General features: G+C 35.4%; 62 protein-coding genes. 56 read left to right on the forward strand and 6 right to left on the reverse strand.

Going from position 1 to position 115,343, the window contains the following annotated elements; translation table 11 throughout:
- Window positions 1-272: 272 nt before the first annotated feature.
- Window positions 273-2,189, forward strand: a complete 1,917-nt coding sequence (locus EYD45_RS10190; RefSeq protein WP_130964446.1) for a hypothetical protein — start codon at window positions 273-275, stop codon at window positions 2,187-2,189.
- A gap of 4 nt (window positions 2,190-2,193) precedes the next feature.
- On the opposite strand, the gene EYD45_RS10195 is transcribed toward EYD45_RS10190, so the two are convergent.
- Window positions 2,194-3,084, reverse strand: a complete 891-nt coding sequence (locus EYD45_RS10195) for an AraC family transcriptional regulator (RefSeq protein ID WP_130964447.1) — start codon at window positions 3,082-3,084, stop codon at window positions 2,194-2,196.
- Window positions 3,085-3,258: 174 nt separating this feature from the next.
- Between EYD45_RS10195 and EYD45_RS10200 the strand changes: the two genes are divergently transcribed.
- From EYD45_RS10200 to rhaT, 15 genes are all read left to right on the forward strand, one after another.
- Window positions 3,259-6,525, forward strand: coding sequence for a family 78 glycoside hydrolase catalytic domain (locus tag EYD45_RS10200; RefSeq protein ID WP_130964448.1), 3,267 nt, complete (start codon window positions 3,259-3,261; stop codon window positions 6,523-6,525).
- 3 nt (window positions 6,526-6,528) lie between these two features.
- Window positions 6,529-8,865 (forward strand): glycoside hydrolase family 78 protein, encoded by a 2,337-nt coding sequence (locus EYD45_RS10205; RefSeq protein WP_130964449.1) that lies wholly within the window; start codon window positions 6,529-6,531, stop codon window positions 8,863-8,865.
- Window positions 8,866-8,881: 16 nt separating this feature from the next.
- On the forward strand, window positions 8,882-11,353 hold the full coding sequence (locus EYD45_RS10210; protein ID WP_130964450.1) for a family 78 glycoside hydrolase catalytic domain: 2,472 nt from the start codon (window positions 8,882-8,884) through the stop codon (window positions 11,351-11,353).
- Window positions 11,354-11,430: 77 nt separating this feature from the next.
- Window positions 11,431-14,640: a family 78 glycoside hydrolase catalytic domain gene (locus EYD45_RS10215; RefSeq protein ID WP_165453921.1), complete on the forward strand. Its 3,210-nt coding sequence runs from the start codon at window positions 11,431-11,433 to the stop codon at window positions 14,638-14,640.
- A 16-nt stretch (window positions 14,641-14,656) separates the two neighbouring features.
- On the forward strand, window positions 14,657-17,029 hold the full coding sequence (locus tag EYD45_RS10220) for an alpha-L-rhamnosidase-related protein (RefSeq protein WP_130964452.1): 2,373 nt from the start codon (window positions 14,657-14,659) through the stop codon (window positions 17,027-17,029).
- Between the two features lie 30 nt (window positions 17,030-17,059).
- The gene (locus EYD45_RS10225) at window positions 17,060-18,619 is read left to right on the forward strand and encodes a sulfatase (RefSeq protein WP_130964453.1); all 1,560 of its coding nucleotides are present in this window, start codon (window positions 17,060-17,062) and stop codon (window positions 18,617-18,619) included.
- Window position 18,620: 1 nt separating this feature from the next.
- Window positions 18,621-19,709 carry a PKD domain-containing protein gene (locus EYD45_RS10230; protein WP_130964454.1) on the forward strand — a complete coding sequence of 363 codons (1,089 nt, stop codon included), beginning with the start codon at window positions 18,621-18,623 and terminating at the stop codon, window positions 19,707-19,709.
- An 18-nt stretch (window positions 19,710-19,727) separates the two neighbouring features.
- The gene (locus EYD45_RS10235; protein WP_130964455.1) at window positions 19,728-20,687 is read left to right on the forward strand and encodes a hypothetical protein; all 960 of its coding nucleotides are present in this window, start codon (window positions 19,728-19,730) and stop codon (window positions 20,685-20,687) included.
- Window positions 20,688-20,798: 111 nt separating this feature from the next.
- On the forward strand, window positions 20,799-22,349 hold the full coding sequence (locus EYD45_RS10240; protein WP_130964456.1) for a T9SS type A sorting domain-containing protein: 1,551 nt from the start codon (window positions 20,799-20,801) through the stop codon (window positions 22,347-22,349).
- Window positions 22,350-22,427: 78 nt separating this feature from the next.
- Entirely contained in the window at window positions 22,428-25,619 is a 3,192-nt protein-coding gene (locus EYD45_RS10245) for a glycosyl hydrolase (RefSeq protein ID WP_233702614.1), read from the forward strand.
- A gap of 52 nt (window positions 25,620-25,671) precedes the next feature.
- On the forward strand, window positions 25,672-27,129 hold the full coding sequence (locus EYD45_RS10250) for a sulfatase family protein (protein WP_165453922.1): 1,458 nt from the start codon (window positions 25,672-25,674) through the stop codon (window positions 27,127-27,129).
- A 10-nt stretch (window positions 27,130-27,139) separates the two neighbouring features.
- A complete protein-coding gene (locus tag EYD45_RS10255; RefSeq protein ID WP_130964459.1) occupies window positions 27,140-28,369 on the forward strand; it encodes a mandelate racemase/muconate lactonizing enzyme family protein in 1,230 nt (409 codons plus the stop codon).
- Between the two features lie 16 nt (window positions 28,370-28,385).
- Window positions 28,386-29,798: an L-fucose/L-arabinose isomerase family protein gene (locus EYD45_RS10260; RefSeq protein WP_130964460.1), complete on the forward strand. Its 1,413-nt coding sequence runs from the start codon at window positions 28,386-28,388 to the stop codon at window positions 29,796-29,798.
- 65 nt (window positions 29,799-29,863) lie between these two features.
- Window positions 29,864-31,312, forward strand: coding sequence for a sulfatase (locus EYD45_RS10265; protein WP_207303309.1), 1,449 nt, complete (start codon window positions 29,864-29,866; stop codon window positions 31,310-31,312).
- Between the two features lie 25 nt (window positions 31,313-31,337).
- Window positions 31,338-32,390: an L-rhamnose/proton symporter RhaT gene (gene rhaT / locus EYD45_RS10270; protein ID WP_130964462.1), complete on the forward strand. Its 1,053-nt coding sequence runs from the start codon at window positions 31,338-31,340 to the stop codon at window positions 32,388-32,390.
- A gap of 14 nt (window positions 32,391-32,404) precedes the next feature.
- Here the strand turns inward: rhaT and EYD45_RS10275 are convergent, their stop codons facing one another.
- Window positions 32,405-33,250: a hypothetical protein gene (locus tag EYD45_RS10275; RefSeq protein ID WP_130964463.1), complete on the reverse strand. Its 846-nt coding sequence runs from the start codon at window positions 33,248-33,250 to the stop codon at window positions 32,405-32,407.
- 195 nt (window positions 33,251-33,445) lie between these two features.
- On the opposite strand from EYD45_RS10275, the gene EYD45_RS10280 reads away from it, so the two are divergent.
- From EYD45_RS10280 to EYD45_RS10300, 5 genes are all read left to right on the forward strand, one after another.
- On the forward strand, window positions 33,446-36,280 hold the full coding sequence (locus tag EYD45_RS10280) for a glycosyl hydrolase (RefSeq protein ID WP_130964464.1): 2,835 nt from the start codon (window positions 33,446-33,448) through the stop codon (window positions 36,278-36,280).
- Between the two features lie 101 nt (window positions 36,281-36,381).
- Window positions 36,382-39,237, forward strand: coding sequence for an alpha-L-rhamnosidase (locus EYD45_RS10285; RefSeq protein ID WP_130964465.1), 2,856 nt, complete (start codon window positions 36,382-36,384; stop codon window positions 39,235-39,237).
- A gap of 35 nt (window positions 39,238-39,272) precedes the next feature.
- Entirely contained in the window at window positions 39,273-41,057 is a 1,785-nt protein-coding gene (locus EYD45_RS10290; RefSeq protein ID WP_130964466.1) for a glycoside hydrolase family 43 protein, read from the forward strand.
- A gap of 38 nt (window positions 41,058-41,095) precedes the next feature.
- Complete coding sequence (locus EYD45_RS10295) at window positions 41,096-42,676, forward strand: sulfatase (RefSeq protein WP_130964467.1); 1,581 nt, start codon at window positions 41,096-41,098, stop codon at window positions 42,674-42,676.
- A 13-nt stretch (window positions 42,677-42,689) separates the two neighbouring features.
- Window positions 42,690-43,466, forward strand: a complete 777-nt coding sequence (locus EYD45_RS10300; protein ID WP_130964468.1) for a 3-keto-disaccharide hydrolase — start codon at window positions 42,690-42,692, stop codon at window positions 43,464-43,466.
- 187 nt (window positions 43,467-43,653) lie between these two features.
- Here the strand turns inward: EYD45_RS10300 and EYD45_RS10305 are convergent, their stop codons facing one another.
- Window positions 43,654-44,391 carry a ThuA domain-containing protein gene (locus EYD45_RS10305; protein WP_130964469.1) on the reverse strand — a complete coding sequence of 246 codons (738 nt, stop codon included), beginning with the start codon at window positions 44,389-44,391 and terminating at the stop codon, window positions 43,654-43,656.
- Window positions 44,392-44,687: 296 nt separating this feature from the next.
- Between EYD45_RS10305 and EYD45_RS10310 the strand changes: the two genes are divergently transcribed.
- From EYD45_RS10310 to EYD45_RS10325, 4 genes are all read left to right on the forward strand, one after another.
- Complete coding sequence (locus EYD45_RS10310; protein WP_233702616.1) at window positions 44,688-46,370, forward strand: GH39 family glycosyl hydrolase; 1,683 nt, start codon at window positions 44,688-44,690, stop codon at window positions 46,368-46,370.
- A gap of 16 nt (window positions 46,371-46,386) precedes the next feature.
- Window positions 46,387-47,805 carry a cellulase family glycosylhydrolase gene (locus tag EYD45_RS10315; protein ID WP_130964471.1) on the forward strand — a complete coding sequence of 473 codons (1,419 nt, stop codon included), beginning with the start codon at window positions 46,387-46,389 and terminating at the stop codon, window positions 47,803-47,805.
- A gap of 28 nt (window positions 47,806-47,833) precedes the next feature.
- Complete coding sequence (locus tag EYD45_RS10320; RefSeq protein ID WP_130964472.1) at window positions 47,834-50,812, forward strand: glycoside hydrolase family 2 protein; 2,979 nt, start codon at window positions 47,834-47,836, stop codon at window positions 50,810-50,812.
- A gap of 243 nt (window positions 50,813-51,055) precedes the next feature.
- The gene (locus EYD45_RS10325; protein WP_165453923.1) at window positions 51,056-54,013 is read left to right on the forward strand and encodes a carbohydrate-binding protein; all 2,958 of its coding nucleotides are present in this window, start codon (window positions 51,056-51,058) and stop codon (window positions 54,011-54,013) included.
- Window positions 54,014-54,090: 77 nt separating this feature from the next.
- On the opposite strand, the gene EYD45_RS10330 is transcribed toward EYD45_RS10325, so the two are convergent.
- Window positions 54,091-54,963 (reverse strand): hypothetical protein, encoded by an 873-nt coding sequence (locus EYD45_RS10330; RefSeq protein WP_130964474.1) that lies wholly within the window; start codon window positions 54,961-54,963, stop codon window positions 54,091-54,093.
- 223 nt (window positions 54,964-55,186) lie between these two features.
- On the opposite strand from EYD45_RS10330, the gene EYD45_RS10335 reads away from it, so the two are divergent.
- The 30 genes from EYD45_RS10335 to EYD45_RS10480 all read left to right on the forward strand — a co-directional run bounded on the left by EYD45_RS10335 (window position 55,187) and on the right by EYD45_RS10480 (window position 110,337).
- Window positions 55,187-58,228, forward strand: coding sequence for a SusC/RagA family TonB-linked outer membrane protein (locus EYD45_RS10335; RefSeq protein ID WP_130964475.1), 3,042 nt, complete (start codon window positions 55,187-55,189; stop codon window positions 58,226-58,228).
- A 12-nt stretch (window positions 58,229-58,240) separates the two neighbouring features.
- Window positions 58,241-59,824 carry a RagB/SusD family nutrient uptake outer membrane protein gene (locus EYD45_RS10340; RefSeq protein WP_130964476.1) on the forward strand — a complete coding sequence of 528 codons (1,584 nt, stop codon included), beginning with the start codon at window positions 58,241-58,243 and terminating at the stop codon, window positions 59,822-59,824.
- Between the two features lie 143 nt (window positions 59,825-59,967).
- Window positions 59,968-62,142: a beta-xylosidase gene (locus tag EYD45_RS10345; RefSeq protein ID WP_130964477.1), complete on the forward strand. Its 2,175-nt coding sequence runs from the start codon at window positions 59,968-59,970 to the stop codon at window positions 62,140-62,142.
- A 334-nt stretch (window positions 62,143-62,476) separates the two neighbouring features.
- Window positions 62,477-63,301 carry a T9SS type A sorting domain-containing protein gene (locus EYD45_RS10350; RefSeq protein WP_130964478.1) on the forward strand — a complete coding sequence of 275 codons (825 nt, stop codon included), beginning with the start codon at window positions 62,477-62,479 and terminating at the stop codon, window positions 63,299-63,301.
- A 140-nt stretch (window positions 63,302-63,441) separates the two neighbouring features.
- On the forward strand, window positions 63,442-63,756 hold the full coding sequence (rhaM, locus tag EYD45_RS10355; protein ID WP_130964479.1) for an L-rhamnose mutarotase: 315 nt from the start codon (window positions 63,442-63,444) through the stop codon (window positions 63,754-63,756).
- Between the two features lie 28 nt (window positions 63,757-63,784).
- The gene (locus EYD45_RS10360; protein ID WP_130964480.1) at window positions 63,785-65,101 is read left to right on the forward strand and encodes a Gfo/Idh/MocA family protein; all 1,317 of its coding nucleotides are present in this window, start codon (window positions 63,785-63,787) and stop codon (window positions 65,099-65,101) included.
- Between the two features lie 196 nt (window positions 65,102-65,297).
- Entirely contained in the window at window positions 65,298-67,772 is a 2,475-nt protein-coding gene (locus EYD45_RS10365; protein ID WP_130964481.1) for a BNR-4 repeat-containing protein, read from the forward strand.
- 198 nt (window positions 67,773-67,970) lie between these two features.
- The gene (locus EYD45_RS10370; protein ID WP_130964482.1) at window positions 67,971-70,163 is read left to right on the forward strand and encodes a BNR-4 repeat-containing protein; all 2,193 of its coding nucleotides are present in this window, start codon (window positions 67,971-67,973) and stop codon (window positions 70,161-70,163) included.
- A 1-nt stretch (window position 70,164) separates the two neighbouring features.
- Window positions 70,165-70,872, forward strand: a complete 708-nt coding sequence (locus EYD45_RS10375) for a fibronectin type III domain-containing protein (RefSeq protein WP_130964483.1) — start codon at window positions 70,165-70,167, stop codon at window positions 70,870-70,872.
- Window positions 70,873-71,068: 196 nt separating this feature from the next.
- Window positions 71,069-73,270: a glycoside hydrolase family 20 zincin-like fold domain-containing protein gene (locus EYD45_RS10380; protein ID WP_165453924.1), complete on the forward strand. Its 2,202-nt coding sequence runs from the start codon at window positions 71,069-71,071 to the stop codon at window positions 73,268-73,270.
- Window positions 73,267-74,754 carry a nucleoside hydrolase-like domain-containing protein gene (locus EYD45_RS10385; RefSeq protein ID WP_130964485.1) on the forward strand — a complete coding sequence of 496 codons (1,488 nt, stop codon included), beginning with the start codon at window positions 73,267-73,269 and terminating at the stop codon, window positions 74,752-74,754. Before EYD45_RS10380 ends, EYD45_RS10385 begins: the two co-directional genes overlap by 4 nt.
- A 62-nt stretch (window positions 74,755-74,816) precedes the next feature.
- Window positions 74,817-75,632: an acetolactate decarboxylase gene (locus EYD45_RS10390; protein ID WP_130964486.1), complete on the forward strand. Its 816-nt coding sequence runs from the start codon at window positions 74,817-74,819 to the stop codon at window positions 75,630-75,632.
- 297 nt (window positions 75,633-75,929) lie between these two features.
- Entirely contained in the window at window positions 75,930-78,659 is a 2,730-nt protein-coding gene (locus EYD45_RS10395) for an alpha-L-rhamnosidase (protein ID WP_130964487.1), read from the forward strand.
- A gap of 6 nt (window positions 78,660-78,665) precedes the next feature.
- Window positions 78,666-81,416: a family 78 glycoside hydrolase catalytic domain gene (locus EYD45_RS10400; RefSeq protein WP_130964488.1), complete on the forward strand. Its 2,751-nt coding sequence runs from the start codon at window positions 78,666-78,668 to the stop codon at window positions 81,414-81,416.
- Window positions 81,417-81,420: 4 nt separating this feature from the next.
- On the forward strand, window positions 81,421-82,383 hold the full coding sequence (locus EYD45_RS10405; RefSeq protein WP_130964489.1) for a family 43 glycosylhydrolase: 963 nt from the start codon (window positions 81,421-81,423) through the stop codon (window positions 82,381-82,383).
- Window positions 82,384-82,408: 25 nt separating this feature from the next.
- Window positions 82,409-83,911, forward strand: coding sequence for a sulfatase family protein (locus tag EYD45_RS10410; RefSeq protein WP_130964490.1), 1,503 nt, complete (start codon window positions 82,409-82,411; stop codon window positions 83,909-83,911).
- A 163-nt stretch (window positions 83,912-84,074) separates the two neighbouring features.
- Window positions 84,075-85,520 carry a sulfatase gene (locus tag EYD45_RS10415; RefSeq protein WP_130964491.1) on the forward strand — a complete coding sequence of 482 codons (1,446 nt, stop codon included), beginning with the start codon at window positions 84,075-84,077 and terminating at the stop codon, window positions 85,518-85,520.
- A gap of 158 nt (window positions 85,521-85,678) precedes the next feature.
- The gene (locus EYD45_RS10420; protein ID WP_130964492.1) at window positions 85,679-88,708 is read left to right on the forward strand and encodes a glycoside hydrolase family 2 TIM barrel-domain containing protein; all 3,030 of its coding nucleotides are present in this window, start codon (window positions 85,679-85,681) and stop codon (window positions 88,706-88,708) included.
- Between the two features lie 197 nt (window positions 88,709-88,905).
- Window positions 88,906-90,126, forward strand: a complete 1,221-nt coding sequence (locus EYD45_RS10425) for an alginate lyase family protein (protein ID WP_130964493.1) — start codon at window positions 88,906-88,908, stop codon at window positions 90,124-90,126.
- Between the two features lie 94 nt (window positions 90,127-90,220).
- On the forward strand, window positions 90,221-93,703 hold the full coding sequence (locus EYD45_RS10430; RefSeq protein WP_130964494.1) for a glycosyl hydrolase: 3,483 nt from the start codon (window positions 90,221-90,223) through the stop codon (window positions 93,701-93,703).
- 17 nt (window positions 93,704-93,720) lie between these two features.
- The gene (locus EYD45_RS10435) at window positions 93,721-96,882 is read left to right on the forward strand and encodes a T9SS type A sorting domain-containing protein (protein WP_130964495.1); all 3,162 of its coding nucleotides are present in this window, start codon (window positions 93,721-93,723) and stop codon (window positions 96,880-96,882) included.
- Window positions 96,883-96,953: 71 nt separating this feature from the next.
- Entirely contained in the window at window positions 96,954-98,381 is a 1,428-nt protein-coding gene (locus EYD45_RS10440; RefSeq protein ID WP_130964496.1) for a BNR-4 repeat-containing protein, read from the forward strand.
- A 29-nt stretch (window positions 98,382-98,410) separates the two neighbouring features.
- Window positions 98,411-99,757 carry a sulfatase family protein gene (locus EYD45_RS10445; protein WP_130964497.1) on the forward strand — a complete coding sequence of 449 codons (1,347 nt, stop codon included), beginning with the start codon at window positions 98,411-98,413 and terminating at the stop codon, window positions 99,755-99,757.
- Window positions 99,758-99,765: 8 nt separating this feature from the next.
- A complete protein-coding gene (locus EYD45_RS10450; RefSeq protein ID WP_130964498.1) occupies window positions 99,766-101,286 on the forward strand; it encodes a sulfatase in 1,521 nt (506 codons plus the stop codon).
- 58 nt (window positions 101,287-101,344) lie between these two features.
- Window positions 101,345-102,985, forward strand: coding sequence for a sulfatase-like hydrolase/transferase (locus tag EYD45_RS10455; protein ID WP_130964499.1), 1,641 nt, complete (start codon window positions 101,345-101,347; stop codon window positions 102,983-102,985).
- 12 nt (window positions 102,986-102,997) lie between these two features.
- A complete protein-coding gene (locus EYD45_RS10460) occupies window positions 102,998-104,485 on the forward strand; it encodes a sulfatase family protein (protein WP_130964500.1) in 1,488 nt (495 codons plus the stop codon).
- 11 nt (window positions 104,486-104,496) lie between these two features.
- The gene (locus EYD45_RS10465; RefSeq protein ID WP_165453925.1) at window positions 104,497-105,930 is read left to right on the forward strand and encodes a sulfatase; all 1,434 of its coding nucleotides are present in this window, start codon (window positions 104,497-104,499) and stop codon (window positions 105,928-105,930) included.
- A gap of 15 nt (window positions 105,931-105,945) precedes the next feature.
- On the forward strand, window positions 105,946-107,016 hold the full coding sequence (locus EYD45_RS10470) for an alkaline phosphatase family protein (protein ID WP_130964501.1): 1,071 nt from the start codon (window positions 105,946-105,948) through the stop codon (window positions 107,014-107,016).
- Window positions 107,017-107,032: 16 nt separating this feature from the next.
- Window positions 107,033-107,839 (forward strand): DUF1961 family protein, encoded by an 807-nt coding sequence (locus tag EYD45_RS10475; protein WP_130964502.1) that lies wholly within the window; start codon window positions 107,033-107,035, stop codon window positions 107,837-107,839.
- Complete coding sequence (locus EYD45_RS10480) at window positions 107,836-110,337, forward strand: heparinase II/III domain-containing protein (RefSeq protein WP_130964503.1); 2,502 nt, start codon at window positions 107,836-107,838, stop codon at window positions 110,335-110,337. Before EYD45_RS10475 ends, EYD45_RS10480 begins: the two co-directional genes overlap by 4 nt.
- Before the next feature lie 44 nt (window positions 110,338-110,381).
- Here EYD45_RS10480 and EYD45_RS10485 read toward each other — a convergent pair whose 3' ends face one another.
- Both EYD45_RS10485 and EYD45_RS10490 read right to left on the reverse strand, forming a co-directional pair.
- The gene (locus EYD45_RS10485; protein WP_130964504.1) at window positions 110,382-111,428 is read right to left on the reverse strand and encodes a GntR family transcriptional regulator; all 1,047 of its coding nucleotides are present in this window, start codon (window positions 111,426-111,428) and stop codon (window positions 110,382-110,384) included.
- A gap of 69 nt (window positions 111,429-111,497) precedes the next feature.
- On the reverse strand, window positions 111,498-112,544 hold the full coding sequence (locus EYD45_RS10490) for a GntR family transcriptional regulator (RefSeq protein ID WP_130964505.1): 1,047 nt from the start codon (window positions 112,542-112,544) through the stop codon (window positions 111,498-111,500).
- Window positions 112,545-113,163: 619 nt separating this feature from the next.
- On the opposite strand from EYD45_RS10490, the gene EYD45_RS10495 reads away from it, so the two are divergent.
- Window positions 113,164-115,269, forward strand: a complete 2,106-nt coding sequence (locus EYD45_RS10495) for a bifunctional aldolase/short-chain dehydrogenase (protein ID WP_207303310.1) — start codon at window positions 113,164-113,166, stop codon at window positions 115,267-115,269.
- Window positions 115,270-115,343: the final 74 nt, after the last annotated feature.

A 115,343-nucleotide genomic window follows, 5' to 3' on the forward strand; every position in this document is an offset into this window, starting at 1 on the left:
TGATTGCTCGCATCTTTGCGGTTATACAAAGACAAACACCTTATGTGGATACATTAAGGTTCGTAGCTTAAATTTTAACAAATTTTTTTTGGTCGAATCATAGAATACGCGGGCTAAACCTTAAAGTTTTATCTTTTTAAAGCATCTTAAGGTTTAAACAAAAAAGCCTCAAAAAATTAGCCTCTAAAAATATTATCATCAAAACTCAGGACAAAACAGGATAGTTTTTAATTCACATTTAAATAACTTTCCAATGATTTAACACAACTAAAATGCAAAGACGAAACTTTATACAATTATCCACTCTAGCAGGAGTAGGATTATCACTTCCAATAGCAGGTATTTTAAGCTCCTGCGAAAGTCATCCAGAACATTCATTAGAATTTAAAAACCTAATTTCAGGTTTGTTAAAGGATTGGAGTGATGGCATGTTAAAAGTGCAAATAAACAATCCATCAAACTTGGAGCTACACGGCGCTTTAGGCTGCCCATCTTGTTCTCATATTCACGGACGTTGTATGGACGCTGTCTATCCGTTTTTATATATGGCAGACAAAACTGGTGATGAAAAATATTTAGAAGGTGCTAAATTAGTCATGCTTTGGGCTGAAAATAATGTGTCTCAAGAGAATGGTGCTTGGACCGTAATAAGAAACCCAAAATCGTGGAAAGGTATTACTGTTTTTGGAGCCATTGCTTTGGCTGAAGCATTGCATTACCATGGTCATGTTTTAGATGACGATACTTATGTAGCTTGGAAAAAGCGTTTAGAAAAAGCAGGACAATATATTTACGATACATTTACCATAGATTTTACAAATATAAATTATCCAGGAACAGCAGTTTACGGATTAAATTTAATAGGTAATGTTTTAGGTAGAGACGATTTAAAAGCCAAGAGTAAAACATTAGCATCTCAAGTAAAAGCGTACTTTACAGCAAATGAAGGCCTGCTATTTGGAGAATGTAAAAAGAGCTCTAGTAAACTAAGCGAAAAAGGCCTACACGGTGTTGATTTAGGCTATAACGTAGAGGAGACTTTGAATAGTTTAGTAATGTATTCGCTCAAAGAAAAAGACGAAGAGTTATTACAAATCTTAACTAAATCTCTAAATAGCCATTTAGAATTTATGTTACCCGACGGTGCTTGGGATAACAGCTGGGGTAATAGAATGTACAAATGGAGTTATTGGGGCAGTAGAACTTGTGATGGTAGTCAACCTGCATTCGGAATGATGGCACACATAAATCCAGCATTTGGAACAGCAGCTGTAAAAAACACAGAATTATTACAACGTTGCACTGCAGATGGATTAATTCATGGTGGTCCAGGTTTTATTGAGGCTGGCATTCCTGCATGTGTACACCATACGTTTACCCACGCAAAACCCTTAGCAGCATTATTAGACCATTGGGATCATTTACCAGAAATTAATAAAAAAGCGGCATTGCCAAGAACTACTGCAGATGGCGTAAAACATTTTAAAGATTTAGATGTATACCTCTTTGCAAGAGGCGATTGGAGAGGAACTATAAGTGCCTACGATGCGGAGTACCATTATAAAGATGACTATCGTCAAGCTTCTGGTGGCGCTTTAGGGGTTTTATATCACAATAAAGTTGGTTTGTTATGTGCCGCAAGTATGGCAGAATACGCTTTAGTTGAAAAGAATAATCAGCAAGTACAACCTAATAAAGATATTTCATTTACACCAAGAATAGAAACGTTTAAAGAAGAAAAATGGTATACCAATTTATACGATTTACCAGCTACTGTTGAAAGTAAAGATGAAAACGGAACTATTAAATTATTAGCTAATGTAGCTTTAAAAAATGTAGAAAGAGCAATTGTAGAAGAAACGGCATCCAATTTCAAAATTGGCTACACGTGTTCGGAAAATGAAATAAACATTAAAGTAACAACTGAGCAAAATATTACAGCACCAACAGCATTTGTACTACCAATTATTTCTCCAAATAGTGAGGTTGTTACAAAAGTAAGTGATACAGAAATTACCATTAAAAAACCAGAGGGATTAGTTACTATTTCTGCAAACGCGCCAATTAAAACCAAAGAAATTAAAGGTAAAAGAACCTTCAATATGGTTCCTGGTGCAGAAGCTATTCCATTTGAAGTGTTTTTTAACGAAGGAGAAAAAGAATTGCTTCTTTCAATAACAGTAAGTTAAGGTATTATTTTTTATAACTGGTTTTGCTTAGGTTTCTAAATTTACCGGGAGCTAAACCAGTTTTTCGCTTAAATAGTCTGTTAAAGTAAACATCAGATTCAAAGCCTAATTCAAAAGCAATTTCTTTTTGAGATTTATTGGAGTTCAGCAATAACTCTTTAGATTTTTCAATCTTTAACAATAAATGGTATTGCAGAGGAGAAAGTCCTGTTTGTTTTTTAAAATTGATTCTAAACTTAGAATAGCTAACTCCTAAATGAGAAGCAATTTGCATCAAATCAATAGTTGTGTTGATGTTTTTATACATCATGCTTTTAGCTTTGGAAACCAGCGAGTTTAGACTGTCTATATTGTTTCCTCCGCTTTTAATATTATACAAATCTGCCATAAGTTGAATACAAATACCAGATGCTAAACGCTGGTAACCATAAGGTTCTTCGTCATAAAGTTTATACAGTGCATTAAAATGATTTAAAATTGATGGTTTATTACATTTTGAAATAATAGGTTCGTCTGTGTTAAAAAAACCATTAGAGAGAAATTGTTTGGCGATATGCCCAGAAAAACCAACCCAACGCTCGGTCCAACCTGTTTCTACTTTAGGTCTATAGCGATGCCAAACACCCGGAAACAATAAAAACACATCACCATCGGATACATTTACTTGTCCAGTTGCTTTGCTTTCGAAAATACCCTGTCCCTTAGTGATTAAAACCACATGAAATTCATCTAAAACACGTCCTTTGTCCCATGTAAATATATATTGATCTGGATGGTCTTTAGAAGGATATTCAGAATGTTTTTCAATAACATTTCGTCCTAAATTGTTGATGTAAAACCCCCATAATGCATCTTTATCAGAGGTTATTAGGTATTTTCTGTATTTATTTTTCATATCATTTTGTGCAACTAATATATCAATTTGTCAATTGTTAATTAAAAATAAATGAAAGAAATTTACAAAGAGAATAAATAATTTAATACTGCCTTTCAGGAGAGAGCATGATACATTTTACAATGCTTTTTACTTTATTTATTAATTCTTTTAACGAATTAGACTAAACATCAGATGAAATCACTGCGTACCACCACATTTTCGCATTCATTTTTATTGCTAGTATTAACGTTTGTATTGTTATGCTTGTCTTGTGAGCAAACGCGTTTAACAATTTCAGAATTAAAATGTGAATACCGTACAGATCCCTTGGGTATAGATAATATGTCACCTAGATTGAGTTGGAAGCTATTTGATGTAAACAAAACTCGTGGTCAAAAACAAACGGCATTTCAAATTTTAGTAGCAAGTAGTTTGAGTGAACTTGAAGAAGATACTGCTGATGTTTGGAATTCAGGAAAAGTAAACTCCAATCAGTCGGTTAATATAAAATATAATGGAGCCAATTTAGAGTCTTCAAAACAATATTTTTGGAAAGTTAAGGTTTGGGATGGTTCAAATAATAATTCTCAATGGAGCGCACCCGCACATTTTTCAATGGGATTGTTAAAAGAAGCGGATTGGAAAGGCGAGTGGATTTACAAAAAAAATCAAAACAAAAAAGACCATAATTGGTATAGAAAGATTTTTTCTTTGGATAAAACACCGCAATCAGCCTTCGTTTATGTGGCTTCTTTTGGCTACCATGAGTTGTATGTAAACGGTAAAAAAGTGGGTGATGAGGTGATGAATCCTGTAAGTTCTTTTATGAAGAAACGCTTGCCGTATCTCACATACGATATAAGCGATTATTTAGTAGAAGGCGATAATGTTATTGGTATTTGGCATGCCGCAGGTTGGGCAAGATGGGGACGTGTAAAAGCTTATTTTGACCCGCCTTTTGTATTCAAAGCCCAGGCTAATATTGATATAGGTGAAGAAAATATAGTCTTAGTTTCAGACACTTCTTGGAAAAGTAAAAAAAGCTATAGTGCTTATTATAGTTCTTGGGATATTTTAGATTTTGGTGGCGAAATTATTGATGAACGACTTCGTGAAGATGATTGGAATACTGCAGATTATGATGATAGTAATTGGGAAAATGCGGTTGTTTTTGATGAACAAGACATGCAAGATGTAGAGGTGGCTGACATAAATTTAGGTCCAAAAGGAGCTGTACGAGCACCGAGTACCGATGCTAACCCGCCTACAAGTAAGATAACCGCAACCTTAAGTGCGCAAATGGTAGAGCCACAAGTGAAGTACAAAGAAGTAAACCCGATAGGGGTGTCTAAAAATGAAGATGGCAACTATGTAATTGACATGGGCGAAAACTATACTGGGTACTTTGAAATGAATCTCTTTAATGGAAAGGAAGGCGATACAGTTACTTTTGAAGTTGCCGACCATAAAGAGGTCGTTACATCTTGGGAACAAAGAAGTAAATACATATTTGACCAATCAGGAACAGGGCACTTTACCAACCGTTTTAACCTAGCAGGAGGAAGATGGGTAACCATTAGCGGCATAAACTACAAACCAGCATTAAAAGATATTAAAGGATATGTAATTACTAATGATAGAAAGCAAATTAGTCAATTTGAAAGCTCTAGTCAATTACTAAATAAAATTTACCAAATTAATTTAAACACCTATATCGCCAATACTATTGATGGTATTCTGGTAGATTGCCCACATCGTGAACGACGCGGTTGGGGAGAAGTAACTGTCGCTGCAATGTATGGGGATGCCTTACCAAATTTTGAAAGTGGTGCGTACATGAATCAATACGCACAATTTATGCAAGATGCGCAAGCTGATGATGGTAAAATGCGAGCGGTAATCAACGGAGATGATTTTGAGTTTTTAATGTGGATGGCAAACAGCCCAATTACTATTTGGGAAACTTACAGAATGTTAGGCGATAAAAAATTATTAGAAAACCATTATCCAACCTTACAAAAATGGATGCATTGGTTATATGAACATTCTGATTATGAGACAGGAGGTGCACTTAAAATAGGGAAACGAGGCACACTTGAATTTCCTGGTTTAGGCGACTGGTGCACGCCAAGGGGTAATTTTTGGAGTTCCAGTAATTCGCCAGAATCAGAACATTTTAACAATTGTGTGTACGCTTTTATGTTAGAGTCGGCATTAGAAATAGCTAAAGTTTTAGGTGAAGAAGAAGATGCTAAAATGTATGCTAGCCGTCTCGAAGTGCAACGTAAAGCGACTCACGAAAAAATATATGATGCCAATACAGGGAAGTACGGTGAGGGCCATCAGGTCAATCAAGCTTTTGCCTTAATTTCGGGAGTCACTCCTGAAACTGAACAGCAAAAGGTGTGTGACAATATGGTAGATCAGGTCCTTTATAAATTTCCGTATTACGACACAGGAAGTTCTGGGCAAGCCTTGTACACGCGCTATTTTACAGAACACGGAGAGCGTATGGATTTAATTTATGAGCTACTTAAAGACAAGCGACACCCAAGTTATGGTTACTTTTTAGAGCAAGGTAAAACCGTATGGCCAGAACGTTGGTCTGCTATCGGGAATAGCCAAATACATACTTGTTACACGGGTATTGGAGGCTATTTTATAAAAGGATTTGCAGGGATTCGTCCAGATTCAGAGCATTTAGGGATGCAACATTTTATTGTAAAGCCTGCACCTGTTGGCGATTTAACTTTTGCAAATACGGAGTACAAATCTATGTACGGCACTATTGTTTCAAATTGGAAAAAAGAAGCAGAAAGCGCCACATTTCATATTGAAGTTCCAGTAAATACATCAGCAAAAATATACATTCCCGCGACTAAAAAGGAAGTGGTTTTTGAAGGTGAAAATATAGCAGAAAAATCTAAAGGTATACAATACGTTGGTACTGAAAAGAGTGATGCTGTTGGTAATTATGTGATTTATAAAGTAGGTGCTGGAACATATAATTTTAAAGTTTCAGAATTACCAAAAGTGGCTTATCCTGACCCATTAAATAAGCCAGAAAACTTAGCCTTAATAGGGCGAATGAATGCTTCGTCTATGACCATTCAATCTGAAAAGCTACCCGTTTTTGAGGCGTTTAGAGCTAATGACGAAAATATAGAAACGCACTGGAAAGCGAGTTCAGCATCAAATGAATGGTTAGAAGTAGAATGGTTTAAACCACAAACCTTTAATCAGATGGTTATTCAAGAAAAAGGGCGTAACATCTTAAATTATAAGATGCAATATTTTGAAAATGAAAGCTGGAAAGACTTGTCGAACGTAACAACGATGAGCTCAAATGGGGCATATAATTTTGAAACGGTTACCGCATCAAAGTGTAGAGTTTTAATTAAAGAGTCAAAAGAGAAGCCAGCAATTTCAGAAATTGAAATTTATTACAAAAAAAGCTAAGTCATGAAAAACTTCAAAAAGGGTTATAGGATAATTTCATTAATCTGTTCGCTGCTGTTTAGTGCCACAAGTTTTGCCACTGAAATAAAACACCTAAAATGTAACGGACAGGTAAACCCAGTGGGTGTGGTTGATGCGCGACCAGAGTTTAGTTGGACCTTTATTGGTGATAAAAAGAGCCCAAAACAAGGAGGATATCGTATCATGATGGCATCCTCTATCGAAAAACTTAAATACCCAGATATTTGGGATACAGGACCAACAAGTACATCAGAAACAGGTCCTTTTAAATATTGCGGTGCGCCTCTAAAACCAGGTCAGCGTGTGTATTGGAAAGTAACAGCTTGGGGCAATAATAGAGGGGTAACGCATAGCGAACCTGCATGGTTTGAAATGGGAGATATTAAAAACCCTGAAACACCATTTGAGCCTTTTGTATTTCCAAAAAATGATGGTGTTGTACAAATTACGTTAAGTGGAAATGACGAAGGAAGAACATTTGAAGGCATCGGCGGCGTAAGTGCAGGTGCTTCAACAGATTTGCTCTATGATTATAAAGACCCTATTCGCAGTCAGATATTGGATATGTTGTTCAAGCCTAAATTTGGTGCTGGATTTCAGCACTTAAAAGTAGAACTGGGTGGTGGTGAAAATTCAACCTGTGGTTCAGAACCTTCACATGCTATTACAAGAGAAGAGTTAAAAAATCCTGTATCAAGGGGGTATGAATTTTGGTTCATGAAAGAGGCGAAAAATAGGAATCCTAACGTTATTTTAGAGTATCTCCCATGGAGCTTCCCTTATTATTTAAAACTAAATATTTTCACGAAGGAATCAGCAGAGTATTTCGTTACTTTTCTGGATGTGGCCAAAAAACAATGGGAATTGGATATAGATTGGGTGGCCGCTGCTGAAAACGAGAATTATACCAATCGTGATTGGCTTGTAAATGAAGTGCGCCCTTTATTGGATGCCCGAGGTTATAGCAATGTAAAAATTCAGGGGCCTGATGATAATAGTGGTGATTGGAAAATATTTGACGAATTTGAAAACGACAAGGCCTTTAACGACGTTGTTGAAGCGGTGGGTTACCACTATGTTACTGGTAGAGAGTTTAATGAAAATATGGTGGATGGACGCGGACGTCCAACTACAGAAAAAGCTAAAAATACTGGTAAGCCTCTATGGGCCAGTGAAGATTGGAGCTGGACAGGGAAAGACTGGGGCGGTGCTGGAGCCTTAAATTTGGCACGTATTTACAATAAATTTTATATCCGAGACCGCATAACCAAAACATTAATATGGGCACCCATAGGATCTATTTACAAATCGGTAACTTGGGATAAAGCTGGAGCTATGAAAGCCAATAGCCCCTGGAGTGGATATTACGAAGTATGGCCAACCATTTGGGCTACAGCACATACCACTCAGTTTGCAGAGCCTCACAATTGGCAATACCTAAATAGTGCTTGTGGTCTTTTTGATGGTGCTACCTACAAAGGCAGTTCTGTGGCTTTAAAAGAAAAAGATGGTTCAAATTGGAGCATGATTATTTGTACAGAAACTGATGAGGAAATAGAAGTCAAAATAGAAGAAGGATTGTCGTTGGACACGGTCAATGTTTGGAAGTCGGATGAAAATGAACAGTTCGTTCAACAAGAATCCTTAACTCCAGAAGAAGGTGTTCTTAGAATTTCATTAGATGCAAAATGCATTTATTCAATAACTACAACTTCTGGGCAACAAAAGGGTGCCTATAAAATTCCTAAGGAAACTCCATTTCCATTTCCTTATGTGGAAGATTATGAAGATAGAAAAGTAGGAGATCTTCCTAAATATCATTCCGACCAAACCGGAAGTTTTGAAATCGCTTTAAAAGAAGATGGCTCGCAGTGCTTAAAGCAAATTGTACCAGAACAGGGCTATGACTGGATGCGGGTTTATAGACGCTCAAACATTAAGCCCAATACGTTAGTGGGTGACGTTAATTGGGAAAATTACACCTGTAGCGTCGATGTATTTATTAATGGAGGTAATGTAGAATTAGGTGGTCGTGTTAAAGGAAGTTATTTAAAAGGCTATCGTTTTCAGGTAGCAAAGAATGGACACTGGAAACTTATGTTTAACCAGCAAGAACTAGAAAAAGGCGTTATAGACGGTTTTAACGGTAATATATGGCATAATTTAAAGTTGAACTTGAAGAATAACGAAGTAGAGGCATTTGTTGATGGAAATACCATTGTAAAGATTACTCACCAAAAACACCAAGGTTATGTGATGCTAGCAAGTTCTTATGATGAGAATTTATTTGATAATTTGAGAATTAAAAAGTTGGAGTAAAATCCTATAGGATATTATGAAATTAAAACTTCTTTTAATTGCACTACCTTTTTTGGTATTACAAACCGAAATGGTTTTTAGTCAGTCTACTGATGAGAATATCAATTGGGATAAAGCAAAATGGATTGGATACACAAAAGACAGTCGACCAGAAAAGTGGTCTGCAAGAGGTGTAATGCGTAACCAACCTCCAATGAACATCAATACATGGGAGCCAACTGAGGCAGAATTAAAGATGACACCTCGTAAAACACATCCTTCAGTACTTTTAAGAAAAGCTTTTACTTTAGAAAAAGATATAGCTTCAGCTGAAGTCGTAATATGTGGATTAGGATTGTACGAGTTGCATTTAAACGGTAAAAAAGTGGGGGATCGCGTACTTGATCCTGCGCAAACATCTTACGAAAAACAGGCCTTTTTTGTGCGTCATAATGTAACATCACTCTTAAAAAAGAACAACAGTTTAGGTGTTATGTTGGGTAATGGATTTTATGGTCAAAATATGGCATTTTCTCCCGGACTTTCTTACGGAAAACCTCGTGCAATTATGGTGCTTGATATCGCTTTTCAAGACGGAACAACAAAGCAAGTTGTCACAGATGAAAGTTGGAAAGCACATAGCAGTCCGATACTTTTTGATAATGTATATCATGGCGAAACCTATGATGCTAGAAAAGAAATAAAAAATTGGTCTAATTATAGCTATAATGATACTTCTTGGGATGCTGTAGAATTAATGAAAGCGCCAACTACCAACTTGATTGAGCAAGAGTTGGAGCCGATGCGAAAGGTTAGAAAAGTAAATCCTACAGCGATTTTACAAGCAGAAAAAGGCTGGATAATTGACTTAGGTCAAAACATGACAGGCTGGTTGCAAATTAATGTTGAAGAAAAAGAAGGAACAGCAATTAAAATGCGTTTTTCAGAGCATTTAATGCCAGATAAACGGAATATTGATCCTGCATCTACTGGAATTCACGTTGTAGGTAACACACAAACCGATATTTACATTTGTAAAGGAGATGGCGAAGAAACTTGGGAACCTCGTTTTACCTATCATGGGTTTCGTTACGTTCAAATCGAAGGTTTGACCAAAAACCCAAGTTTAAATCAGTTTGCAGGTTGGTTGGTAAGAACTGATGTGGAGCGTATAGGAAGTTTTGAATGTTCTAATGAACAAATCAATAAATTTTATGAGGTTTCTATGTGGACCATTGAAGATAATTTGCAAGGTTTATTAAGTGATTGTCCTCATCGTGAACGTTGTGCGTGGATGGGCGATGCTTATGTGGTAGCAGAGGCAGCAAGTTATAATTTCGATTTAAAAAGGTTATGGCAGAAAACTTCTAATGATACAAAAACCGTAGTTGGAAAATCGAAAGCGCATTTTAAAGATCCTTTTCCTTACGACTCTAGAGCTCCTGCAAATATTTCAGTGGGAAAACGCATGTGTTTACAAGCAAGACCCGATTGGGGAGCGGCTACAGTAATGATTCCTTGGTTTTCTTATGTGTATTATGGTGATAAAAAAATAGTGGAAGATGCTTGGAACATGATGGAAGGCTGGATGGGCTATCTAGATGAAAAAGTACAAGAAGAAGGAATAATCAATGGAGGATTTGGAGATTGGTGTCCACCAGGAGGAAATCCAAATATGGATACAGCACCAGCTTTAACTTCTACCGCACTATACTATCAAACTTTAGTTGCCATGAAAAAAATAGCAGTAATTTTAGATAAAGAATCACTAGCGAAAACATACGATCAAAAAGCGATTCTAGTAAAAAATGCTTTTAATGCGAAGTTTTTGAATAAAGAAACCAACTCTTATGGATCTCAAACTGGAAATGTATTTGCCTTATATTCAGGGTTGGTTCCTAAAAAGAAATCCCAATTAGTTGCTGATAATTTAGCACAACTGATTATGGAAAAGAATAAAGGCTACTATACTACAGGTATTTTTGGACACAGACCGTTGTACACGGTTTTGAATGATTTTGGTCATAGTAACATTACAAAACACTTGTGGAAGATTACTGATTTTCCTAGTTTGGGTTTTGTAACTCAAACACATGGTTTAACTACTTGGCCAGAGCATATTGCCAATTGGAACAAACAAGAAAGGTATCATCGTAATTCTTTTAATCACCCAATGAATAGTGGTTTTGCCGCCAGTTTTCATGAAAGTTTAGGTGGAATTCGTCCTAATGAAAATCACCCGGGATTTCAAAAATTCTACTTAAAACCTACTTTTTTAGAAGGATTAGAATGGTGTGAGGTGTCACATAAATCGCCTCAAGGAGAAATTAAAAGTTATTGGAAAAATGATAAAGGAACAATAGCATGGTCTATTACTATTCCAGAAAATGCAACTGCATTAGTACAATTACCAATGTATACATCAAAGCAAATCAAACTAAATAAAAAACGAGTAAAAGAGAATTCTTTCGAACTAACTTCGGGCGAATATGTAATCAAGATTAAATAATTATGAAGGCAAATAAAAACAAGGTATCTTTTTTTAAGAGAAGTAATAAACTTTTAAGTAAATTATTCTTCTCTTTTATGCTCTGTATTTCTTTATTCTCTTGTAAAGAAACTACGGTAGACGTAGAAGATTTACGTTGTGAATACCGAGTAAATCCTTTGGGAATAGACAATACGGCTCCTAGATTGAGTTGGAAATTGACTCAAGAAAATCCAGTAAGAGGACAAAAACAAACGGCTTACCAAATTTTAGTAGCTAGCAGTTTAGAAAATTTAGAAAGTAATACTGGCGATACTTGGGATTCTGGAAAAGTAAATTCAGACCAATCTGTAAATACTACATACAAGGGAGCGAAACTAGCCTCAGCAAAACAGTATTTCTGGAAAGTAAAAATTTGGGATAAAGAGGGTACTGCTTCAAAATGGAGCGAGCCTGCTCAATTTTCGATGGGATTATTACAGCAATCCGATTGGAAAGGCAACTGGATTTTAAAATCAGATCAGAAAAAAACCGATCATAATTGGTACAGAAAGAATTTCGAATTAAAAGAAGATGCTGAATCAGCATTCGTATTTGTGGGGTCATTTGGGTATCACGAATTGTATGTAAATGGAGAAAAAATCACCGAAAACGTAATGAATCCTGTGTCGTCATACATGAAAAAAAGGATTCCGTATTTAACCTACGATATTTCAGATAAACTCAAAAAAGGAGATAATGTTATTGCTGTATGGCATGCAGCAGGTTGGTCGCGTTGGCGAAGAATTAGAGAGTATCGCCTTATCCCCTTTGTATTTAAAGCGCAAGCAGAAATTGTTGCGGGTGGAGAAAAAATTACGTTAAAAACAGATACAACCTGGAAAACAAAATCAAGTTACACTTCGTATTATGGCGACTGGGATATTTTGCGTTTTGGAGGCGAAATTATTGATGATAGCAAACGTGAAGACGATTGGAATACTCCAGCTTATGACGATAGCAATTGGATGAACGCTAGTGTTTATGACCATAAGGTGCTGAATGCCGAAATTCCAGAAGGGAATAATGTCGCTTTTGCCATAAACAGCAGTAAAAATAGAGAAACACGAGCCTTGTATAGTCCGATAAAGGCTGAGTTGAGCGCACAAATGGTAGAGCCCCAAGTAAAATTTAAGGAAATAAAGGCTATAGCTATTGATAAAAACAACGATGGTACTTACCGCATTGATATGGGCGAAAACTATACCGGTTTTTTTGAAATGGATCTTTACCAAGGAAAGGAAGGCGATTCTATTTTGTTTGAAATTAGTGATCAAACGGAGGTGGTTATGAATTGGAATCAAAAAAGTAAATATATCTATGGTAAATCGGGAAAAGGAAAATTCCAAAACCGGTTTAATGTTGCGGGAGGACGATGGATTACGGTATATGGTTTAAAATATGAGCCAAAGGTAGAAGATGCAAAAGGCTATGTGATTACCAATGATCGTAAGCAAATAAGTAGTTTCGAATCCTCTAGCGAACAACTCAATCAAATTTACCAAGTTAATTTAAACACCTATTTAGCAAATACCATGGACGGAATTTTGGTAGATTGTCCGCATCGAGAACGTCGTGGTTGGGGAGAAGTTACAGTAGCGGCCATGTATGGCGATGCGCTTCCTAATTTTGAAAGTGGTGCATACATGGACCAATACTTACAATATACTAGAGATGCACAATTTCCTGATGGGAAAATACGTGCAGTGATAAACGAAGAAGATCGTCCGTTTTTAATGTGGAAAGCGAACAGCCCTTTAACCGTATGGGAAACCTACCGTATGTTGGGTGATAAAAGCGTCTTGGAAGACAACTACGAATCCATGAAAAAATGGATGGACTGGATTTTTGAACATTCAAATTTCGAAACAGGAGGCGCTATAAATGCAGGGAGACAAGGGTTACGGGAGTTTCCAGGTTTAGGCGATTGGTGCACACCTCGTGGGAACTTTTGGACGAGTAGTAATTCTCCAGAAGCAGTACATTTTAACAACTGTTTATATGCCTTTATGCTAGATAATGCGATGAATATTGCTTCTACTTTGGGTAAAACAGAAGATGCTAAAATTTATAAAGAGCGATTAAAAGTACAACGAGGGGTTACTCATAAATTGTCTTACAATCCAGAAACAGGTAAGTATTTAGATGGCATCCAAGTCAATCAAGCGTTTGCGCTATTATCGGGTGTTACACCAGCTTCAGAAAAGGAAAAAGTAGAAGCCAATTTAGCCGATAATGTCTTGTATAAATTCCCATATTACGATACAGGAAGTTCTGGGCAAGCACTATATACACGTTATTTTACGGAATCTGGCGAGCGCATGGATTTAGTTTATGAATTGCTAAGAGACAAACACCATCCAAGTTACGGTTACTTTTTAGAACAAGGCAAAACCGTTTGGCCAGAACGTTGGTCTGCCATAGGCAATAGTCAAATACATACTTGCTATACAGGAATTGGTGGCTATTTTATAAAAGGTTTTGGAGGTATTCGTCCAAATCCAGAACAATTAGGCATGCAAAATATTATTATTAAACCTGCGCCCGTGGGCGATTTAACCTATGCAAACACATCATACGAATCCATGTATGGAAATGTGGTTGTAAACTGGATAAAAGAAGGTAAAGGAGCTACATTTCATATTGAAGTACCTATAAACACAACAGCAAAAGTCTATCTGCCTGCCATAAGTAAAGAAGCCATACAAGAGAGCGATGTTTTAGCAGAAAACGCAGAACATATTGAATTTCTAGGAACAGAAAAAAGTAATGCTGTCGGTAACTATGTGATTTATCATGTAACTTCTGGAGTGTATAATTTTAAAGTAAATGAATTGCCTAAAACACAGTTTCCTGAACCCTTATTCAATTTAAAAAATTTAGCAAAATTAGGCAGGATGAATGCCTCATCGATGTTCATTCAATCTGAAAAACTACCAGTCTTTGAAGCTTTTAGGTCTAACGATGAAGATGAAGAAACACGTTGGTTGGCTACTGAAACAAAGAATCAGTATCTAGAAGTAGAGTGGGTAAAACCACAGGCATTCAATCAAGTTATTGTTGATGAATTTGAAGAAAATATTACATCTTACAAACTACAATATTTGGAAAATGGAGCTTGGAAGGATATTGCAAACGGAGCAACTTGTGGAGCTAGCAAAACGCATCAATTCGATGCGGTTACATCTACAAAATGCAGGTTATTTATTGAAGATGCAAAAGAAGCACCATCAATCAAAGAAATTAAAATTTTTAACAATAGAAAGTAATTATAAATCATAAATAATGAACAAAAAAAATAGCAGAAGCGTTTGGTTTTTCTTCGTTATCATTTTAACAACCTCAATAACCTTTGCAACTACCCCGCCAGATTGGGATGGCGCACAATGGATTTGGCAACAAGAAGATGGGCCTTCTAATACGTGGATGAGTTTTAGAAAAACCATTGCTTTTGAAGAAATTCCAGAAACGCTTGAAGCTCATATTGCTGTAGATAGCAAATTTTGGATGTGGATTAATGGAGAAATGGTACTTTTTGAAGGAGGACTTTCAAGAGGGCCAAGTCAGGCAGGAGATTGGAATAGAAAAGAGAAAATCACACCAGCAAACTCTTGGTTTGAAACTGTAAATATTCAACCCTATTTAAAAAAAGGGAAGAATACAATAGCAATTTTAGTTTGGTATTGGGGACGCGAAACACACAAAGGTACCCACATTGATAGTGGTAAAGGCGGTTTGCTGTTTTCGGCACAAATTGGAAGCAAAAAGCTAGTTTCTGATGCATCTTGGAAAGCGATTCAACACCCAGCTTACGACAATACTATACTACCAGCAAGTAAAGCATTGGTGCAATATCCTGTGCATTTTAATGCACAAAAAGCGATGAAAGATTGGTCTGAAAATGCTTGGTACACTTCTACTTTTGATGATAGTAATTGGCCAAACGCAACAGAAAAAGGAAGTGCAGGTATTGCACCATGGTACAATTTAGAACCCAATATTGTTCCGCCTTTGGTAAACCACGGATTGCAGAATTATAAGAATCATGATGACTTACAATTCCCTTTTGTAAGCACTGGACAAACCATAGCTTGTAAACTACCTTTCAACAAACAAATTACGCCTTATCTCGAAGTAGAAGCAAAAGCTGGAGACACGATTTTTGTGACTACAGATAATCGACTCAATAAAATTACAGCAACATATATTACCAGAGCAGGAACTCAGAAATTTGAGAGCTTTTCTTGGATGAATGGTAATGAAATCCGCTATGCCATTCCAGAGGGCGTAAAAGTAAAAGCACTAAAGTACCGATGGATGAGTGTAGGCGAAATGGTTGGTAAATTTGAAATAGACGATCCGTTTTATAACCGCTTGTGGTGGATGGGTAACAACACATTGTTTGTGTGCGCTCGCGATAATTTTATGGATTGTCCAGATAGAGAACGTGCCTTATGGATTGGCGATGTAGCCGACCAAACAGGCTATTTGTTTTATGCTATGGATGATGCGGGGCGTCAGCTATTAAAAAAAGCCATTTTGCAAACCATGTCCTTTAGTCAAGATGGTGTTATTGGGGCATTAGGACCACTACGTGTGCGCGAGTTGGTGACGCAAAGTTTACAGTTCATCGCACAAGGTATTTGGCCCTATTATTTAAATACAGGAGATAAAGAAACGTTGCAAAACGTATATCCATTTGTTTACGATTATTTGGCATTATTTCCAATGCTAGAGAATGGTCTGCCAGAATATAGAAAGCGTAAAAGTCCAGATTCTTGGGATTGGGTAGATTGGGGTGTTAAAATGACCGAAGACAAACAACCTATACAAATGGCTTTCTATTATTTAGCATTAAAAGAAGCTAAAAAGATGGCAGAGGTTTTAGGAGAAGATGTACATGCCAAATGGTATGAAGCGCGTATGAAGACCATGAAACCTGCATTTGAGAAGGCGTATTGGAAAAATGGTTTTTATAGTTCTAATGCAGAGAAATTAAAAGATGATAGAGCTAATGCGATTGCTATAGTTTCAGGAATTGCAAATCCAGAATATTATAATCAAATTGTAGATAATGTATTGATTCCAAATCGTTATTCTAGTCCGCACTTCGAGTGGATAGCAGAAGAAGCTATGTGTATTGCAGGTAGATACAAGGCATCATTGGAACGCATGAAAGCACAGTACCAAAGTCAGGTTGATAAAAAATCGATGTCCACCTTATATGAAATGTTCCCAAGAGGAGGAAGTTACAATCATGCATGGAATGGTTCTAATAAAATATTATCGAAATACATAGCAGGAGTAGAACCAACTAAATTAGCTTGGAGTGAATATCAAATACTTCCAAATATGGTGCATTTCAAGAAGTTAAAAAAAGTAATTCCAACGGTAAAGGGAACGATTGCGATTGATTTAGAAATTGTCGATAATATCTATCAATTAGACTTAGAGTCTCCAGAAAACACGATAGCAATCATTGGAGTGCCGAAAGAAGGTAAGGAAATTGAAGAAGTTATTGTTGATGGTAAGCTGGTTTGGAAACGAGGTAAGTTAAGGAAGCTACTCAAAGGTTTAAGTTATGTTGATCAAGATGATCAATTTTTGAAATTTAAAGTGTCATCAGGTAATTGGAATTTTCGGGCTATTTATAAATAATGTTTTAAAAGCGAGTAATAAAATATTCTTATGAGAACAAGAAAACAATTTTTCATTTTATTTAGTATCGTTTTTATCATTTTTTGTTCTAGAGCACAAAATACTGATAGTAATAAAATGAACATTGTGTTTATTTTGGCTGATGACTTGGGTTGGGCAGATGTAACACTCTACGCAAAAACAACACTTTATGAAACGCCTAATCTAGAAAGGTTGGCAGCAAGAGGTATTACCTTTAACAGAGCCTATGCTGCAAGTCCACTATGTTCACCAACAAGGGCTAGTATTTTAACAGGACAAACTCCAGCAAGAACAGGAATTACCTCTCCTGCAGCACATCAACCGAAGGTAAGATTAAAAGCATCAGTGGCTCCGAAAGCAGCACCTGGTTTTAAATCGGTTGCTTGTAAACCGGTAACGAGGTTAGATACCATATTACCAACTCTAGGAAAACTTTTAAAAAGAGAAGGGTATCAAACAGCACATTTTGGAAAATGGCATTTGGGTAGAGAACCTTATACTCCAATTCAACATGGTTATGATGTAGATATACCACATTGGCCAGGACCAGGACCAGCAGGTAGTTTTGTAGCTCCGTGGAAATATCCAAAATTCAAAGCAAAATACAAGAACGAACATATTGAAGATCGAATGGCAGACGAAGCCATCAATTGGCTGCGTTCAGTAGATTTAGATAAGCCATTTTTTATGAATTATTGGCAATTTTCGGTTCACGCTCCTTTTGATGCCAAAGAAAGTTTGATAAAATATTACCAATCTAAAATTGATTTTACAGATTTACAGCATTCGCCAACTTATGCAGCTATGGTACATTCTTTAGATCAGGCAGTGGGTCGTTTATTAGATGAAATTGATAGATTAGGCATTAGCGACAATACAGCCATCGTTTTTTTTAGTGATAATGGAGGAAACATGTACAATGGAATTCGTGAAACCTCCAAATTAGGAGAAGAATTTATTACCGAACCTACAAGTAATCGTCCTTTACGTGGAGGAAAAGCAACCATTTATGAAGGAGGAACAAGAGTGCCTTGTGTAATTGTATGGCCTAAATTGACAAAGCCAGGATCAAGGTCAGATGTTATGATTCAATCCACCGATTTTTATCCAACCATATTAAACCAGTTGGAAATTAAATTACCTAAAAAACATAAAATTGATGGTGTAGATATTTCGAAAGCCTTAAAAGGCGAAAATCAAGACAGAGGGCCAATCATCACCTATTTTCCCCATAATCCAAAAATACCAAATTGGTTACCACCTTCCGTTTCGGTTCATGATGGAGACTGGAAACTAATACGTGTTTTTCATAATGGAAAAGATTTTAAGCATCAATATTTCTTATATAACTTAAAACAAGATATCGGAGAAGTACATAATCTAGCATCGAAGTATCCAGAAAAAGTAGAAAAACTAGATACTTTAATCGAAGAACATCTAAAGGATGCTAACGCTGTTCTTCCCATTATAAATCCTGCTTTTGATCCCCAAAAATACCATCCAGAAGAAATAGGAATTCAAAAAGGAGGACTGCGTGTTGCAAAAAGAATTGAACATAATAAAAAATAAAATGCGTTTACTGTTTTGTTTTGTATGGATTGTAGTTTTTGGGTTTGGTTTGTTAAAGTCTTATGCCCAATCTAGTCGTGATACGATTTATCCCATATTTCAATTTCCACAGAACAAAATGCCAAGAATAGATGGAGATTTTTCTGATTGGAATTTAGTCCCAAGCACCTATGCCATAGGTCTGGACCAAATGAAAGAATCTATCAATGGTATTGGGTTTAATCTTGATGCAAAAGATTTGGATATCACCGTTAAGGTGGGATGGGTAAAAGACTTGAATAGATTATATTTCTATCTTGAGGTATTTGATGATTTCTGGGAATTCGAGCAATTGGATATTAAGCAAGATATTTTTGAATTGGTGGTAGATGCCGATGTTTCTGGAGGTAATTTTATAAAAAAGTGGAACGCCAACAAAAGAAATATACCAATTGAAGAACTACATTTTAGAGGACATGGAGCACATGCGCAAAATTACCATGTTTTCATTCCCGCTGTAAATAAGGATTGGGCTATGGTCTGGGGAAATACGCCATGGATTAAAGACTTTCCTTATGCCAATGCAGCTTATAAGCACAATTTAGAGCAAGGTAAATCAGGTAAACTTCAACTGGAATTTTGGATAACGCCATTCGACTATGCCGCTATTGAAGGCATTAATCGTTCAGCAGTTTCTACCTTAAAAGAAAATGAAATTATTGCATTGTCTTGGAGCGTTCTTGATTATGATGATGACAATAAGGAAAGAAAGGATTTTATAAACCTAGCGCATAATATTAAAATGATTCATGATGGCGACTATATGAATGTATTCAGATTAATGCCATTAATAAAACCCTTGCAACCAAAATTACAAGCTAATTGGTCTTTTGTTGAGGTAGATAGAGACAGGCGTATTTTCGCATTTAAAGATGAATCGTTGGGTACCATTGAAAAATGGACATGGGATTTTGGAGACGGAACTACCTCTAAAGAACAGAATCCAGTTCATCAATACAAAACTTCCGACCATTGGACGGTTGTCCTCACTGTAGAAAATAAAGATAGAAAATCAATACATTCAAAAGTTTGGGATGTGGTTACTAAATAAGCTGAACTAATTTTTACTATGATCAAATTAAACGTATACATTATTCTACTGTTGATTTTGTCCCTTGCTGATCATTCATATGCACAAAAAGAATCTGCATCAGTCAATCCTACTATTCCAAACTTTATGGAGTTGAGCAATGACTCATTGCGCCTAAAATTAGATTTAACTCGAGGAGGAGCTATTGCGTATATCTCAAAATCTGATGTAGATAGAAATATTGTAAACGTTCATGATGAGGGCAGATATATTCAGCAATCATATTATGGTGGTAAAATTATTAATAGGCAAAATGAAGGGCAAAAAAAAGCATGGTCTCCTTGGTCTTGGAATCCCATTCAAGTCGGTGATTGTTATCAAAATCGTGCAGAAATTCTAGAATACAAACAAGAAGGAAATACACTTTATGTAAAATGTATTCCTATGTTGTGGGATATGAAAAATAAACCTGCAGAGGCTATCATGGAACAATGGACAACATTAAAAGGTAATGTTATTAAAGTTCGAAATAAATTAACATGCCATAGAACAGATACTATTTATGGTGAAGGAAAAGCTCACAATCAGGAACTCCCTGCTGTTTATCCAATATCTGCCCTAAATAATTTATACTCTTATTTTGGGGATAAACCGTTTACTGGCGCACCGTTAAATAAACCTAAAGTAATAAATCTACGCAGTGGTTTTTGGGGGAAGTATAAAAATAATATGGTTACCGAAAATTGGATGGCTTTTGTGAATGATGATTTATGGGGAATAGGGGTTTATGCACCTATATGCACAAACTTTTTAGCTGGAATGGCAAAAGATCCAGGTTATGAAGCACATGACAGCGCAACATCATACATGGCACCATTAAATAAAGCAACATTCAATAAAAACACAGTTTATGAATATGACTATTATTTAATTGTGGGTAATTTGAATACTATTAGAAAAAGCATTTATAGTTTAAATGAATCAATAAAAAGTAAATAATGATAGCTTTTATTGAAATTGAAGACGATGGTTTTTGTTTCAAAATAATGCTAAAGCATGAAAGTAAAGGCTTGGTATCAATAGTTATATAACACTAAAAATAATATAAATATGGAAAGTAAAGGTCTCATAAAATTTTTATTAATACTTATCAGCGTATGTTGTACTAAATCATTTTATGCTCAAAGTTTCGAAATACTTGCAGACAATTGGACAAAAAGAAGAGTAATTACAGATACCATAAAATCTGGTAATTTTATTTTAGGAGTAAATAGCAATGGCGGTGGTTATATTACCGAAGTTAGTATTCCAGGAATCGGAAACACCATGGGTGTTCAGGCACAAAAGTATGGTCGTGGTGGACAATCATCAATTCGAGATTTGGCTCGCGGGGGGCAATATAATCCAACCCAAGCAGGATTTAGTGATGAAGGTGGAACCGTATGTGAAGTGGTAAAAACTACTGAAGGTAAAATTGTTATCCCATCAAGAGGATGCGCTTTATATAATGGTGATGGGAAATTTGACTATACGCGATGGGAAAATATTGTTCCTGATCATCCACACATCATAGATAACAATAGTGATCAAGATAATATTGAGGAAGAAAATCTTTCTGTTGTAATTGATGGTAGAACTTTTACACATCAAGCTGCTGAAGTTCATAGTGATTTTGATTTTTATTGTGAATACGAAAATGTAAAAAACACAATAAATTTAGATATACCAGCCATAAGACATTATTTAGAATATCGTTTTGTTCGTTCTTCTACACTACCCAATTCAGCCATGAGACAATTTAACACATCCGCTTTGAGTGCTGTTGGCAAGTGGAGTCCTGAAAAGCTCCAAGATGATATATCTACTCAATTTCCAGTGGGCACTCACCCCGGAAGTACCACTAATTTAAATTATGTTAGCTATTCATGGAGTATAAGAACAGATGTAGCGATATGGAACCCGATTTACAGATATGCTCAAAAAAATGATGACTCTTGGGAAATAGTGGAACGTCAAGGGACTTTCAATGGCGATAACTCCAACTATAAACTAAGATTTATTGTAGCAGATTCCAATGATGAAAATAATGGTCATGCTTTAGGTTTTTACCTTCCAGATACCAATATAAACACTTTTGATGTTGTTGGTGTTAATGAATCGAATGGGTCGGAAGCATACAGGGACGACAGAACATTAGAAAATTTTTATTTAGATATTCCTTATAGAACACCCACAATGTCTTGGATAGGTTTTAGAAAAAGATTTAAAGGTCTTATAGACAGGTCTATATTATCCGCTACAAATCCAGGAGTTTATGAAAAATTTCGTCAAGAAAGTATTCTTTTATATGGAACTCCAGCAGAAATCAAGACTGCATTTACGCAGTTGGATACCTATTATCAAAACCAACTGTCCACCTCTGAATTTTCTCCAAACCATAGTTCGCAATTTGAAATATATCCTAACCCAGCAAATTCGGATATTCATATAACACTCACATCTAGCGAATCAAAAATAGAAGTATTTAACCTTTTAGGGGTTAAAATTTATGATACTGTAGTGTTTTCAAAACAAACCACAATCCCAATACATCAATTTAAGACTACAGGTATCTACATTGTTAGAGTTAATAATACCACAAAAAAAATAATAATTAATTAAATGTATTACAAATATATAAGGATGCATCTTTTGCTAAAAATACGATTAATAACGTTATCTCTTTTCACACTCTTTTTTGTGAGTTGTAATAACTCTCAAAGCTATAAAGAAATTCAATCTGGTTTCGTAAACCCAACAGAAGACAATAACCTCTGGTGTTATTGGTATTGGATTAACGATGACATCTCTAAAGATGGGATTACCAAAGATTTGGAAGCGATGAAAAAGGCAGGAATTGGAGGTGCTTTAATTGGAAATATCAATCCAGCACGTAAAGATGGAAAAGTACCAATGCTTAGTGAAGATTGGTGGTCTCACATGGTACATGCTGTTGTTGAAGGAAAACGAATTGGTGTAGACATAGGTATTTTTAACTGCCCAGGTTGGAGTCAGAGTGGAGGGCCTTGGGTTGATTCTAAAAAAGCAATGCGTTACTTAACCTTTAGTGAAACCAAAGTTGAAGGAGGGAAATTGGTGAATGTAGCATTAAAGCAACCTAAAAAAGAGTTTCAAGATACGCATACCTTAGCTTTTAAAACATCGGATGTTGAAAAAAACAGTACGCAGTTTGTACCTACAAAAATTAGTGCCAATTGGAGAGATGTTGACGTTTCTGTCTTAAATAATGGCAATAAAGAAGATGAAACCAGTTTTCAGCCTAAAAAAGGCGAAGCATTAGAAATCAATTTTCAACTTTCAGAACCCATTACAGCGCGTGCTATCACAATAATTCCAAGTAGTGCTTTTAAATGTAATATGATGTTGTTCGCTATTATTGATGGTCAGGAAAGGCTAATTAAGAAATTTCATTTTAATCGTTTTCGTATTACGCCAAATGTAGCATCTATTGAAACGGGAGATTTTGCTACTGTTTTACCTGATACAAAAGCACAGAGTTTTAAGCTGAAATGTACCAATTTTAGTTCTAGACAAAAAAAATATGGTTTTGCTGAAATTAATATATCTGAAGCGCCTGTATTAGATAAATATATAGAGAAACAGTTGGGGAAAATGCATTCGACACCAAAGCCTAATTGGGATACATATATTTTTGGAAAACAAGAAGATCTTAAGAATGAAGAGTTGTCTGTTAGTCCAGAAAGTGTCATTGATCTAAGTGATAAATTGGACGACAATGGAGTTTTAAATTGGGAAGCTCCTGCAGGAAACTGGACAATTATGAGAATGGGAATGACACCAACGGGTACAAAAAATGCACCAGCAGCTCCACAAGGTGTGGGATATGAAATCGATAAAATGAACAGCGATTTGGCACAATTCCATTTTGATAATTTTGTAGGTGAGTTTTTAAAACGAATTCCAGAAGTAAGCAAATCAGCTTTCAAATATGTAGTTGCTGATAGTTACGAACAAGGTTCACAAAACTGGACAGATGGTTATGAAGAAAAATTCAAAGAAAAATATAGATACGACCCTGTTCCTTTTTTACCAGTATTGTCTGGTAGAATTGTAGGGAGCGTAGAGGAATCAGAACGTTTTCTTTGGGACTTGCGTCGTGCTATTGCAGATGATGTAGCTTATGAATATGTAGGAGGACTGAAAAAAGCAAGTAATAAGCACAACCTGAAAACCTGGTTAGAGAATTATGGGCACTGGGGATTTCCTAGTGAATTTATGATGTATGGTGGGCAATCAGATTTAATTGCTGGAGAATTCTGGAACGAAGGAACATTGGGTAATATTGAATGTAAAGCATCTTCTTCAACAGCTCATACCTATGGAAAACCAATCACTTCTGCAGAAGCATTTACTTCTTCTAGAAGAGCCTATTTAAGACATCCAGCAATGCTGAAAAAACGAGGAGATTGGGCATTGACAGAGGGTATCAACCACTTTGTATTGCACTTGTACATTCAACAACCCGATGATAATAGAAAACCAGGTATGAATGCTTGGTTTGGTACAGAGTTTAACCGCCATAATACCTGGTTTAGTCAGGCAGACAGTTATTTCGATTACCTACGTCGTTGTCAACATTTATTACAACAAGGAAAATACGTTGCCGATGTTTGCTATTTTATTGGAGAGGATGCTCCAATAATGACAGGAGGACGTGTGCCTGAAATTCCAGAAGGTTATTCTTATGATTATATAAACGCTGAGGTAATTCTAAACAGATTGTCTGTAAAAGATGGTCGATTTGTGTTGCCAGATGGTATGTCATACAAGGTGATGGTATTGCCTCCATTTAAAACCATGCGCCCAGAATTATTACAAAAGATAGAAAGTTTGGTGCGACAAGGAGGAACAATATTAGGACAAAAGCCTGAAAATTCACCAAGTTTAGAGAATTTCCCAATAGCAGATACTCAAGTAAAAGAGTTGGCTAATAAAATGTGGAATGGAACTTATCAAGACGGTAAATTGAAAGTAGCTTATGGAGAAGGAAATATCTGGGATGGTTACGAACTATCAGAGGTGTTTGCAGATTTAAAGTTAGCGAAAGATGTTGATGTTCCTAAAGAAACACCTGTATTATGGACACATCGTTCATCAGCAGACATGGATATATATTTTGTTTCGAATCAAAGTAATAAGCATCTAAAAATAAGTCCAGTTTTTAGAGTAGATAAAAATTTAAAACCGCAATTGTGGAATGCCGTTACAGGAGAAATAAGAAATTTACCAGAGTATGAAATTACCGATACAGGAGTTAAAATACCTTTGGAATTAGAAGCGTTGCAAAGTTGGTTTGTTGTATTTGATAAAAATATAGAAGCTAATAAAGCAACTGTTGAAAAGACTAATTTTCCAGAAATGAAAACACTTGTGAAATTAGATAAAGATTTTAATGTTGATTTTAAAAATAAAGAGATTGGACCTAAACAACCTGTTGCTTTTACTGAATTGATAGATTGGTCAACTTCTGAAAATGAACAAATAAAATACTATTCAGGAACTGCAGTATATACCAAAACATTTGCAGTTGGCGAACTTCCAAAAGATGAAGATATTTATATTGATTTAGGAAAGCTATCTGTAATGGCTAAAGTAAAATTAAACGGAAAAGATATTGGTGGTGTTTGGATGGCACCTTACCGATTGAATATTTCAGAAGCTATTAAAAAAGGCGAAAATTCGTTAGAAATTGAAGTGGTAAATCTGTGGAGAAATCAATTGATTAGAGATAAATCGCGTAAAGAAGACGAAAAGTATACATGGATTGTTATTGATAAAATTACGCCTAAGTCTCCATTGCAAACTTCTGGTTTATTAGGGCCGGTTGTCATCGAATCTATAAAACACTAGTAATCATAACTTTACATTAATAATGAATAAGTTTAGTCAATACATAACAAAGATGATATCTAAAAACCTGATAGTTTTTGGATTAATTTTATGTAGTATATATTCGTGTAAAAGCCAGAAAAAACAGGGTAAAGAAATAGAAAAAACGAAGCCCAATTTACTATTCATTTTTGCAGACCAATATCGACAAGCTTCCTTAGGTTTTTTAAAGGAAGATCCTGTACATACACCTAATTTAGATCAATTAGCAAAAGAAGGCGTGTTTTTTAGTGAAGCTGTAGCAAACAATCCTTTGTGTAGCCCATACAGAGCAATGTTGATGACAGGGCGCTACTCATTATCAACAGGAGTTGTAGAAAATTGCAATTCGCAAAGAACAGCGTTAGGAAACTATTTAAAGAAAGATGAAATCTGTTTTTCTGATGTTTTAGTAGAAAATGGATATAGTGCAGGATACGTCGGAAAATGGCATTTAGATGGTCCGGAACCCACACCACCAAATGTAAAAAGAGTTTGGGATACTTGGTGTCCACCAGAAAGAAGACATGGTTTTTCATTTTGGTATGCTTACGGAACACACAACAGGCATAATGCACCTTATTATTGGACAACTAATGCGAAAGAAGATGAAAAAACATACATCAAAAAATGGTCGGCAGAACATGAAGCTGACGTTGTTATTGATTATTTAGATAATTCTAAAAACCAAAGAAAATCAGACGAACCTTTTGCGCTGTTTTGGTCTATAAATCCACCGCATACACCATTTAAGCAAGTGCCAGAACGTTATCAAAAACGTTACGAAGGCATGAGCCATAAGGATGTTTTAAATCGACCAAATGTTCAGTTTAATGACAATTATGAACTAAAAAGAGGAGATCACGGTGTAGAAAAAAGACTAGATCAAGCAACTGATTATTTTGCTTCTGTAAATGGTGTTGACGACCAAATAGGGAGAGTGATTGCAAAATTAAAAGAAACCGGATTGTATGAAAATACCATTATTGTGTTTTCTGCAGACCATGGAGAAATGTTAGGAAGCCAAGGTTTAATGCATAAAAATATTTGGTTTAAGGAAGCTTATCAAATTCCGTTAATTGTACATTATCCAAAAGCGGTAAAACCAAAAACCGATGATATTCTATTAAGTGTGCCAGATTACATGCCAACACTTCTAGGGTTGATGAACTTAAAAGATAAAATCCCAGACGTTGTTGAAGGTATAGATTATTCTAATCTGTTTTTTGATAAAGAAATAATTCGCCCAGAAAAGCAATTGTATTTTGGAGGAAAAAGCTTTGCCTCTAAAGGAGATGCTCGTGGTTTTAGAACAAAAGAGTACACGTATGCTGTTGTAAAACATGAAAGTGGAGAGAAGTTTTATTATCTCTATAATGATGCTGAAGACCCTTATCAAATGAAAAACATTTGGGGAGATGATCCAGTTTTAGATACTAAAATGGAAAACGAATTGACTGATTTGCTAACCTCTTTGAACGATCCTTGGTAAAAATACAATTATGAAAAAAAATAGACGTGATTTTATAAAAAGTATGTCGGCACTTGGTATTGCAGGGGCTACATATCCTTTGTTTACTAGTTGCTTAGGAAGAACTGGAACAGAATATTTAAAAGAGAAGATTACAAAAATCGAAATCTTTCGGTATGATATAAACATACCTCGTTATTTCTCTTGGGGTACTTGGCATAACCGTCAGCATTTGTTTATCAAAATTTCAGCAGGTGATTTTTATGGATGGACGGAAACCCCAGCCTCTAAAAATAACCCGAATTTTAAGCCTACTGCTTGGGTTGAATATTTAAAACAATTTAAGGGATTAACCATAGGTGAAGCTCAGAAATTATTAGCATCTGAACAAATATTAGGTTCTAAGCGATCTCTAAAAATGTTGGAGTCCATGGATATGGCGCTTTTAGACCTTTCAGGAAGATTGCAAAATAAACCTGCAATAGATTTACTAGGTTTAAATGGCCTTAGTGCTGTTCCTGGCTTGTATTGTATTTTAGATAAAGACGAGAAAAAAGTACGCGAAGAGGCAGAAAAAAGCATCGAGCAGAACTTAGGTCATCATATGAAGTTTAAAATGTATGGTGACGAAAAAGTAGATATGAAGTTGTTAAAGACCATCAGAGGTGTTTTAGGCGATGAAGCTGTGGTAATTTCAGATGTTAATAAAGGCTATAAAAAATGGAAATCACTGGAAGAATTGCAATCCATCTTAAATCGTTTTAAAGAAAACGGATTAGGTGCTATTGAAGATCCAGCACATTTAAGGACCAATCAATGGATTCAACTTCAAGAAATGGTGGGTGATTTGACTTTAATTCCAGATGCACCATTGCGACCAGCATGGAAAGGTCTAAAATCCATTCATCCAGGTATGGGTAGAATTTTTAATTTACATCCTTCCACTATGGGAAGTTTTAAGGATACTGTTGATTTGGCTAATAAAGTCAAGGAAATGAATGCCAAAGTTATGATAGGAGATGACAGTTTAGTTGGACCAGCTTGTTCTGCATGGCAACAAATTGCGATTGGGGCAGGAGCTACTTGGGTTGAGGCTATTGAGAAAAATGAAGAATCTCAATTGTATTTGGAATGTTTGAAAAGTAAACCAACTAAAAAAGAAGCTAATGGATATTATTCAATGAAACCAATTGCTGGTTTTGGAGTGGAGTTAGATACAGATCGTTTGGAGAAAGTGAGCGAATTATATACTGAAGTTTAGAAAAAAATAGATTAAAATGATAAAAGTAGGATTATTTGGTATCGGATTAGATACCTACTGGCCACAATTTGATGGTTTATTAGAACGTTTAGAAGGATATCAAAAACAAATAGCAACCAAAATGGAAGGCTTTGGTGCAGAAGTTGTTAATGTTGGCTTAGTAGATTCTCCAGTAGTTGCAAGAGAAAAAGCACAAGTTTTAAAAACTGAAGATGTAGATATTTTATTTCTATACGTGTCTACATATGCCTTATCTTCAACTATTTTGCCCGTAGTACAAAAAGTAAAATGTCCTGTGATTATTTTAAACATACAACCCGTAGCCGCTATAGATTACGAAAGTTTTAATAAACTGGGCGATCGTGGTAAGATGACGGGCGAATGGCTAGCACATTGTCAAGCCTGTTCTGTACCAGAATTTGCAAACGTATTTAATCGTGCAGGTATCGATTACGAATTTGTAACAGGGTATTTGGACGAGCAAGCCGTTTGGGATGACATTCAAGATTGGATTGATGCCGCGAATGTAGCTGCCGTAATGCGTAATAACAGACTTGGCGTTTTAGGACATTATTACTGCGGTATGCTAGATGTATATTCCGATTTAACCAAACAAGCCTCGGCATTTGGCACACACATCGAAATTGTAGAAATGTGCGAAGTAAAGAAATACAGAGACGCGGTAACATCAACAGAAATAGAAAACAAAATTGAAGAGTTTAAAACTACTTTTGAAGTTATTGACGCTTGTGAACAAGAGGAATTGGTACGTGCTGCAAAAACCTCAATCGCTTTAGATAATTTGGTAGAGAACCATAATTTAGGATCTATGGCGTATTATTATGAAGGAGAAACAGCTAACGACTACGAAAATATTGTGACTTCTGTTATTGCAGGAAATACCTTGTTGACTGGTAAAAATGTACCTGTAGCTGGTGAGTATGAAGTCAAGAACGCTCAAGCCATGAAAATTATGGATGCTTTTGGTGTAGGCGGTTCGTTTTCAGAATTCTATGCCATGGATTTTAACGACGATATCGTTATGCTTGGTCATGACGGACCAGCACATTTTGCCATTGCAGAAGGCAACGTACAATTGGTGCCTTTACCTGTATATCATGGAAAACCCGGGAAAGGCTTGTCCATTCAAATGACCGTAAAACATGGGCCTGTAACCTTATTATCTGTAGTAGAAGGCAAAGACGATGTATTTTTACTCGTCGCAGAAGGCGAATCTGTAGATGGGCCTGTACTACATATTGGTAATACCAATAGCCGTTACCGTTTTTCAATAGGAGCTAGAGCGTTTATGAACGAATGGTCAAAACAAGGGCCGTCGCACCATTGTGCTATCGGGGTAGGCCATATTGCGAATAAAATTGAAAAACTTGGTACTATTTTGAATTTGCGAGTAGTTCGTATTTGTTAAATAGTAAAGTACAGGGTTATACAGGATAAAATCAAAAGAAAAGAAAATTAAATTTGAATTTTATTATGAAGGTTTTATCAATTAAAAGAAAAATAAATTTTTCTAAAGAATTATTATATATGCGATTACTATTCACTATTTTCTTAGTATTACTAAGTTCATGTAGCCATCAATCTAAACAAAAGAAAAATTCTAGACCTAATATCATCATTATAAATGTTGATGATATGGGGTGGAAAGATGTTGGTTTTATGGGGAGTGAATACTATGAAACACCAAATATAGATCATTTGTCTAGTTTGGGTATGGTATTTACTAATGGTTATGCATCTGCTTCCAATTGTGCTCCTAGTAGAGCATGCCTTATGACAGGGCAGTGGACAACGCGTCATGGTATCTATACCGTTAGTCCTTCCACAAGAGGAAAATCGGAAGACCGAAAATTAATTCCAACAAAAAATACACATACACTATCAAATAACCATACTATTTTGCCAGAGGTACTTCGTGATAATGGATACGTGACTTGTCAGGCAGGAAAGTGGCATTTAAGCGATAATCCTTTAGAATATGGATTTGATGTAAATATTGGAGGGGGGCACAATGGGTTGCCAAAAAGTTATTACCCACCTTATAAAAATGTAACAATTGAAGGCGGTTCTGATAAATATTTAACGGATGCTATAATGGAAAAAGCTATACAATTTATAGATACTGTACAAAAACCATTCTACCTTAATTATTCGCCTTATGCTGTTCATGTGCCGATAATGCCAGTAGATAGTATTGTACCTAAATATGAAAAAAAGGCACCATGGAATGGTCAGGGAAATCCAGAATATGCTTCTATGGTTGATAACTTAGATAGAAACATTGGACTACTTATCCATAAACTAAAAGAGAGGCATCTTTTTGATAATACCTTAATTGTTTTTACTTCAGATAATGGTGGTTTATATGGTATAACCAAACAAAAACCATTACGAGCGGGAAAAGGAAGTTATTATGAAGGTGGAATCAGGGAACCTTTTTTCTTTGTTTTAAATAATAAAATAAAACCAAATACTAAGAGCGATGTACCCATAACTAACCTAGATGTGTTTCCAACGATTATAGAATATGCAGGTATCGGAAATTCTCAGTTAGCGCTTGATGGCAATAATCTATCTTCAATTTTAGAGGGGAAAACAGAGACATTGGAGCGCTCTCTTTTTTGGCACTTTCCCATTTATTTACAAGCTTATAATGTAAAAGATAACGAAAACAGAGATCCTTTGTTTCGCACAAGACCTGGCTCTGTAATCAGAAAAGGGAATTGGAAATTACATTATTATTTTGAAGATGAGGGTATAGAATTATACAACTTATCCGAAGATATAGGGGAGCGTAACAACTTGGCAACAGCTAACCCTGAAAAGACAGAAGAACTTTTAAAGGATTTACAGAATTGGTGGCAGGATACAAAAGCTCCAATACCTACCATTTTAAATCCAGAATATAAAGATAAAATTTAGTGCCAATAAATTTCAGTTTAAAATTATGCAAGCAATATTAGGAGTTATATTTCACTCTTTAGGAGGCGTAGCGGCAGGTAGTTTTTACATGCCCTATAATAAAGTAAAAGGGTGGTCATGGGAAAGTTACTGGATGGTAGGCGGCGTCATGTCATGGTTAATTGTGCCCCCAATTGCGGCGTGGTTAACCGTTCCTGGATTTGCTGAAATTATTGCATCAAGTTCAAACACCATTTTAAGTATTACCTTTTTAATGGGCTTGCTGTGGGGCGTTGGTGGCTTATCTTACGGACTGGGCGTGCGCTATTTAGGGATGTCTTTGGGGAACTCCGTAGTGCTTGGGTTTTGTGCGGCCTTTGGTGCAATTGTGCCGTCTATATATTATAATTTCAATCCTGAGGAAGGCAAAGTTTCTTTTACTGAAATGCTTGGTTCTTCTGGAGGAAAAATCGTTTTATTGGGTGTTTTAGTGTGTTTATTGGGCATTGCTGTTTGCGGAAGAGCAGGTATGCTAAAGGAAAAAGAACTATCCGATGAAGAAAAGAAGAAAAGTATTTCGGAATTTAATTTGGTAAAAGGGTTAATAGTAGCCATTCTCTCGGGTATTCTAAGTTCCTTTTTTAGTTTTGGGATTGAAGCCGGCAAACCATTGGCGGATGCAGCAGTGGATTCTGGTTATGATCATCTTTATGCCAATAATGTCACTTTTGTGGTGATTCTATGGGGTGGTTTGGTGACTAATTTAGTTTGGACTACCTATTTGAGTTTGAAAAATAAGGCTTACAAAGACTTTACCAACAAGGAAACACCAATTTCTAAGAATTTAATGTTTTCAGCAATGGCAGGAACCATCTGGTTTTTGCAATTCTTCTTTTATGGTATGGGCGAAAGTAAATTGGGCAATGGCGCAAGTTCATGGATTTTGCACATGTCCACCATTATTTTAACGGCAAATCTTTGGGGGATTTATAGAAAGGAATGGAAGGGTGTCGCACCAAAAACAAAATGGACGATTACTACAGGTATTGTTGTCATAATACTTTCTGTAGTTTTGGTTGGAATTGGTAATTCCATTTAATTGAGCGTTTTCTATCAGGGTAGTTCCCTGCATAAACTAATCTCTTTAAACTCAATATGCGCTGTAACATCGCCTGAATCGCTAGTGCCATAAGCACCATATCTAGAATAAACACGTTCTGTAGTATGATTATGTTCTATGAGTTTTTCGGTATCTCCAATTTTAATTTTTGAAAAGGCTGTACCAGAAGCATCATAACCAGTTTCGTACACAAAAGTATATTCTTGATTGTAATTAAGGGTTTTAAAATCTTTAACGTCTCTTCCTCCTCCTGTGTCAGTAGTGTATGGATTTATCGTGACATGTGTTTCTAACTTTATTTTATTACCTGAAGTTTTCATAGCATAAACTAAAAACTGTGCACTTTTGTTAGTGCTACCGGCTTCTTCTCCACTTAGAATATCACCTCCAGCATGAGACTGAATAATGCAGGTATTTCCATCGCTTAAATCTATAATCTTAAGTATGCCAGAAAGAATGGTTTTTTTACTAGTTCCATGAGAAAGTGTTTTAAAAAATCGTTCTACTCTGGTTTTTGTACCATCATAACGTATTGCACCACCAGTAATTTTATAGCTTCCCCAGCCAGCAGATATATTTTCATAACCTCCAACAGTACTATCGGTTCTACAATCTAATGTACCTTTATTATTAGGGATTGAAACATCATCGCAAGATTGTGATTGGGAAGCGCTAGGTCCCAGATTTGGAAAATCAGAAGTGTCATCACAGTTTTGCGCATTGCTTGGGTTTTCAGGAGTATCGGGCTTATCGTCATTTGGTTCTTCAGTCATTGGTTCATTTACATCTGATGTACTAGAACATGAGACTATAATGGTGAATAATGAAACTAAACTCATAATAAATAGGATACGAAACCTCATGGTCAATATTTAAACGCGGATCTTAGAATCAGCAAGGTACACCTGTAAATTTATTTTCTTATCCTGTGCTGTCTTGATTCGGTTGATTATTCCATGGAGGTACAGGATGCTATTCTTTGTGAATGACTTTATTTTCAAACTATTTAGATAATAGTACTTAAATAGCTTATTATGATTAGAAACTACAAACTGTTTTCAATATTAATTCTGGTTCTTTTTGTATCCTGTAATAAAGAAGTAAGTCAAGGTATAGATGAAGATTTGTTTAGCAAATTCCAAAACCCATCCCCTGAAGCTAGACCATTTGTACGCTGGTGGTGGAATGGCAATAAAATAAAGCCAAAGGAACTTGATAGACAATTAGAATCACTTAAAAATGCTGGTTTTGGTGGTGTAGAAATAAACCCAATTGCTATGCCTGCTGCATTTAATAAAAACCAAAAGTCTTTGGTTTGGATGAGTGATGAATGGATTGATATGGTTGTGCATGCAGCAAAAAAAGCCAAGGATTTGGGTATGGTTACCGATATCATTGCAGGAACAGGTTGGCCTTTTGGAGGAGAGTTTTTAAAAGATGAAGAAACTTGCCAGCGAATAGTTACAAATAAAATAGCTTTTAAAAGTGGAGAAACTATTTTGGTGGATGAAGCTTCACTTATAAAGCATTTTTTATCAACATCTAAAAAAACAAGATCACAAAGGCATTTAAGTAAACGAACAAAGTATAAATTAATAAGCCTGTTTTTGGTACCAGAGGATTGTTCTGGTACGAACGATATTATTGATTTAAAAGAACATCTTGATGCCTACGGAAAACTTAATTACACCATAAATCAGGAAGGTAGTTTCTATTTAAGTTACGAGCTCCGGCAACAAAACTTCAGGGACGTTACCTTAGGGGCACCAGGGGGTGCTGGTCCTGTGATGGACCACTACAAAAAGGAAATAACACTGGCTTATTTATCGCGTTTAAAGAAAATTTCAGAACGCTCGGGTATTCCTTTGAATCAATTGATAAGAGCCATTTTTTGTGATAGCATAGAAGTGTCTGGAGCCAATTGGACAGATAATTTTGAAACCGTTTTTTTCGACACTTATGGGTATAAATTAGATAAGTGGATGCCTTTTGTTTTTTATTCAGCAAAGGGTAATTATGCAAATGACTCGTATTCAGAAGGTTTTTCAGAAGCATTTAAAGACGAGTTAAAACGCGTTCGCTATGATTACAATACATTATTGGTTGAAGTATTTTTGAAAAACTTCACTCAAACCTACAAAGATTTTTGTGAAGAAAACGGCGTATTATGCAGATATCAAGCTTACGGAACGCCTTTTTTAATGGGAATGTTAGATGGGTATATGATACCAGATATCCCTGAAAGTAACAACTGGATTTATTCCGCAGAAATGAAAGATTCTATTTGGCAATGGAATCAGAACCATGGTTACATGACTTGGAATATGTATGCTTCTGCTGGTACACACTTAACAGGAAAAAAAATCACAAGTTGCGAAACCATGACGAATACTAGAGGCGTATTTAAAACCACTTTAGAAGAAATAAAGCAACATGATGATATGAACTTTATTACAGGTATCAATCATTCCATATTGCATGGCTATAATTATTCGCCAGCATCAGAACCGTTTCCTGGTTGGATTCGTTATGGCGCTTATTTTAGCGAACAGAATACTTGGTGGAAACACTTGAATCTTTGGGTGGATTATAATGCGAGATTATCGTCTGTATTTCAAAATTCTCAAGCAGATAAGTCTATCGCCATCATTGGACCTACATCTGATATTTGGGGAGATAAAGGTTTAGCTAGGGAGCCATTTCATTCAGAACCGCGGTATTTGTATAAGCTTTGGGAACCCATTAGCCAATTAGGGTATTCTTGCGAATATATTAATCAAAATGTCCTGGAAGGTGCTAAAATAAAAGACGGGGTTATTTCCTATGGCAATATGAACTACAAACTATTGGTGTTGGCCAGTTTAACATCCATTAGTCCAGAATCGGCTTCAAAAATTAAAGCTTTTGTAGCATCTGGGGGAAAAGTGGTAGCGGTTGATAAATTGCCCACAAAATCATTACATTATTCTAATTATCAGGAACATGATATTTTGGTAAAAAAAGTTATGGAAGATTTAATCACTAATTATCCTGAAGCCATAATTGAAATTGATAAACCAGAATCTTTAAAAGCATTATTCTCATGGACACAAAACATGCTAAATAAAACTGGCATCAAACCAGATGTTTCAATTAGTAATCCTACAAAAAATGTGTATCAAATCCATCAATACACAGCAACTAAAGATCTTTATTTTTTCACCAATGTACATAGGTTTGAAACCTCAAATTTTGAGGCAAAATTTCCGGTAAAAGGGAAGTATCCTTATGTGTGGAACCCAGAAACAGGGGAGCGAACAGCATATCATTATAATTCAAATTCAAATGAATTGAATATTTCGTTAAATCCATTGGAATCCATATTGATAGTTTTTGAAAACGAAAAACACACAGAAGTATCAAAAGAAAGACCGAATACCATAACGAATTCTAAAGTAATTGACGCCAATTGGGAAGTGATTGGAAACAGAATTGACGATAAAACATTCACATGGAATATGACAGAGCTTGTTGATTTTAGTCAATCATCAGACACCACTCAAACGTCTTTTGGAGGAGAACTTATCTATAAAACAAGTGTTCAGAATAATGGGCAATATACCCATATTGATTTAGGTGAAGTGAATGGTGGCGTTGCTACGGTTTATGTAAACGGTGAAAAAGTAGGAACACATTGGTACGGTAAAGCTATATATCCAGTCGCTGACTATTTAAATGAAGGCGATAATACCTTAGAAATTCATTACACAACCGTGTTAGCAAATTATTGTAAATCTATAGACAATCCTTTAACCGATGTGTGGACGAGACGCTATAAGAATCTGGTTTCAATTGGGTTGGAAGGACCAATACAATTATTGAAGTATTAATGTGTCAATTGCATGATGGTACAGGATAATAATCTTATACATATCTAGTACTTTCAACAATTATATTATCAAAACTAAAAAATAAAGAAAAGGCCATTGCGATGATAAAAAAACAATCACTATTTTCATTACTGTTTTTAGCTATTTTTAGCTTATCCTGTAATCAAGTGTCAACACCTAGTAATGCAGTTTCTTTTGAAAGACTAACTGTCAATTCAAAAGAAAACCCTGTAACAATAGAAAGTGAAAAACCCTTATTTTCTTGGATTGCTGATGCAGAAGGTTTCAATAAATCTCAATCTGCATATCATATTTTAGTGGCATCTTCTGAAGACCAGTTAAACGAAAATGATGCTGATATTTGGAATTCTGGTGAAGTAAAAAGTGATAAATCTACTTTTGTGAAGTTTCAAGGCGAAGTTTTGGAAGCGTTGAAAACTTACTTTTGGAAAGTTAAGATTTGGGATGAAGAAGGTACAGTCTCTCGATGGTCGGATACGCAAACATTCCAAATGGGTTTAATGACCAACGAAAACTGGGGAGACTCTAAATGGATTACCTTAAATAAAGATACTAGGACTTCACCATACCGATTTAGGGATTATAAAACTGGACGTATGGATAAACCCGAACCTGTTGATGGCTTTCCCGCGAGCTATTTTAGAAATGAAGTTGAGGTTGAAAAAACTGTTGCTACAGCTGAGGCATATATTTGTGGTTTGGGTTATTATGAGCTGTATTTAAATGGCGAAAAAGTGGGCGACCATGTGTTAGATCCAGCGCCATCTAACTACGACAAACAGGCCTATTATGTAAAGTATGATATAACTGAAGACTTAAAATCTGGAAAGAATGCTTTTGGAATTATTTTGGGCAATGGTTTTTACGGACAAAATATTTCTTGGAAGCGTGACCCTGAGTCTGACAAAGATTTGGCTTATGGCCCGCCAACCGTTAAACTTTTGGTAAAGCTTAAATATGACGATGGTTCTAAAGAAGACTTTTATACAGATAGCACTTGGAAAGAATCTACTGGCCCTATCGTATTCAATAATATTTATGGTGGTGATACCTATGATGCCAGATTTGAATTAGGAGATTGGGCAACCGTTGGATATGATGACAAAAATTGGGGAACAGCAAAAGAAGCTTCACCTAAAATTAAAAGAATTAGTGCGCAACAAATGCCTGCTATCAAAAAGTTGAAAGTCCTAGAGCCTCAAAAGGTATTTAAAGGAGCAGATGGCGAATGGATTGTAGATTTTGGACAAAATATTGCGGGCTGGGTAAAATTAAATGTAAAGGAAAAAGAAGGGCAATTCATCGAAATTATAACTACCGAGGCCCTATTAACTGACGGAAGTGATATTTTTCAAGGTTCAACAGGAGGAGGAGCCAATGGCATGCCACAGATATATGAGTACATCTCAAAAGGTAAAGGACTGGAATCCTGGGAACCCAAGTTGAGCTATCACGGATTTCGTTATGCTAAAGTAAAGGGTGTTTCTACAAAACCAGATGCCAATATGATTAAAGCGGTATTGGTTGCAACCGATATTCAAGAAACCGGAAGCTTTACGTCTTCCGATGATTTATTGAATAAAATGCATAGCATCAGTAAATGGACTATTGTGGACAATGTGCATGGTATTCCAGAAGATTGCCCACACCGTGAAAAATGTGGTTGGTTAGGTGATGCTCATGCGTTTTGCGAGTACGCATTATATAATTATGATATGTATGATTTCTACAAGAAATACATGGAAGACATAAAAACGCAAATGCGACCAACTAAAGGGAATAATAACCCAGAAATTAAATTTCAAGTACCAACGATGATTGCTCCAGGAAAACGCACATCAAGTTATGCTAAGATTGATTGGGGTGTAGCAACGATGTACTTGCCTTGGTACAATTATAAGTTTTATGGCGATGATGAGATTGTAAAAGATTATTATCAGCCTATGAAGGGATTAACAGATTTTTATCTAAATTTTAAAGGTGAAAATGGGATTATGCAAGATGGTATGGGCGATTGGTGTCCGCCATTATGGGACAGACGTAAAAATCCATCAGCTATGGAATGCGACCCAATTATTTCGGCAAACACTTATTTTTATGATGTTTTAGGTATTATGGAGCGTTTTGCTAAAATGAATAATGATAAAGCTTATGAAGCTACTATGAAAGCTGAAAAGGAATCCTTAAAAAAAGCATTAAACAAAGAGTTTTTGGTTGGTATACCAAACACAAAACACAAATGGTATCAAAGTCAGACTGCTACTGTTCAAGCCTTACAATTTGGCATCGTACCAGAGGCAGAAATTGAATCTGTGGTAAATGGTTTAGCTCATGATATTGTTGCCGTAAAAGGTGGTCACCATTCAACTGGGATACATGGTAATAGATACATCTATACGGTGTTGACAAAATATGGTAAAGCAGATTTAGCGCATCAAATACTTACCACGCCAGATTTTCCAAGTCAAACATACGTGATGAATTCTGGATTCACCACGTGGCCAGAACGTCAATTTGTATGGGAAGAGATGGAAGGTCCCACAAACTCTTTAAACCATCCAATGCACACAGGTTTTGCAACCTACTTTTATGAGTCCTTAGGAGGTATTCAATCTTCAACAGAACAAGTAGGATTTAAAGAATTTGTTGTTAATCCAGAGTTTCCAAGTAAAGTAACAAGTACAAGTGTAACTGTGCCCACACCTTATGGGAATATTAAAAATGATTGGACTTCAGAAGATAATATTTTAACCATGAATCTTGAAGTACCATTTAACACAAAAGCCATAGTTATCTTGACACCTTCAGAATTAGAAAGTCTTGAAATCAATGGCGATCCTATTTCAGAATTTAAAGAAAACAACACCGTTGAAATTACAGATGGAGTAGTAATTTTGGGCTCTGGAGAGTATCAAATCAAATATTTAAAACGCTAAATTTTACAAAAACTATCATATCTTATTATTTAATAATGAAATTACCTTGTACTACCATTTTTAAATTACTAATTGTAGCATTGCTAATATCGAGCGTTAGTTGCAATTCAAAATCAAAAGCTAAACAAACTTTAGCATCAAAGGATCTAGCGCAAGCCCAAACAGGAAGCTTCGGCGACCAAGGTGATGGCACGTACATCAATCCAATTTTAAATGCCGATTATCCAGATTCAGATATAGAGCAAGTAGGCGATACATATTACATGATTACATCAAAACAACACATGTCGCCAGGGATGCCGATTTTAGAATCTAAAGACATGGTAAATTGGACAAACATTGGACATGTTTTTGATAGCTTGTCTTGGGCACCAGAATACAATTGGGATAGAATGAATGGCTATTCTTTTGGTACTTGGGCTGGGGATTTAGCATATCACGAAGGTATGTGGTATTGCTACCAAATAGATTATCAACACGGGTTAATGGTTTCAAAAGCAAAAGATATTAAAGGCCCATGGAGTAAGCCTATTTTTATGTTGCCAAAAGCCAAAGTGTTGGATGACCCAGCAGTATTTTGGGATAAGGAAACGCACAAAGCTTATGTTATCGTAAATACCGCAGGAAAGCAAAAAAGCCCCAATAATAAAATAGAAGGTAACGAAAACAGAATTTACGAAATGAGTTGGGATGGCACTAAAATACTTGATGAAGGCAAACTAGTGTACACTGGCATGGGCGCAGAAGCTGCAAAAATTTATAAAATTGATGATACTTGGTATATTTTTTTAGCACAATGGACTATGGGAGACAAGTCAACCAAACCAGGTGTGAAAAACCCAAAAAATGATAGAAAACAAATTGTATTGCGCTCCAAAGAAAGTATTTATGGCCCTTACGAAGTAAAAACAGTGTTAGAAAAAGGTAAAGCGTTTAATAATCGTAGCGCAAGCCAAGGTGCATTAATGCAAGCACCCGATAAATCATGGTGGTACATGCATCAATTGATTCAGAATGATACTATTCCATTTCAAGGGCGCCCACAATGTTTAGAACCTGTTAATTGGGTGGATGGATGGCCAATTATTGGCATAGATGAAGATAACGATGGCATTGGCGAGCCTGTAAAACAATATAAAAAACCAATAGACGGCTACCCAATTACAGCTCCAAGTTCTGATGATGACTTTTCATTACCTAAATTAGGATTCCAATGGGAGTGGAACCATAACCCTAGAAATACACATTGGTCTTTAACTGAGCGTTCAGGGTGGCTACGCCTTAAAGCAAGCAAAATATTACCAAACGAAAAAAGCTACGGCCCCAATATAAACGAGTGGACTAACAATGATGGTTCCGACTCCGATTTTTGGCGAGCTTGTAACACACTTAGTCAGCGTATCATGGGTATCACCACAGGAATAGCCACGGCAAAATTCGATATTTCGGGCATGCAACCACACCAGTTAGCGGGATTTGTACGTTATGGCGGCGTGTTCAATTTACTAGGTGTTGAGGTAGATGAAAACGGAAAAAAACATCTGTTCTATATCGATTCCATGGCGCAAAAAATGCAAGGGCCAGAAATAACAGGAAGCGATTTGTATGTTCGAACATCAAACAACAGCAACCGAGCTACTTACGAATATAGTTACGATGGCGAAAACTACACACGTTTCGGGCCAATATTTACCATAGCTTTTGGCAAATGGACAGGCGATCGTTTAGGCTTCTTTTCATGGAATAAAAAGGAAGATGCCGGTTATATCGATGTTGATTGGTTTACTTATGATTACGATGGACCCAAGGCGGCAAAATAGTTTATCAAAATATTGAAAATAATAATAAGTTGAGACAAATGAGATTACTAAGCATCGTATTTATTTTAACCCTGTTTGGGTGTAATTCAAAACAACAAGACGATGGCAAAGTTGTTAAAAAACCTAACGTACTATTCATTCTAGTTGACGATTTAGGGTATCACGATTTGGGAGTTACAGGAAGTGTTTTTTATGAAACACCTCATGTAGATAACCTAGCAAATGAAGGCGTAATCTTCACTAACGGTTACGCTGCCAGTCGTGTGTGTAGTCCATCTAGAGCTAGTATTATGACCGGTAAGTTTACGGCACGTCATGGTATAACAGATTGGATAGGGGCAAAGGCGGGAGAAGATTGGCGTAAAAGAAATCGTTATGATAAAATGTTGCCAGCTAATTATGTTATGCAGTTACCAAAAGAAGACTTTACTGTTGCAGAAGCTTTTAAAGAGCATGGCTATAAAACTTTTTTTGCTGGTAAATGGCATTTAGGAGGTGAGGGCTCTTATCCTGAAGATCATGGTTTTGATATTAATATTGCGGGTATTGACGCAGGAAGTCCAAGAGGAGGTTTTTTCGCCCCATGGAACAATCCTAAGCTTCAAAATAAACAAAAAGGTGAAAATCTAACCTTACGTTTGGCAAACGAAACCGCAGATTTCATAAGTAAACATAAAGACTCAACGTTTTTTGCATTCTTATCCTTTTACGCAGTACATGCACCTATTCAAACGACAGAAAACAAATGGAAAAAGTACAGAAACAAAGCCGATAGTTTAGGTATTGCAAAAACAGGATACCAAATGGAGCGAGTGTTACCCATACGCACAGTACAAGACAATCCTATTTACGGGGGATTAGTTGAAACTATGGATGACGCCGTTGGTATTGTTTTGAAAGCATTAAAAGATAACGGATTAGATGAAAATACTGTTGTGGTTTTTACTTCAGATAATGGAGGTGTAGCCTCAGGCGATCATTATGCTACTAGTAATTTACCTTTACGAGGTGGTAAAGGGTACCAATGGGAAGGTGGTATAAAAGAACCTTTTTTTATTAAAGTACCTTGGTTAAAAAGTGTAAAGTATTCAGAAGTACCTGTGGTAAGTACCGATTTGTATCCTACACTTTTGGATTTGGCAAATTTACCATTGAAACAAGAGCAACACATAGATGGTGTGAGCCTTAAGCCTTTATTGGAAGGAAATCAAACCAATATAGATAGACCTTTATTTTGGCACTATCCACATTATGGAAATCAAGGTGGTGAGCCATCATCTATAATACAAAAAGATGGATGGAAACTTATTCATTACTGGGAAGATGGACGTGAAGAATTGTTTAAACTACCTTCAGAAGAAAAAGATCATCAAAACATTCTGTTAAAATATCCTGAAATTGCGAAAAACTTAAGTAATGATTTAATGGCTTGGTTAACTTATGTTGGTGCAAAATACCCAACAAAAGACCATCTGTTTGATGAAATTAAACAGGATAGGCGTTTACAAACTATCATTTCGAAAAAGTTGCCAAACCTTGAGCAGCAAAGGCTGGAATTTTTATCCCTGGATTTTGAACCTAATAAGGATTGGTGGGGAAGTAAAATCACCATTGACTAAATTTATTTTCATTATGAATTACATTCCAAAGAAACTTAACAAGCTGTTGTTATTATTGGTTGTAGTAACGTTTTCGTGTAAAAACAAAGAAAAAGAGGTTGCTGCTAAAAATAAAGGTGATTTCATTTCAATCTTTAACGGTGAAAACCTTGAAGGTTGGGAAGGAGACCCCACATACTGGCGTGTTGAAGATAGTATTTTAGTGGGCGAGGTAACACCTGAAACCATTTTAAAACGCAATTCCTTTATCATTTACAAAAAACAACAACCAGAAAACTTCGAATTAAAACTAGAATACAGAATTTCAGAATTAGGAAACAGCGGTATCAACTACCGTAGTGAAATGATAGATGGTATGCCTTTTGCTCTTAGAGGTTATCAGTGTGACATTGATGGCAGAAACAGATTCACAGGGCAGAACTACGAAGAAAAAAAACGCACTACGTTAGCTTACATGGGTGAAACCGTAACTGTACCACAAATGCCCGATAGTATTCCAAAAAGTAATTTACGAAAAAATGTAAAACGTAATTGTTGGCAAACCCGAACCATCAGTAAAAACGTAAAGAAGCTAGAATTAAAGACACATATAAAACCTAAAGATTGGAATACAGTTCACTTAATTGTAAAAGACAATAAAATGCAACATTATGTAAATGATGTATTGTTTAGTGAGGTAATAGATTTAGACATAGTAAATAGTTCTATAAAAGGGTATATTGGTGTTCAGGTACATGTAGGACCACCCATGAAAATTGAATATAGAAATGTAAAACTAAAACATTTATAAAAGCGTTAAGATTGTGCAATGTCTTTGGCAAGTCAGTGTTAACGCTTAGATTTTAGGCGTTTAGTGAAAGGTAAGTGCAGAGGGAAGCCCATATCCATGTCCCAATTTACTATGGGGTGCGGTGTGAGGACCTGTAGCGTAAAGCTTGACCTGACCATAGTAGGGTAACGCTAAAATTAATATTTAACTACTGTTTTACTTTTTTGCTCGCCCAATGTATAGCACCTATTATATGTTTTCTAAATATGGGGTTTTGGTATAATTCTGGTCTATGGCCTAATTGGGTTTGAAAAATGCGCCCGCCATCAAATACATGATACCAAGCTATCGGGTGGTCGCCCATACTCATATCTTTCCCATTAAAGTTCTTCATTGTAATAGAGTTTTCGTCTAAAGAAATAAGAACGTTAACATTTTCGCGCGGACTTTTATTTAATGAGTACCATTCATCTTCCCAATCTATGCTCTCAATATCTAAGTGCTCGGTTGCAGGATGTGTGTTATCCTCAATAATAATTTTACCTTTTTGTACGCCCGAATGGCCTATAAATCTTGCACCAATTAAATCGCCAAACCATGGCCATTTTAATTCGGTTACTGTAGCGGAATGTACGCCAACAAATCCGCCACCAGATTTAATATACCCCTTAAAGGACATTTGTTGAGTTTCAGTCAAAATGTCTTTATTAGTTAAAAGGAAAACTACAACGTCAAACTTGTTTAAAATACCTTTTGTAAAGAATGTGGCATCCTCTGTAAAGGTACACTTCCAATTATTCTCTTCCGCCATCTCAACAAAACCTTTAATAGCTTCGGGTAAACAAGTGTGCCTGTAATGTCCGGTTTTAGTGAAAACCAATACATTCTGACCGAACCCAGGACTATTAAAGCCAATAACTAGAAGTATAATAATGAGAATTCTCATTGTGTTTAAAATGTTTAATTGTAAAAATAAGTCAATTTAAACGTTTATTGTATCCTGGTGTAACATGATGTAAATAGTATTTTAACAAATAAAGTAACTGATATAATTTAATAAACAGATTTTTGAGGCTTATGTCTTAGAGCAGTTGCATGTTGCTGCTCTAATGGAAATTAGATACAAAAATATGATGAACTTAAATTTTAAGTAAAATATGTCTCAAATAGTATATGTTTAGTTGGTAGTTAACATCTAATTATAGAATTTTGAAAGACTTGAGGTAAAAAACTATAATGATTATGGAAAAGAATAAGCTAATGTTAGGTATTGTGTTTATGTTCTGTATATTCACAATATTTTACGCATGCTCCAAAGCTGAAAATTTAGAAGAGGAAATAATCGAGATACCTGACCCAGAAGAACCGGAAGAGCCCGCAGGACCGGTAGCCATAAACGAAGCCGATATTGATGCCAACAAAATAGCTACTATAAACACTAGTGCAGTAGTAGCACAATTTTATAACTTTTGGTCCACCCGGCCAATGATAAATCAAACGCGATTTAATAGCGCCAATTTTAGAAACTCGCTACAGCCGATAAAAGATTATGTGAAAAGCTACAATTTAGTAAGAACAATGGGGGGCAGAACGGATAACCTAAATATGTTTTATCAGGGTGTTGATGCCTCAGGTAACATTATTACTGATTTTAGTGGACTAGTTACCAGCATGAGAAACTTTATGAGTACTGGCTTTAAACCCAGAATAGTTTTAAGTAAAGTGCCTTGGGAGATGGTTGCTGATAAAGTGGTTAATACCTATGGAAACACAAGTCCCCCAGATAACTATGATCAGTGGAGACAATATGTAAATGCGTTTTTAACCACACTTGTGGATGAATTTGGTATGCAAGAAGTTAAAACGTGGCGATTTAGGGTAAGTACAGAGCCCAATTATACCCCCAACCATTGGAATGGAACCATGGAAGATTATTTTAAACATTACGACATTACTGTTGATGAAGTATTAAAAGTGATTCCAGATGCAATTGTTGGTCCCGGTAATATGCTAACCGAAGCCAGTGTTGCTACATATACAACAGAGTTAATCGATCATTGTGCCAATGGCACCAATTATGCAACAGGGGCAACAGGGACTAAAATGGATTTCTTTAGTATTTCATATTATGAAAAAATAGATCAAAATACAGTAGCCCTACCCAATAAAATTCAGCCTTACAGAAACAAGTTGAATAGTTATTCTCAGTTTAGCAACATTCCTTTAGATATACAAGAATTTGGAATATTGCGGGATGAAAACCGTAAACGAGGTTTAAGCTTATCGGATGCAACTGAACTTGGAGCGAGTTGGTATGCTACCGTAGCCGACATGGTACACGATTTTAGGATTAATGAAATTTACGATTGGGGTCAAGAAATAGAAAGTAGTGATTTACCTCAAGGTAGAAAAAATGTAATGCGAATGTTCCAAAAGATGGAAGATGGTAACAGGCTGGAAGCAACAGATAGTTTTAGTGGTTACGCTGGCGTAATTCCAGTAGTTAAAGGCGATGTTATTTATTTATTAGTTTATAACCATAACCCTTCCAGAACAAGTACAGCTAGCCGTACTATTTATCCCAAGCTTGAAGGTGGCCTTATTTCAAGTGGAAACACATGGAAGATGAGCGAATGGACAGTAGATAAAAACAACGGCATCATGATGCACGAACTTTATAAAGATGTAAGAGCAGCTGGAGTGTCTGAAGATCCAAACGGACGTATATACGGCAACAGACCCTCTGATAGGTTTGGTAATGAATGGAAAAATGTGCTAAATGCTAATATATCCAAGTATGAAAATCTGACAAAACTCCCAAAAACGGTTACAGATTCGGTGGTAATTAAAGGGAACGGAAGTCTTATACTCAAAGTGGATTTAGAACCTCATGCCGTAAAGCTATATGAGCTTATTCCAGAGTAAAAAATTAAGCGGACTTATGAAAATTCAAAAAACAAAAACCCACATAAAAAAAATAGTTTTTTTTATTTTATTTGGCTTCTCTACACTGACCGTTTTTAGCCAAATCAAACATGGACTTCGTGATGATTTAGGTAGGCACGTTATTCCTAGAGGATTTGTTGTAAATACCAACGACCATAAAGGTGAAGTATTTTTTGATAGTGACGACTATGCCCGCATGGTAAGGATGGGTGCAAATTACCAGGTCATTCGTTTGGAGTTAGGAAAATTAAGTGCCTTTCCTGGAGGTCAATTAGAACCCAACTACTTAAAAAAGCTGGACACCCTGGTTACTTTGGGTAAAAACCACGACATCAAAACGGTGTTTAAAATGACGGTTTATGGTGTAGATGAATTTAAGTGGGAAGAGTTTTGGCTGAACCGCAAAAACGAATACAAAACATATATTGACGCATGGAAAGTAGTTTGGACTAGGTACGCTAATAATAAAGCAGTTGTAGGATATGATGTGGTAAACGAACCACGAAAACTTACTATGGATATCTCTTATGAACAGTTAACTCATACATATCTAATTCCATTATACCAAAAAATTATAGATGAAAGCCAAAAGATAAATGCAGATAAAAAGATATTGATTCAGTCGATATTTATGAATAAAGGCGAAGGCATTGATAATAATCAATATGCTGAAATTACAGCACCTATCAATCGTAAAAATGTAGTTTTTGCACCACATATTTATCAAAATAAGATTGATTTTATCAAACCTGTAATGGATCGTTTTGATAAAGAATCTGATTTGTTAAAGGCCCCAATTTTAATTGGGGAATGGGGTTTCCCAACCTTTGCTAAAACCGACACCTTAATAAGTGGTAAGTTAGGGCAATTAGAATATAGAGAACTATACATTAAAACCGCTGAGGTTTTTGATAGAATGGGAGTTGGCTCAATTAAAGCTTGGTTTTTAGGTAACAGAACCATGCAACATTTTTTACCAGGAGGCCCTTCAACTTGGGCCATTTTTAGTGATAGTACCGATGCAGGAACAGTAGAGCGAAAATATATTACGGACGTTATTTCCAGACCATTTCCACAAAAAATAGCAGGAAATATACAATCGTTCTTCTTCAATCACGCCACAAGAACATTAGATGTTAATTTTATACCTAAAAATGAATTAGGTGTTTCAAAGATTTTTATAGGAGCAAACAGGCACTATCCTGATGGTTTTTCAGTATTAGTAGGTGATGATATCAAACTATATCTCAACCCTATAAAAAACGTGGGGTTAGAAGTTTACAAAATACCAGAAAGTGTTGATGCTTTAAACTTTATTTGGGATGAAAAAACACAAAAACTTATTATCTTGAAATGGCCAAAAACACACAAAAATCTTAATGTTCGAATAGTTCCAGGTATTCGAAATTTTTAAACAATTCAATTTTTTTTAGTATATTAAAATGACAAATGAAATCTCCAAAAGTAAATTTCTTTTTTTTCTTCTTTTAACCTTGATTTATACGTCTTGCGAGACTAAATCTGATAATATTTCAGAGACGTTCGAAAAAACAAGAACAAAATATAATTTCAACCCCGATTGGAAATTCTTGAAAGACAACCCACAAGACGCACAAAACACAAGTTTTGATGACACCTCTTGGAGCACGATTAGTTGTCCGCATACCTTTAATGATAGCGATACGTTTGATGATTACAGCCTTGGGCATCACGATGGTGAAGAAAACCAATGGCGGGGTACGGTGTGGTATCGTAAGCATTTTAAATTACCAGAATCAGATCAAGGAAGAAAAGTATTTATTGAATTTGAATCGGTACGTCAAATTGCAGATGTTTACATCAATGGCGTGCATTTAGGGCAAAATCAAACAGGGTTTATTCCTTTCGGATTTGATTTAACACCACATTTAAAATATGATAGTGAAAACATCTTAGCTGTTAAGGTAAACAATGACAGAGGCGATCATTTTAGAGATAATTTCCCGTTAGTTTGGAACCACGAACATTGGCACCCTACACATGGTGGTATTTATAGAAATGTATTTCTACATGTGATGGATCCGCTACACATCACCTTACCACTTTATGATAATTTAGAAACTTTAGGTACTTACGTTTATGCAGGAAATATATCAGAAACCAATGCAGATGTATTTGTAAACGCTGAGGTTCAAAATGAATATGATGAAGCAAAGAAGGTAAGTTTTGAAGCTAAAATATTTAATTATGAAGGTAAACTAGTAGCATCATCCACAACACAACAAAATATTGAAGCAGGAGAAAAATTTACTTTTTCCACTAAGACAAACGTTGAGAATCCAAACCTTTGGTACACTCGACATCCTTACATGTACACTGTAGAGAGTGTGTTAAAAATAGACGGAAATCCAGTGGACTCATACAATACACCACTAGGTATAAGAAGTTTTAAGTTTGATAAGGATAAAGGCTTCTTCAATAATGGCGAGCATACCAAATTGCATGGTTGGGGGCAAAAACCTACCAATGCTTGGGCAGGATTAGGGGCGGCCCTTCCAGATTGGTTGCGTGATTATACCTTTCAATTAATGGATGAAGCTGGCGGAAATTTCATAAGATGGGGTCATTGTGCAGGTTCGCCTGCTGAAGTAGACATGGGCGATAAATATGGTTTTGTAACCTTAATGCCTGGAGTAAGTGGTGAGAGTGAAGATAAAGGCGAGACATGGGATATTCGTATTAAAGCCTTTAAAGATATGATTGTGTATTATCGTAACCACCCATCAATCTTTATTTGGGAAGGCGGTAATTGGGCTGAAAGTGAAGCGCATTACCAGGAGATTTTAGATGTTATAAACACATTTGATCCTAATGGAAAACGCCTTATGGGTAACAGAAGGGCTGACGTTAAAAACGATTCCGAAGGCTATATTTCAATTGAAATAGGTACAGAAGGTTGGGAACGTGAATATCCAGATTTACCTCTTATAGAAAGTGAGTATATGCGAGAAGAAGCACCTAGGCGTATTTGGGACAAGCACTCGCCAGATGATAATTTTTTCAGTCACCCTAATATTGAAAAGAATACTTATAAAATTACCTCTGAGCAATTTGCTGCAAGACAAGTAAAACATTGGTGGGAAAAAATGGGTAGAAAGGCATACCATGTTGGTGGTGCAAACTGGATTTTTACTGATGGTACACATGGTGGTCGCGGACAAACCGAAGTCACTAGAGCAAGTGGAGAGGTAGATGCAGTACGTTTACCAAAAGAGGCATTTTACACTACTAAAGCAATGTGGCGTCCAGAACCACAGATACATATTGTTGGGCATTGGAATTACGAAAAAGGTACCAAAAAAGACATTTTAGTAGTCTCAAACACAGCAGGCGTAAAACTTTATATAAACGAAATATTAGTTGCAGAAAATATGTCACCTACAAGTGGGTATTTATTCACTTTCAAAAATGTAGTATGGGAAGCTGGCGAAATAAAAGCAGAAGGTATCATTAATAATGAAGTTAAGGTAACACAGGCCAAATCCACAGCAGGAAAGCCTGTAGCTTTAAAATTAACACCAATTAGAGGTCCTAAGGGATGGCGTGCCGATGGTTCTGATGTTGCGCTTATTGATGTAGAGGTAGTTGATGCCGAAGGTAGAAGATGTCCACTCGCCAAAGGACGTGTTGATTTTACAATTGAAGGGCCAGCCATTTGGCGAGGCGGTTACAACAGTGGTAAACAAAACTCCACAAATAATTTGTACTTAGATATTGAAGCAGGTATCAATCGCGTAGCGGTACGCTCTCTTTTAGAAGCAGGAGAAGTAACAATAACAGCTACACAAAAAGGTTTGCCAACAGCGCGTGTAAAATTAAACTCAAATCCTGTAGATATTAAAAATGGATTAGCCACTGAATTGCCTCAAGTATTTGAAAATGTGCTCACCGAGGAGCCAAAACCAATATATACTCCAGAAATCCCAGAATACATTCCTGGAAAAACAAATAAAAGTAAATTATTTACAAAATTCAGCTACACAGGCGATGGTAAAGCCATGTTACGTACCAATATGCATTGGGGTAAAAAGGCGTATACAGATATGGAGGAAAATTACACAGTAATACCACAATATCTAAGAGGTTCGGAGTATATACGCACCCCAAATTCAGATGGCAAATATTGGGCTAGAGACCAGTTACAATTCATCGCTGGGATGAAAATGCACATCTATGTATTACATGATGATACTGTAAAACGACCAGAATTCCTTGTAAGCGATTATAAAGACACTGGCGATAATATTAAAGTGGGTAATGTTGTAATGTCTATTTTTCATCGTGTGGCCGAAGCTGGCGAGAGTATAATCATGGCAGGGAACAGCGATGGGGATGCGCCAAAGGTTTGTAGGATGTACACGGTAATTGGAAAGAAGTATTAAAAAAAGTCTGATTGGCTTTTTAGGAGCCTGACTGGCGGGGTTAATGCGAGCAAGTCTGTTAACACAAACACTATACGAACCCCTTAAGCAATTTGGCAATAACAGTACGAATACAAACTAAACAAAACTATAATACAGGTGGTTTGTGCGGTTTAATATACGCTTTATCGAATTTATTCAAAAATCCAGTAAGGTACGGGACAGTCTATGCTTCAATTTAATATAACTTTAAAAAAAATTGATATGGAACAGGGGATTGGTTATAAGAATAGATTGTGTATAGCAATATTTCTGCTAAGTTTTGCTTTAATTTTCAACTTAAAATCTTTTAGTCAGGACTATCCCTTCACCTTGCCCAATACCATTACGGCATCTTTAAATGTAGATACCGATAGTACGGAGCCATTCAATAATAAACTCATAGGCTATAATATTCAAGGTTTTGACACCCAACTTCAGAAGGATTTTATCAACCTTGTAGATCCAGTAACCATCCGTTTCCCGCATGGGGTCTGGGCCAATTTTTATAAATGGCAAACCGATGGCTATCAAGACGATGCCTACGATAATAGAGACCACGAAGAGGCTTTACAAACCTTTGTATGTTGTATTACAGGGGATATCGATGGTATTGCAGAGTTAAACACGCAAAAAAAGAACAGAACTGGAGGAGATGGTTATGATATGATGTGGACTTACTCCATTAATTTTGACGATGGTGCCAGTAGTGTAGCCAGGGCGCAAAAAGACATAGGTTTAGGTCTTGAGGTTAAGGCTATTGAACTAGGAAACGAACATTTTTGGAAAGGGCAACGTTCTTTGAGAACTGAAACCCCGGAAATGTATTTGGCCGCCGCCTCTGAGGTTTCAAGTGCCCTTAAAACAGAATTTCCAGATATTAAGTTATCATTGCCCTTAAGTTGGAGGAGAACTCACGAAAGCTATAATAATAAAATAAAAGGTGATGGTAATTTCTTTGACGCTATTTCTTTGCATAAATATTTCAAAAAAGACCCTTTGGCTTTAGGCAGTAATAGTGCTTATAGCGATTTATTAACAGCAAAATTAGAACTAGAAGAAGATACAAATTGGGTAAGGTCTTTTGCGCCTGATAAACCAATTTGGTTAACAGAGTGGGGTATTTCTTCTGGTGAAAATTTACACGCAGCGGCATGTTTAGGCATTGCAGATGTATATCTTTTTTTAGCCGAGAACAAAGATGTTTACGAAAGAGCAAACTGGTTTATTTTTAATAGAGTAGCCAATTCTATGGTTGTTGTAGGTAGTAACAGAGAACCAATTTACCCCTTGCAAAAAAAAGGTAATCTTTTAGTTTATGAAGTTATTCAAGATGTATTTAGAGATGCTACAATGATGGATGGGACTGTAACGTCTTCGGCACAATTAACCGTATCTAGAGGTTCTGTCAACGCAGTAAACGCCAGGGCAACAACCAATGAATTTGGGGAAACCAAAGTTGTGGCGGTTAACTTAACCGATAAGCCGGTAACTTTTGAGCTGAAGTTTGACGATGTGGTATATTCAAGATCGTTTAAGCACGAAGCACTGATATTTGATAATTTAGGAGAAGTAGCACCCATAGATTACTTTTCTGATCCATTACAGTTAGTCAAAGAAGGTACAGGTACAATTACGCTACCACCACTATCTGTAAGTAAAATATCAGGAGTATATTTTGATGAATCCATCCATCTTATTGCGGGGACTATCGAAGCCGAAGATTATAAAGATGGGGGTGAAGGTGTTGGTTTTTCAGATACAACAACAGATAATACCTTAAGTCCGGGAGTTGACACGGAGGGTGCAGATGTAGGAACAGATAGTGGAATCACCTTTGTTGGCGATACCCAAAACGGCGAATGGTTAAAATATGATGTCAATGTTTTGAACGCCGATGATTACGATTTTGAGTTTGTATACGCATCTGCAACAGCTGGGGCTTTGGTCAGTATAGAGATTGACGATGTTGTTGTTTTCGATAGCTTTTCATTGCCACAAACGGCCAGTGCCACCGATTTTCAGACCACCACAAAATTAACGGTTCCTTTAACGAAAGGGCTTCACGAGTTGAAACTCAATGTGCAGAACGGGGGGTTCAATCTAGACAGAATGAATATAACTGCGGTTCCAATTTTAGAAGCACCAATGTTTGTGACACCGAATGATTTGGATAATATTGAACCTGGAAATGCTATTGAGGTTGAAGCTTCTACAACCAGCGCACCCGAGAACATTGCCAGTATAGAACTTTTTATAAATGACGTTTTGGTGCGTAGTATTACTTCTGCGCCCTACACATGGGGATATTCTGGGCAAAATGATGCACTTCTTGAGAATATTGATGAAGGCACCTATAATTTAAAACTGGTATTGACCGATGATAGGGGCAGAACTAAGGAGAGCACAATTATAGTGACTAGTACAGATTATCCAACAAGGCCGTTTTCGGGAACAGCGCATATTGTTCCCGGGGTAATTCAAGTTGAGGATTATGATTTAGGAGGACAGGGTTTTGCTTTTAATGATTCGTCCTCAGGAAATTCAGGAGGAGTATATCGAACAGCAATAGGTGAAGATGTGGATATAATAGCTAGTGGAACTGGTTTTGCAGTATCATCTCTAAGTGGTAATGAGTATTTAAGATATACTATAAACGTAACTCAAGCAGGTAGGTATGAAATGTTGGTGAATTACAGAACATTTTCTAGTACTTCAAAACCGTTCGCGGCATATCTCTTACCAAAGGATTTATCTTCATCAGAACTGTTGTTTTCAGCACCAAACGGCTCAACTACTGATGGTATAAGAAAAATAACTGAAGGGGGCGTTTTTCAGGATTACACTTCAGATGAATTTGATTTACAAAGTGGACTATGGATTTTGGAGCTAAAAATTCCGAGTGGCGGCGCTGGGCCCTCTTATGATTACGTAACTTTAAATAGAATTGGAAGCTTAAGTGTTGATGAGTTTGCGCTTCAAAATGAATTTAAGGTCTACCCTGTACCAAGTAGTGATGGGATATTTCATTTAAGTATATCTAAAACTTGGGAAGTCTACTCTTTGTTAGGCAGAAAAATATCTAATGGAAAAGGAAAGATGATAGATATTTCTAAATATTCAAAGGGGATTTATATTTTAAAGACCTACGAAGGAACTGTAGAGCGGTTGGTATATGACTAGGATAGTATTAAAGCGAATTAAATGTAAAGCAAACCAGTTCGCTATACTTATTTTATTGATTCATAACAAAGCAACACTCATTTTTTCTTTTTCTTTGAAGGTTCAGGATGATTATTGACGTAATCTTCTAAAAGAGATTTCACTACTTCCAGACCCCCTGCTTTTAGTCCATTATTTACATTAGCACCTGTAATCCAATACAATACCATGCCAGCATCAGAGCAATCCCATTTGCCTTTTTGGAAATTCACTATATTATCTATTTCAGCAATATTCCCAATAGTCCAAATGAGTCGTATTCTTGGATCAGCATGGTTTTTCGCCCAATCCCATTTTTCGTGATCCAGTTTTAAATTAATGTTTTGGTCAGGAATACGTACTTCTTCAATACCAAAATCTAAAATTTGTTGCCAAGTATAAAAATCCCCGGCATTATCATTAGCGGGATGATGGGTTACTACTTTAACAAATTTGTGCTTCTCCTTAGGTGTTTTTTGTAAAGCCATCCCTATAATATCGGGTTCGCCAGCTTCTATAATCCATAGAGGATCTTCTGCGGTAGAAGCATTTATGGCCCAACATAAATCGTTAATAGTTTCTTCTTTTTGCCATATGGCGTCATAAAACGTCAAATTATTAAAACCGCCCCAGCGTCTAGCTGTCATATCACAAGCTATTTGCATTAAATGATGTCTTTCTTTTTCGGCTTTTTCAGAAATGCGATCATCCCTTACTAAATCACAACTATGGGAATAATGCACTAACCTGTTCTCTAATCCAGATGCTCTTAAAAGTGCAATAGAAATTGAAGTTCCTCCTAAATCGTCAGGATCTGGAGAGTTGCCGTCAGCTACAATAGCAATACGGCCATTAGGAGGGTTTATGTTTTGGGAAAAGTTTGGCAATGCAGTTAGCAAAGCGAATATTATGATCGATACTCTAAACGTCATGGTCAGCGAAGTTTTTTTAATGATTTAAATGTGATAATAATTCATAGCTAAAAATAGACTAGATACTGTTATTTAGTAACCTGTTGTATCCTGTGTGCTAAAAAAATATAGGTTTTTGTAAGAATTGAAATCATACAGGACAGCCCATAACGGGTAGTACAGGATACTTGATAAAATTTTAAGAAATATTTTAGAAACCTAAAAACAAATTAACTTAAGATTTATGAAACTAAAAACTAAACTAAATGCGCCGCCTAATTTTAAGAAATTTAGGTTGTTAACCATTTTCTTGTTTTCATGTGTAGCAATGTCTTTTGCTCAAACTGTTACAGGAACAGTTACTGCAGACGGACAGCCTCTCCCGGGAGCCACAGTTGTGGTAAAAGGAACTACAACAGGAACAAGTACAGATTTTGATGGAAATTACACCATCAATGCAAGCGCAGAAAACACACTTATTTTTTCTTATGTAGGCTATTCTACAAAAGAAGTAGTTGTGGGAAATCAATCAACAATTAATGTAACCTTAGAACAAGACAACGCTCTTGACGAGGTAGTTGTTATTGGTTATGGTACACAACGAAAATCAGATTTAACAGGTTCTGTATCTTCTGTAAGCTCAGAAGATATTACAGCCCTTCCAGTTGCGAGGGTAGATCAAGCCTTACAAGGTAGGGCTTCTGGTGTACAAGTAACTCAGGTAAATGGTGCTCCAGGTGCGGGTACTGTTATTAGAGTAAGGGGTGGTAACTCTATTACTGGTAGTAACGAACCGCTTTGGGTAATTGATGGTATTATTGTAGGTACTAACTTTAACTTAAACAACATTAATAGTAATGACATCCAATCCATTGAGATTTTAAAAGACGCCTCGTCTATCGCCATTTACGGTGCTAGGGGTGCGAATGGAGTAGTACTGGTTACTACTAAAAGTGGTACGGGTGCTGGTACGGGAAAACCGCAAATAAGTGTAAATCTTTACACGAGTTCTCAAATGTTGCCAGAATTACCGGATAGATTAAACCAAAGAGAGCAAATAGAGTTTACCAATGAGCACGCAAATTTCAGGGGTGTAGCTATTCCTTTTCCGGATGATCCATCAACATATCCAAACAATGATTGGGTAGACCTAGTATTAGGTACAGCTCCAATTTATAATGCAGATGTTTCCATTTCTGGAGCTACTGATAATGTAAACTACTATACCTCAATAAATTATTTTAATCAAGAAGGTATTGTAAAAAGCTCTGGTCTTGAAAAATACATTTTTAGAACAAATTTAGATCTTAAATTGAGCGATAAAGTAAAAGCTGGGTTTAGATTAAATTATTCAAGACTAGAACAAGATAATCCACTGGCCAGTTTTAGTCAGGCAGCTTTTGGAATACTTCGTACACAACCTGCTTTTAATGACGATGGTTCTTTTAATGGTTTTGATGAGGTAGTTGGTTCACCATTCAACAACCCTTTAGCTGCTATTGCCTTAAACACGAATGAAACCTTTACTAATAACTTATTAGCAACGGTATATTTGGAGTATAGTCCAGCTCCAAATTGGACTATCCGCTCAACATTTAGTCCAGAATTTAACAATACGAAGCAAAATAGATTTAGTTCTAGCCAGTTGCCTGGTTTACTTGCGATTGGGGATTTTGGACAAGGAACTGCCAGCGTCCGTACTGTAAATACTAATGGGTGGAACAATGAAAATACTATACAATACCAATCAGATTTTGGTGAAGATCATAGTATTACCGCCCTTGCAGGTGCTTCTTTTCAAAAAGTATCTACAGAGATAGCTCAGGCTGAAGCTTTTGGTATTACTAGTGATGCTACTGGATTTAATAATTTAAATAACTCCGACCCTACAAGGTCTATAGTATCAAGTGACTTTACTGGTTTTCAATTCGCATCTTTTTTCGGACGTTTAAATTATTCTTATAAAGATAAATACCTTTTAACTTTAGTAGGTAGATCAGATGGTAGCTCTCGTTTTGCAGAAGGTAATAAATATGCGTTTTTCCCTTCTATAGCGGCTGCTTGGAAAATAACGGAGGAAGATTTCATGCAAGACCAAGATGTATTTCAAGACTTAAAATTAAGAGCGAGTTGGGGTAAATCGGGTAACCAAGCTATTGATCCATACAGTACTCTTGGATTGTTAACAGGAGCAAACACAACACTTAATGGCGCAGAAGTGCCTGGTTTAACTTTAGGTAGGCCTGCAAACCCTAATTTACAATGGGAAACCACAAGTTCTTTTGATATTGCTCTTGAAGCGTCATTGTTTGGTGGTAGAGTATTTACAGAATTTAATTATTACTATAAGGAAACCGAAGATTTACTTTTGGAAAGAACTATTCCAAGACAAACAGGTTTTAATAGTCAATTACAAAACATAGGAGCTCTAAAAAATACAGGATGGGAGCTTTTAGTGAATTCAACAAATGTGAGTACATCAAACTTTAATTGGAATTCTACCGTAACATTATCAGCCAACAAGAATGAAGTTCTAGATCTTGGTGGTGTTGATTTTATTGATATTGTTGCAGATCCTATTTTAGGTTCAGGCAATACCCGTTTAATTGTAGGAGAATCTGTTCCTACTTTTGTTGGAGTTAGATATTTAGGTACTTGGAAAAGTCAAGAAGAAATCGATGCGTCAGGTAGAACTGACCCTCAAATCGTTGGTGGATCTCACTTTGAAGATTTAAATGGAGACGGTATCGCATCAACAGAAGATGCAGTGGTGTTAGGTAGCCCCTTTCCAGATTTAATCTTTGGTATTGAAAACAATTTTTCTTACAAGAACTGGGACTTTTCATTCTACTTCCAAGGAACTCAAGGTAATGAAGTATACAACCTATCAATGAGGAACAATTATTTCAACCGTGGAGAGACTGTTAAATTCGGAGACATACGTAACCGTTGGACGGTTGATAACCCAACCTCTAATATTCCTAGAGCAGGAGGAGACAATGTAACTAATACACCTCCTAATTCTGAGTATGTTGAAGATGGATCTCATATCCGTTTAAAAACGGTACGATTGGCTTACAATTTCCCAACAGATAAGATGGGATTAAATGGTATTAAAAATGCTACAGTTTATCTATCTGGAACCAATTTATTGCTATTCTCTAATACCAGGTTAATAGACCCAGAAGCAAGTAATTTTGGTCGTAATAACCTTTTACAAGGCTATATTAGTGCGCAATATCCTAACCCAAGAGTTATAACACTTGGTTTAAATGTAACTTTTTAAAAAAAAAATAATATGAAAACAAAAAATATAATTTTATACGTCTTTATGGTTTTCGCATGTTTTAGTTGCGAAAGCTTTTTAGAAGAAGATCCAAAAGCACTTATTTCTCCTGAAACATTTTTTGCTTCGGAAAATGATGCAAGACAAGCGGTTCAGGGTATGTATGCCATTTTAAAGAACAACTCTTTATACGGTCAAGTAGGGCTGGATCATTTTTACGATAATGGTGCAGATATTATTGAACCTAACCGTTCTGCAAATTTTGTTCAGCCAATAGGAAACTACACACTGAATGAGGCCTTGGCAGACGTGTCTGTTCAAAAAATGAGTGTTTCAGATACTTGGAAAGACCTTTATCGAATTATACTAAATGCTAATGTTATTATAGAAAGAGTAACAGATAATGAGGATGTAGGGGATGCCAGTGTTCGTACTGATATCATTGCAGATACTAGATTTATCAGAGGCTTATGCTACTGGCATATTACTAACCTTTGGGGGGATGCACCATACTATACGGAGGTATTAACTTTGGAAGAAATCGGATCTTTAGGTAGAACTCCAGAAGCTACAATCATCGCAGGTGTTCTTGAGGATTTACAGTTTGCCCAAGATAACTTGCAAACTGCTTACACTGGCGATCAAAGTGGTAGAGCCTCAAAATGGGCCGCAGCTATTGTAATGGCTAAAATTTACATGAAGCAACAACAATGGCAGCAAGGTTTGGACAAATGTTTAGAAATTATAAACCAATCTCCTCATAGATTATTAGATTCTTATAATGAAGTGTTTGATCAATTTAACGAATACAATGATGAAATTATTTGGTCTTTAGATTTTGCTCGAGATATTAATAGTCAGTTTGATCCAGCATTCCCAGGGAGATCATTCGCTGGTAACAATAACTGGCGCCCAAGCATGTTTAATCCTCGTTTAAGAGATGAGCCAGCAAATTCAGATGAAAGAGCTGCATTGGGAGATGCATTAGCTGCTAGAGGTGAAGCGTTTAATGGTACTGGATTACAGGTAGCTTCTAAAGACTTTGCTGAGAAATTCCCGATGAATGATTTAAGAAGAGAGCTAAATATAGTGGATAACTATTTAGGGTTTGACTTAAATTTTCCATACATGGCAAAATTCTGGAATTTGGAGTTAGATAGATCTCCAAGGTTTAATCACTCTGATAACAGAATGGTATTTCGTTTAGCAGATGTGCATTTAATGGCTGCAGAATGTGAGAACGAGCGTCCAGGAGGAAACCCAAATACAGCTTTCGAATATATTAGAAAAATTAGAGAGCGTGCCTTTGCGACACAAGGAGAAGCTGAAGCTATTTTAGGTTTAAGCCAACAAGAATTTAGAGAAGCAATTTATGATGAGCGTAAGTGGGAGTTAGCGGCAGAGATGCACAGAAGATATGATTTGATACGATGGGGTATTCTATTAGATGTTGTCCAAAATTTAGAATACCGTTTTTGGACTCCAGCTGATAATATTAGACCTTATCACGTAAAATTACCAATTCCACTTCAGGAACTAGAAAATAATCCTGCATTATTAGAGTCAGATCCAACTAATAATGGATATAGAAATTAATTAGCAGTAAGTTTTTTAATTGTTTAGTTTTGAGAAGGCTAGAGATATTTATCTCTAGCCTTTTTTCATACAAGACAGTTCAGGATAGGGAAAGAAAAAATATCTTTTAGTTTAGTAGTCGAATATTGGTTAAATTAAATTAAATGAAAAAATACCTCTTCTTACTTATTACAGTTAGCTTATTGTTTACAGGTTGTCAGTCTAGCACATCAAATTCAGCAGGAAATGATAAAGATCAAGAAATAAATGAAAAAGTCGAAGCACTATTAAGTCAAATGACCTTAGACGAAAAAATAGCTGAAATGACGCAAGATGCTCCTGCAAATGAACGGTTAGGAATTCCATATATGAAGTATGCAGAAGCACTTCATGGGGTTTGGCTTGTACTTGATTATTATGGTAACACCACTGTATATCCGCAAGCTATTGCAGCAGCTTCTACTTGGCAACCTGAATTGATTAAAAAAATGGCTTCACAAACAGCTCTAGAAGCGAGAGCTTTAGGAGTTACCCATACGTATTCGCCTAATTTAGATGTTATTTCTGGTGATCCAAGATATGGTAGGGTAGAAGAATCTTATGGAGAAGATCCTTACTTGGTGTCTAGAATGGGTGTTGCATTTATTCAAGGGTTACAAGGTATGGGTGATGAAAGATTTGATGAGAATCACGTAATAGCAACTGCAAAACATTTTATTGGGTATCCAGAAAATAGAAGAGGTATCAATGGTGGATTTAGTGATATGTCAGAACGTCGTTTAAGAGAGGTTTACTTACCACCTTTTGAGGCTGCTATAAAAGAAGCAAAGGTAGGTTCTGTTATGCCAGGGCATCAAGATTATAATGGAGTTCCAAATCACATGAACACTTGGTTGTTAAAAGATATTTTAAGAGATGAACTAGGTTTTGATGGTTTTATTGTTTCTGATAATAATGACGTCGCAAGGTTAGGAACTATGCATTTTATTGCTGAAACTAGAACTAAATCAGCTCTTTTAGGCTTAAAAGCGGGTGTTGATATGGATTTAGTTATTGGAAAGAACGAAAAACTAGCAGCATACAATTCTAAAGTGTTAAAAGATACGGTTACACAGAATCCAGAGTTGTTAAAGTATATAGACAAAGCTACCTCTCGTATTTTAACCGCAAAATATAATTTGGGTTTATTCGACACTAAACCAAAAGAGATTGATACTAAAACAGTATATGCTGGTAAAAAAGAACATCAAGATTTTTCTTATGAAATGGCAAAAAAAGCAATTATTTTATTAAAAAATGATAATAACGTATTGCCCTTGGATATGTCTAACATAAAATCTTTAGCTGTAATTGGTCCAAATGCTCATGAAAATAGACCTAAAAAAGGAACCTATTCTTTATTAGGAGGCTACTCCGGTTTACCACCATTTTATGTTTCTGCTTTAGATGGAATAAAAGCTAAAGTAGGTGATAAAGTAAAAATTAATTACGCAAAAGGTTGTGATTTATTAAGTAATTCTAAAGCAGGTTTTCCCGCAGCAATTGCAGCAGCAAAAAAGTCTGATGCAGTTGTTCTAGTTATTGGAGGTTCAAGAAAAACTGGTGGTGAAGGTGTAGATAGAGCCGATTTAAATTTATATGGTGTGCAGCAAGAATTGGTAAAAGCAATCCATAAAACAGGCAAGCCTATTGTTGCTGTTTTAATTAATGGTAGACCATTATCAATCAATTATGTTGTAGAAAATATCCCATCAATTTTAGAAACATGGTATTTAGGTATGCGTTCTGGAGATGCTATTGCAGATGCTATTTTTGGTGATGTGAATCCAGGAGGTAAGCTTACAGTATCTTTTCCACGATCTGTAGGGCAGGTTCCTGTAACGTATTTAGAGCGTCCAGATTTTATAGGTTCGGGTAAAGGCTTATTTAAAAATGCAGATAAATCTCCATTATTCCCTTTTGGGTATGGTTTAAGTTACACTACGTTTGAATATGGCGAACCAAAATTAGATAATACTACTATTAATGCTGATGGATCAACCTCGGTTTCAGTTGAAGTTACCAATAAAGGCAATAGAGTTGGAGATGAAGTGGTTCAAATGTATGTGCGTGATGATTATGCATCCGTGGGTAGATATTTAAAACTGCTTAAAGGTTTTCAACGCATCACACTAAAACCTGGAGAAACCAAAACGGTAAGTTTTAAGCTTGGTTTTGATGAGTTAAATGTATTAAATCAAAATATGAAAAAAGTGGTAGAGCCTGGGACATTTACCATTTCTGTTGGGGCATCGTCTTTAAAAGAACATCTGAAAACGGTTAAGTTGACAGTTAAATAAAACAATTTTACTCTTAAGATAACTATAAAAATGGTGGATTATAACTTTTACTCAACAGTCTGAAGAGCGATAGATGAATCGTGGATTGTCAGTGAGATTTTCCAAAAGATGATATTTTTTTCTATTTAATCGAAGTAGTATTTAAAAAAGTAACTGCTTAAAATCATGTAAGAATAATATTTTTCTTATTATAAGAAAACACTTTTTTAATTAGGTTTTGAACACAAAAATTAAATTTTAAAAGTAAAAATCCTGATAAACAGGATACAACAGGATAGGTGACACCAAAAATTTTATTTATTTTAAACGAATAAATAACTAAAACTTCATAATTATGAAAAAAATTACTTTAAAAAGAATTGTATTGCTAATGGTATTAGCATTTACAGTTCAAAATTTTTCTTTTGCACAAGGTGCTACTGAGCAACCAAACACTGCACGTGATGGCCAAACGTATCGTATAAGAAACATGGCAACGGGCAATTACTTAGCTTACGATGACACTTTAGGGAAATATGCGCCTGTCGCTTTTGATGCAAACGATGAAACACAAGTGCACAGGTTTATGTCAAATAGTACAGTAATTTCAGGATCAACGTTTTATACTATAGATATGGGAGGACCTGGTGTTTCAAGAGGTGTTATGAGAATGGCTGGTGCAGGTGCTATGAATGAAGTGTTTTCTACTACCAAACAATTCGATGCTACTTCAGGTATGACTGATAAAGTGCAAAACGTTTGGGAATTAGGTGGAGAAATAATTTTAATTCAAGCCAAAACAGCTAATTCTTACTTAACTGAACAAGATCAGGCATTTTTTGATGCTAACGGGTTTTGGTTCCAAGGGCCAGCTATTACTGATCCAATTGAATTGAATCAGCAGTGGTTATTAGAAGCAGGTACGTTAAGCAATGAAGAGTTTGACTCAAGCTCAATTTTTATTTCTAACCCTGTGAATAGTGAGATCAGCATTAAAGGTTTAACTGCAGATGTTAACTCTATTTCTGTATTCTCACTTATAGGTAAACAAGTTTTATCTAGAGAAGTAAATGGTGAAACATCTCTTACTTTAGATTCAAGTGCATTATCAAGCGGTATGTATCTTGTTAAAATACAAGGCGATAATGGTGCGTTTACTAAGAAAATAGTAAAGCAGTAATATACTCGGTACTTAACATATTTTTTTAAAAACATTCTATCTTGGTAAAAGATAGAATGTTTTTTTTTATATCGAATAAAAAAAAATCTGATGTATCTTTAAAAAAAGATTTAAACTAAAAATAAAAGCGTTTTTACATTATGCAGAGGCTAGCATTTAAAATGAAACTAAACAAAGGGCAAAAAGAGGCCTATACCAAGCGACATAATGAATTATGGCCAGAGTTAAAGCAATTATTAAAGGATAATGGTGTAAGCGAATATTCCATTTTCTTTGACGAAGAAACTAGTACGCTTTTTGCGTTCCAAAAAGTATCAGGTTCAGGTGGTTCTCAAGACTTAGCTGATAACCCTATAGTAAAAAAATGGTGGGATTACATGGCTGACATAATGGAAGTTAATGCAGACAACTCTCCTGTTTCTATTCCTTTGGAAGAGGTTTTCTATATGCCGTAACTAATAGTTGAATATGAAAAAGTAAACTATGCCCAAAAAAGCTAAAAAAAATAAAATTGCAATTAACTCTAAGACCACTAGGAGAGCTTTCATCAAAAACGGTGCTCTTTCTGTATTTGGTATTAGTATTATACCAAGACATGTTTTGGGACAAGGTTTTACGCCCCCAAGCGACAAAATTAATTTAGGCTTCATAGGGTTGGGCAAACAAGGAGGTATTTTAGCCAACTATTTCACATCTAAAACTGATGTTCAAATAGTTGCTGGTGCAGAGGTATGGCTGCCAAAACAAGTTTGGTTTAAAAACCTCGTTGAGAGTAAATATGCTAGTCATCGTGGTATAAGTAGTTACAAAGGTGTAAAAACATACATTGATTATTTAGAATTATTGGAGGATAAAGATATTGACGGCGTTGTTATTGCAACACCAGATCACTGGCATGCCATTCAATCAATAGATGCTATGAAATCAGGCAAGGATGTATATTGTGAAAAACCCATGGTGAATACAATAAACGAAGGTAGAGCCATGGTGGATACGGTTAAAGAGTACAATCGCATATTACAGGTGGGTAGCATGCAACGTTCTTGGGATAGGTTTAAAAAAGCAAAAGAAATTATTGATAAGGGATATTTAGGAGATTTAAAGAAAGTAATAGTGAATGTTGGAGATCCCGCAAAACCTTATAATCTACCTGAAGAGGCCCTTCCTGAAGGAATTGATTGGAATTTATGGTGTGGACCAGCCTCATTATTGGCCTATAATTCCAAAATTGCTCCTAAAACCGTGAAAGGATATCCAAGCTGGCGCAATTATAAAGAAACAGCTGGCGGTATACTTTCAGATTGGGGTGCGCATATGTTCGATATTGTACAATGGTTTCTTGACATGGATTTTTCTGGTCCGATTACTTATGTTCCCCCTAAAGACCCCAATGCCGTTAGAGGATTAAAAATGTATTATAAGAACGGTATTGAGATGGTTCATGAAGATTTTGGACGTGGTTGGGGAGTCCGTTTTATAGGTACCTCAGGATCAATGGATGTTAGCAGAAAATACTTAGAAAGTACACCATCTTCCATCATTTTAGATATGAATTTAGATATGGAAACCATATTTAAAACCAATGGAAATCATTATCAAGATTGGATCAATGCTGTAAAAACTAGAAAGCAACCCATCTGCCATGTGGAAATTGGACATAGAACTTCTACCATTTGTAACATCGCTAATATGGCTTATGAATTCAATGAGACTTTACACTGGAACCCAGAAAAAGAACGATTTAAAAGAAACAGATTAGCCAACAAGGCAAGATATAGAGTTCCTAGAGAGTATAATTAGAGTTTTTCTTATTAATTAAATATCCATATTAAGAAATCACCACTTTTAAAGTTATCTTAGGTGATGTAATTGGAATTATATAGTTCCGTGATTTAATTTATATAGTTTATTCTTAACAATATACTGCACGATAGTACAGGATACTTTAAAAAGTGAAAATAACTATTTTTATGGATTAAAAGAAAAACAATTGGCTATGAATAAAAAAACTACTCTTTTAAAGGTATGCTATATTTCTATTTTGGGCATATTCTTCTTTGTTTTCTCAATTAAAATTAATGCCCAGGTTGTTTTAGAAACCGAAGTAAAAATTACTGATATAGGGTTGCATTTTGATGGGAGTAAGGTGTCTAGTGGTGCTTCAAATACGGGAGACAATGCACCTTATGATTATTTTTTCGGTCGTAATATTTCTGCCCATGGCGATTGTATTAAAACTTACAATAACTATGTTTTTATGACTTGGTATCGTGGCGGGAAAGGCGATCGTCATGTCATGTTATCTCGCTATAATACAGTTACAGGTACCTTGGCAACTATTGAATTTCCACACAGGCATACCGGCTATCAAAATAAATACTGGATTGGCGAATCTCACAATACCATTGCCGTTGGTGTGAGCCCTTTAAATGGCACTATACATTTACTTTATGACATGCATGCCTATAGTGCCTCTAGGCCGTCTAATGGCAGTTTGGCAAATGATTATTTTAGATATTCATATTCTGTTCCTAATGTGGCAACGGTACCTGATGCAGATTTTACTCTGGATAAATTCGTTCAAAATAGTAATGGTGGATATAAACACTTAAGAATGCCAGGAAGTGCTGCGCAATCAGAATTTGTAGCATTAACCTATCCTAAATTCTTTCTAAATGATGGAGGAGACCTTTTCGTGCTAATGCGTGAAGGGGGTAATAACAATGGGATGTACAAGTTTACAAAATATAATGCAGGAACAGGGAACTGGTCTAATTTCACAGATTTTAATGCTTTAAATGCTAGAAGTCAACCAGGAATTAATTATAACTGGGGGCTTTATGGTAATATGAAATATGTTAATGGAAAAATTAGAATTGGTTTTCAGAGAAGGTCCCAAAACAATAATGATAAATACCAATACCAAAATGGCGTATATTATGCCTATTCTGATAATCAGGATGGGGTTGGTGGCTGGAAAAACCACCAGGGTCAAAGTTTTACAACACCACTATACGATGCAGATTTTATAAAGGTTATGGAGCCTGGAGACTACGTACAGACAACGCAAGCAAATAAGGTTCATATCGTGGGTAGTTTTGATTGGACGGTTACTGAAAATGGAGATGTACATATCATAAGTAGAGTAAAAGATAATCAATATAATGTCACGAAATACCTGCATACATATAAACCTGCTGGAGCATCTGATTTTATTACTTCTGAAGACTTTGCTGGAGCAGGAGCCATTTATACTGCTGGGAATGATATTTTTATAATTGGGCTAAAAAATAGTAGAATTTTTATACAGAAGGCTCAAGGGGGTACGAATAATTTCACTACGGTGTATCAAGCTACTTCGGGGAGAACTTTTGATCACGGTAGAGTTCATATTAATAATGGGAAATTGTATTATTATCTCATGGAAAATAAAAGTGGTAATGCACAACCTTTGTATCTTCAGATAATAGATCTAGATATTGATATAGAGCCTTTTAGGGTGTCATTAACCTCTCCTTATGATGGGGAGACTTTTATGCTAGGAGAAACGGTGCCAATTTCTGCAAACGCAGTTGATGAAAATGGCAGTATTTCAAAAATTGAGTTTAGGGTAAACGATGCCTATTTTGGAGAAGATACCACAGCACCTTTTTCAGTTGACTGGACGCCTTCAACAGAAGGAACTCATAATATACAAGCTATTGCCTACAATGCCAATAATGAAACAGTTTCTTCTAACCTGAATACCATTACAATTAAAATAAACGATCCTACAGATTTAACAGGAGATGTGTATAGAATAAAGAATTTAGCTACTGGAAAGTATTTAAAGGCATCGAGCGGACAGAGTACATTGGTAGAAAGTGACTATGTGGAAGACTTAGAAGATTTGGAGTTCAGATTTTTAGCCACGACGCATAATGGTAATGATTATTATAGTATAGATCCAAAAAAAAGAGGGGTGCTACGCGCCACAGGATCTGCATTTTCCACGCCTTACGCTGTGATAAGCTCTTCTGCAGAACCCCCTAACCAAGATTCTGATAAAGTATGGACAGTATATTATAACCAATTAGATGGTACTTACAGATTTGAAGCAAGAGAATCGAATAGATATTTATACCATCAATCAAATGGGGCGTATTATAATATTTTGGCTGATGCCAATGATAACCGGTCTAAATGGATAGTAGAATCAACAACTTTGAGTACTGATATAAATGAGCATACACGTCTCGCTGTTAAAGTGTTTCCAAATCCAACATCCAGAAGTTTTACCGTAGCGCTAAATGGTATGAGTAGGGCTAATATTATAATATATGATATACTTGGAAATATGCGTTATATGACCACAACTACTGACGGCAGACTAGTCATTGAAAATAATGGAAATTTTACTCCTGGTGTTTATCTTATAAAAGTTGTTGATGATTTACAACGAACGTACAATAAAAAGCTGGTTATTCGATAAGTTTTTTTAGGAGTAATCGTTCAAATTTAATTCGGTAAACCCAATATTAGACTTGTGTTCAATGGGTTTTCTAACTTAATTAGGTGTATGTCTTGTGAATATTTTTTTTAATACTAAACAACTTATTACCCTATAGTGCAGGACACTTCAAAACATTAAAATAATTAATTTTATAAATTATAAGAAAAATAGTGAGCTATGAATAAAATACCTACTCTTATAACGGTATGTCGCATAACTATGTTAGGCATATTCCTTTTTGCTTTCTCAATTAAAATTAATGCACAGGTTGTTTTAGAAAAAGAAGTTAAAATAACTGATTTGGGTTTACATTTTAATGGCAGTAGTAAATCTACTGACAGAGATGCTCCTGACAATGGCAACCCTGATTCTTATGATTTCGTTTTTGGTCGTAATATTTCTGCCCATGGAGATGCTATAAAAACATATAATCACTATGTTTTTATGACCTGGTACCGTGGAGGAAAAACTGATAGACATGTAATGCTAACACGCTACAATACTATTACTGGTACAATGGCGACTATAGAGTTTCCACACCGACATACTGGGTTTCAGAATAGATGGTGGCTTGGAGAATCACATAATACTATAGCTGTAGGTGTTAGTCCTTTAGATGGTACTATACATTTGTTATATGATATGCATGCTTATAGTCCTACAAAACCATCCGATGGTAGTTTGGCTAATGATTACTTTAGATATTCATATTCTGTTAAAGATGCAGCTTCTTTGCCAGATGCTGATTTTACTTTGGATAAATTTGTTCCAAATGGTACAGGAGGATATAAGCATTTAAGAATGCCGGGGATTGCTCCACAATCTGAATTTCGTGCCTTAACATACCCAAGATTCTTCCAAAATGACGATGGGGAGACTTTTATGCTCATGCGTGAAGGTGGAAATAACAATGGTATGTTTAAGTTTATAAAATATGATGCCAATACTGGAGAATGGGGCAACTTCATAGATTTTAATAGGTTAAATGCAAAAAGCCAACCAGGAATTGATTATAACTGGGGACTTTATGGTGATATGAAATACGTAAACGGAAAGTTTCGTATTGGTTTTCAACGCAGGTCTTCAAATAATAATGATAAATATCTTTATCAAAACGGGGTGTATTATGCCTATTCAGATGATCAAACGGCTGCTACAGGTTGGAAAAATTACAAAGGTGAATCTTTTAGTCTGCCATTATGGGATGCCGATTTTATAAAAGTTATGGAACCAGGAGATTACGTAGAGACAACAAACCCAAATAGAGTGCGCATTGTAGGAGGTTTTGATTGGACAGTTACTTCCAACGGTGATGTACATATTAAGAGTGAGGTACGAGATTTGGATAATAACGTCACTAAAAACTTACATACCTATAAGCCAGCAGGTGCTACAGAGTTTATAACTACAGAACAATCTATATCAGGATCTTTTTACACATCAGGGGCTAATGTTTACACAGTAGGCTTAAATAACGGTAGGGTTGTTGTATACAAAGCAGAAGGTGGAACTGATAATTTTGAGAAAGTTTATGAAGCTACTAGCGGAAGACAGTTTGACCACGGCGTTGTTCACATAGAAAATGGTAAGGCATACTATTATTTAATGGAAGATAGTTCTGGTAGTGCACAGCCATTATATCTCCAAGTTATTGATTTAGATATAGTACCTACCGACCCAACAGCGGCAAATAATTTTACAATACAGGCTGTTGGAGAAACATGTGAGGGCAAAGGTAACGGAAAGCTAGTTATTTCAGGAGACGCTACACATGACTATACGACAACTATCGCTGGTACAACCTACAATTTCAACAAAGACATAACCATTGAAGACCTGAGCCCAGGAACATACGATTTCTGTATAGAAGTGGTTGGAGAAAATTACAGTCACTGTTATGAGGTAGTGATTGAGGGCGGTGCAAGTCTTACAGGAAAAATATTGCTAGATAAAAAGTCAGTAGAGGTTTCCGTGGATTCTGGGACGCCACCTTATGCTGTTTACATTAATGACCAGCAAATTTTGGAAACCTATCAATCTCGTTTTTATGTCGATGTAAACCATGGTGATAATCTACAAATTACAAGTAAGGATGATTGCCAAGGTAAGCTATCCAAAACCATTAATCTACTTAAAGATTTAAGAGCTTATCCTAATCCATCTAACGGATTATTTGAAATTTATATTCCCAATAGTTTAAAGACTATTGATATGGAAGTTTATAATATCCATTCGCAGTTGGTGAGTGTTAGAACACATCAGGTTAACGCAGGAAAAATATCTTTAAATATAGAAGATAAACCAAATGGAATCTATTTTGTTAAATTGAATTTGGATAAACCAGTATTTATAAAATTAATAAAGAATTAAAATGAAAAAGTCATATTTATATTTAGTCACCATAATTACAAGTATGTTTTTGTCATGCAGTAGTGGAGGAGGAGATGATAACGGGCCAGAACCAGAACCAGAAAATACTGCACCCACTGTGCCAGTTCAGGTTTATCCATTAAGCAATACATTATGTATTGACAATAATGTGGTTTTTGAGTGGAACGCTTCTACCGACAACGAAGGAAACCCAATTACCTACAGAGTAGAAGTATCTGAGAATAGTGATTTTTCTTCATTGGCATATAATGTTTCAAGTTCGGCAACCTCTAGAGTTATTACCTTAGAAAAAGGCAAATCCTATTACTGGCGATTGAAATCAAGAGATATTAAAGGAGAAGAAAGCGCTTATTCGTCTGTAAGCCAGTTTTTGACTGAAGGTGATGGTGTTTCAAACCATTTGCCTTTTGCGCCAGTGCTAATAGCTCCTGCATTGAATTCAGAAATTGATGGTACGAGTACAACACTAAGCTGGACTGCTAGTGATGTAGATAGCGATGCTTTAACATTCGATGTTTATTTAGACACCAATAGCGATCCCACAACAAAAGTTTCTGAAAATCAGTCTGAAATAACTTATGAGGCTACTGGTTTAACTGCGGCCTCAACTTATTATTTTAAAGTTGTTGTAAATGATGGCAACGGAGGCACTACCATAGGCCAAATTTGGAGTTTTACTACTAAGTAGATAATAATGGTAGAAAGGTTTAAGGTTTCCGTTCTTTTTAGATTTAATAAAAACTAATTCATCAAGATCTTTTAAGTATAACAAGCCAAGTAGTTTATAAACTATTTGGCTTTTTTGTTTTATTAAAATAACAATACAGTAAAGAGCAGGATGATTATCATTTTTTTATGTGGTAGATTTAAGAGATTAAAATTTTATGAATAATCTCATGAGAAAAAAACCTTTTAGGGTATATACCGTTCTCTGTTTGTGCTATTGTATTTTGTTTTTTACGTGTAGCAATAAGGAAAACTACATAAATGTTGTTACATTATCTGATACACCACAGGTTTCATTTGCTTTAAAAGATGTTGAGTCAGCTTTGGGTTCGCTCTATAGACGTATTGATGCTAAACAATCAGATAGAGCAGATATAGTTTTATCAATCAAAGATATTGATACTCTAAAACCTGAAGGCTTTAAAATCGATATCGCTAACAACAGGATAGAAGTTATTGGGCATGACAAAGCAGGACTAATGTATGGTGCTTTAGAGTTGGCAGAACAGATAAAGCTTTACGGTATTGATGATGTAAAACCTATGGTCAGAAATCCATATTTGGAAATACGTGGGCCAAAATTTAATATTCCCTTGGATGTAAGAACTCCCAGCTACACAGATGTAAGTGATGCGGCACAGTACAATATTCCCCACATGTGGGATTTTACATTTTGGAAGGACTACATAGACACAATGGCCCGCTATCGCTATAATTATATTTCATTGTGGAATTTACATCCGTTTCCATCCTTAGTGAAAGTACCCGGTTATGAAGATGTCGCTCTTAATGATGTACAACGTTCCACCGTAAAATGGAAGGAAAATTATAGTTTAATGGCGATTGGTTTTGATGCGCCTGAAATAATAAACAATGTTGAGGTTTTAAAAGCGATGACTATTGAAGAAAAGATTGAATTTTGGAAAAAGGTAATGGCCTATGGCAAAAGCAGAAACATTGACTTTCATTTTATCACTTGGAATATTTTTGATTATGGAACCAAAGGTAAATATGGAATTACAGACGATAGAGACAATCCCATCACTACAGATTATTTCAGAAAAAGCATCAAGCAAATGTTTGTAACCTATCCAGATTTGGCTGGAATTGGTTTAACCACAGGTGAAAACATGAAGGGCGCCAACCATAAAGAGCGTGAAGAATGGGCTTATGACACCTATGCCATGGGTATTCTGGACGCTGCCAAAGAAATGCCCAATAGACAATTCAAATTTATACATAGACAACACCAATCTGGTGCAAGAGAAATTGCTGAAAAATTTAAAGCGGTAGTCGAGGCTGATAACATAGAGTTTTTATTCTGTTTTAAGTATGCGAAAGCCCATGTTTATAGTGCCACAAAACAACCTTTTCATGAAAATGCTAACTATGTTGAGCAAATTAAAGGCATGAAAACCTTATGGGGCTTACGAAATGACGACACCTTTTATTTTAGATGGGGCGCTCCAGATTTTACTAGAGAGTTCATTAGTAACCTACCATATGATGACGTGGCGAAAGGCATTTACTTTGGTTCAGACCAATGGATTTGGGGACGCGATTTTTTAACTAAAAATCCTGAAACACCTAACCAAATTGAAGTTTCTAAGCATTGGTATCAATGGTTATTGTGGGGTAGATTAAGTTACGATCCTACGATATCAAATAAACGTTTTAAAGCTATATTAACAGACCGTTTCTCTGGAATTGATGCCGAAAAATTATTTTCTGCATGGCAAAATGCATCTATGGTGTATCCAATAACTACGGGGTTCCATTGGGGTAAATTAGATTTTCAATGGTATATTGAAGGGTGTAAGAGCCGTCCAAGTCAGGCAGGTAACGAAACAGGGTTTCATGATGTAAATCGTTTTATTTCTTTGGGCGTACATCCCAAATCAGGAAATCAATCCATACCTGATTATGTGAAGATGGTTTCCGAAGCTAAAACAACGACTTTAAAAACTCCTTTTGATGTGGTTAAAAAACTTCATGATGTTTCAGACAAGGCATTATTGGGTATTAAAGAAATGAAGGCAGGAGACGATAAGGAATTGCAATTCACTTTAAATGATATTGCCACACTTTCATTTTTAGGAAAATATTATGCCTATAAAATTGAGGGTGCTACATATTTGGCCTTGTATAGAGCAACAAATAGTAAAGAAAACCAAAAGTTAGCAGTTGAAGCATTGGAGAAGGCCCTTGTATTTTGGAAAAAGTATACCGAAAAGGCCATGGCACAAAACCTTAATCCTTTATGGACCAATAGGGTGGGGATTGTGGACTGGAAACAGATAACTAGGTGGGTAGAGCAGGACATAGCAATTGTAAAAAACGAATCCAAAACTAAAATATGAAATCGTATAAATTATTTTGTTTTCTATGTTTTTTTAGTGCGCTGGTATTTTGCCAATCTGAAAAACAACGGTTAATTATTCTAGCAGATATGGGTAATGAGCCAGATGAAGAACAACAAATGGCGCATATGCTTATGTGTTCAAATGAGTTTGATTTGGAAGGTCTCATCGCAGTTTCTGGTAAATATTTGCACAGTAAGCATCGATTACCGGAGCGTCAGCGTCTATATCCAGATCTATTTAAGAAACTTATAAACGGATATTCTAAAGTATTTAAAAACTTAAAGATTCATGGAAAAGGATGGCCTGAACCAGATTATTTATTGTCTATAGTAGCCTCGGGGCAACCAGGGTACGGTATGGGAGATGTAGGTGAGGGTAAAAGTACATCAGGTTCAAGGTTGCTTATCAAGTCTTTTGAAAAAGAGGACCCAAGATTAATTTATATTGTTGTAAACGCAGGCTCTAATACCTTGGCACAGGCACTAAATGACTATAAACGTACGCATACATCGACAGAGTTATTAAAGGTTTTAAAAAAAATTAGGGTGTTTGAAAACGGTGCGCAAGATAACGCTGGAGCTTGGATTTGTGCGAATTATCCAGAAATACACTGGATTCGCAGTAATTATCAAACCTATGCATACGGAGGGCCAGCATGGGCTTGGGGAAAGTCAAATGATGAAGATAAAAAAGGTCCCCATGCATGGCAACCTTATTCCTATGATGCTACTGGACAACATCAATGGGCCTTAGAACATATAAAAAACCATGGAGCTTTAGGAGGGTTATTCCCTTTAAGAGAAACCCCAACAGGAAAATTAGTTTTTATAGAAGGAGGCGGAACTATTCCTTGGATAGGTCTTTTACATCAAGGGCTATCAGATATTAGTCAACCGAGTTGGGGTGGCTGGAGTGGTAGATTTTCAAAAGAAAAAATTAAAAATGTAGCTTCAAGACATAAAGATGTTAATGCTGATGAACTCACTTATGGCGATTATTATCTATATACCGAAGTGTCTGATGAATGGGAAGATAAGGTGGCAGATACTACTTATAGCTCCATATATGTGCCAGTTTGGAGATGGCGACGGGCTTATTTTGAGGATTTTAAAAGTAGGATGGATTGGTGTATAAAGCCTTTTAAGGAAGCTAATCATCACCCCATAGCGTCCATAAACGGAGATGCAGATGAAAAAATTCACTATTTAAATGTTGAAGCAGGTGAACAGGTGAAACTCGATGCATCAGCTTCTTCCGATCCTGATGATGATGTTTTAAGTTTTAATTGGTGGATTTATAATGAAGCAGGAACTTATCAAGATTCAAATATTTTTCTAACTAATCCTTCCAATTCAATTATTGAGCTAACTATTCCTAAGGATGCTAAAGGTAAAACGATTCATTTGATTCTTGAGTTGGCAGACCAAAATGAGATATCTCGTTTATATGATTACCGTCGCATAGTTATTAATGTGCGCTAGGGTAAAACTAGATTAGATAAAAATAAATAAAATTATAATAAAAGTTAAAACTAGTGTAAAAGATGATTAGAATAGTAAGTGTTTTTTTGCTGATAATCTTCTTGGTTTCTTGCAAGGATAACAAAGAACATATTGTATCGAAAGCTGAACATGAAGTGGATAAAAAAACAGAAATTAAGAATCCCAAATCGGATGTATTTTACCAATATTCCATTTGGTTTGCCTTTGTAAATAAGGTTTTTGATGGTGATTTGAAAGTTTCAGAACTCAAAACCAAAGGTGATATTGGTTTAGGGTCTTTTGATTATCTCGATGGCGAATTAGTTATGCTAGATGGTGTACCATATCGAATAAGAGAAAACGGAGAAATAAGTGTTGGGCAAGATGAAGATGAAATTGTCTATGCTGATGCTACTTTTTTTAACGAGGATGGTGTTTTTCAAATAGAGGGTCCAGTAGATTATCCTTCGTTTCAGAACAAGCTGAATACCAAAATGGAATCTGAACATTATTTTTATGCCTACAGAGTGCCTGTAAAACTGGATTATGTAAAACTTGGTGGAGTGCCAAAGGTTGAAAAACCATTTAAAGATGGGCTCGATGTGCTATTGCCTATACGCCCTGTTTTTGAAGCTGAAAATATAAGTGGCACTTTAGTTGGTTTTTATTGTCCTGAATATATTGGTAATATTAATGCTTTTGGTCATCATTTTCATTTTATCTCGGATGATCGCAAGTGGGGTGGACATGTTATGGAATTTAAAACAACGCACGATATAGATGTGCCTTGGGACCAAAAGACAAGCTATGCATTTGATCTTCCAAAAAATAAAACATTTGAAGGCGTAAAATTGGATAGTGAGTTTCAGTATAATTAAACCTTACTATACATAATTAGTCATTATAATTGAGCAGAATAGCTTTCCATAAAATGTGATGAACCATTATTTTTATTGAGATTTTAGGGTTAAAGTTGTGGAAAAAGAACGTATTTTAGTCTAACTCGATTATATGAGGTTTTTCCTTATCAGATATTTTCCTAGAGGAGTATTGGTGTTGTGTCAATCGATTTTAATTAAAATTATCCATTCTCAATCGAGATACAACAGGACAGTTTTATTTTTAGAAAATTGGAAATTGCATATCCATTCAATATCCTAGTTTTTCAGGTCATTATGAAATGTCAACCTCTTATTTTTAAAATTTTACTGCTCACAATTTTTACAGGGTTATTTTCTTGTAACGATGCTTCAGTGGAAAAACCCACGCATTTAACAATTTCGGAAGGATTCCATAATCCAGTAGGTTTTTATGATAAGCAGCCAACATTTTCATGGCAACTTCCCATTTCAGAAGATATTAAAAGTCAATCGGCTTTTCAAATTGTAGTGGCTTCAAGTGCAGACATGTTGCCTCAAGAACCAGATTTATGGAATTCTAAGAAGCAAGAAAGCTCAAACTCTACTTTTGTAAAATATGAGGGAACTGAGTTACAGTCGCGTCAAAAAGTATACTGGCAGGTACGTTACTGGAATCAAGATGGAAATGTTTCAGAATGGAGCGCTATCAATTCCTTTGAATTAGGTTTGTTAAAAAATAGTGATTGGCAAGCAAAATGGACTGGATTAGATACAGCAAAGGACAATATTAGAGGCGTTCGTAACTTCTTAATGCACAGGCCACAATATTTAAGAAAAGGATTTGAGTTGCCTTCAGATGTTGTTTCAGCAAGATTATACATTACAGCAAAAGGTGTTTTTGACGTGCATTTAAATGGAAAGGATGTGAGCAATGATGTTATGCCTCCGGGATGGACACCTTATAATCATCGTATTGAAATATTAACTTATGATGTTACAGAACTTTTAAGAAAGGGAGAAAACGCTCTGGCAGTCGAGTTAGCTTCAGGCTGGCATTCTGGGAGAATAAGTAGAGGAAAGGCATTGTATAAAAAGTTCACTTCTCCAAAAATATTATGTCAGTTAGAAATTGTCCTAAAAGATGGTTCAAAACAAATTATTTTGTCAGATGAAACTTGGAAAGGAACAACGAATGGTCCTATTCGATTAGCCAGCATCTATGATGGGGAAGTGTATGATGCGAACTTTGAAATGCCAAATTGGACAGCTACCAATTTTGATGATTCAACATGGGTTCAAACGGAAATAGAGCCAATAACAGATTCTGTAAAGTTAGAACCCAAAAGACATAACACAGTTAAAACGAAGACTACAATTGATAATGTAAAATTGGTTACTGCAAAAAACAATACGGCTATTTTTAACTTACAGCAAAATATAGTTGGAGTTCCAAGAGTAAAAGTACCTATGAAAAAAGGAGATACTTTAAAAATCCGTTTTTCTGAAATGTTATTAAATGATAATACATTTTATACAACTAATTATCGTTCAGCAAAATCAACCGATTTTTATATAGCTGCCACAGATGGAATTATTGAATATACGCCAAAGTTTACGTTTCATGGGTTTCAATTTGTAGAGTTAAGTGGTTTTGATGATAACCAAAAACCAGATGCCAGTTGGGTGCAAGGTTTAGCGCAACATTCTGATTTTGATAAAAACGGAACGTTTACTTCCTCACATGATAAGCTAAATCAACTACAAAGTAATATTACTTGGGGATTAAGAGATAATTTCTTTGATATTCCAACCGATTGCCCGCAACGTGATGAACGATTAGGATGGACAGGCGATGCGCAAGTTATAGCGCCCACATCATTATTTAATTACGGCACACATGCCTTTTGGACGGCTTGGTTACAAAGTTTAAGAGAAACACAAACGGAGCATGATGATGGCTTAGTGCCTTTTGTAGTGCCTGATGTATTGCAACGAGATAATGCTAGTTCAGGTTGGGGAGATGCCAGTGTTATCATTCCTTGGGATATTTATAACATAACTGGTGATAAGACCGTACTTGAAGAAAGCTATAAATCTGCAAAAAAATGGGTGGGTTACTATCAAACTAAAGTGAAAGATAAACCATATATACCCAATATGCATTCTTTTGCTGACTGGTTACAGCCTTACCCAACTAAAGAAGGGAAAATAGGGAACAGAGGAGATACGCCCAAAGAGTTTATTAATACTGCTTTTTTTGCACATTCAACACATTTAGTATCTAAAATAGCTGGTGTATTAGGAAATAAAGAAGATGAAAAAAAATATAAAGCTTTATATGGTTCTGTTGCTTCTGCTTTTGAAACTAAGTTTTTTGACAATAATGGTAAATATAAAGGTGAAAAACAAACACAAACAAGTTACTTGCTTGCCATATATTTTGATTTGCTACAACCAGAAACCAAAGCAAAAGCGCAACAACATTTATTAGAAGAAATTAAAAAAGCAGACAATCATTTAGGAACTGGCTTTTTAGGAACGCCAATATTACCAAAAGTTTTGGATGCCATGGGCGAGATAGATTTGATGTATGAAATCCTTTTTAAAGAAACCTATCCATCTTGGTTCTATTCCATAAATCAAGGAGCAACAACTATGTGGGAACGTTGGAATAGTTTTAGCAAAAAGGATGGTTACAACCCACAAAGTATGAATAGTTTAAATCACTATGCATACGGTGCTATTGGACAATGGATGTACGAACGAATTGCAGGAATTGCTGCTTTAGAACCAGGTTATAAAAAAATAAGAATTGCTCCCGTACCAAATACTAAGTACTTAACTTCGGCATCAGCCAGTGTAAATACACCTTACGGCAAAGCATCATCTTCATGGGAAGTAAAGGACAATCTGTTTAATTTAGAGGTAATAATTCCTCCTAACACAACAGCTGAAATTTACCTTCCATATACTTCTGAAAACGAAGCTCAAAAACTAAAAAACGTAGGTACAGGCACCTATAAATTTCAAACGAAACTAAATTAAAATCTAATGAATATTCAATCCAGACAAAAGACATTTCTACTAACACTTTTATGTGTCGTTTTTTTAAGTTTTATTTCTTGTAAAGAAAAAGAAACCATAGAAAAAGCAAAAGACTTAACCATTTCCGAAGGCTTTAAAAACCCGCTTGGGTTTTACGACGCATCTCCAACATTTTCTTGGAAACTACCGGTTGCAGAAGGTGTTAAGCATCAGTCAGCCTACCAAATTGTGGTTGCATCCAGTGAAGATTTGTTGCCCGATAATGCCGATTTATGGGACTCGGGTAAGCAAATGACAGACCAGTCTGTTTGGGTAAAATACCAAGGAAAACCTTTAAAGTCTCGCCAAAAAGTATATTGGCAGGTAAAGTATTGGAACCAAGATGGAGAAGCTTCTGCATGGAGCGACATCAATCATTTTGAATTAGGATTGTTATCCAACAAAGATTGGCAGGCCCAATGGATTGGTTTGGATACCAAAAAGGAAAAGGTTATGGGTAGTCAAGACAATATTATTCACAGGCCACAGTATTTAAGAAAAGGCTTCGAATTATCTAACGATGTGGCTTCAGCAAGATTATACATTACCGCAAAGGGCGTTTTTGATGTGGCCATAAATGGCGAAGATGTAAGTGATGATGTGATGCCTCCGGGATACACACCTTATAAAGAACGCATAGAAACCATTACTTATGATGTTTCTGATTTAATTGAATCTGGACAAAATACCATTGGCGTTGAAGTAGCTTCGGGTTGGCATTCAGGGCGATTAGGGTGGATGAAATCGTATTGGAGCGATACGGAAACACCCAAAATTTTATGTCAACTGGAATTAACCATGAAAGATGGTTCAAAGGAAACCATTATTTCTGATGGGAGCTGGAAAGGAACTACAAACGGGCCAATTCGACTCTCTGAAATTTATGATGGAGAAACCTATGATGCTAACTTAGAAATGCCCAATTGGAGCACCAATAATTTTAGTGATAAAGATTGGCAAACAGTAAATGCTTTTCCAGTGACTAACGACATAAGATTAGAACCAAAAAGGCATACCACGGTTAAATCTAAAATTGAATTAAAAGCGAAGGAAGTTGTAGAAAAAGATGGTGCTTTTATTTTCGATTTTCAGCAGAATATGGTAGGTGTGCCACTACTAAAAGTACCCATGAAAAAAGGGGAGACACTTAAAATTCGTTTTGCAGAAAAGTTGTCTCCAGATGGTTCGTTCTATACAAAAAACTATAGAACAGCTTTGTCTACAAACTATTACACAGCATCAAAAGATGGCGTGATAGAATGGATGCCAAAATTTACATTTCATGGGTTTCAATACGTGGAGTTAAGCGGATTTGATACTTCAAAAACACCATCAACTGATTGGGTAACCGGATTGGTGCAGTATTCCGATTTTGAGGAAAATGGAACGTTTACATCGTCTCATGAAAAACTAAATCAATTACAAAGCAATATTGTTTGGGGTCTGAGAGGTAATTTCTTTGACATCCCAACGGATTGCCCACAACGTGATGAACGTATGGGATGGACCGCAGATGCACAGGTATTTGGGCCAACATCTATTTTTAATGCCGATGTGCATAAATTTTGGGCAAGTTGGTTGCAAAGTGTTCGCGAGTCACAATCTGATAATGGTGCTATTCCTTGGGTAGTACCAGATGTCCTTTTTAACAATAAAGTAAGTGCAGGTTGGGGAGATGCCTGCGCCATAATTCCTTGGGATATATATAATAGAACAGGCGATAAAAAAATTCTTGAGGAGAATTTTGAAACCATGATGGGGTGGGTAGCGTACCACGAGACTATAACCAAAAATTATATATCTTCTATGGGCTTTTTTGCAGATTGGTTGCAACCGCTACCAGCTAATGGAGATAATAAAGGAGATACAGCACATAGTTTAATAGGTACAGCGTTTTTCGCACATTCAGCCAAATTAACAGCAAAAACCGCAGAGGTACTAGGTAAAAAAGAAGAACAAGCTAAATATGAGGCCTTATTTAAAACTGTTGCAAATGCTTTTGAAAATGAGTTTTTTGATGAATCGGGAAAAGTAAAAGGTGTTGAAGAAACACAAACTTCATATTTATTGGCATTAGGTTATGATTTATTGTCTGAAGAAAAAAAAGAAAACGCCAAAACGTATTTATTGCAAAAAATAGCGGAAGCCGATAATCATTTAAGAACAGGGTTTTTAGGTACACCACTATTATCACAAGTTCTGGACGAAATGGGAGAGATAGATTTGATGTATAAATTATTGTTTAACGAAACCTATCCGTCCTGGTTTTATTCCATAAACCAAGGTGCAACTACAATATGGGAACGCTGGAATAGTTACAGCAAAGCAGAAGGCTTTAACCCACAAAAAATGAATAGTTTAAACCACTATGCTTATGGCGCCATTGGCGAATGGATGTATGAAAGAATTGGCGCCATTGCACCATTAGAAGCCGGTTATAAAGTTATTCGCATTGCTCCAGAACCAAGGCAACCCCTTAGTTCTGCGTCAGCATCATTAAACACGCCTTATGGTAAAGCATCGTCTTCTTGGGAAATCACTGGAGACGAATTTCAATTGGAAATTGTGATCCCTCCAAATACAACAGCTCAAGTGATTCTACCTGGAACTACCGGCTCTTTAGATGGAACTGATGGCATTGAAACGATTTCAAACCAAGGGAATAAAAATGAATTCTTAGTACAACCAGGGCACTATAAGTTCGTATCCAAACTATAATCTTATGAAATTAAAATTTTTATTGTTCTGCCTCATTGCCACTTTTATGGGCTGTAAAAACAGTAAATATGAATCAAAAAAAGAGAAGAAAACAAGTGAAGAAATTTCAGAAGTTAATAACAACCCTGTAATTCGTCATATTCGTACTGCAGACCCTTCTGCGCATATATGGAACGATGGCAAAGTTTGGATGTATACGTCTCGTGATATGGAAGACGCTACATTTTACGATTCTATGGATGGTTATCGTGCGTTTTCCTCATCCGATATGGTAAACTGGACAGACCATGGCGAAGTATTGCATTCTAAAGATATTCCTTGGGGTGCTAGCGGATGGATGTGGGCGCCAACGGCCATTTACAAAAACAATAAATACTATTTACTCTATCCACACTCTGTAAAAGGTTCAAAAGACGATATGCGATGTGGTGTTGCTGTAAGCGATGTTCCAGAAGGACCGTTTAAAGATTTAGGATGGATTGAAGGTGTTGAAGGCAAATGGCTTGACCCTTGTGTGTTTGAGGACGACGATGGAAAAGTGTATTTGTACTGGGGCGTAAGAGAACCTAAAGTCGCACGTTTAAAAGACAATCTTTTAGAGTTAGCAGAAACACCAAGAACCATTGAATATGGAAGCGATAACTTTTTTGAAGCCAGTTACATGCACAAACGCAATGGTATCTATTATTTTTCTTATAATGCAGGTTTAGGTGGTTTTTACGGAATGGCTAACAATCCGTATGGGCCATTTGAGTACAAAGGTGCTATCAATCCAAAGCAAAGGCAAGACCATCATTCTATCGTAAATTACAAAGGGCAAGATTATTTTTTTTACCACTGGCAAAATTGGAAAGGCGGTTCAAAGTTTAGTAGAAACACTTGTGTAGAATATTTGTATTACAATGAAGATGGCACTATTCAAGAAATTGTTGCTACAGAGGAAGGTGTGAAAAAGATAAATCAATAAACAAACAGACAATTCAATCATAAAAATGAAAATTAAATTATTTTCAGTAGTTGTTTTAGTACTAGTATTTACTTTATCGAGTTGTAAAAAAGAAGTAAAGCAAAATGAAGAAAACGCTCTAGTAGAAACCAACCAAAAGAAACCAAACATCGTTTACATTCTTACAGACCAATGGCGAGGTTCTTCTTTGGGTTATGCAGGAAATCCAGATGTAAAAACGCCAAATCTTGATGCTTTTGCTAAAGAATCTGTGAATTTCACCAATACAGTTTCAGTAACACCAGTTTGTACACCGCATCGTGCAGCGCTATTTACAGGTAAGTTTCCAACGACTACTGGAATGTTTTTAAACGACTTGCACATGCCAGCAGAAGAGGTTACTATGGCAGAATTATTTAAAGAAGCAGGGTATAGCACAGCGTATTGGGGAAAATGGCATTTAGATGGTCACGGTCGTTCAACATACATTCCAAAAGAAAGACGTCAAGGCTTCGATTTTTGGAGAGCTTTAGAGTGTTCTCATAATTACACTAAAATGCCTTATTATGATAATGAAAACACAACACTAAAGCACTGGAAAAAATACTCGCCATTTGCAATTACCGAAGATGCTATTGCCTATTTAGAACAGCATGCCAAGGATGATAACCCATTTCTGGCTGTAATCTCAATAGCAACGCCACATTATCCTCATGGCACTGCACCAAAAAAATATAAGGCAATGTACCCGCCAGAGTCGTTAACTTTAAACCCTAATATTTCTGATAAATTCAAAGAAAGAGCTCGTAAAGAATTACAAGGGTATTATGCACACGCTACTGCAACAGACCAAGCTATTGGAAGCGTAATTGATAAAATAAAAGCACTAGGTTTGTTAGAAAACACCATAATAGTTTTTTCTGCAGATCATGGCGAAATGATGGGTGCTCACGGTGTTAAACCGTTTGTAAAACAACTGGCTTGGGACGAAGCTATTCGTGTGCCATTTTTAATAAGGTACCCCAATATTAACGGTAATAAAGGCAAAGTTGTAAATGCACCTATAACCACACCAGACATTTTACCATCTTTATTGGCCTTAACAAATATTGAAATCCCTAAAGATATAGAGGGAGAAAATGTATCAGAATTAATAAAAAATCCAGATCCAGATGCAGATAGAGCTGCTTTAGTGATGAATGTGGCACCTTTTGGCGCAAATTATAAAGATCAGCCTTATCGTGGTATAAGAACCAAACAATACACTTATGCCATTACACCAAAAGGCCCAAGTATGTTTTACGATAATGTTAAAGATCCATACCAACAAAATAACTTGTTAGGAAAACCAGAATTAGCCGATGTTCAAAAAGATTTAGACACTAAATTAAAGCAACAATTGGCTAAAATAGGTGATGAAGTAAGACCAAGAGATTACTATATGGAAAAATGGGGTTATAAATTCAGCATGGATAGAAGAGCTATAGATTGGTGGAGTTTCGATAAAGGAGCTGGTGTTGTACAGTCACCAAAATCAATAACCAATTAAAATAAATATTTGGGCGTTACCCACAAGGGGTCGGGCTTTCACTACTCAATCCCTCCTGCGTCGGGGATTTCAAACATGCCGTTCAATCCCTAACGCGGACTTGTCAGCCAAAACAATTTTTTAAACCCAAAATTTGGGTATATTTAAAAACTAAAATAATAAAATGAAGAAACTATTTCTACTAATTTGTATCACGTGTTGTGTTTTAAAACTATCTGCACAAAATGAAAAACCAAACATTTTAATTTTTTATGTAGACGATTTAAGAGCAGAATTAGGGTGCTATGGGAGCGAAACAGCCATTACACCAAACATAGATAAATTAGCCTCAGAAGGTGTTATGTTTAATAAGGCTTACGTACAACAAGCCATTTGTGCACCATCTAGAATGAGTACACTTACAGGATTACGTCCTGAAACTTTAGGTATTTATAGCATTTTTACACCGCTAAGAAAAGTACATAAAGATGTAGTATCCATGCCTCAATTATTCAATAAAAATGGCTATAAAACGGTAAGTATAGGTAAGGTGTATCATCATAGTTCAGATGATAAAAAAGAATGGTCTATTTACCATGCTAAAGAAGCTAATAGTTATAACGACCCAAAGCATAAAGCAATTTTAGAGCGCTTAGAAAAAGAAGGAAAGAAACCTCTAAAAGGGCCTGCTTATGATATGGCTGATGTTGAAGACGAAGCCTACAAAGATGGTAGAGCAGCTAAATATGCCATAGAGGCATTACAAAAGTTAAAGGACGATAAATTCTTGATGTTTGTAGGCTTCAGTAAGCCTCATTTACCATTTAATGCTCCAAAAAAGTATTGGGATTTACATGACAGAAACAGCTTTAAAATACCATCTAGAGATAAACCAGAAGGGGTTTACAGGTTAGCATTAACCAATTGGGGAGAGTTAAAAGGGTATCATGGCATTCCTAAAGAAGGCGATTTAGATGATGAATTAACGCGTACTTTAATTCATGGGTATCACGCTTCAGTTAGCTATGTAGATGCGCAGGTTGGCAAAGTGATGCAAACCTTAGACGATTTAGATTTACGAAAAAACACCATGGTTATTTTTATGAGCGACCACGGCTATAAAATTGGAGAATACGGTGCTTGGTGTAAGCATTCTAATATGGAAATAGACACAAGAGTACCGTTAATTATTAGTAGAGAAACTAATTTTAAAAAGCGAAAAGTTGGCAAAACATCAAATGCATTAGTAGAAAACGTTGATTTATTTCCAACTTTGGCTGATTTATGTGGTTTAGAAGGACCGTCGTTTGATGGGAAAAGTATTTTACCAATTATTAATAAACCTAATAAAAAAGGAGACGCATATGCTACCAGTCTATTTTCAAGAGGTAAAAAAATAATGGGTGTAACTGCAACTGATGGTAAATGGCGATATACCGAATGGAGAAATAGCACTACTAATGAAATTTTACAAGCTGAATTGTATGAGCATAAAAACAGTCTCTTATCATTTACAAACCTTTCAGGAGATAAAAAATATGCAAAAACAGAAGCAAAATTAAAAGCACTTTTAGAACAGCAATTCCCTAGAGATAAGGCTTTCTTGCAGAATGATATGCCTAGGAAATAAACAAATGGATTTGAATGTTTTTTGAATGTGCTCATAAGTACTTATTTGAAAAATAGAATTTAATTATAACTACCAAAAAATACAGGACACAACAGGATTATATCCAGAGTTATAAAAGTTAAGTTTGTTATAGGCAGTATCTACTACAAAACAAACTAATGAAAAATCTTTTAACAGCGCTATTTTTAATCTTAAGTGTTGCTTTTGGCTATACACAGAGAAGTATAATAAACTTCAACAATAACTGGAAATTTATTTTAGAAGACAACGCATCATTTTCAAAAGAAAATGTAGATGATACGCCTTGGAAAACCCTAAACGTACCACACGACTGGTCGTTTGAAAAAGGGGTGCGTAAAGGTGGCGATCAAGGTCAAGGTGGAGGTTATCACGATGGAGGAATTGGTTGGTACAGAAAGTATTTTGATTTAGAAAAAGAAAGCCTTTCTAAAATCACATACATCAATTTTGATGGCGTGTATATGAATAGTGAAGTATGGGTAAACGGTAATTATATTGCAAAACGCCCTTATGGTTACATCAGCTTCAGATACGATATTTCAAAACATTTAAAAGAAGGAAAGAACACCATTGCCGTTAGAGTAGATAATAGCTTAGAGCCCTCAGCACGTTGGTATCATCCTTGTGGAATATATGCACCGGTAAAATTAATTGAGGTAAACACTACCCATTTTAAGCCCAACAGTATTTTTATCAAAACACCATCAATAACAGAAAACAAAGCTATTGTAAGTATTGGTGCTGAAATAAATGGAAGCCTAAAAAAGTTGAAATACGAAGTGAAATTGTTTTCTCCTGAGGGAAAAGAATTGACGAGTAAGTGTGAGAAATTAGCAGTTGCCAACCCAGCTTATCAACTTGAAGTTGAGAATCCCAAATTATGGAGTCCAAAAACACCTAATGTTTACAGAGCGGTAACACAAATTTTAGATGGAAAAAGAGTTATTGATGAAGTAGAAACCACGTTTGGTTTCAAAACTGTAGAATGGAAAACCGAAACAGGCTTTTGGTTAAATGGCGAAAATGTAAAACTTAAAGGCGTATGTGAACATTGGGAAGGTGGACCATTAGGAGGCGCCTGGACTAAGCCTATGTTGCGTTGGAAATTACAGAGTCTAAAAGATATGGGTATTAATGCCATTCGTCCGTCACACAACCCCACACCACCAATGTTTTACGATATCTGTGATGAAATTGGTTTATTGGTTATGGATGAAATTTTTGATGGCTGGCACAAAAAAGCACCTCAAGATTATGGGAAGCAAGCCTTTGATGAATGGTGGCAACGCGATGTAAAAGAATGGATAACCAGAGACCGAAACCACCCAAGTATTTTCGTGTGGAGTTTAGGTAATGAAACCCATAGTGATGTAGCGCCAGAGATGGTTGAATTTGGTAAAAATTTAGACCCAACACGATTATTTACGTCTGGCGCAGGAAATCCTGAGGACATGGATATTCAAGGTGTTAATGGTGGTTCTGAAACCAAGTCTTTTATTGAAGGTAAAACTCTAGAAAAGCCTTTTATTTCTACAGAAGCGCCACACACTTGGCAAACTCGTGGGTATTACAGAACACAAACGTGGTGGCGAGATAACGAATTGCCAGGGACTTATGAGTTGCCGAATTTAACCGAAAAAGAAATTTTCTTCTACGAAGGTATCAACCCTAAAAATTGGAGAAATAGAAAACAACGTTTTAATTCCTCTTACGATAATGCAACTGTTCGCGTTTCAGCAAGAAAATATTGGGAGGTGATGCGAGATACACCTTGGCATAGTGGGCATTTTCGTTGGACAGGTTTTGATTATTATGGAGAAGCAGGTTTGGTACACGGTGGATTACCATTTAATTTGTTTATGGGGGGCGCACTTGATGTAGCAGGGTTTAAGAAAGATTTATTTTATTTCTACAAAAGCCAGTGGACTCAAGAGCCTATGATTCATATGTTACCACATTGGGCACACCCAAGAATGAAAGAAGGTACTGTAATTCCAGTTTGGGTATATTCAAATGCCGACGAGGTAGAGTTATTTTTAAACGGTAAATCACTAGGAAAAGACAAACCCGGAACTGTTTGGAACCAAATGCAATGCGAGTGGATGGTACCTTATAAAGAAGGGAAGCTAGAAGCTATTGCATATATTGATGGTAAAGAGGTAAAACGTACATTGTTTAACACCAGCGAACAGCCATCAAAATTAAAAACAAGTGTTCAAAAATTAGAAGCAGAAGACAGTTTTGAAGCCAGTTATATTATTACTTCAGAGAGCTTAGACGAAAACAATAATTTATATCCTTACGGCGAAAATAAAATTTACTACAATATTCAAGGTGATGTTACTAAAGTGTCTATGGAAAATGGAAATCCTATCGATCCAACAAGTAGAACAAAATCCGATTTTAGAGCCTTGTTTTTTGGAAAAACAAGATTGTTTTTAAGAGCGCAACCGAATGCTAAACAAGCATCCATAATTACAGGTGCAATTTTGGGTGATAAAGCATTATATCTATCAAATGAAATTACAATTGATACCGAAGTTATTTCGGTTTTAGGAACTACTTCAACATCGAATTTAGAAGTTTTTTATACAACAAACGGTGATAACCCTGAAGTTAATGGTCAGCCTTATTCTAAACCATTTAGTATATCAGATGGTACAACCGTAAAAGCCGTTGTAAAACAAAACGGTAAAGTAGTTTTAGCAATGGAAGAAACCTTTGGTAAAAACGAAGGCTTGTTTTGGGGAGATGAACATTCAGCAGATATGTGGATTGGAAGAGGCGTAAATATTTCTGCAGAAGACGGTATTCTTGAAGGAACAGCTAAACCAAGCAGAGAAGCACGCCGATTTAAAGGGACAGGGTTTGTAGATTTTAAAGGAGGTGAAGGCGCCATTACTTGGTATCAGGAAAACGATGGCGAAGGAGGTGATTACAGTATTCGTTTTAGGTACATGCATAACAACGAAGGGAAAATGCATCCTATGAAATTATATGTAAATGATGAGTACATAAGAACGCTAGAATTTAAACCAACTGGTGGTTGGGAAAAGGAATGGAAATTTGTGCCAACCATTATAACCTTAAAGTCTGGTGCTAATAATATAAAGTTAGAGACAACAGGGACGAGTGGTCCATATATTGATGAATTGTTCATAGATTAAGTTATGAAAGCTATGATTATTATTGTTGTGCTGTTAATTCTAAACATATTGCTGTTTAAGTTTAGCTGCAATAAAGACAGTAAGTAAAAACGTTACTGTGTATTTGGGTAAAGTATTATCAATATATCTGTTTCATTGGGTTAAAGTATGGTAATGAGTCATAATAACGACTTTATGATTTGTAATTAATAGACAATATGATTCATAGTATGGTTAAAATACTAAAACATTATAAGAAAATAGTTGTATTGCTACTATTGAGCAGTATGTGCAGTAGTGCTTATACTCAAAGTTCAAGTCAAAAGATTTATGTTGTTGATTTCGATGAATTGAAATCAAAAAAAATACTTATTACCAATGGAAATAAGCAAGCTTTAAAAAGCTATAGAACTTTAATAAGAAAAGCAGATAAGTTACTAAATAGGAAGGTGTTTTCTGTTGTTCATAAAACTGGAATGCCTCCAAGTAAAAGTAAGCATGATTATATGAGCATTGCACCTTACTATTGGCCAAACCCGAAAACTAAAAACGGTTTGCCTTATATTAGAAAGGATGGAGAAATAAATCCTGAAACTAGAAATAACTTCACAGATATTGTAGAAAAAAGCAATTTTATATCAGCAGTTAAAACGCTTTGTAACGCCTATTTTTTTAGTAGTGACATTAAATATGCCAATAAAAATATTGAATTGATTAATGCTTGGTTTGTAGATGAAGCTACAAAAATGAATCCTAATATTAACTACGGACAGAGCGTTCCGGGGAAATCAGAAGGAAGATGTTTTGGTATAATTGAGTTTGGAGATATTATTGAAATCATAAAATTTTTAGAAATAGCTAAACAGAAAGAAGCTCTTGATAGTATAACCGAAAGAGCAATGTTTGATTGGTTTAGAGCTTATAGCGATTGGCTACAGAATAGTAAGTTAGGCAAAGAAGAAGCTACTAGGGAAAATAATCATGGCACACACTATGATACACAATTACTCAAAATTTTAATTTATTTAAATAGATTAGAGGAGGTTAAATCATACCTTTCAACAATAACAAAAAACAGAATTTTTAGCCAAATAGAGCCAGATGGTAGTCAGCCTTTAGAATTGGCAAGAACAAAATCCTTTTCCTACTCAGTAATGAATTTACATGGGTTTTTGGAATTGGCTATTATTGGTAAAAAGGTAGGTGTAAATCTTTGGGATATGTCTTCTAAAGATGGCAGAAGTATCAAGGCAGGATACAAATATATGATTCCATACCTGACCCAAAAAAAGGAATGGAGATATAAGCAAATTAAGAGCGCAAAACATTCAGAGGAGAAATTGGTATCTGATTTAAAATACATCCGTAATAATTTTGGAGATAGCTCTTTTGATGAAGCTTTAAGGCAAATTTCTGAAACAGATAAAATTAAAGATTAGTTAATAGAATTGATGAATAGAGTGAAACCATTCCTGCTGGACTAATCGGACCCATAATCATTTCAACATCAAAAATTATAGAAGAACATAATTAATGAATAAAATACTGTATGTCATAGTAATTGTAGCCTGTTTTACATTCAGCGGATGTGAAAAAAACACAGGTGTAAGTTCGTCTGTATTAGAACAAGGTTTTAAGAACCCACCAAACCAAGCCAAAGCCAGAACTTGGTGGCATTGGATTAGTGGAAACGTATCTAAATCAGGAATTACCAAAGATTTAGAAGCCATGAAACAAGTAGGTATTCAAGAGGCACAATTGTTTAATGTTCATCTGGGTTTTCCGCAAGGACCTGTTAAGTATTTGAGTGAAGATTGGTTAGATTTATTTGAATATTCTGCAAATGAGGCCAAACGCTTAGGTTTAGAATTGGCATTTCATAATGGTCCAGGTTGGTCATCATCGGGTGGGCCATGGGTTACGCCAGAACATGCGATGCAAACTGTAGTTTCAAGTGAAATAGTAATTACAGGAAATCAAACATTTAAAGACAAACTACCACAACCAAAAACTAAGTTTGATTATTATAAAGATATTGCTGTTTTAGCATTTCCAAAGCCCAAAAAAGCCATAAAAATTGATGGTTTAGATTATAAAATGCTTTCAGAACGCATTCGAAATCATTTGTTACCTGATAAAAAAATGATTTCGACAGAGGCTATTATAGAAAAAGAAGCGATTGTTAATTTAACTTCAAAATTATCAGAAGATGGATTTTTAGAGTGGAACGTTCCTAAAGGCGATTGGGTAGTTTTAAGATTAGGACATACACCAATTGGGACAACCAACAGACCAGCACCACCAGAAGCCAAAGGCTTGGAGGTAGACAAAATGAGCAAAAAAGCAGTAGATGCATATTGGGAAGCTGGAGTTCAGCCCATTATTAGTAAATTAGGAGATTTAATAGGAACTACTGTTAATAATTGTATCATTGATAGTTATGAAGTAGAAACTCAAAATTGGACTACAGGTTTCGATGCTCAGTTTGAAAATTTAAGAGGCTATGATTTAACATCGTACTTACCCACTTTAGCGGGTTATTATGTTGAAAGTGGCGAAGTTTCAGAACGTTTTCTTTGGGATTTTAGAAGAACCATTGGCGATTTAATTGCGGAGAATTATTACGGTCATTTTAGAGAATTATGCCATAAAAACAATTTAACGTTTTCTGTAGAACCGTACTGGGGCCCTTTTGATAATATGCAAGTAGGTGCCAAAGGCGATATTGTGATGTGTGAATTTTGGAGTGGAGGTTATCCGTTTTTTGATTCAGCTAAATTTGTGTCATCTATAGCGCATTTAAATGGTAGCAGCATTGTTGGTGCAGAATCATTTACAGGTATTGGCGGATGGGACAAACACCCAGCACAATTAAAATCGATAGGAGATCAAGCTTGGGCAGAAGGAATCAACCGATTTATTTTTCATACGTATGTACATCAACCATGGGACGTTGCTCCAGGTCTGGCATTGAGTTATCACGGTTTTGATTTTAACCGATTGAATACTTGGTGGAATCAAGGCAAAGCTTATTTGGATTACATTGCAAGATCTCAGTATCTACTTCAACAAGGTAAAAACGTAGCTGATGTATTGGTGTTTACTGGAGAATCATCTCCAAACACCGCATTTTTAAAACCAGAAATCAAACAAATGGGCTTCGATTATGATTTGATTGGAGCTAACAAACTAAAGGAGTTAACCGTTAAAAACGGGAGAATACATTCATCCGTTGGTAATACTTACGAGTTATTGGTACTGCCAAATTCTGAATTTATAAAACCAGAAACACTAGAAAAAGTAAAAGAATTAGTAGATGGTGGCGCAAAAGTAATTGGTAAAAAGCCAATACAATCGCCCAGTTTAACCAATTATCCTAATTGTGATGAAACTGTTACAACACAAGTTGAAGCCCTATGGACAAAAGGCTTAGTAAAAGACACTTCCCTTGAGGCTATTTTAGAAGATAAAACTCCCGATTTTAAAATTGAAAGCAGTGATCACACAGATTTGAGTTTCATCCATAGAAAAACAGAGGATGCCGATATTTATTTTATCGCGAATACTAGAAAAGAAGCTAGAGATATTTTGGTGCGCTTTAGAGTTTCAGGAAAAGAACCAGAACTATGGGATAGTGAAAAAGGCACAATAAAAGATTTGATGGTATTCAAAGAAAATAAAGACGGAACAACCACGGTGCCTTTAGCTTTAGGTATGGAACAATCTGTATTTGTTGTCTTCAAAAAACCTATTAATGCTAAACACATCATAAAAGTTTCAACAGAAGTAGAGCCTTATAAAGCCGAACCACTTTCTAATTTAGAAATTGTAAAAGCCGAATACGGTACCTTTTTGCAAGAAGGGTTGATAGATATTACCGATAAAGTTTCCGAAACAGTTAAAAATGGAAAACTTGATTTTAAAATGACGAGAGCTTTTTGTGATTGCGATCCTGCTATGGGTTACAAAAAAGAATTTAGAATGGAATATCAAATTGGTAATACTAAAAAACAGATTTATGCGGAAGAACGTGAACATATAGAAATTGATGCAGGTCATCAAGATTTAAAGGTGTTAAAGGCAGTTTTTGGAAAGTTTAAAGCAGAAACAAAAGGTATTCCAGAAAATTATAAAACGTTTGATGTTACCAAAAAAATAAAAGACTTAGTTGCTTCGAGTACTTATGATGTTTTAGTAACGAACGAATTGATAGAAAATAAGATTCCTGAAGGGGACAAAACGGTTTTAAAAATCAGTTTTAAAACTGATGGAGAGGAGCGCACAATGTATATTCCTAAAGGGCAGCTTTTAAAATTATCTAAGGATAATGTAAAACCAGAAGTTGCAATTAAAGATGATAAAGTGTATTGGGTAACACCTTATGCTGGAAAAATAAACTATACAACTGTTTCTGGAGAAACAAAAACTACCGAAGTAAAATCTGTGCCTGAGCCGATAGATTTATCAAAAGATTGGCAGGTTTCCTTTCCTTTAAATTCAGGAATTTCAAAAAAGGAAACGTTTAATGCGTTGATGTCTTGGACTGATGTTAAAGATGAAGCCATTCAACATTTTTCTGGAACTGCCACTTATCAAAAAGAATTTATGCTATCTGAAGAGCTGCTTCAATCTAACAAAAGCTTGACTTTGGATTTAGGAAGTGTATCCGTTATTGCTGAGGTTTTGGTTAATGGTAAAAGTGCGGGAGTATTGTGGAAAGCACCTTTTAGAATACCTATTGATGATTGGGTAAGGATAGGCAAGAATACTTTAGAAGTTAAAGTGACTAATTTATGGCCAAACCGTTTAATAGGCGATGAGAAATTACCACTTGATTATCCGCGTAAAGGAAAAAGAGCAAAACCACTTCCGGAATGGCTATTAAAAGATACACAACGTCCCTATGAAAGAACAACATTTGTTTCCTGGAACCATTATAATAAAAACGATGAATTAAAAACATCAGGTCTTTTAGGGCCAGTTAAAATTAATGTTTCAGTCCATAGGAGATTATAAAATCTAAACTTTAAAAGATGAAAAGAATTATAGTATTATTGATGATGTTCAAAGTGTTCTTCTTAGTTGGACAATCTTTAGAACATCCAATTATTTGGACGACTTCCGCTGAAAAATCAGAAGTTTTATCAAAAATTCAGAATCATAGTTGGGCAAGTACTATTGTATCTCAAGTAAAAGGTTTAATAGACTCCAAAGTAAATGCACACGTTACAAATCCAAATGCTTTTCTAAATACCATTGCAGCATTAGCAGCAGATGATAATGTTTCAGAAGCTAATGCAGGTTCTGCTATTTCAAATCATGCCAGCACTTTAAATCACGCCTCTTATGCAGCTTTAATATATCACCTTTATGGAGAAGAAAAATATGCACAATTTGCTGCAGATGTATTATGGTATTACATAGAGCAATTGGCTCCAAGAACACCTGATAAAACAGCGATGAGTGGTAACTATTTTGCGGACCCTCGTACTGGGTACTTACATTTTGCAATGGCTTATGATTTTATGGTAAATTATTTAAAAAAACCAGAAACTAGGGTGTATCAAAAATCTTCAGGAAATAAAATTCCTTTCGATAATGTTAAGGCGCAAGAAGCAGTGCACAATATAGCAATGAATGCATTAGGAGAATTTACGGGAGTAGATAATAGATATGGAAGAACAGTAAGTAACCATCCTATTTTAACAGCTCCAGGGTCTTTATTTACTATACTTTGTGTAGAAGATGATGCAGAAAGAGAACGCATGTTTAATGTTTTTTGGAACACAGGAACAAAGCGCCAGAATTCTTTCACGCAAACTATATTACCCATATTTGGAGACCAAGGTATTTGGCCAGAGCCAGTTAGTTATAGTTTTATGCCAAATGTAACTATGGTGCTTAATATAGTAGATCGTCTTAAACCAGAATTAAATGTGATGGACGATTATACACAAATATTAGACGGAAACTTTCTATTTGATAATTTAAGACATCCTAATAGAACTTTTGTGCGTTTTGGTGATTCTAAGCGTAAAAGTGATCAAACAAGAAAAGTTTATAGATATACACATAATTTGGCATCTAGAAAAGGGCTGACCGATTATGTTCAAAAAGCAGAAATAGCCTTAAGACAGGGTTATGACGCTATTGGAGGTTATGATCCAGATATAAAAATAAGTACTTATGAAAATGTAAGTGCTTTTGAACAACTATTTTGGGGTTCAGATATCCCAAGTATTATTAATGGAGAAATTGATTTTGAGAAACCAACAGTAATCATAAAACATGCCGGAGTAGCGCTACAGCGTAATTATGTAGAAGAAAACAATGAAGATTATGGACTTTGTGGTATTATTGGAGGTGCTCACTACGTTCATTCTCATTGTACAGGCATCACCATGGAACTTTATGGGGCTAATTATATTATGGCTCCTGGCGCAGGTTTACCTCCAACGGTTGCGGATAGAAAAGAACCAGTACACAGAATTTACTTTTGGAGGCATGCAGGAAATAATACCATGATTGTGAATGGAACAACGCATGGTAGGCAACAAGGGTCATGGAATTCAAATTCGTATTTGTGGATGAATACTACAGTGAATGTTGGGGCAGAACCAAAGCATTTAGAAGATCCTATAGCTCCAAATTTTAGCTTTGCTACCCAGTTTTTAGATGATACTATAAACGATGACCAACAAAGAAGAACATTAAGCACAATAAGAACCAGTGAAACTACAGGATATTATTTTGATATGTTTCGATCAAAATCTTTAGGGGAAAATAATTTTCATGATTATATTTATCATAACTTAGGCGATGTTACAAATATCATGGCTATGGATGGAACAGAATTGGCTGTTTCTCCAACCAACAGATATCAAAATGATATTGGAGACATTGTACAATCTCCAGGTTGGCGCTATTTTGAAAATACTAACGTTACAGAACCTATAAATACCGCTGTTCATGTGCGTTTTGATTTAAATGAAACAAATACCTACATGAATATGTTTGCGCCGTCTGGTGTAGCAAGAGAATATACCAAAGCTGTTGGTCCGCCAACCCGTGAAGCAAAAGGGAGTTATATTAATAAGAAAACTCAGATTTTGGCTATAAGACAACAAGGAGAAGCTTGGGATAAACCTTATGTGCATATTTTTGAACCTTCTAAATCTACAAATACAAGCGTAAAGTCTGTACAACATATTTTTAACGGCGATGTTATTGCTGGAGCAAAGGTTGTTTCAGAAGTTAACGATACAAAAATTACCGATTATATATTTTCTAGCAGTACGAGTTCTAATATTGTATATTCAGATATTAATTTTACTGGAGAATTTGGAATTGTTCGTACAGAATTAAAAGACGGTAAAACAGACGTTTCTTTATACTTAGGGAAGGGTAGCTCTTTAAAATTTCTTGATGAAACTATTATAGGAGATAGTGAAGGAAAGGCCTATACTGAGTACACGTTAGACTATGAATATTTTTCTGAGATAGCTCCAAATAATTTTACTATTGAGGCAATTAGTGAAACATGTACAGGCAAGGGTAATGGTAAAATTGTGATTAATGCTTTAGAAAAGTTTAACTATGAGGTTTCAATAAATGGTGTCGATTATAATTTTACTGAAGAAACTACCATTGAAGACTTGAATCCTGGAACTTATGAATTTTGTATCAGTATAAAGGATAGTGATTTCAGGCAATGTTATCAGGTAACTATAGATGAAGCTACTTCAGTTTCAGGTAAAATTAGCACAACTAAAACAGGAAAAGTAGCGATTGATATAGATAAAGGTGTAGCTCCTTATAAGGTTATTAAAAATGGAGTACAGGTTTTAGAGACTCATGAAAAACATTTTATAGTTGATGCAGAACAAGGCGATGAAATTGAAGTGAAAACTGGTGCTGAATGTCAAGGTTCTATGTTGTCAAAAATTAATTTTCTATCTGAAATTAAATTGTATCCAAATCCAACAACCAATACATTTACAATATTATCCGATTTTGCTGATTGGCAAAACTTAAGTATTTATAATACTTTAGGTGTAAAAGTATATTCAAATACTACGGGGGATAAAAAGTTAATTCTCAATGCAAAAGACCATGAAATGACCGCAGGAATGTATTTTATTGTAATTCAAGACGAACAGGGAAAACAATTTTCAAAAAAGCTAATACTTAAATAAAGTTTAGTTGTGGAAGCATATCTCGAGACGCTTTTTAAGGTTTGCTTCTACAATAATTAACATCAGCATCAATGATTAATAAACAATATATAATTAAAATTTGCATTTGTTTCATTCTGATAGGATGCAAATCCGAGAATAAAGCTACACCAAGTGTTGAAGTAAAAGAGCAAATGGTAGACTATTTTGCAGACAATGGTTTTGGCAATGCAGTGGCTATTGTACAACATCCATCTGGGGTGTATCATAAAGGTATTACTTATGTTGCTTACCAAGGCGCTAAAGAAGACCCCTATGTAGCGTCATACAATCACGAAACAAAAGAATGGAAAGGCCCATTTAAAGCAGGAGTAAGCGAAATGGGCAAAGACCCAAATCGTACTAAGAAAATAGATAACCATGGAAAGCCTGCACTTCTTATTGATGATGAAGGCTATATTCATATTGCTTTTGGCGGCCATGGAGGCATGCGTAAACATGGTGAAAATCTATTGGGAAATCATGGTTATGGGAAAAATTTACATGCGGTTTCTAAAAAACCTTTAGATATTTCTTCTTGGACAACATTAGATAATATTTCATTGTTTGGCACCTATAGTCAGTTTATAAAGATGGATAATGGCGATATGTACTTGTTTTATCGTCATGGTGCTCATAGAAGTGATTGGGTATATCAAAAATCTACAGATAACGGTGTTACTTTCGAAGCACCAGTATCGTTTTTAAAACACAAACGTCAGTCTAGTATTGAAGGCGAAGATTCTTGGTACCCATGGGTAAGTAAAGGTAATGGCGATGATATTATTGTAGCGTTTGATTATCATGTTTGTAGAGATAAAAACAATACTCAAGATTCTAGAGGTCACATACCAGAGCGACATAATGCGTATTATATGAAGTTTAACACCAAAACAGGGCAATGGAATAATGTTAAAAATGAACTTTTAGAAATGCCCTTAACCAAGGAAATGGCAGACGAAAAAACTTTGGTAGCACTTACAGGAACAGACTGGACGTTTCAAGCAATAACAGATGTTGACCCTGATGGAAATCCGCAAGTTTGTATATTGGTTGGTCCAGATATAGGTCAAAGAAGAAGTGGCCCCAAACGCTTACAACATTTTAGATGGGATGGGAAAACGTGGCTAAAAAGTAAGAATGCAGATTTACCTAGAGGAAATGGCGATTTAGAAGTGAAATCGTCTAAAGAAGTTAGTATTTACATGGAAAGTGAAACTACTGATGGTTTTGCAGAAATAAGCCGATGGGATAGTTTCGATGGAGGAGCATCGTTTAAAAAGAATAAAGTATTTTTAAGCAGAGAAAAATCAGGCTTTGTCATATCGTCACTTATAGATAATCCACATCCAGATGCCAGAATTATTGTAGGAGAAAAAGAAGACGGTTCAGATTTTAGAAAAATGTATTTGTTGGGAGATAAGGGGCCTATTAAACGTTTTAAAAATGAAGCTGAAGTACTAAAAATAACTAACGAATAATAAATCAAACCATAAATCAAATAACAATAATGAAAAAAGTGAAAAACACCTGTTTAATATTATTAATCGCTGTCTTCGTTTTTTCCTGTGGGAATAAAACTAAGAACGATACAGCAAAACATAATGACGCATCTGAAGCTACAGAGCAACCACCTAATATCGTATTTATTCTTTCCGATGACCAATCTTGGACAGATTATGGTTTTATGGGTGATGAAAACATCGAAACCCCGAGAATAGATCAATTTGCAAAAGAAAGTTTAACCTTCACACAATCTTATGTTCCAACTCCGTTGTGTTCGCCATCCTTAGCAACTATTATCACAGGGTTGTATCCAAAAGATCACGGTATTTTAGGAAATGATAAGGTGTATCAAAAAGTAAAAGGAGATCGTAAAACAAGCATGGCCAATAGAGCAGAAGCATATAAGCCTATAATTTCAGCTTTTGAAAAGCAAACGACACTACCAGATATGTTAAAAGAAAAAGGGTATTTGTCTTTTCAAACAGGAAAATGGTGGCATGGGAACCATAAAATAGGTGGTTTTGATGATGGTATGACCCATGGAGACCCAAAACGTGGCGGACGTCATGGAGATTATGGTTTAGAGATTGGAAGAAAAGGCTTAGATACTATTAATAGTTATGTAGATGTAGCATTAAAAGAAAAGAAACCTTTCTTCTTATGGTACGCACCTTTTTTACCTCACAGACCTCATAATCCTCCACAACGTTTATTCGAAAAGTATAAAAAGAAAACAGACTCAGAACATTTGGCAAAGTATTGGGCGATGTGTGAATGGTTTGATGAAACTTGCGGACAATTATTTGATATGTTTGAAGAAAAAGGTTTGACTGAAAACACATTATTTGTGTATGTATGTGATAACGGTTGGGCACAAAACCCTGAAAAGAGTGGCTATTTGAAACACTCTAAACGCGCACCTTATGATATGGGTATTCGCACACCGATCATGTACAAATGGAAAGGAAAAATCACTCCAAAAATGGATAAAGAAACCATTACAAGTAGTATAGATATGGTGCCTACAGTACTCGATATTTTGGGTGTTGAAAAACCAGACAATTTGCCAGGGATAAGTGTTTTAAAAGAAGAAGCATTGAACGAGCGAAAAGGAATTTTTGGAGAAGTATATGCACACGATTTTGATACTATAGAAAATAGCATGTTCTATAATATGGCAATATTTCCTCCTTATAAAATTATCGTTCCAGACCCTGTTAGAAAAAAGGAAGAAGTGGTTCAGCTGTTCAATATCGAAAAAGATCCTTTTGAAAAAAATAACATTGCGGCTAGCAATCCAGAAATCGTAAAAGATTTGACGGAAAAAATAAAGGCATTCAGAGCAGAATAATAATATAAATGGAAAGAAATCTTGTAATATTTGCATTGGTTGCTGTTTTGTTTTCTTGCAAGCAGGAGAAAACTATAGAGCAAACAGAGGCAGTCTCAAAACCCAATGTATTGTTTATCGCAGTAGATGATTTAAACAATATGATAAGTCCTATCGATAATTTTTCTAATGTAAAAACACCAAATTTTGATAGGCTTGCTAGCATGGGAGTAACGTTTACTAATGCGCATGTTCAGGCACCACTTTGTGGGCCTTCAAGAGCATCTATAATGACAGGTTTACGACCATCTACTACAGGTATTTATGGCATGACACCAGATAATAAAATACGGAGACCAGATAATCCGGCAACCAAGGATATTACATTTCTTCCAGAAAATTTTAAAAACAATGGCTATCACACCATGGGTATTGGTAAATTGTTTCATATTCATGCACCAGATAGTTTATTTGATGAATCAGGAGGACGTGTGAAAGGCTTTGGCCCTTATCCTAAAAAGCGTTTTGTTTGGGACGGATTTGGTAAAGGTATTAGAGGAACTCATGGGAGAACTAGTACCGATTGGGGTGCTTTTCCTGAAAACGATACCCTCATGCCAGATCATCAATCTGTAAACTGGGCTATTGAACGTTTACAGAGGGATTATGATAAACCGTTTTTTATGGGACTTGGGTTTTTACGTGTTCATGTGCCTTTATATGTACCGCAAAAATGGTTCGATTTGTATCCTTTAGAAGACATTGAAACACCGCCTTATAAGTCAGACGATTTGAATGATATTCCACCGGTTGGTATGAAAATTAACGATTTACCAATGATGCCATCTACAGAATGGGCAAAAGAAACTGGAGAATGGAAAAAAATTGTTCAAGCTTATTTAGCTTGTATCAGTTATGTGGATTATGAATTGGGAAGGGTTTTAGATGCTTTAGAACAAAGTGAATATGCTGAAAATACGGTAATCGTTTTATGGTCTGACCACGGCTATCGCTTGGGAGAAAAAGGAACCTTTGCCAAACATGCCCTTTGGGAAACTGCTACAAAAGCACCGTTGATGTTTGCAGGACCTAATTTACCTAAAGGAAAGAAAATTGATGCGCCTGTTGAAATGCTTTCTATTTATCCAACCCTTTTGGAATTAAGTGGATTACCCGCTTATACTAGGAATGAAGGCAATAGTTTAGTGGCTATGATGCAAAATGATGAAGGACTAAATGAGGCTAAAGCTCTTACAACCTTTGGTATGAATAATCATGCCATCAAAAAAGATGGATTTAGATATATTCAATATGAAGATGGTAAAGAAGAATTTTACGACCATAGTATAGATCCTAATGAGTGGAACAATGAAGCAGATAAGCCAAAATATGCTTATAAAATTGAAGAATTGAAGATGTATTTACCAAAAGAAAATTCGAAATGGGATACAGCATCTAATTATACGTTTCAACCTTATTTTGTTGAGCAAAAGGCAAGGACTAATGGGGAAGATGTGAAGGCTATTAAAGTTATTGGAGCAGATAGGTAATTCTTGCTTTTGTATAAAAATGATGTTTTAAATCAAAAAAAAGTAAAAATTAATTTAAATGAACCTACTCTCAAAGATTACAACAGTTGTTATGGTATTATTACCATTATTGACTTTCTCCCAATCAAATGAAGAGAAAAAATCAAAACCCAATATCGTACTTATTTTTGCTGACGATTTGGGTTGGACAGATGTAAGCACGGGGAATACTAATAACGGCAATGGTTCTAAAATATATGAAACCCCTGTAATAGATAAATTAGCATCGCAAGGCATATCTTTTACAAATGCTTATACCAACCAAAATTGTGCCCCATCAAGAGCGGCATTAATTAGTGGTCAATACGCTACTGGTATAGATAACCAAGTGTATAATGTAGGTTCTTTAAAACGACAAGATAAAAGAACCAAAGGATTTCCTAATGTACCTATTGAGCCATTCAAACAAAAAAAAGTAATTGCAGAGGATGGTATTAATATTTTTGATGTTCTAAAAACACAAGGATATCAAACCGCTTTTGTAGGGAAAAGTCATGGTACACCACATCCTTTGGTTGGTGATTTTGGTATTGATTTACCAGCAGATATTCATCATATTATAGCAGCTCCAGTTAACGGAAAAAGAACAAAATCGTATTACCTAGCCCTAAATTCTGATAAGGAAGGATGGACGTTTAATTCAGAATTTGTAGACGAATTGGCAACGCCTTATGATGATGAATATATCAACACTATTTTAAAACCTTACCATGCTCAAGCAGATGTGTCTCTTTTAAAAGGTACGCCAAAACACCTAACGGATGCTATTGGAGATTTCTCGGTAAATTATATTAAGGAAAATGCAAATGACGAAAAACCATTCTTTTTATATGTGCCATTTCATGCAGTACATACTAAGGTTACGGGTAGAAAAGATTTAACCGATAAATATTTAAAACGAGGTTTAAAACCAAGAGTAGCAGAATATGCTTCTATGATTGAGTTGTTAGATCAAAATGTTGGGAAAATAAATGGCGCTTTAAAAGACCCGAATGGTGATGGGAATTATGATGATGATATTACAGAGAATACCATTTTTATATTTTATTCTGATAATGGAGGGTTAAGAGAAAATGATCCGTTGAAAGGTAGAAAAGGAAAATTGACTGAAGGCGGACTTAGAGTGCCTTTAATATTTAGATACCCAAATGTAATTGCCGAAAATACTATATCTAACCAAGCTGTGCATTGTATTGATTTCTTGCCAACTTTCGCAGAATTAGTTGGAGTGGATTTATCCAAATTAGAAAAGAAAGATGGAAGTAATCCTAAATTTGAAGGTGCTTCTTTTGCTAAAGTTCTTACAGGAAAAGAAAAACGAATCTCAAGAAAAAATTTGTTTTGGCACTTACCAGGATATATGGATGAACGTTTTTCGCCATCAACATTAATTCAAACAAGGATTGGAGATGAATATTATAAACTGTTTTATTTTTACGAGACAGAAGAATTTGAGATGTATAACATCACAAAAGATATTTCTGAAAAAAGAAATATTTTAGATAATCCTACCGCTACAGAAATAGAAATAGCTTTGCAAATGAATGCAGATATGTTAGCTTGGTTAAAATCAAATAAAGCTCCCACAGGAACTTGGGTTAAAAATGGCGAAAAAGTACCTTATCCTAAAGCAAATCATGTCCATAAATACCTAAAATAATTGTCATGACTAATGCATAAAAAATCTTCAGTTTTATTTTTTGTTCTTTTAGGGGTTTCTTTTTTGTTTTCAGCTTGCTCAAGTAATAAAAATAAAAATGAAATCTCGATAGCTTCTAAAGTTGATAGTAATATAGAAAAACCAAACATCATTTTCTATCTAGCTGACGACCAAGATGTTTATGATTACGGTTGTTACGGTAACGAAAAAGTAAATACTTCTGCAGTAGATAGATTAGCAAAAGAAGGCATTTTATTTACAAATGCATTTACGGCTCAAGCCATTTGTGCACCTAGTAGGTCGCAATTGTTTACTGGTAAATACCCGCTTAAAAATGGTTGTTTTGCAAACCATACAGCTACAAGACCAAATATAGAAAGCGTTACGTCTAGAATGAAAAGCTTGGGTTACGAAGTGGTACTTGCAGGAAAAAGTCATGTAAAACCAGCTAGTGTTTACCAGTGGGATATAGAGTGGCAACCTGTTCCTAAAGAAAACGTGCCGAGAGATTATATCCCATTGGATAGTATAGCACATTATTTTAAAACAGCAGAAAAACCATTTTGTATGTTTATTACATCAAAATATCCACATGGGAAGTATTTTGATGTTGAAAACCCAAAGACTGAAAACCTCAAGTTTTATCCATTTAATGAGAATAAAAAGCATAGCGAATCGTACGTAAAAAGTAGAGCAGGATATTACCGAAGTATAGAAGAGGATAATACGCAAATTGAAGCTGTATTAAAGTATGTAGATGCTTATTTAGATGAAAACACCTTGTTTGTATATAGTGCAGACCACGGTGTTTCGGGAAAGTTTACGGTAAAAGATATCGGATTGAAAGTGCCTTTTGTTGCCCGTTGGCCTAAAGTGATAAAAGCAAATACAACATCAAATCAACTCATTCATTATACAGATGTGTTGCCAACCTTTATGGATATAGCAGGAGGGAAGCCAACCGAAGATATTGATGGAAAAAGCTTTCTGCCACTTTTAAAAGGAGACGAGGTACAAATTAACGAATACGTTTACGGTGTGAGGACCAATCAAAATATTTTAAATTCTGAAGTGTTTCCATCAAGAATGATTCGTAATCAACGTTATAAATACATTCGAAATTATAATTCCTTAGAAGTTGTTGAACAAAACTTAACAGGAAAACCCAATGTTGATTATTTTATAAAACGAGGCGCAAAAGCATTTAAAAATGAACCTTTTGAAGAATTGTACGATTTACAAAACGACCCATTTGAGCAAAATAATTTAGCTCAAAACCCTGAACTGAAGTCTATAAAAGAAAAACTAATTACAGATTTATTAAGTTGGATGAAGTCTCAAGACGATATTTTAGATGAATCTATTGGAAACATGCCAATCATTACACCTAAAGGAAAAAGAGGATTTAAATTAGACCAAGATACACCAAGGCGTAACATTCCAGATTCTATTAAAAATACATTAAATAGAGACGATTATATTATTATAGAGCACTGGTAAAATATTTTAAAATGAATAAAATACTGATAGTTATTTTAAGTTTGTCATTGTTTTTATTGTCCTGTAAAGACAAGAAGGAAGTCGCGTTATTACCGCAAGACAAAACCCCAAAAAATATCTTGTTTATAGCCGTTGATGATTTACGTCCCGAACTTAATTTTTATGGCGCCAACCACATTCAATCTCCTAATCTTGATAAATTAGCTAACGAGAGTTTGGTGTTTAATAGAGCTTATTGTAATGTTCCTGTTTGTGGTGCTTCAAGGGCAAGTTTGTTAAAAGGAGTAAGGCCTACAAGACATCGTTTTATAAATTATAAGACTAGAGCAGATGTTGATGCCCCTGATGCCATTTCCCTCCCAAATCTTTTACAGCAAAACGGTTATACAACAATTTCTAATGGAAAGATATATCATTACAACAATGATGATAGTTTAGCATGGCATAACAATTGGTTTCCAAAAGGAAACATTCGTGATTATCAACTTGAGAAGAATATTGTTGAAAATCAAGGAGCTGGTCAAGCAAATGGAGGTGCAGTCTCACATGAAATGGCTCAAGTTCATGATACGGCCTATTTTGATGGCAAAATTGCTCAAAAAGGAATAGCTGATTTGAGGGAACTAAAACAAAAAAAAGAACCATTTTTTTTGGCCTTAGGTTTTATGAAACCGCACTTACCATTTAACGCGCCAAAAAAGTACTGGGATTTATATGATAGAAATAGTATTGAACTTCCAGAAAGCTATATCCAACCAAAAAGTACACCACGAAAGGCATTTCATAACTTTGGGGAATTACGGCAGTATAATAATGTGCCTAAAAAAGGCGATATTACAGATGCCTTGGCAAAAGAATTGATCCATGGATATTACGCCTGTGTAAGTTATGTAGATGCACAAATTGGGTTAGTATTAGATGAATTAAAACGATTAGAGTTAGAAGACGATACCATAGTAATTTTATGGGGAGACCATGGCTGGAATTTAGGAGACCATAAGCTATGGTGTAAACATGTCACTTTTGAAACCGCACTAAGAACACCTTTAATAATAAAGGTACCAGGAAAAACCAAGGGCCAAAAAACAGATGCCATTACGGAGTATATAGATATTTACCCTACCTTAACTGAATTAGTTGGTATAAAAGCGCCAGAAACAGTTGAGGGCAAAAGTTTTGTACCTATTTTAAATGGCAAAACTTCAAAAAAGGATTGGGCGGTTAGTAAATTTAAAGATGCTGTAACACTTATTAAAGGAGATTTATTTTATACCGAATGGACTAAAGATGATGGTGTTGCTTATGAGCGGATGTTATTCGACCATAAAACAGACCCTTTAGAGCTTGAAAATCTTGCCGAAAAACCAGATTATCAAGAAACAGTAAAGGTGTTAGCAAAAGAATTAAGGGAAAACTGGGGAAAAGATTTTCTTGCTAAAAATTAAAATTGATTTATAAAAATGAGAAATATATTCGCTTTAATTGTATTTACTATATTAATAATCAGTTGTAATCATTCAAAAAAAAACAAACAAGAAATAAGCATAGTTTCTGAAAAATTAGAAGCAAAGCAACCCATAGTTGTACAGTTTATTATAGATGGATTAATGAAAGATGCTGCTGAAACAGCCATTGAAGCAGGCGCAGAAAACTTAACATATTTTGCTCAAAATGGAGTTGTGGTTCAAGATGCGTATTCAAACAGTCCAGTTGGGCGCGTAAAATTACCAGATGGGACTGAACCTTGGGGAGGTGCATCCCCACCAAATATTGGCATGCATACAGGAACTCATGTGTTTGAAACACAAAATTTAGATGATATTTTTTTATCAGCTAGACGAAAAGGCATCAAATCTGTCTATGTAGGAGGACATACTTTATACGATGTTTTTAAAACACCTGATATTTATTATGCTGAGATCATACCTGACCAAAAAGTTGTAGAGTTAGGTATGAAGCATATCAAGGATGATGGTGCGAGATTAGTACGTTTGCATTTACAAGAAATTAGAAGTTTCTGGAAAGGACCACAAGACAAAGTCAATCCAGATTCCGAGTATATCAAGGCCATTTTGAATGCTGATGCTCAATTAGGAAAACTAGTAGCCTTTTTAAAGAAGGAAGGTTTATGGGAAACTGCCTATTGTATTATATCTGCAGACCACGGCATGGGCACCTTAATTAAAAGCAATCACCTCTCTGAGCAATTATCCTCATGGCAGATATACATGAATTTTTATGGTCCAGGCATCAAAAAAGGCGCAACTATTCCTTATGCTGAATCACCTGATATTGCTTTGATGACCAATCATTTTATGGGGTTACCACCACTAAAAGGTTATACTTTAAAAGTTGAGAGTCTAAATAAAATAGAAACCACGGGTGTTTTTCTTAAAAATATTTTTGAAGGAAATTCTAAGGATGTGAAGCATCCGCAATGGATAAAAACATACCTAGAAAATAACAATGAATCGCCACCTAATGATTATTTGCATTACCGAGAAGCCATGTTGAATTTTATCAACAACTAATAGTTTTGTAACAACCATGAGAAATTATTCAATAAAATATCAAGTTAGGTTATTAAAAATAATAGCCTTCCTGTTTTCTTTACAGATTATCGGACAGAATGATTCACTTGACTTTATTGATCTAAAGCACTCTAAAGATTGGGAATTAGTATTTGAAGATGATTGCACATACGATTGGACAAAACAATGGGCGCTAGATGGTTTAATAGCAACCGTTGAAAATTCAAAAAGGGGGATGTACTTTAAAGCAGGGCCAGAATATAAAAACGATGCACATCATGCAGTACTGTGGACAAATGAGTCTTTTAATGGAGATATTAAAATTGAATACGATTATACCAGAACAGATAGCGCTACTAAATGTGTAAATATTTTATATATTCAAGCCACAGGTGATGAAGAAGGTATTTATAAAAAAGATATTTCTAAATGGAAGAAGCAGCGAGAAGTCCCTGCAATGCGAACTTATTTCGAGAATATGAATTTGTTTCATATTAGTTATTCAGCATTTGGAAATAATGATAACTCCTTTCATTATGTGAGAGCCAGACGATATCCTAAGCCGGATAATGAACCTTTCAAAGTAACACAAATAGAGCCATCCTATGATAAACAAGGCTTTTTTAAAACAGGACAAACCTACCATATTACAGCTATAAAAACTAATGAACATTTATTTTTTAAGATGGAAAGTAAAGATGGTATTGAGCTTTTTAAATGGGATATTTCAAATGTTAGCCCGATAACAGAAGGTCGTGTTGGTTTACGCCAAATGTACACGCGTTCTTCTTTATACAAGAATTTTAAAATTTACAGTAAATGAAAATAACAAAAAAAACAAATTACTCTTTAGGGGCTCTACTCTTAATTGTATTTGTGTTCTTATCTTTAAGAGTTACTTCGCAACAATTAGAACGTCCTTTTATATTAGTAAAATCAAGTGAACGCAATCAAATTCTTGAAAAAATAAATACTCAAGAATGGGCTAACGAAATCTATTTAGATTTAAAACTTAAGGCTGATGTTCAAGTCAAAGAATTTTACAAGGATCCAAAATCTTACATCGAACAATTACCCTTTAATTGGAGCGAAAAAAAGAACAATAAGTTTCCGCCTTTTTTTAAAACAACACATATAAGAAATGGTGTTCAAGAAAATCTGGATAATGCTACTGATGAAGACTGGAAACCAGCCGAACTTTTAATTAGATATTTACAAGTGGCATTAGATTGCAGCGAGATGTATTATCTAACCCAAGATGAGAAATATGCCCACGTGGCAAGTAGCATTTTATATTCATTTGTAAAATCTGTACAGCAATCCGAAGTATCTACTTGGAGAGGTAGAGGCGGTTGGTTATTTCCGTATGATGGCTTTCGTGAAGTACGTGTGATAGGTTTCAGACTGCCATTAATTTATGATTTTATTCATCCTTATCTTAAAAAAGAGGGGAAGGCTTTTGATATCATTAAAAACGAAAAAGTAAATTTTCCTTTTGAAGAAGCTCAAAAGGTATTTAAAGCCTACGCAAACATTACGGTAAATTATGGGCAAACAGGTTCAAACCATTGTGCCTTAGAAGCACCAAGTTTAGTATTTAATGCCTTAGCCATGGATGATGAAAATGAGCGCGAAAAGTGGTTATCCTATTTTTTAACAGAAAGTACAGATAATCAAGATGCGCTAAATGTCATGGTAAAAAATTATAAAAATGAAGGTGATATCTGGCCAGAAACCTCTCAATATTTAAACCATACGACATCAATTTTAGCACGATTAATGTTGGTGGTTAATAAATACAATCCAATGTTAAAATTAGGAGAAAGATATGTAAATGTTTTACATGCCTTACCTCGGTTAGATTATTTCATATATCCTAATAACGAAATTGTGCGCTGGGGAGATGGACATAGGTCTGCTCATGCACCTTATGAAGCTTATGAAAATGCATATGCTTTGGCTGAAATGGATGAATTAATGACAATACAAAATAAATTTGCACCACTTATTAATAAGGCAATTGACAATGGGAAATATAAAAGAAAAGGGACTGAGGCTTTATTTTGGTATGATGATAGTTTTGATAATGAATCTACCACTATAGACTTAACAAGGACTGATAGAGTGTATCATGCTGGTATTGTTTTACAACGCAATTTAAGTAGCACAAATAATCCAAAAGATGGTTTAATGTGTTTTGTTGGCGGTGCACACATGGTACATGGACATGCGGGAGGTATGGATATGGAGTTATATGGTGAAGGACAAGTTCTAGGCGTAGATAACGGCAGAAAACGCTATGGTGTAGATCTTCATGAAAACTATTCTAGGATTTTCGCAGCTCATAACACGGTTATCGTAAACGGGAGCTCGCAAGGTGAAGGTGGATGGGTTAATTTAGGAATGAATAGTGTACAACTTATTGCTATGGAACCTGAAGTTGGTAAGGAAGGTGTGTCACCTTACCATTCCTTCAGTCAAACAAGCTTTGAGGATGATAAGGGTGACAAAGCAGAGGCTACACAAGAACGTACGTTGGCTTTAATTAGAACGTCTCCAAACACGGGGTATTATGTAGATGTATTTCGCTCAAAATCCAGACTTCCAAACGAGTATCACGATTATCTGTATCACAACATAGGCGACAAATTGGTTTTTGAAAACAAGGATTTAGATTTTAAAAAGACGCCAGACAGATACATGGCAAATGCAAGTTTGCCTTGGAAACGTAATAAAACATATAAACACCCTGGCTGGCATTTTTTTGAGAATGTAAGGACTTCAAAAGTTTATGAAAAAGATGTAAAAGCTACCTTTCATACAAAGCGATTGTCTCAAGGCGCTGTCTTTATGCAGTTGCACATTCCAGGATTTGAAAACAGAACTTACACCAAAGTAAAAGCACCAACTACTTTTGAGGCCCCGGAGCCTTATCATAAAAAATTCACGCCAACTTTGGTAATTCGTAATAAAGGTGAAGCTTGGAATAATCCGTTTGTGGTAGTTTATGAGCCCTTTAATGAAAAAGAAAACCCTTCTATACAGTCAGTTGATAAAATTGAACAAGACGGACGTTACAAAGGTTTAAAAATTATAAGTGAAACGCCTACTGAGGTTCTGGTGCAATACATAATTACGCAATCGAAAGATGAAGTGTATCAAAGTGATACTATTCATTTTGAAGGGACTTTCGCTATAATTACTTTGGATGAAAACGAAAAATTACAAAGCATTTATATTGGCGATGGTGAAACATTGAAGTATGGGAATGAAAAAATTGTTGTTGATCCTAATAAAGCATATTATAAAAGCTATCATTAAATGATTTCTTATGCAATATTGAAAATGCCTGAAATAAATATTTCCTAAAGAGAATCTCTTTCTATAATATGAAACGGCACCTTTACAGAAGTTTTCTTTTTATCTAAAATAGTTTGGGCAGCAATTTCTGCCATAACTTTAAAATCAGTAGAAACTACAGTTATACCCAATAGTTCTTTTAGTGGTGTTTCATTATATGAAATAATACCAATATCGCTACCTAGTGTATACTCGTCTTCTCTAACTTGTTTCACTAAATTTACTAAGTCAGCCTCCTCAATGGTTATAAACAAGTCTCCTTTTTTTAAAATCATGTCTTCATAGACTTTATGAAGTATTTCAAAGTCTAGTTTGTGTTCCACACAAAATTTCCTAAAACCATGTAAAATTCTTCTCGGATAAGGGTAAACGGATTTTTCGGGGTATACTAATATAAGTTTTTCGTATTTTTTTACTTTATTAATAACTTTATTTAGGGCTTCATAAATATCATTTTCAAAATCTTGATAAACTTCCCCTAAAACACCTTTTAAGTTAGGTTTAAGGTTATCCAATACTATTAATTTCTCCTTAGGGATTTTATTTAAAATTTTCAGAGCCTTTTCAGTGAAACTAACATGTTTTAAATGTTCAGTCTTAAAATGAGGCATTATCACAAAATAATCAAAGGCCGATTTGTTTTTTTCTAAAATATTCAAAAACAGAGTTTCGTCGCAATGGTATACATGTAAAATGGTATGCGAATTAGCACCTATAGAATTAATGAAATGGTTGTAAGTTCTTAATTTATAATTACTTAGTTTGTTTATTAAGAATAAAATATTGACTTTAGAAATTAATTTTGTTCTTGATATATAAAATCCTTTGCCACGAATCGAAGTGATGATATTTCTTTCTTTGAGAATGCTATATGCTTTCTCGACGGTATCCCTTGAAAGATAAAACTCTTCACTAAATCTATTTATCGAGGGTATTTTTTGATCAATACTGAAATTACCGTTTGATATATTAGTGATTACGGAATCAACGATTTGTTGGTATTTAGGAACCCTAGAATTTTCGTCAATATTTATGAATTTATATATATCCATGATTCTAATCTAAGCATTTATTAAAACATAGATAGCATATTTTTCAACAAAGAACAAAAAAATCCTTGTTTATAGAGAATTTCTATCAATAAAATTAAAAGGTACTTTATATTCTCCCCTTTCACCATTTAAAATCATATATGATGTTTTTTCTCCCATTGCTTTAAAATCAGCTGATATTACCGTTATACCAAGAAGTGCTTTCAGGGGAGTGTCATTATAAGAAATGATACCAATATCAGTTCCTAAGATAAATTCTTTATCTCTAGTTTGTTCCATTAAATTTACTAAATCATCTTCTTCAATTGTAATAAACAAATCGCCATCCTTAAGCACCATGTCATCATAAACCTTATCAATGATATCAAAATCTAGTTGATGATCTACGCAGAACTTCATAAATCCATGTGTTATTTGTTTTGGATAGGGGAAAACCGTTTTTTTAGGGTATACTAAAACTATTTTTTTGTACTTTGAAATTTTTGAAAAACCATCTTTTAGCGCATTATAAATGTCATTTTCATAGTCTTCATATACAGTGATGATATTGTTCTTAATAGGTGTTTTTTTGTTCCCTAATATGATAAGCTTATCTTTTGGAATTTTGATTAACGCTTTTGATACTGGAATGGTTGTGCTTATGTGCTCATGGTCTTTGGTTTTAAAATGCGGCATTATTACGTAATAATCATATGCTTTTTTATGTTTATTAAGTAAATTTAAAAATAAGGATTCATCACAATGATAAATATGAAGATCTGTGTAAGAGTTTGGCCCCATGCTGTTTATAAATGAATAATAGATCTCCATTTTGTACCAACTCAATTTGTTTATGAGGAATAGGATATTAATCTTCTTAATTAGTTTTGTTCTTGAAACATAGTAGCCTTTTCCTCGTATGGCGGAGATAATGTTCCTTTCCTTAAGAATACTATAAGCTTTTTCTACTGTATCCCTTGAAAGGTAAAAATCTTCACTAAATCTGTTTATTGATGGTATTTTTTGATCAATTTTAAGATTCCCTCTAGAAATATTATCAATAATAGAGTCTACGATTTGTTGGTATTTTGGTATCCTAGAATCTTCATCTATTTTAATATACTTATATAAATCCATGATTTGGTTTCTTTTTAAATTGACGCACTTATTATTTAATAAATAAAGCGAAGTTCATCTAAAAAAAGCTTTACGATTAGAGTTTGGGAGCATCACAACCGTAACGTGCCTTTACCTAAATACTACTTTTTATTGTTCTTTATAAATGCCCAGTTTATATGTTACTATATTGTCATAAATACTTTTTAATGCAACAGGCAGTTCATTTGACTGAAAGTGCTTTATTCTATTGAGTATTTTGTTTATTGGTTTAAAAACACCAACGTATTGTATCAATGCAATTAATTGAAAATTATCTTCTAGGTATTTGAAATAAGTAACAAAGATATTGCTAAGCGGGTTGGGAATAGTCCTGTGCTATCCTGCACGTGTTATTTCTATGTTATTTGCAATCAGATAGATAGTAAATCGGGCTATAATTTTTTTTAAGGTCTATCTCTTCTAACAAGATGCGTCTCTAAATGATGATTGACAAAATAGAAAGGGGTTGTTTTTTGATATGTTTAAAATAATAATGTGTAATTTTAAGATAATATTAAGCTTTGCAGTATAGTACAGGATAGAAATAATACACTGCTACTCTATTTTTGAATTGATAAAACTTATTTTGACAATAAATATGGAAAACATAACCAAAAACTTTAAATACGTAGATTACCTTTGGGATGAAAAAAAGGCTGATAGTCTAGGTGATAACCAAGTGGATTTATTTTTATACCGTTCTAATATATTAGGAGCCGATTTAAGAATAACAAATTACGGTGGAGGTAATACAAGTTGCAAAACCATAGAGAAAGACCCATTAACAAACGAAGAAGTTGAGGTAATGTGGGTAAAAGGGTCCGGTGGAGACATTGGTACTTTAACACGTTCTGGAATTGCAGGTTTATATACAGGAAGACTACGTGATTTAAAAAATGTTTACCAAGGTTTACATGATGAAGATAGAATGGTTGGTTTATTTAATCATTGTATTTACGATTTAGATAGTAAAGCACCATCTATTGATACACCATTACACGGTCTATTGCCTTTTGCACATATAGATCACTTGCACCCAGATGCTTTAATTGCGGTTGCTGCTGCAAAAGATAGCGAAAAAGTTACTAAAGAAATTTGGGGTGACACTATGGGATGGGTGCCTTGGCAAAAACCAGGTTTCGATTTAGGATTACAGTTAGAAAAATGTTTAGCTGATAACCCTGGAATTAGAGGTATTGTTTTAGGTAGCCATGGTTTATTTACATGGGGAGATACGTCTTATGAGTGTTACATGAATAGTTTAGAGGTTATTGAAATGGCTTCTGAATACATAGAAAAGAAGCTAAAAGAGCAAGGTGAAGTTTTTGGTGGTCAAAAAGTTGAAAGTTTACCTCAGGAAGAGCGTTTAGAAAAAGCGGCTCAATTAATGCCTTTATTAAGAGGTTTGGCATCATCTGAAAATAGAATGATTGGTCATTTTACAGATACAGATGTTGTGATGCAGTATATTAATAGTCACGATTTAGAAAGATTAGCTCCATTGGGAACTTCTTGTCCAGATCACTTCTTAAGAACTAAAATTCAACCATTAGTATTAGATCTTGATAAAAACGAGGATTTATCCGATGCGGATGCAATTTTAGCTAAGTTAGAGCCAGCATTTGAGGCATATCGTCAAGAGTATGTAGATTATTACAATACTTGTAAAAGAGATAACAGTCCTGCAATTAGAGATGCAAATCCAGTAATTATTATCTATCCTGGAGTGGGTATGTTCAGTTTTGCAAAAAACAAACAAACTACACGTGTTGCAAGCGAGTTTTATATTAATGCAATTAATGTAATGCGCGGTGCGGAAGCTATAACAGAATATACGTCTTTACCAAGACAAGAAGCTTTTGATATTGAGTATTGGTTATTGGAAGAGGCTAAATTACAACGTATGCCAAAAGAAAAACCCTTATCTAGAAAAGTAGCTTTGGTTACTGGTGCAGGTGGCGGAATTGGTAAAGCAATTGCTGATAAGTTGGCTGCTGAAGGTGCAAACGTAGTACTTACGGATATTAATGAAGACGCTTTAATTGAAGCGAACGGAACTTACGCAAGAGATGTGTCTTCTTATGCAATTTGCGATGTAACAAGCACAGATTCTATTGCTAATGCATACAAAAAAGCTGTTCTTGAGTTTGGAGGCGTAGATATTATTGTACATAGTGCAGGTTTAGCAATTTCTAAACCTTTAGAAGACACAACAGATAAAGATTGGAATATTTTACAGAACATTCTGGTAAAAGGACAGTTCGATTTAGCAAAACAATTTGCTGCAATAGTTCGTAAGCAAGGGCTCGGAGGCGATTATATAGCCATAGCCAGTAAAAATGGATTAGTTGCTGGACCAAATAATGTAGCATATGGCACTGCAAAAGCGGCGCAACAACATATGGTACGTTTATTAGCTGCAGAATTAGCAAAAGACAAAGTACGAGTTAATACAGTAAACCCAGATGGGGTTATTGTAGGAAGTAAAATATGGGAAGGCGCCTGGGCAGAAGGAAGAGCCAAGGCAAATGGAATTACAGTTGAGGAATTGCCAGCATTCTATGCAAAAAGAAATTTATTACACGAAATAATCACGCCAGATGATATCGCAAATGGTGTATTTTCTCTTGTAGGTATTCTTGACAAATCTACTGGAAACATTATTAATGTGGATGGTGGAATGGCAAATGCCTTTGTTAGATAGATATAAATAAAAGTAATAATAGTTTGATTAGTTTAGTTAGTTTAAAAAGAAAACTTCCTTAAAATTTTTACAGT

It is taken from the genome of Hyunsoonleella flava, assembly GCF_004310325.1.
In the GTDB taxonomy this organism is placed as follows: Bacteria; Bacteroidota; Bacteroidia; order Flavobacteriales; family Flavobacteriaceae; genus Jejuia; species Jejuia flava.

Bases quoted from the DNA above. Each gene is read 5' to 3' on its own strand.
- EYD45_RS10190 (WP_130964446.1), top strand. From the start codon at position 273: ATGCAAAGACGAAACTTTATACAATTATCCACTCTAGCAGGAGTAGGA.
- EYD45_RS10195 (WP_130964447.1), bottom strand. From the start codon at position 3,084: ATGAAAAATAAATACAGAAAATACCTAATAACCTCTGATAAAGATGCA.
- EYD45_RS10200 (WP_130964448.1), top strand. From the start codon at position 3,259: ATGAAATCACTGCGTACCACCACATTTTCGCATTCATTTTTATTGCTA.
- EYD45_RS10205 (WP_130964449.1), top strand. From the start codon at position 6,529: ATGAAAAACTTCAAAAAGGGTTATAGGATAATTTCATTAATCTGTTCG.
- EYD45_RS10210 (WP_130964450.1), top strand. From the start codon at position 8,882: ATGAAATTAAAACTTCTTTTAATTGCACTACCTTTTTTGGTATTACAA.
- EYD45_RS10215 (WP_165453921.1), top strand. From the start codon at position 11,431: ATGCTCTGTATTTCTTTATTCTCTTGTAAAGAAACTACGGTAGACGTA.
- EYD45_RS10220 (WP_130964452.1), top strand. From the start codon at position 14,657: ATGAACAAAAAAAATAGCAGAAGCGTTTGGTTTTTCTTCGTTATCATT.
- EYD45_RS10225 (WP_130964453.1), top strand. From the start codon at position 17,060: ATGAGAACAAGAAAACAATTTTTCATTTTATTTAGTATCGTTTTTATC.
- EYD45_RS10230 (WP_130964454.1), top strand. From the start codon at position 18,621: ATGCGTTTACTGTTTTGTTTTGTATGGATTGTAGTTTTTGGGTTTGGT.
- EYD45_RS10235 (WP_130964455.1), top strand. From the start codon at position 19,728: ATGATCAAATTAAACGTATACATTATTCTACTGTTGATTTTGTCCCTT.
- EYD45_RS10240 (WP_130964456.1), top strand. From the start codon at position 20,799: ATGGAAAGTAAAGGTCTCATAAAATTTTTATTAATACTTATCAGCGTA.
- EYD45_RS10250 (WP_165453922.1), top strand. From the start codon at position 25,672: ATGATATCTAAAAACCTGATAGTTTTTGGATTAATTTTATGTAGTATA.
- EYD45_RS10255 (WP_130964459.1), top strand. From the start codon at position 27,140: ATGAAAAAAAATAGACGTGATTTTATAAAAAGTATGTCGGCACTTGGT.
- EYD45_RS10260 (WP_130964460.1), top strand. From the start codon at position 28,386: ATGATAAAAGTAGGATTATTTGGTATCGGATTAGATACCTACTGGCCA.
- EYD45_RS10265 (WP_207303309.1), top strand. From the start codon at position 29,864: ATGAAGGTTTTATCAATTAAAAGAAAAATAAATTTTTCTAAAGAATTA.
- rhaT (WP_130964462.1), top strand. From the start codon at position 31,338: ATGCAAGCAATATTAGGAGTTATATTTCACTCTTTAGGAGGCGTAGCG.
- EYD45_RS10275 (WP_130964463.1), bottom strand. From the start codon at position 33,250: ATGAGTTTAGTTTCATTATTCACCATTATAGTCTCATGTTCTAGTACA.
- EYD45_RS10280 (WP_130964464.1), top strand. From the start codon at position 33,446: ATGATTAGAAACTACAAACTGTTTTCAATATTAATTCTGGTTCTTTTT.
- EYD45_RS10285 (WP_130964465.1), top strand. From the start codon at position 36,382: ATGATAAAAAAACAATCACTATTTTCATTACTGTTTTTAGCTATTTTT.
- EYD45_RS10290 (WP_130964466.1), top strand. From the start codon at position 39,273: ATGAAATTACCTTGTACTACCATTTTTAAATTACTAATTGTAGCATTG.
- EYD45_RS10295 (WP_130964467.1), top strand. From the start codon at position 41,096: ATGAGATTACTAAGCATCGTATTTATTTTAACCCTGTTTGGGTGTAAT.
- EYD45_RS10300 (WP_130964468.1), top strand. From the start codon at position 42,690: ATGAATTACATTCCAAAGAAACTTAACAAGCTGTTGTTATTATTGGTT.
- EYD45_RS10305 (WP_130964469.1), bottom strand. From the start codon at position 44,391: ATGAGAATTCTCATTATTATACTTCTAGTTATTGGCTTTAATAGTCCT.
- EYD45_RS10310 (WP_233702616.1), top strand. From the start codon at position 44,688: ATGGAAAAGAATAAGCTAATGTTAGGTATTGTGTTTATGTTCTGTATA.
- EYD45_RS10315 (WP_130964471.1), top strand. From the start codon at position 46,387: ATGAAAATTCAAAAAACAAAAACCCACATAAAAAAAATAGTTTTTTTT.
- EYD45_RS10320 (WP_130964472.1), top strand. From the start codon at position 47,834: ATGACAAATGAAATCTCCAAAAGTAAATTTCTTTTTTTTCTTCTTTTA.
- EYD45_RS10325 (WP_165453923.1), top strand. From the start codon at position 51,056: ATGGAACAGGGGATTGGTTATAAGAATAGATTGTGTATAGCAATATTT.
- EYD45_RS10330 (WP_130964474.1), bottom strand. From the start codon at position 54,963: ATGACGTTTAGAGTATCGATCATAATATTCGCTTTGCTAACTGCATTG.
- EYD45_RS10335 (WP_130964475.1), top strand. From the start codon at position 55,187: ATGAAACTAAAAACTAAACTAAATGCGCCGCCTAATTTTAAGAAATTT.
- EYD45_RS10340 (WP_130964476.1), top strand. From the start codon at position 58,241: ATGAAAACAAAAAATATAATTTTATACGTCTTTATGGTTTTCGCATGT.
- EYD45_RS10345 (WP_130964477.1), top strand. From the start codon at position 59,968: ATGAAAAAATACCTCTTCTTACTTATTACAGTTAGCTTATTGTTTACA.
- EYD45_RS10350 (WP_130964478.1), top strand. From the start codon at position 62,477: ATGAAAAAAATTACTTTAAAAAGAATTGTATTGCTAATGGTATTAGCA.
- rhaM (WP_130964479.1), top strand. From the start codon at position 63,442: ATGCAGAGGCTAGCATTTAAAATGAAACTAAACAAAGGGCAAAAAGAG.
- EYD45_RS10360 (WP_130964480.1), top strand. From the start codon at position 63,785: ATGCCCAAAAAAGCTAAAAAAAATAAAATTGCAATTAACTCTAAGACC.
- EYD45_RS10365 (WP_130964481.1), top strand. From the start codon at position 65,298: ATGAATAAAAAAACTACTCTTTTAAAGGTATGCTATATTTCTATTTTG.
- EYD45_RS10370 (WP_130964482.1), top strand. From the start codon at position 67,971: ATGAATAAAATACCTACTCTTATAACGGTATGTCGCATAACTATGTTA.
- EYD45_RS10375 (WP_130964483.1), top strand. From the start codon at position 70,165: ATGAAAAAGTCATATTTATATTTAGTCACCATAATTACAAGTATGTTT.
- EYD45_RS10380 (WP_165453924.1), top strand. From the start codon at position 71,069: ATGAATAATCTCATGAGAAAAAAACCTTTTAGGGTATATACCGTTCTC.
- EYD45_RS10385 (WP_130964485.1), top strand. From the start codon at position 73,267: ATGAAATCGTATAAATTATTTTGTTTTCTATGTTTTTTTAGTGCGCTG.
- EYD45_RS10390 (WP_130964486.1), top strand. From the start codon at position 74,817: ATGATTAGAATAGTAAGTGTTTTTTTGCTGATAATCTTCTTGGTTTCT.
- EYD45_RS10395 (WP_130964487.1), top strand. From the start codon at position 75,930: ATGAAATGTCAACCTCTTATTTTTAAAATTTTACTGCTCACAATTTTT.
- EYD45_RS10400 (WP_130964488.1), top strand. From the start codon at position 78,666: ATGAATATTCAATCCAGACAAAAGACATTTCTACTAACACTTTTATGT.
- EYD45_RS10405 (WP_130964489.1), top strand. From the start codon at position 81,421: ATGAAATTAAAATTTTTATTGTTCTGCCTCATTGCCACTTTTATGGGC.
- EYD45_RS10410 (WP_130964490.1), top strand. From the start codon at position 82,409: ATGAAAATTAAATTATTTTCAGTAGTTGTTTTAGTACTAGTATTTACT.
- EYD45_RS10415 (WP_130964491.1), top strand. From the start codon at position 84,075: ATGAAGAAACTATTTCTACTAATTTGTATCACGTGTTGTGTTTTAAAA.
- EYD45_RS10420 (WP_130964492.1), top strand. From the start codon at position 85,679: ATGAAAAATCTTTTAACAGCGCTATTTTTAATCTTAAGTGTTGCTTTT.
- EYD45_RS10425 (WP_130964493.1), top strand. From the start codon at position 88,906: ATGATTCATAGTATGGTTAAAATACTAAAACATTATAAGAAAATAGTT.
- EYD45_RS10430 (WP_130964494.1), top strand. From the start codon at position 90,221: ATGAATAAAATACTGTATGTCATAGTAATTGTAGCCTGTTTTACATTC.
- EYD45_RS10435 (WP_130964495.1), top strand. From the start codon at position 93,721: ATGAAAAGAATTATAGTATTATTGATGATGTTCAAAGTGTTCTTCTTA.
- EYD45_RS10440 (WP_130964496.1), top strand. From the start codon at position 96,954: ATGATTAATAAACAATATATAATTAAAATTTGCATTTGTTTCATTCTG.
- EYD45_RS10445 (WP_130964497.1), top strand. From the start codon at position 98,411: ATGAAAAAAGTGAAAAACACCTGTTTAATATTATTAATCGCTGTCTTC.
- EYD45_RS10450 (WP_130964498.1), top strand. From the start codon at position 99,766: ATGGAAAGAAATCTTGTAATATTTGCATTGGTTGCTGTTTTGTTTTCT.
- EYD45_RS10455 (WP_130964499.1), top strand. From the start codon at position 101,345: ATGAACCTACTCTCAAAGATTACAACAGTTGTTATGGTATTATTACCA.
- EYD45_RS10460 (WP_130964500.1), top strand. From the start codon at position 102,998: ATGCATAAAAAATCTTCAGTTTTATTTTTTGTTCTTTTAGGGGTTTCT.
- EYD45_RS10465 (WP_165453925.1), top strand. From the start codon at position 104,497: ATGAATAAAATACTGATAGTTATTTTAAGTTTGTCATTGTTTTTATTG.
- EYD45_RS10470 (WP_130964501.1), top strand. From the start codon at position 105,946: ATGAGAAATATATTCGCTTTAATTGTATTTACTATATTAATAATCAGT.
- EYD45_RS10475 (WP_130964502.1), top strand. From the start codon at position 107,033: ATGAGAAATTATTCAATAAAATATCAAGTTAGGTTATTAAAAATAATA.
- EYD45_RS10480 (WP_130964503.1), top strand. From the start codon at position 107,836: ATGAAAATAACAAAAAAAACAAATTACTCTTTAGGGGCTCTACTCTTA.
- EYD45_RS10485 (WP_130964504.1), bottom strand. From the start codon at position 111,428: ATGGATATATATAAATTCATAAATATTGACGAAAATTCTAGGGTTCCT.
- EYD45_RS10490 (WP_130964505.1), bottom strand. From the start codon at position 112,544: ATGGATTTATATAAGTATATTAAAATAGATGAAGATTCTAGGATACCA.
- EYD45_RS10495 (WP_207303310.1), top strand. From the start codon at position 113,164: ATGGAAAACATAACCAAAAACTTTAAATACGTAGATTACCTTTGGGAT.